This is a genomic window from Pseudomonas sp. Sample_11 (genome assembly GCF_004307505.1).
Classification (GTDB): domain Bacteria; phylum Pseudomonadota; class Gammaproteobacteria; order Pseudomonadales; family Pseudomonadaceae; genus Aquipseudomonas; species Aquipseudomonas atacamensis.
This window is the reverse complement of sequence record NZ_RCOD01000096.1, coordinates 1-115343: the sequence shown is the minus strand read 5'-3', so window position 1 is coordinate 115343 and position 115343 is coordinate 1. Positions and strand designations below refer to the sequence as shown.

Annotated in this window: 89 protein-coding genes (1 of these 89 running past the window's edge); 62 read left to right on the top strand and 27 right to left on the bottom strand. The window is 60.3% G+C overall.

Annotation, left to right across the window (positions count from 1 at the left end):
• Nucleotides 1–267, top strand: the 3' portion of a protein-coding gene (locus tag D8U60_RS25265) for an MmcQ/YjbR family DNA-binding protein (RefSeq protein WP_016774690.1). 93 nt of this gene lie to the left of the window's left edge; 267 of the gene's 360 nt are visible here — the last part of the coding sequence; its start codon lies beyond the left edge, outside the window; the stop codon is at nt 265–267.
• Nucleotides 268–416: 149 nt separating this feature from the next.
• Here the strand turns inward: D8U60_RS25265 and D8U60_RS25260 are convergent, their stop codons facing one another.
• Nucleotides 417–845, bottom strand: a complete 429-nt coding sequence (locus tag D8U60_RS25260) for a DUF1294 domain-containing protein (RefSeq protein WP_122746304.1) — start codon at nt 843–845, stop codon at nt 417–419.
• Entirely contained in the window at nt 842–1672 is an 831-nt protein-coding gene (locus tag D8U60_RS25255; RefSeq protein WP_016774688.1) for an undecaprenyl-diphosphate phosphatase, read from the bottom strand. The genes D8U60_RS25260 and D8U60_RS25255 overlap by 4 nt, the downstream gene beginning before the upstream one ends.
• Nucleotides 1673–1965: 293 nt before the next feature.
• On the opposite strand from D8U60_RS25255, the gene D8U60_RS25250 reads away from it, so the two are divergent.
• From D8U60_RS25250 to D8U60_RS25200, 11 genes are all read left to right on the top strand, one after another.
• Nucleotides 1966–3600 (top strand): methyl-accepting chemotaxis protein, encoded by a 1635-nt coding sequence (locus D8U60_RS25250; RefSeq protein ID WP_071172404.1) that lies wholly within the window; start codon nt 1966–1968, stop codon nt 3598–3600.
• Between the two features lie 244 nt (nt 3601–3844).
• Entirely contained in the window at nt 3845–4408 is a 564-nt protein-coding gene (pnuC, locus tag D8U60_RS25245; RefSeq protein WP_110600669.1) for a nicotinamide riboside transporter PnuC, read from the top strand.
• Nucleotides 4405–4929 carry an AAA family ATPase gene (locus D8U60_RS25240; protein WP_130901201.1) on the top strand — a complete coding sequence of 175 codons (525 nt, stop codon included), beginning with the start codon at nt 4405–4407 and terminating at the stop codon, nt 4927–4929. The genes pnuC and D8U60_RS25240 overlap by 4 nt, the downstream gene beginning before the upstream one ends.
• Nucleotides 4930–5251: 322 nt before the next feature.
• Nucleotides 5252–5701, top strand: coding sequence for a hypothetical protein (locus D8U60_RS25235; RefSeq protein ID WP_125916228.1), 450 nt, complete (start codon nt 5252–5254; stop codon nt 5699–5701).
• A gap of 1 nt (nt 5702) precedes the next feature.
• Nucleotides 5703–6275, top strand: a complete 573-nt coding sequence (locus D8U60_RS25230; RefSeq protein WP_122611300.1) for an adhesin — start codon at nt 5703–5705, stop codon at nt 6273–6275.
• Nucleotides 6276–6348: 73 nt separating this feature from the next.
• Nucleotides 6349–7332 carry a heme utilization protein gene (locus D8U60_RS25225; RefSeq protein ID WP_130901200.1) on the top strand — a complete coding sequence of 328 codons (984 nt, stop codon included), beginning with the start codon at nt 6349–6351 and terminating at the stop codon, nt 7330–7332.
• Nucleotides 7333–7398: 66 nt separating this feature from the next.
• On the top strand, nt 7399–8079 hold the full coding sequence (locus tag D8U60_RS25220; RefSeq protein ID WP_073474518.1) for a C39 family peptidase: 681 nt from the start codon (nt 7399–7401) through the stop codon (nt 8077–8079).
• 43 nt (nt 8080–8122) lie between these two features.
• Entirely contained in the window at nt 8123–8869 is a 747-nt protein-coding gene (locus tag D8U60_RS25215) for a hypothetical protein (protein ID WP_130887298.1), read from the top strand.
• 45 nt (nt 8870–8914) lie between these two features.
• On the top strand, nt 8915–10228 hold the full coding sequence (locus tag D8U60_RS25210) for a hypothetical protein (protein ID WP_125916227.1): 1314 nt from the start codon (nt 8915–8917) through the stop codon (nt 10226–10228).
• Between the two features lie 229 nt (nt 10229–10457).
• Nucleotides 10458–12671, top strand: a complete 2214-nt coding sequence (locus D8U60_RS25205) for a hypothetical protein (RefSeq protein WP_130901199.1) — start codon at nt 10458–10460, stop codon at nt 12669–12671.
• 363 nt (nt 12672–13034) lie between these two features.
• Complete coding sequence (locus D8U60_RS25200) at nt 13035–14615, top strand: hypothetical protein (protein ID WP_130901198.1); 1581 nt, start codon at nt 13035–13037, stop codon at nt 14613–14615.
• A 36-nt stretch (nt 14616–14651) separates the two neighbouring features.
• Here D8U60_RS25200 and D8U60_RS25195 read toward each other — a convergent pair whose 3' ends face one another.
• Nucleotides 14652–15977, bottom strand: a complete 1326-nt coding sequence (locus D8U60_RS25195) for a sigma-54 dependent transcriptional regulator (RefSeq protein WP_016774678.1) — start codon at nt 15975–15977, stop codon at nt 14652–14654.
• A 537-nt stretch (nt 15978–16514) separates the two neighbouring features.
• On the opposite strand from D8U60_RS25195, the gene D8U60_RS25190 reads away from it, so the two are divergent.
• The 3 genes from D8U60_RS25190 (at nt 16515) to nhaB (ending at nt 19926) form a co-directional block, all read left to right on the top strand.
• On the top strand, nt 16515–16781 hold the full coding sequence (locus D8U60_RS25190; RefSeq protein ID WP_016774677.1) for a hypothetical protein: 267 nt from the start codon (nt 16515–16517) through the stop codon (nt 16779–16781).
• Nucleotides 16782–17045: 264 nt separating this feature from the next.
• Nucleotides 17046–18335 (top strand): hypothetical protein, encoded by a 1290-nt coding sequence (locus tag D8U60_RS25185; protein WP_130901197.1) that lies wholly within the window; start codon nt 17046–17048, stop codon nt 18333–18335.
• A gap of 88 nt (nt 18336–18423) precedes the next feature.
• Entirely contained in the window at nt 18424–19926 is a 1503-nt protein-coding gene (gene nhaB / locus D8U60_RS25180; protein WP_122698317.1) for a sodium/proton antiporter NhaB, read from the top strand.
• Nucleotides 19927–20052: 126 nt separating this feature from the next.
• Here nhaB and D8U60_RS25175 read toward each other — a convergent pair whose 3' ends face one another.
• Genes D8U60_RS25175 through gnd form a run of 3 tightly spaced genes read right to left on the bottom strand, consistent with a single transcriptional unit; the run spans nt 20053 to nt 23371 of the window.
• A complete protein-coding gene (locus tag D8U60_RS25175; protein WP_123442523.1) occupies nt 20053–20874 on the bottom strand; it encodes an HAD family hydrolase in 822 nt (273 codons plus the stop codon).
• Complete coding sequence (zwf, locus tag D8U60_RS25170) at nt 20871–22394, bottom strand: glucose-6-phosphate dehydrogenase (RefSeq protein ID WP_016774673.1); 1524 nt, start codon at nt 22392–22394, stop codon at nt 20871–20873. The genes D8U60_RS25175 and zwf overlap by 4 nt, the downstream gene beginning before the upstream one ends.
• Nucleotides 22391–23371, bottom strand: a complete 981-nt coding sequence (gene gnd, locus D8U60_RS25165; protein ID WP_122698319.1) for a phosphogluconate dehydrogenase (NAD(+)-dependent, decarboxylating) — start codon at nt 23369–23371, stop codon at nt 22391–22393. Before gnd ends, zwf begins: the two co-directional genes overlap by 4 nt.
• Before the next feature lie 275 nt (nt 23372–23646).
• Here gnd and D8U60_RS25160 point away from each other — a divergent pair, with 275 nt between their 5' ends.
• The 3 genes from D8U60_RS25160 (at nt 23647) to D8U60_RS25150 (ending at nt 26184) form a co-directional block, all read left to right on the top strand.
• Nucleotides 23647–23829 (top strand): DUF6026 family protein, encoded by a 183-nt coding sequence (locus D8U60_RS25160; protein ID WP_016774671.1) that lies wholly within the window; start codon nt 23647–23649, stop codon nt 23827–23829.
• Nucleotides 23830–24039: 210 nt separating this feature from the next.
• Entirely contained in the window at nt 24040–25782 is a 1743-nt protein-coding gene (locus D8U60_RS25155; RefSeq protein ID WP_130901196.1) for a phosphoethanolamine transferase CptA, read from the top strand.
• Between the two features lie 192 nt (nt 25783–25974).
• Entirely contained in the window at nt 25975–26184 is a 210-nt protein-coding gene (locus D8U60_RS25150) for a hypothetical protein (RefSeq protein WP_071172389.1), read from the top strand.
• Nucleotides 26185–26300: 116 nt separating this feature from the next.
• On the opposite strand, the gene D8U60_RS25145 is transcribed toward D8U60_RS25150, so the two are convergent.
• From D8U60_RS25145 to zapE, 3 genes are all read right to left on the bottom strand, one after another.
• Nucleotides 26301–26798 carry a GNAT family N-acetyltransferase gene (locus tag D8U60_RS25145; protein WP_130901195.1) on the bottom strand — a complete coding sequence of 166 codons (498 nt, stop codon included), beginning with the start codon at nt 26796–26798 and terminating at the stop codon, nt 26301–26303.
• 201 nt (nt 26799–26999) lie between these two features.
• On the bottom strand, nt 27000–27581 hold the full coding sequence (locus tag D8U60_RS25140; RefSeq protein WP_024012902.1) for a DinB family protein: 582 nt from the start codon (nt 27579–27581) through the stop codon (nt 27000–27002).
• A gap of 17 nt (nt 27582–27598) precedes the next feature.
• On the bottom strand, nt 27599–28717 hold the full coding sequence (zapE, locus tag D8U60_RS25135) for a cell division protein ZapE (RefSeq protein WP_130901194.1): 1119 nt from the start codon (nt 28715–28717) through the stop codon (nt 27599–27601).
• 289 nt (nt 28718–29006) lie between these two features.
• Between zapE and D8U60_RS25130 the strand changes: the two genes are divergently transcribed.
• A complete protein-coding gene (locus D8U60_RS25130; protein ID WP_110645241.1) occupies nt 29007–30473 on the top strand; it encodes a nucleobase:cation symporter-2 family protein in 1467 nt (488 codons plus the stop codon).
• Between the two features lie 65 nt (nt 30474–30538).
• On the top strand, nt 30539–31012 hold the full coding sequence (locus D8U60_RS25125) for an LEA type 2 family protein (RefSeq protein WP_073474543.1): 474 nt from the start codon (nt 30539–30541) through the stop codon (nt 31010–31012).
• 139 nt (nt 31013–31151) lie between these two features.
• Here D8U60_RS25125 and D8U60_RS25120 read toward each other — a convergent pair whose 3' ends face one another.
• Nucleotides 31152–32075 carry a carbon-nitrogen hydrolase family protein gene (locus tag D8U60_RS25120; RefSeq protein WP_130901193.1) on the bottom strand — a complete coding sequence of 308 codons (924 nt, stop codon included), beginning with the start codon at nt 32073–32075 and terminating at the stop codon, nt 31152–31154.
• A gap of 84 nt (nt 32076–32159) precedes the next feature.
• Here D8U60_RS25120 and D8U60_RS25115 point away from each other — a divergent pair, with 84 nt between their 5' ends.
• The gene (locus D8U60_RS25115) at nt 32160–33074 is read left to right on the top strand and encodes a LysR substrate-binding domain-containing protein (RefSeq protein ID WP_051600446.1); all 915 of its coding nucleotides are present in this window, start codon (nt 32160–32162) and stop codon (nt 33072–33074) included.
• A gap of 6 nt (nt 33075–33080) precedes the next feature.
• Here D8U60_RS25115 and D8U60_RS25110 read toward each other — a convergent pair whose 3' ends face one another.
• The gene (locus tag D8U60_RS25110) at nt 33081–33335 is read right to left on the bottom strand and encodes a hypothetical protein (RefSeq protein WP_003224595.1); all 255 of its coding nucleotides are present in this window, start codon (nt 33333–33335) and stop codon (nt 33081–33083) included.
• A 154-nt stretch (nt 33336–33489) separates the two neighbouring features.
• Here D8U60_RS25110 and D8U60_RS25105 point away from each other — a divergent pair, with 154 nt between their 5' ends.
• Nucleotides 33490–33807, top strand: coding sequence for a DUF883 family protein (locus tag D8U60_RS25105; RefSeq protein WP_024012897.1), 318 nt, complete (start codon nt 33490–33492; stop codon nt 33805–33807).
• Nucleotides 33808–33867: 60 nt separating this feature from the next.
• On the opposite strand, the gene D8U60_RS25100 is transcribed toward D8U60_RS25105, so the two are convergent.
• Nucleotides 33868–34896, bottom strand: coding sequence for an Ldh family oxidoreductase (locus tag D8U60_RS25100; protein ID WP_130901192.1), 1029 nt, complete (start codon nt 34894–34896; stop codon nt 33868–33870).
• A 230-nt stretch (nt 34897–35126) separates the two neighbouring features.
• Between D8U60_RS25100 and D8U60_RS25095 the strand changes: the two genes are divergently transcribed.
• On the top strand, nt 35127–39971 hold the full coding sequence (locus D8U60_RS25095) for a DUF6543 domain-containing protein (RefSeq protein ID WP_241663576.1): 4845 nt from the start codon (nt 35127–35129) through the stop codon (nt 39969–39971).
• A 71-nt stretch (nt 39972–40042) separates the two neighbouring features.
• Here the strand turns inward: D8U60_RS25095 and D8U60_RS25090 are convergent, their stop codons facing one another.
• Nucleotides 40043–40312, bottom strand: a complete 270-nt coding sequence (locus tag D8U60_RS25090; protein WP_016770715.1) for a PepSY domain-containing protein — start codon at nt 40310–40312, stop codon at nt 40043–40045.
• Between the two features lie 153 nt (nt 40313–40465).
• On the opposite strand from D8U60_RS25090, the gene D8U60_RS25085 reads away from it, so the two are divergent.
• A complete protein-coding gene (locus tag D8U60_RS25085) occupies nt 40466–41467 on the top strand; it encodes a FecR family protein (RefSeq protein ID WP_122612239.1) in 1002 nt (333 codons plus the stop codon).
• A gap of 52 nt (nt 41468–41519) precedes the next feature.
• Here D8U60_RS25085 and D8U60_RS25080 read toward each other — a convergent pair whose 3' ends face one another.
• Nucleotides 41520–43859: an acylase gene (locus D8U60_RS25080; protein ID WP_130901191.1), complete on the bottom strand. Its 2340-nt coding sequence runs from the start codon at nt 43857–43859 to the stop codon at nt 41520–41522.
• A 243-nt stretch (nt 43860–44102) separates the two neighbouring features.
• Between D8U60_RS25080 and D8U60_RS25075 the strand changes: the two genes are divergently transcribed.
• Nucleotides 44103–44480, top strand: a complete 378-nt coding sequence (locus tag D8U60_RS25075) for a fe2+ zn2+ uptake regulation protein (protein WP_024012892.1) — start codon at nt 44103–44105, stop codon at nt 44478–44480.
• Between the two features lie 9 nt (nt 44481–44489).
• On the opposite strand, the gene D8U60_RS25070 is transcribed toward D8U60_RS25075, so the two are convergent.
• Nucleotides 44490–44678: a hypothetical protein gene (locus tag D8U60_RS25070; RefSeq protein WP_016770563.1), complete on the bottom strand. Its 189-nt coding sequence runs from the start codon at nt 44676–44678 to the stop codon at nt 44490–44492.
• A gap of 311 nt (nt 44679–44989) precedes the next feature.
• On the opposite strand from D8U60_RS25070, the gene D8U60_RS25065 reads away from it, so the two are divergent.
• From D8U60_RS25065 to D8U60_RS25045, 5 genes are read left to right on the top strand one after another with little or no spacing between them, the layout of a single operon-like run.
• Nucleotides 44990–46237, top strand: a complete 1248-nt coding sequence (locus tag D8U60_RS25065; protein ID WP_130901190.1) for an MFS transporter — start codon at nt 44990–44992, stop codon at nt 46235–46237.
• A gap of 9 nt (nt 46238–46246) precedes the next feature.
• Nucleotides 46247–47377, top strand: a complete 1131-nt coding sequence (locus tag D8U60_RS25060; protein ID WP_130901189.1) for an acyl-protein synthase — start codon at nt 46247–46249, stop codon at nt 47375–47377.
• Nucleotide 47378: 1 nt separating this feature from the next.
• On the top strand, nt 47379–49781 hold the full coding sequence (locus tag D8U60_RS25055) for an acyl-CoA reductase (protein WP_130901188.1): 2403 nt from the start codon (nt 47379–47381) through the stop codon (nt 49779–49781).
• Nucleotides 49782–49824: 43 nt separating this feature from the next.
• Complete coding sequence (locus D8U60_RS25050) at nt 49825–51135, top strand: phenylacetate--CoA ligase family protein (protein WP_130901187.1); 1311 nt, start codon at nt 49825–49827, stop codon at nt 51133–51135.
• The gene (locus tag D8U60_RS25045; RefSeq protein ID WP_130901186.1) at nt 51104–52039 is read left to right on the top strand and encodes a GNAT family N-acetyltransferase; all 936 of its coding nucleotides are present in this window, start codon (nt 51104–51106) and stop codon (nt 52037–52039) included. Before D8U60_RS25050 ends, D8U60_RS25045 begins: the two co-directional genes overlap by 32 nt.
• 45 nt (nt 52040–52084) lie before the next feature.
• Here the strand turns inward: D8U60_RS25045 and D8U60_RS25040 are convergent, their stop codons facing one another.
• Nucleotides 52085–52612: a hypothetical protein gene (locus D8U60_RS25040; RefSeq protein WP_016774651.1), complete on the bottom strand. Its 528-nt coding sequence runs from the start codon at nt 52610–52612 to the stop codon at nt 52085–52087.
• 354 nt (nt 52613–52966) lie between these two features.
• Between D8U60_RS25040 and D8U60_RS25035 the strand changes: the two genes are divergently transcribed.
• The 18 genes from D8U60_RS25035 (at nt 52967) to D8U60_RS24945 (ending at nt 76078) form a co-directional block, all read left to right on the top strand.
• Complete coding sequence (locus D8U60_RS25035) at nt 52967–54958, top strand: methyl-accepting chemotaxis protein (protein ID WP_130901185.1); 1992 nt, start codon at nt 52967–52969, stop codon at nt 54956–54958.
• A gap of 240 nt (nt 54959–55198) precedes the next feature.
• Complete coding sequence (locus D8U60_RS25030; RefSeq protein ID WP_041480975.1) at nt 55199–55645, top strand: DUF411 domain-containing protein; 447 nt, start codon at nt 55199–55201, stop codon at nt 55643–55645.
• Nucleotides 55645–56079: a YqaA family protein gene (locus tag D8U60_RS25025; protein ID WP_041480976.1), complete on the top strand. Its 435-nt coding sequence runs from the start codon at nt 55645–55647 to the stop codon at nt 56077–56079. Before D8U60_RS25030 ends, D8U60_RS25025 begins: the two co-directional genes overlap by 1 nt.
• 86 nt (nt 56080–56165) lie before the next feature.
• Entirely contained in the window at nt 56166–57212 is a 1047-nt protein-coding gene (locus D8U60_RS25020) for an alpha/beta hydrolase (RefSeq protein ID WP_130901184.1), read from the top strand.
• 12 nt (nt 57213–57224) lie between these two features.
• Nucleotides 57225–58178, top strand: coding sequence for a D-2-hydroxyacid dehydrogenase family protein (locus D8U60_RS25015; RefSeq protein WP_130901183.1), 954 nt, complete (start codon nt 57225–57227; stop codon nt 58176–58178).
• Nucleotides 58179–58711: 533 nt separating this feature from the next.
• Nucleotides 58712–60298, top strand: a complete 1587-nt coding sequence (glgA, locus tag D8U60_RS25010) for a glycogen synthase GlgA (protein ID WP_130901182.1) — start codon at nt 58712–58714, stop codon at nt 60296–60298.
• 17 nt (nt 60299–60315) lie between these two features.
• A complete protein-coding gene (gene treZ, locus D8U60_RS25005) occupies nt 60316–62118 on the top strand; it encodes a malto-oligosyltrehalose trehalohydrolase (protein WP_122612248.1) in 1803 nt (600 codons plus the stop codon).
• Nucleotides 62115–64193, top strand: a complete 2079-nt coding sequence (gene malQ, locus D8U60_RS25000) for a 4-alpha-glucanotransferase (protein WP_130901181.1) — start codon at nt 62115–62117, stop codon at nt 64191–64193. The genes treZ and malQ overlap by 4 nt, the downstream gene beginning before the upstream one ends.
• Nucleotides 64190–66964 (top strand): malto-oligosyltrehalose synthase, encoded by a 2775-nt coding sequence (locus D8U60_RS24995; protein WP_130901180.1) that lies wholly within the window; start codon nt 64190–64192, stop codon nt 66962–66964. Before malQ ends, D8U60_RS24995 begins: the two co-directional genes overlap by 4 nt.
• A gap of 21 nt (nt 66965–66985) precedes the next feature.
• The gene (locus D8U60_RS24990; protein ID WP_056785823.1) at nt 66986–67324 is read left to right on the top strand and encodes a DUF2934 domain-containing protein; all 339 of its coding nucleotides are present in this window, start codon (nt 66986–66988) and stop codon (nt 67322–67324) included.
• Between the two features lie 237 nt (nt 67325–67561).
• Nucleotides 67562–69721 carry a glycogen debranching protein GlgX gene (gene glgX / locus D8U60_RS24980; protein WP_041480983.1) on the top strand — a complete coding sequence of 720 codons (2160 nt, stop codon included), beginning with the start codon at nt 67562–67564 and terminating at the stop codon, nt 69719–69721.
• A gap of 1 nt (nt 69722) precedes the next feature.
• Nucleotides 69723–70721, top strand: coding sequence for an acyl-CoA dehydrogenase (locus tag D8U60_RS24975; RefSeq protein WP_130901179.1), 999 nt, complete (start codon nt 69723–69725; stop codon nt 70719–70721).
• A complete protein-coding gene (locus D8U60_RS24970) occupies nt 70718–71476 on the top strand; it encodes a PIG-L family deacetylase (RefSeq protein ID WP_073474580.1) in 759 nt (252 codons plus the stop codon). Before D8U60_RS24975 ends, D8U60_RS24970 begins: the two co-directional genes overlap by 4 nt.
• Entirely contained in the window at nt 71473–72072 is a 600-nt protein-coding gene (locus tag D8U60_RS24965; RefSeq protein ID WP_056785814.1) for an SAM-dependent methyltransferase, read from the top strand. The genes D8U60_RS24970 and D8U60_RS24965 overlap by 4 nt, the downstream gene beginning before the upstream one ends.
• Nucleotides 72069–72728 (top strand): glycosyltransferase, encoded by a 660-nt coding sequence (locus D8U60_RS24960; RefSeq protein ID WP_130901178.1) that lies wholly within the window; start codon nt 72069–72071, stop codon nt 72726–72728. Before D8U60_RS24965 ends, D8U60_RS24960 begins: the two co-directional genes overlap by 4 nt.
• A gap of 178 nt (nt 72729–72906) precedes the next feature.
• A complete protein-coding gene (locus D8U60_RS24955) occupies nt 72907–73665 on the top strand; it encodes a PIG-L family deacetylase (protein ID WP_016774638.1) in 759 nt (252 codons plus the stop codon).
• 198 nt (nt 73666–73863) lie between these two features.
• Nucleotides 73864–74646 (top strand): endonuclease/exonuclease/phosphatase family protein, encoded by a 783-nt coding sequence (locus D8U60_RS24950; RefSeq protein ID WP_016774637.1) that lies wholly within the window; start codon nt 73864–73866, stop codon nt 74644–74646.
• A gap of 379 nt (nt 74647–75025) precedes the next feature.
• Nucleotides 75026–76078: an autotransporter outer membrane beta-barrel domain-containing protein gene (locus D8U60_RS24945; RefSeq protein WP_130901177.1), complete on the top strand. Its 1053-nt coding sequence runs from the start codon at nt 75026–75028 to the stop codon at nt 76076–76078.
• A gap of 128 nt (nt 76079–76206) precedes the next feature.
• On the opposite strand, the gene glgB is transcribed toward D8U60_RS24945, so the two are convergent.
• From glgB to D8U60_RS24925, 3 genes are all read right to left on the bottom strand, one after another.
• On the bottom strand, nt 76207–78438 hold the full coding sequence (glgB, locus tag D8U60_RS24935) for a 1,4-alpha-glucan branching protein GlgB (protein ID WP_016774635.1): 2232 nt from the start codon (nt 78436–78438) through the stop codon (nt 76207–76209).
• Between the two features lie 2 nt (nt 78439–78440).
• Entirely contained in the window at nt 78441–81782 is a 3342-nt protein-coding gene (gene treS / locus D8U60_RS24930; protein ID WP_130901176.1) for a maltose alpha-D-glucosyltransferase, read from the bottom strand.
• Nucleotides 81783–81928: 146 nt separating this feature from the next.
• Entirely contained in the window at nt 81929–83926 is a 1998-nt protein-coding gene (locus tag D8U60_RS24925; RefSeq protein WP_122881020.1) for an alpha-1,4-glucan--maltose-1-phosphate maltosyltransferase, read from the bottom strand.
• A 217-nt stretch (nt 83927–84143) separates the two neighbouring features.
• On the opposite strand from D8U60_RS24925, the gene D8U60_RS27735 reads away from it, so the two are divergent.
• Nucleotides 84144–84302, top strand: coding sequence for a hypothetical protein (locus D8U60_RS27735; RefSeq protein WP_163012245.1), 159 nt, complete (start codon nt 84144–84146; stop codon nt 84300–84302).
• 167 nt (nt 84303–84469) lie between these two features.
• On the opposite strand, the gene D8U60_RS24920 is transcribed toward D8U60_RS27735, so the two are convergent.
• A complete protein-coding gene (locus tag D8U60_RS24920; RefSeq protein ID WP_056785798.1) occupies nt 84470–84982 on the bottom strand; it encodes an MgtC/SapB family protein in 513 nt (170 codons plus the stop codon).
• Between the two features lie 123 nt (nt 84983–85105).
• On the opposite strand from D8U60_RS24920, the gene D8U60_RS24915 reads away from it, so the two are divergent.
• The 3 genes from D8U60_RS24915 (at nt 85106) to mapR (ending at nt 88628) form a co-directional block, all read left to right on the top strand.
• Nucleotides 85106–85354: a DUF3203 family protein gene (locus D8U60_RS24915; RefSeq protein WP_016774630.1), complete on the top strand. Its 249-nt coding sequence runs from the start codon at nt 85106–85108 to the stop codon at nt 85352–85354.
• Between the two features lie 195 nt (nt 85355–85549).
• On the top strand, nt 85550–86980 hold the full coding sequence (gene ccoG, locus D8U60_RS24910; protein WP_130901175.1) for a cytochrome c oxidase accessory protein CcoG: 1431 nt from the start codon (nt 85550–85552) through the stop codon (nt 86978–86980).
• Nucleotides 86981–87218: 238 nt separating this feature from the next.
• Nucleotides 87219–88628, top strand: a complete 1410-nt coding sequence (gene mapR / locus D8U60_RS24905) for a GntR family transcriptional regulator MpaR (RefSeq protein ID WP_071172353.1) — start codon at nt 87219–87221, stop codon at nt 88626–88628.
• 150 nt (nt 88629–88778) lie between these two features.
• Here the strand turns inward: mapR and D8U60_RS24900 are convergent, their stop codons facing one another.
• The 7 genes from D8U60_RS24900 to tpx form a co-directional block, all read right to left on the bottom strand.
• On the bottom strand, nt 88779–89525 hold the full coding sequence (locus D8U60_RS24900) for an SDR family oxidoreductase (protein ID WP_071172352.1): 747 nt from the start codon (nt 89523–89525) through the stop codon (nt 88779–88781).
• 119 nt (nt 89526–89644) lie between these two features.
• A complete protein-coding gene (locus D8U60_RS24895) occupies nt 89645–91726 on the bottom strand; it encodes an EAL domain-containing protein (protein ID WP_024012869.1) in 2082 nt (693 codons plus the stop codon).
• A gap of 299 nt (nt 91727–92025) precedes the next feature.
• A complete protein-coding gene (locus D8U60_RS24890) occupies nt 92026–93498 on the bottom strand; it encodes an efflux transporter outer membrane subunit (RefSeq protein WP_130901174.1) in 1473 nt (490 codons plus the stop codon).
• Entirely contained in the window at nt 93495–96602 is a 3108-nt protein-coding gene (locus D8U60_RS24885; RefSeq protein ID WP_071172349.1) for an efflux RND transporter permease subunit, read from the bottom strand. Before D8U60_RS24885 ends, D8U60_RS24890 begins: the two co-directional genes overlap by 4 nt.
• A gap of 112 nt (nt 96603–96714) precedes the next feature.
• Nucleotides 96715–99807, bottom strand: coding sequence for an MdtB/MuxB family multidrug efflux RND transporter permease subunit (locus tag D8U60_RS24880; RefSeq protein ID WP_130901173.1), 3093 nt, complete (start codon nt 99805–99807; stop codon nt 96715–96717).
• Entirely contained in the window at nt 99804–101108 is a 1305-nt protein-coding gene (locus D8U60_RS24875; protein ID WP_125916191.1) for an MdtA/MuxA family multidrug efflux RND transporter periplasmic adaptor subunit, read from the bottom strand. Before D8U60_RS24875 ends, D8U60_RS24880 begins: the two co-directional genes overlap by 4 nt.
• 174 nt (nt 101109–101282) lie before the next feature.
• Nucleotides 101283–101783, bottom strand: coding sequence for a thiol peroxidase (gene tpx / locus D8U60_RS24870; RefSeq protein WP_071172346.1), 501 nt, complete (start codon nt 101781–101783; stop codon nt 101283–101285).
• Nucleotides 101784–102233: 450 nt separating this feature from the next.
• Between tpx and D8U60_RS24865 the strand changes: the two genes are divergently transcribed.
• The 10 genes from D8U60_RS24865 to D8U60_RS24820 all read left to right on the top strand — a co-directional run bounded on the left by D8U60_RS24865 (nt 102234) and on the right by D8U60_RS24820 (nt 115194).
• Entirely contained in the window at nt 102234–103247 is a 1014-nt protein-coding gene (locus D8U60_RS24865) for a transporter (RefSeq protein ID WP_241663575.1), read from the top strand.
• Nucleotides 103248–103269: 22 nt separating this feature from the next.
• Entirely contained in the window at nt 103270–104250 is a 981-nt protein-coding gene (locus tag D8U60_RS24860; RefSeq protein WP_016774619.1) for a MoxR family ATPase, read from the top strand.
• Nucleotides 104247–105182 carry a DUF58 domain-containing protein gene (locus tag D8U60_RS24855; protein ID WP_130901172.1) on the top strand — a complete coding sequence of 312 codons (936 nt, stop codon included), beginning with the start codon at nt 104247–104249 and terminating at the stop codon, nt 105180–105182. The genes D8U60_RS24860 and D8U60_RS24855 overlap by 4 nt, the downstream gene beginning before the upstream one ends.
• Nucleotides 105179–105778, top strand: coding sequence for a DUF4381 domain-containing protein (locus D8U60_RS24850; protein ID WP_130901171.1), 600 nt, complete (start codon nt 105179–105181; stop codon nt 105776–105778). Before D8U60_RS24855 ends, D8U60_RS24850 begins: the two co-directional genes overlap by 4 nt.
• Nucleotides 105765–106757, top strand: coding sequence for a VWA domain-containing protein (locus D8U60_RS24845; RefSeq protein ID WP_130901170.1), 993 nt, complete (start codon nt 105765–105767; stop codon nt 106755–106757). The genes D8U60_RS24850 and D8U60_RS24845 overlap by 14 nt, the downstream gene beginning before the upstream one ends.
• Nucleotide 106758: 1 nt before the next feature.
• Entirely contained in the window at nt 106759–108339 is a 1581-nt protein-coding gene (locus D8U60_RS24840; protein WP_130901169.1) for a VWA domain-containing protein, read from the top strand.
• Nucleotides 108336–109778 carry a BatD family protein gene (locus D8U60_RS24835; RefSeq protein WP_130901168.1) on the top strand — a complete coding sequence of 481 codons (1443 nt, stop codon included), beginning with the start codon at nt 108336–108338 and terminating at the stop codon, nt 109776–109778. Before D8U60_RS24840 ends, D8U60_RS24835 begins: the two co-directional genes overlap by 4 nt.
• Complete coding sequence (locus D8U60_RS24830; RefSeq protein ID WP_122612270.1) at nt 109775–110797, top strand: HAD family hydrolase; 1023 nt, start codon at nt 109775–109777, stop codon at nt 110795–110797. Before D8U60_RS24835 ends, D8U60_RS24830 begins: the two co-directional genes overlap by 4 nt.
• Nucleotides 110798–110866: 69 nt before the next feature.
• Nucleotides 110867–112441, top strand: coding sequence for an arylsulfatase (locus D8U60_RS24825; protein ID WP_110603419.1), 1575 nt, complete (start codon nt 110867–110869; stop codon nt 112439–112441).
• Between the two features lie 248 nt (nt 112442–112689).
• A complete protein-coding gene (locus D8U60_RS24820) occupies nt 112690–115194 on the top strand; it encodes a fused MFS/spermidine synthase (protein ID WP_130901167.1) in 2505 nt (834 codons plus the stop codon).
• Nucleotides 115195–115343: the final 149 nt, after the last annotated feature.

Here is a 115343-nt window from a genome sequence, read left to right as displayed (position 1 = left end):
GTGTTCTCGATTGCCGGCAACAAGATGTTTGCCTTGCAGGGATTACGTGGTGATTCGCTGGCGTTCAAGGTCGACAAGGACCTGTTTCTCGGCCATTGCGACCGCCCGGGGATTCATCCAGCGCCGTATCTGGCACGGGCGCAGTGGATCATCATGCACCCGCCCTACCCGCTGGGTGCCGAGGAATTGCAGGGTTTGTTGCAGCGATCGCATCAACTGGTGGTGAGCAAGTTGCCCAAGAAAACCCAAATCGGCCTGCTGCTGTAAACCCGGTCCCGCGTAGGAGCTGCCGAAGGCTGCGATCTTTTGATTGTGCTTTGATCGTTCCCACGCTCTGCGTGGGAATGCAGCCGGGGACGCTCTGCGTCCCAAAAGATCGCAGCCTTCGGCAGCTCCTACAGGGGTAAGTGTGTTCTTTAGATCAAAGACAACAGGTTTGAACCGAGGAAAATCTGGTCAATCCAGAACACCTGATGCAACAACACGATCGCCCAGAACAGAATCTGAAACGACACCTTGCGCGTCTTGTGCCGAAACACCTGCTGAGCGATCAACGCTCCCGGCCAGCCGCCCGCCAGTTCTACCGCATGCAGGATGTTTTCCGGCGTGCGCCAGGCATCGGCGCGGGCCTTGCGTTTGTCGGCCCAGTACAGAAAGAACGCCAGCACACTGACAATCCCGTACGCCGCCAACGGCACCCGCGACATGCCGCTGAGCCACATCGACAGCGAGCCGAACAGCGGCAGCGCGCAGATGATCAGCAACACCGCAAGCTTCAATTTCAGATGCTGAACGCGCCCGCTTGAAGGTCGTCCCTCAGGGCGGCGCGTGCGGGAATCTTTCATGCCTTGGCCGCCGACCAGTCCACCCAGCCGAACTGCCAGGTCGCCAGAATGAACAGGCCGAACGCAATCCTGTACCAGGCAAAGGCTGCGTAGCTGTGGCTGCCGATGAACTTGAGCAGGCCGCGCACAGCGATCATGGCGAAGATGAACGCGGTGACAAAACCAATCGCGAACACCGGGAAATCAGCCGGCACGAACAGGTCGCGGTATTTGTACCCCGAATACACTGCCGCACCGACCATGGTTGGCATGGCGAGGAAAAACGAGAACTCGGTGGCGGTCTTGCGTGACAGACCGAACAGCAAGCCGCCAATGATCGTCGAGCCGGAACGCGAGGTGCCCGGAATCATCGCCAGGCATTGCGCGAAGCCGATTTTCAGCGCGTCGGTCCAGCGGATTTCGTCGACGGTTTCGGCATGCACTTCATGTTGGCGCTGTTCGGCCCACAGCATGATGATGCCGCCGATGACCAGCGCCGCCGCCACGGTGATCGGGTTGAACAGGTATTCGTGAATCAGATCGGCAAAGATCACCCCCAGTACCACGGCGGGCAAAAAGGCGATCAGCAGGTTGGCGGTGAAACGCCGGGCGCTCGGCTGGGTCGGCAGGCCGATCACCACGTCGAGGATCTTGCGGCGAAATTCCCAGACCACCGCGAGAATCGCGCCGAGCTGGATGATGATGTTGAACGCCATGGCACGTTCGCCGCCGAAGTTCAGCAAGTCGGCGACGATGATCTGGTGTCCGGTACTCGAAATGGGCAAAAACTCCGTCAGCCCTTCTACAACTCCTAGAATCAGTGCCTGCAAGGCGGTCCAAAGATCCATCAATCCCCCAGAGAGCGATGCGCGCGGGCATGCCCCGATAGTATTTTTTCGTTCACTGCGTCCAGCGTAGCCGGTAAAAGCTGTAGCGATTGCGCGCGCACAGGATCCACACGAAACGGTAAAAATTCCGTGAAATATCAAAACCGGATTCAGGTTTTCGCGCGCGGGGCCGAAATCCTAACAGACAAGCCTCAAAAGCGCTCTGCGCGTTGGATGGTAGTCCCGGGCACTCAGCTGTGGCTGGATGCTGGCGATCGTTTATTACAAGAACAAGAATCCGGAGTGACAGCGTTATGAACAGCTTGCGCAGTGTGTCGATCAGCCGACGCTTGTGGCTCATCTTGATCGTGGCGGTGGTCATGTTGCTGACCTTGGGCGTGCTGATGCTCAAGCAGATCCACGACGACCTCTACCACGCCAAGGCGCAGAAAACCCAGCACGTGGTGCAGACCGCCAGTGGCCTGCTGACTTATTACCACGGCCTGGAAACCGCCGGCACCCTGACCAGGGATGCCGCGCAAAAGCAGGCGCTGACCGCGATCCGTGGCCTGCGCTACGACCAGAGCGACTACTTCTGGATCAACGACCTCACGCCCGTGATGGTCATGCACCCGACCAATCCCAAGCTCGAAGGCCAGAATCTTTCGGCGATCCGCGACCCGGACGGCTTTGCGGTGTTCAACGAGATGGTCGCCATCGCCAAGGCCAAAGGCGCGGGCATGGTCAATTATCGCTGGCCGAAACCGGGGGCGACTGATCCCGTTGCCAAGACCTCGTATGTGAAGCTGTTTGAGCCGTGGGGCTGGGTGATTGGTTCCGGCGTTTACGTCGACGATGTGCAGGCAGAATTCCAAGGACAAATGATCAAGGCGTCGGCGATCGGCCTGGCGATTGCGCTGATCATGGCGCTGCTGGTGATCCTGATCGCACGCAGCATTGTCCGTCCGTTGCAGGAAACCGTGAATGCGATGGCCAACATCGCCAGCGGCGAAAGCGACCTGACCCGCAGCCTCGATACCCACGGCAAGGATGAGGTCACTGAACTGGCCCATCACTTCAATGCGTTCACGGCCAAGTTGCGCCGAGTGATTGGTGATCTGCAGGTCTCGGCCAGCGCTTTGGGCCAGTCTTCCAGCGAGCTTGGCAACGATGCCTCGCAAGCGCAGCAGCGCAGTCAGCAGCAATCGCAGCAGATGGAACTGGTCGCCACGGCGATCAACGAAGTCACCTACGGCGTGCAGGACGTGGCGAAAAACGCCGAACACGCCGCCGCCGAAATGCGTGATGCCGAAGCGCAGGCGCAACAGGGGCAGATCAACATTGACGGCAGCCTGCAACAGATCGACAAGCTCTCCGGCACGATCGATCAGGCGGTGGAAGTGATCCGCACCCTGGCGGCGGAGAGCACGCAGATTGGCAGCGTACTGGAAGTGATTCGCTCGATTGCCGAGCAGACCAATCTGCTGGCCTTGAACGCGGCGATTGAAGCGGCGCGTGCGGGTGAACAGGGTCGCGGGTTCGCCGTGGTGGCCGATGAGGTGCGCTTGCTGGCCCAGCGTACGCAGAAATCGACCGCTGAAATTCAGTCGATGATTGAGCGTTTGCAGAATCACTCGGAGGCTGCGGTGAAGGTGATCGGCGACAGCAGCAAGGCCTCGCAATTGACCATCGAACAGGCGGGACTGGCCGGGGCGAGCCTTAATGCCATTGGCCAGGCGTTGCGTAATCTCAACGGCCTGAATGCGTCGATTGCCAGCGCTACCTTGCAACAGGCGCAGGTGGTGGAGGACATCAACCAGAACGTGACCCAGGCGGCCGGGCTTTCCCATAGCACCGCGTTGGCGGCTGAACAGTCGAGTGCAGCCAGCCTGCGGCTTGGGCAACTGAGCGAACAGCTCAACGGGTTGCTGCGCCAGTTCCGGGTCTGACCGGTCACCGAGGTGAGCCCACCCCTCATCGGAACGCCGCCCGCCCAGCCCTCTCCCCGAGGAGAGGGAGCAGATCATTGCGCTTTTCATGATCTGCGTTCGACGCGATATTCCAGGTCAGCGTACCTCGACCAAACAACGCGATCAGTTCCCTCTCCCTCCGGGAGAGGGTTAGGGTGAGGGGCTTTTGACCTGACTAATGCAGTACAATCCGCCCCCTTCTCAACTCCCCCAAGGATCCGCCATGTCCGGGCTTGAACTGTTTGCTGCTGCCCTCGGTGTCATCGCCGTGTGGCTGACGGTCAAGCAGAATCCGTGGTGCTGGCCGATCGGGCTGGTCATGGTGTTGCTCTACAGCTGGATCTTCTTTGAGGTGAAGCTGTATTCGGACATGTTGCTGCAAGTGATCTACGCCGCGCTGCAGATCTACGGCTGGTGGCAGTGGACCCGCGCCGGGACGATGCATGACGGTCGCCAGGTTACCCGCCTCGATGCACGCTCGATTCTGCTCGGCCTTGGCATTGGAGCGATCGGCAGCCTGTCGCTGGGCGCGGCGATGGCGCACTGGACCGACGCCGCACAGCCGTGGCTCGATGCCGCGCTCACCGGTTTCAGTCTGGTGGCGCAACTGTGGATGGCGCAAAAACGCCTGCAATGCTGGGCGCTGTGGTTCGTCCTCGATGTGATCTTTGTCGGCCTGTTCATCTATAAAGGCCTCTATCTGACTGCCGGCCTGTATGCGCTGTTTACCCTGCTCGCCGTGCAAGGCTGGCGGGAATGGCGTGCCGATCCGGCGTTGCGCACATGAAAGTCGTTGTTCTCACCGGCCCGGAATCCACCGGCAAGAGCTGGCTGGCGGCAGGCCTGGAGCAGCGTTTCGGCGGCGTGCGCGTTGATGAATATGTTCGGCGGTTTATCGAAGAAAACCCACGCGACACTTGCCTCGCGGATATTCCTTATATCGCCCGGGGCCAGTTGCAATGGGAAGATCAGGCGCGCGCGAAACAACCCGAACTGCTGATTCTCGACACCCATCTGCTGAGCAATATCCTTTGGAGCCAGACCCTGTTCGGCGACTGCCCGGCCTGGCTGCAAAGCGAATTGCTCACGCGCCATTACGACCTGCACCTGCTGCTGTCGCCGCAACAGGTCGACTGGGCCGAAGACGGTCAGCGCTGCCAACCGAATCTTGCGGATCGCATGGCATTTTTCGAAGCCACGCGCGCCTGGTTGATTGAGCATCAACAGGCGTTGCAAGTTATCGAGGGCAATTGGGCCGAACGGCACGCCCAAGCCTTTGCGGCGGTCGAGCTTTTGCTGTCCAGCTGAGCCGCGTTGGGACGAACCTGTCCGTTTTTGAAACACTCCTCACCGCGCAAAGCCCCCGTCCAAACGCTGTTCATCACTCCGTCACGTCACCTGTTACGCCGATGAAACACATCGGCGCAAACCCTTGTTCCAGAGCTTTCCAACGTCAAGCATCGTTCAAGCGCCCCTGCATGTGTCTCAGCGCTGAAACAGTGCCCGCACTGAGCGATTCTCAAAAACACCTAACCCATTGAAATAACCCGACAATTCAAAACCGGCACAGCTTTCGCTCTCTCCTTCACAACGCTGAATAACCCAGCCCACTGAAGAAGGAATTGCAGCCGTGGGGAATTTCAATAAAAGCCTGACCTGCCTCCTGCTGATCGGATCAGCCGCCAGCGCATTGATCAGTGTCAGCGCCCAGGCCGAAGGCAATGGAGTGATCGTCCTCAACCGCGACGTTCAACCCATCGCGATCGGTCGCAATGGCGGCAAAGACCCCTATCCGACCACAGTCAACGCCAACCCTTCGGCGCGGATCAACCAGACCCTCAGCAGTACCGAACTCACTGACGGTGATTTCGCCAGTGTCGCCAGCGGCTCATCGATTCGCGGCAACATGACCACGCCCAGTTCCAACCTGCCCGGCATGAACACCCTGACCAACCAGAACGGCCTGCCCGGTATGCGCACTGGCAGCGGCGGTGGTTCTGGCGCCTCGATCTCCAACACGGTCAACCGGGCGATGAGCACCGGGCTGGCGCCTCTGACTCGCATGGCCGGAGGCCAATGACATGAATCGCACCCTGCTGCTTCTCGCCCTGCTCGGCTGCACCAGCGCCATGGCCGATTCGGCTTCAGTCAACAAGGCCAATATTCAGGATTCCGGTGCTCAGTATCGCGGCAACTTCAATGTCAACCAGGCTGCCGGTGACCAGATGCAACAGGCCAACACCAAGGCGATTGCCATCGGCACCGAAGCCCATGCCACCACCAACGTCAGGCAGACCATCGACACGCGCGCCAGCCGCGCCATCGACGCGAGCGCCAACATCGGCGGCAACTCTTTCAGCAACGGCAACGGCATCCTCGGTGTGAACCAGGGCGCCGGTGCCAACAATCAAATGGCCAACGTTACGCGCGTCAGCATCAGTGCCGGCCCGCAGAGCGTTGACGACAGCGCCCTTTCACAACAGAACGTGGCGTTTTTACCGAGCTCAGGAGCAACTGGTACCTCAATCGGCAGTCGCCAGGTCACGACCAGTGATCAGGCCTTCACCGGCAGCCGCGGGGTAATCCAGGTGAACCAGAGTGCCGGGGTGGGGAACCGAATGGCTAACACCCTGAGCATCCGGGTCGCAGACTGACCCAAACAAAAAGCAGTGCAATTAGAAAAGTCCCAACACTTAACCAACTAATAAGCACGACGGAGAAACAACCATGAAACCTACAATGGCTCTCAAACCACTGGTTTTCGCACTCGCAGCAGTGATGGCAATGGCAGCACAGGCCGACGGTCGTGGTAACGGGCATGGCAATGGACACGGCAACGGTCACGGCCAGCCACAAGGTCCGAATCTTGAACAACTGCTGCAGATCACCGCAGGCGCCGGCGCCGCTGTACTCGATGCGCAAAACAGCGACGGCAACGTGGTGAAAAACCAGGGCACCCTGAACAATGCCAATGCCAGCGACTCGCTCAACGGCTCCAACGGCAACATGGGCGCCAACGTCGCCGCCGGCGACGGCAACCAGCAGGACAACGCTGCTGCACTGGCCACCGCTGACGAAAGCTTCATCTTCGGCAATGCTGTTGCCGCCTCGAGCGCGACTCAGGTGAACAACAACAACTACGTGAAAAACTCGTCCACCTTCAACAACGCCACGCTCAGCAATGCAGGCAACAATGGTTCCGGCAACATCGGCATCAACGTGAGCTCGGGCAACTTCAACCAACAGAAAAACAACCTCGCCATCGCCGTTTCCGGTGGTCGTGTAGCGCAGGCCGCTGCCTCTGCCAACCAGTCCTCGACTGGCCTGGTCGTGGAAAACAAAGGCGTGCAGGCTTACAAAACCGACACCCTCACCGGTACTTATTCAGCCGCTGGCGCGTTCAAAGCCAAAGGCACTGCGACCATCGAAGACGACAACCACGGCGGTTGGGGCAACCGTGGCGGCGGCCATGGCGGCAACGATGATCAGAAAGCCAAGTTCGAAGCCGTGGGTACTTTTGGCCTCGCTGGCGTCACCACCCAACAAGTGTTGACCAAAGATGGCTGGAAAACTCCAGTCGTCAACAACGCCAACATGACCAACTCGATGAACAACTTCTCCGGCAACGGCGGAGCCAACGTCTCGGCGGGTGTGGGCAACCAACAAAGCAACTCGCTGTCCATCGCCGCAGGTTGCAAAGCCTGCATGTAATCGCGATCGAAACGAAAGCCCCGGCAACGGGGCTTTTTTCCCAGGTTCCACAAGGCGTATTCGATCATGCGGACTCCTGCCCTCCTCGCTCTGCTTTGTCTGTGCGGCCTGACTCAGGCAGCCCAGATGCCGATCGCTGCCCTGCCGGGTGGCGTGCTGGTCTACAAGGACGTGCAAAGCATTCGTGAGCGCAAGTTTGCCGACATCGTCGAACAGAAAACCGATTTCAGCTGCGGCGCTGCTGCACTGGCAACGGTTCTGCGCCAGGCCTATTGGCTCGACGTCGATGAGGAGCACATCATCAAAGGCATGCTGGTCAACGCTGACCAGGACCTGGTGCGAACCCAGGGTTTCTCCATGCTCGACATGAAGCGCTACGTAGAGAGCATCGGCATGCGTGCCCGTGGCTACCGGATCCCGCCCGAGAAACTCGAAGCGGTGACCATTCCGGTGGTGGTTCTGATGGACATTCGTGGCTACAAGCACTTCGTCGTCCTGCAGCGTTCGGACAAAGATTGGGTTTACATCGGTGACCCGGTTCTTGGCCACAAGCGCTACAAGCACGACGACTTTGTCAAAGGTTGGAACGGCATTGTCTTTGCCATCGTCGGCCCCGGTTACGACAAGGCCAACGCCTTGCGCAGCCCTCCCGTGCCGCTGACGGCGAAGAACTCGCTGGACAGTTTCAACCCGGTCAAAGATGCGGAATTGATGGATTTCGGGTTCATTCAGAGCGACTTCTTTTAATCGCCGAGTTAGAGAATGGGACTGGATGTCCCGGGAGCAGCAGATGAAAAGCTCATACTGGCTGGCCGCCGCCTGCCTGGCAGCGAGTGCGTCAGGTTTAGCCCATGCCGGATTCAAACCCATCGAAATCAAGGACCAGGAGCTCGCCGAGCTGCGCGGTCGTTACGTCATGCCGGGGCGGATCATCAGCTTCGGCATTGTCATGAGCAGCACCTGGCGCAACGCCAGCGGCGACTTGATCGGGGCCGCGACCTCGATGCAGATCCAGGCCGCAACCGTCAAACCGGAATTCTATGTCTCGACCATCAAGGAGTCGGGCAATGGCAGCGCTCTCGCATCAGGCACCGGCACTGTCATCGGTGGTGCCGGCCTCAATAGCAGCCAGGGTGTGACGCAAAGCGTACGCGCCGCCGGCGATGGCAACACCGCCAGCAACAACGTCGCGATCAACGTCAGCGAAGCCAGCCAGGCCCCGGCACTGGTGCCATCGCAGGGCCAGGCGCTCATCGCCGGGCAGACCATCAGCGGCAGCAACGGCGCCGGCAGTGTCGCGGTTTCGGCCAATGGCGGTGGCGTGCAAATGGCCATTCAGGCCAGCGGCAATCAAGGCACGGCGCTGCAACAGGTCGCCCAGGGCGGGCTGCTGCAAAACACCCGTTTGCTGGGCAGTGCCAACGTGGTCAACAACCTTACACAGCTCAACGTCGTACTTAACAATAACGGCAGAAGCGCCGGTGCACTGGATTGCAACCTGACCCAACTCGGGGCCCTACGCAATATCGGATATTGAACTACGCTGAGTCTCGATCATTGGGCTTAAAGGGACGGCTTATTCATGTATCGATCAGTATCACTGCGTGCTGCAGTGTGTTTGAGTACCCTTCTCCCGGCGGCAATGCTGCAAGCAGCACCCGACGCCGATGTAGAAGCCCTGAAACGGGAACTTCTGGAACTGAGACAACGATACGAACAACAACAACAAGCGCTGGCGGTACTTGAACAACGGGTCCGCCAGGTAGAAGAAACACCCGCCGCCCCACCGCCAAAACGGCTGGCCAAATCGCCGTCCGACATGAAAGGCAATCGCGTCGCCGGAGCCGCCACAGGCACCGGTGCGGCCGCTGCATCGGGAGGCGCTGCCGGGGGCAGTGGCGCATCCTACGGTCAATCACTGGCCGATGATTCACAACCGGCACAGAGCGTTTCCAATCTGTATGACGAAGCCAGTGGTTTCTTTGGCGGCGGCAAGTTCAGCGTGGAAACCGGCCTGACCTATTCGCGCTACGACACCCGTCAGTTGATCCTCAACGGGTTCCTTGCGCTGGATTCGATCTTCCTGGGCAACATCAACCTCGACCGGATCAAGGCCGACACCTGGACCCTGGACCTCACCGGCCGCTACAACTTCGACAATCGCTGGCAGTTCGACCTGAACGTGCCGGTGATCTATCGCGAGTCGACGTATCAATCCGGCGGCGGCAACGAGGGCGCGGCTGGCGTAACAACAGAAGAAACCGTAACCAAGGATCCAACCATTGGCGACGTCAACTTCGGTATCGCCTACAAGTTCCTCGACGAGTCGGTCAACACCCCGGACGCCGTCGTCACCTTGCGCGTCAAGGCGCCGACCGGCAAAGACCCGTTCGGCATCAAACTGCGCCAGACCGACGCCAACTCCAACCTGTTCGTCCCCGACACCCTGCCCACCGGCAACGGCGTCTGGTCGATCACGCCGGGCATCTCGCTGGTCAAGACGTTCGACCCGGCGGTGCTGTTCGGCAGCCTCTCCTACACCCACAACCTCGAGGAGTCGTTTGACGACATCAGTTCCACCGTCAACCAGAAAAACCCGGGCAAAGTGCGCATCGGCGACAGCTTCCAGATCGGCGCCGGTATCGCCTTCGCGCTTAACGAGAAGATGAGTATGTCGTTCTCGGTCTCCGACCTGGTGCAACGCAAGAGCAAGCTGAAACAAGACGGCGGCGACTGGGAATCGGTGGTGTCCAGTGATGCCAACGCCGGTTACTTCAACGTCGGCATGACCATTGCGGCCACCGACAACCTGACGATCGTGCCAAACTTGTCGATTGGTATGACGGATGATGCGCCGGACTTTTCGTTCAGTCTGAAATTCCCGTATTACTTCTAAGCAAAAGCAAAAGATCGCAGCCTTCGGCGGCTCCTGCATGTGGATTCGAGTAATCCCCGCAGGAGGCGCCGAAGGCTGCGATCTTTTGATTCTCAGGCTCTTGCTCGTGACCACTCATCGGAAACACGTCCGCACCTGTCAGATCTTACAGGTGCGCCCTGCCCTCAAATCCGCTTTCATGACTCCAGCGCCTGGCACCTTGCAACCGGGCCCATAACGGAGCACTGCCATGAGCCAGCCGCTGGATGAAAACCGCATTCTTGCCCTGAGCCCTCCCTTCATACAGGGTAAGGTCGACTTGCAGACGCCGGAGAACTATCACGGAGGCATATCGCTGGATACCGTCAAGGACGATATGCGGGTTTTCGTAGATCCGTGGATAGGTATGGCACTGAAAGACGAATGCCAAATGTCTTATGACGGCGTCATTGTCGGAACGATACCGGTCGATGAAAACAATCTGAATAAACGGCTGGAATTCAAAATCCCCAGGGCTCAGGTCACCAATGGCGCAGCACTCGTCTTTTACACGGTGAAACGCTTGGGTCAGGAGCCAGTGAGCTCCGAGCCGGTGTTGCGTATGTGGGTCCAGCTCACACGGCCAGGCGGCCTGGATCGCGACAGCGAGGACGGCCATTCCGGCCTGCTCTACACGCTGAGCCCTGATCCGTCTCAAGGCGTGGATGCGGAAATGGCCCGGCGGGAAATCCGCATGCTCATCGTCCCTTATGAAAACATCGCCGTCTTCGACACCATTCGTTGTGGTTGGGGAGATCAGGTGGTGACGTACTACCCGGTCACCAGAGAGCAGATCGAAGATCCGGTCAACAATCCGATCATCGTCACCTTCACCGAAAAAGTCATCAGAGACCAAGGCAACGGCAGAAACATCGAAGTGCGCTATCAGGTCTTCGACCGGGTTAATAATTTCCCGGTTCCAGAGGCGCCGTGGTCGAAAGTCACCTATGTCAATGTGGACCTGAGCATCAGCCGCTTGCCGGCGGCAACAATCTGGGTCAACAACCAGAACGTCACCACCATCGACCTGAAGGTACTGGGCACGAGCGACGCCGATGCGCGGGTGTATTTCACCCCGTCGGATTTCCAGATCGGAGACGAAGTCGAGCTAAGGTGTACCGGCCAGACACCTGAGGGAGTACCTGTCACGATAGGATCGTTGGTACACACGGTCGGCGCCGTGCCTGGGCACTTCGATTTCAAGCTGGCCAATGCCTCGATCAGGGCCATGGTCAATGGCTCGGCCACGACCAACTACAAGTTACTCCGCGCCAACGTACCTGCACGTCCGTCCAATGACGTTGTTGTTCCAATCACTGGCGAAGTCAGTCAGTTGAAGCCGCCCACGGTTGTCGAGGCGCCGGATTACAAACTTGACCCGAACCGGCATCAGAATGGATTCACCGTGGTGTTTGACACCGCCGCGTTTGGCGCAAATCACGAGGTAAAACTGGAAATCGCCGGCACACCCGGCGCCGGCTCAGTACCTCCCCAGCAAAAGCCGGTGGCGGGACAGTCGAAAGTGCAATTCGACATTGATTTCTCCGTCACCGGGGCAAATCTGCAGCGCAGTGTGGAGCTGATATACAGCCTGATCGTTAATGGACAGCCGACGCCGGTGCAGAGTGTGACGCTGGTGATTGGTGAGTTGCTGCAGTCGAGCATGCCGATGCCGAAGATCGAGGGGTTTGATGGTGAAGTGCTGGATGTTGGGTTGATCAAGGATGACACTAAGGTTTTGTGTGAGGCTTGGCCGTTCCAGTGCGCCGGTTGTCCGATTTGGTTGGAGTATGTGGAGACGTTTGCAGGGGGTGGGGAGCGGGTCAAGCAGCAGTTTGTGGGGGCAGCGCATGATCAGGAAGTGGGGCTGAGTTATCTGGCTGAGGTGGAGTGGTTGCGGGGGTGTAAGGCGGATTCGAGGTTGGTTGTTGTGTTGAAGGTTGGGTTGTATGAGGGGGCGGTTGAGAGTGAGGCGGTTGCGTGTCAAGTGAGGAGCTATGGGGTGAAAGCGGGGTTGGATGATTTGACAACGTTTGATAACTACAACTGGAATCATTGGGCCCAATCTACGACTTACATGCTATCCAATATCGTTCTTTCTTCGAACGAGTACTTTTTGGAAGCGATATTTGAGCAGACCTACAAATTCGGAGTTTTTCTCTGCAAGAGTTATCAAGATATCGAGACGGGCACACAGCTTGAGTTCAGTTACGAATTCCGGACCGCAACGTCGATGAGAGCTTTTTTTGCTCAAAATAATGTTAGAACGAATCACGACTTGCCTGCTAGCGAATCATGGCAATCAGTTAAAGTCCCCTTTCGCTCGGCGGCGGCGTCCACGCCGAGGACACTCATGCTGCTTTTGTACCTGGAAAACCCTACACAGAGTTTCTCTATAAAAAACCTGAGACTGAAAAAAACGTGAAGAGCACTTTAATTTCAATTAGCGGGGATTGCGGCGCTCATCTAATATCAGGCTTATGCATTGACTTGTAAAAAGTAGGCCGCGACACTCCCAGGACTTCGCAAACACACTCAAATTATTGCTATGCCGATTCAACCCATCACGTACGCCTGCCGCTTCACCCGGGTATTTGTGATCCTCCCTAGAGCTAATGGAGTGGCGAACTTTTCATCTTCACGGTTATTATCGCCAGTCCAAAAATCGACCACTCATCGGAAACACCCCCGCACCTGTCAGATCTGACAGGTGCGCCCTGCCCACAAATCCGCTTTCATGACTCCAGCGCCTGGCACCTTGCAACCGGGCCCATAACGGAGCACTGCCATGAGCCAGCCGCTGGATGAAAACCGCATTCTTGCCCTGAGCCCTCCCTTCATACAGGGTAAGGTCGACTTGCAGACGCCGGAGAACTATCACGGAGGCATATCGCTGGATACCGTCAAGGACGATATGCGGGTTTTCGTAGATCCGTGGATAGGTATGGCACTGAAAGACGAATGCCAAATGTCTTATGACGGCGTCATTGTCGGAACGATACCGGTCGATGAAAACAATCTGAATAAACGGCTGGAATTCAAAATCCCCAGGGCTCAGGTCACCAATGGCGCAGCACTCGTCTTTTACACGGTGAAACGCTTGGGTCAGGAGCCAGTGAGCTCCGAGCCGGTGTTGCGTATGTGGGTCCAGCTCACACGGCCAGGCGGCCTGGATCGCGACAGCGAGGACGGCCATTCCGGCCTGCTCCACACGCTGAGCCCTGATCCCCTGACCATCAGCCGCTTGCCGGCGGCAACAATCTGGGTCAACAACCAGAACGTCACCACCATCGACCTGAAGGTACTGGGCACGAGCGACGCCGATGCGCGGGTGTATTTCACCCCGTCGGATTTCCAGATCGGAGACGAAGTCGAGCTAAGGTGTACCGGCCAGACACCTGAGGGAGTACCTGTCACGATAGGATCGTTGGTACACACGGTCGGCGCCGTGCCTGGGCACTTCGATTTCAAGCTGGCCAATGCCTCGATCAGGGCCATGGTCAATGGCTCGGCCACGACCAACTACAAGTTACTCCGCGCCAACGTACCTGCACGTCCGTCCAATGACGTTGTTGTTCCAATCACTGGCGAAGTCAGTCAGTTGAAGCCGCCCACGGTTGTCGAGGCGCCGGATTACAAACTTGACCCGAACCGGCATCAGAATGGATTCACCGTGGTGTTTGACACCGCCGCGTTTGGCGCAAATCACGAGGTAAAACTGGAAATCGCCGGCACACCCGGCGCCGGCTCAGTACCTCCCCAGCAAAAGCCGGTGGCGGGACAGTCGAAAGTGCAATTCGACATTGATTTCTCCGTCACCGGGGCAAATCTGCAGCGCAGTGTGGAGCTGATATACAGCCTGATTGTCGATGGACAGCCGACGCCAGTGCAGAGTGTGACGCTGATGATTGGTGAGTTGCTGCAGTCGAGCGTGGAGATGCTGAAGACCGAGGGATTCGTGGATGATTTGACTACGTTTGACAATTACAATTGGAATCATTGGGCACAATCATCTGACAACTGGCTATCAAATATTGTTTTCTCTTCGAGCGAATATTTCTTGGAAACAAGATCTATATCTGGGACCACGCACGGCATTGCCCTTTCCAAGTGCTTCCAAGGCATCCAAACGGGCACTCAACTTGAGTTCAGTTTCGACTTTAGATCCGCAGCTCCGACAACGTGTTTTCTTGCTCATAACAATACAAGAGAATATTTCGATTTGCCTGCTAGTGGGTCATGGCAACCAATGATAGTCCGCTTTCGCTCGGAGTCGTCCTCTACACCGAATACACTTATGTTGATTCTTTATGGGAAAACCTCCCAAATTTTATTCATAAAAAACCTTAGGCTGAAAATATATGACTAAGCATCCTAACTAGGGATTGGCGGGAGGTGGCCGCACTCACCTAATCTGATGCTTATGCAACAACCGATAAAAAGTAGGCCGTGAAACCCCTAGAACTTTCGCGGCCACACTCAAATTATCACTATGCCGATTCAACACATCACACAACGCCTGCCGTTCCGCCCTGGTCTTGTAATCCTCCAGCGTACCCATCGGCGTGGCGATCGAGTGTTGGCTGATCAACCCTAAATCCCTTGCCTCGATCTGCCGTCCCTCCGCCAGCACCAGCCCCCGCCGTACCCGGTTCGCCAGCTCGCGCACATTGCCCGGCCAGTCATGCTTGCCCATGGCAATCAATGCATCTTCGCTGAAGCTGCGTGGCCGGCGCCCGGTTTCGTGGCTGTAGAAGTGCGAAAAATGGTTGGCCAGCATCGACAGATCGCCATGGCGCTCGCGTAGCGGTGCGGTGACCACTTGCAGGACATTGAGCCGGTAATACAGGTCTTCGCGAAAACGCTTCTTCTCGATTGCCGCTTCCAGGTCAACGTGGGTTGCGGCCAGAACGCGAACGTCCACCGGGATCGGCTGACTGCCGCCTACCCGCTCGATGTGCTTTTCCTGCAGAAAGCGCAACAGGTTGGCCTGCAATTCCAGCGGCAAGTCGCCGATTTCGTCGAGAAACAACGTACCGCCATTCGCCGCTTCGATGCGTCCGACCTTGCGCTGGTGTGCGCCGGTGAACGCGCCTTTCTCGTGGCCGAACAATTCGGACTGAATCAAATGCTCTGGGATCGCCCCGCAGTTGATCGCTACAAACGGTTTGTTGTGACGCTGGGATTGTCGGTGCAGGGTGCGCGCGACCAGCTCTTTGCCGGTGCCGCTTTCGCCGCGAATCAGCACGGGCGATTCGGTCGGGGCCAGTTTGCTCAACAGTTTGCGCAGTTCGCGGATCGGTTTGCTGTCGCCGAGCAGTTCGTGCTCTGGCTGATCGACATGAATCGTGCCCTGCCCGCGCAGGCGCGCCATGCCGAAGGCGCGGCCGAGTGTGACTTGTACGCGGGAGACATCGAAGGGCAAGGTGTGGAAGTCGAAGAACCATTCACAAACGAAGTCACCGACGTTCTGTAAACGCAGGACTTCCTGATTGAGCACGGCAATCCATTCGGTGCCGCTGCGGCTAATCAGCTCTTTGACCGCTTCTGGACGTTCCAGGTGGTAAGGCTGCAAGCGCAGCAGGCCGACGTCACAGGCGCGGGATGCGGCGTTCTCCAGATTACAGCTGTCGACATCCCAACCGACGGCGCGCAATCCAGGCAACAGGCGATGGCAGTCGTCACACGGATCGACCACCAGTAAACGTCTCGACGCAGGCGCTTCGCTCATGACTGTTCCTTGGCGCCAAATTTGATAAATGATCGAAAAAACAGTCATTTGGCAGACCCGGTTGTAACACTAGCAAGATTTTGACGGGTGCTTGTACCGATTGCTTATAGGGCGGGTATCAAAAGAGTTATAAGAAAGTTGGTTGTTAGTTAGCTATCGACTATTTGCGGCGAGTCAAAGAGCGGCCCCTCACCCTAGCCCTCTCCCAAGGGAGAGGGAACTGACCGAGGTATTTGCGCGGGGTACGCCGATCTGAAAGACCAAGCCGAACTCGAGTTTGAAAAGCCCACAAATCCGCTCCCTCTCCTCGGGGAGAGGGCTGGGCGGGCGGCGTTCCGATGAGGGGTGAATTCAGCGCGGTGTCCGGACATGTTCAGGATTAACAAAACAAACTTACGTTATGTAAAGAACCTGAAATTTCTTTGTTTCACTTGTGACCCGCCCCCCGGTTGCGTGCATCAGTACAAGTAACCAGCCGCACGGTAAGCCCAACCGACGGCACATCACTTGATTGGGCGCCAATAGAGAGAAGACCCCATGACTGCCCCGCTGCGTATCAACGAAGCTCTTCTGATTGCCAACCACGCCTTCAAGCCTTTCCAGTGCGTGGCCTGGGCGCCACAAGACGGCAATGGCGAACTGAGCCTGACCGTCGTCGACCGCACCAACTCACACATCGGTCGCAAACAGATCCCGAGCAGCGCCTACTCTGACCCGGCGCAACTCGAACAACTGCTGCAACAGGCCCGCGCCGAGCTGAGCGAAGACGGCCACAAGTTGCAATCGTGGTCGATGCCACACTGATAATCGAACAAAGGCGGATGACGTTAAAGTCACCCGCCTTTGTTGTATGCGAAGTCGAATAAGCACGGTACTTACCGCGCTGTTTCATCCAAATTGCTTGGCTCGCTTGCGACTGGTTCAACAAGACACTGTTCTGGCACAGTGCGACCGTCGTTCTGTTGATTCGTCCAGTTGTACTTCTCGCGGTTCAGGGATTGAATGTTTCGCTCGTGCAGTCAGCCTCCCAATCACTGGGATATCGGCTACTCGCAAGGAGACGCGTGCATGTCGACCCTGAACACTTATGCGCTGCCCACGGTATGGAACAACCCCGGTTCGCTCGACTCGACCTTCGCCATCGGCGGTGTTGCGCAGGTGTACTTTGCCGGTAGCCTGTCCAGCCAGACGCAACATGTCGCGCTCGATGCGCAGGGTCGGATTCTGGTCGCCGCCAAGGTCGGTACGCCGAAGGGAAGTCGTTTTGGCCTGGCACGGCTGCTGGGTGATGGTTCGGCGGATTTGTCGTTCGGTATTCAGGGCAGCGTGATCGGCAGTTTCGTCGAAGGATTCGAAGCCAAGGCCGGCAAGGTTCAGGTGCTAGCTGACGGCAAGATTCTGCTGGCCGGCCTGCATTATGAAGACACCCATCGCACCCTCCCCGCCTTCGCCCTGTTCGATGCCGACGGCAGGCCAGATCGAACTTTCGGTGATGACGGCTTCCAGATCGTGCGCCTGCCCGGCGAGCTGTCAATGGGCACCCGCGACAACTGGCTGCCGCCGGGTGTGCCAGGTGTTGAAGCCTGTGACTTCGCGGTGCAGGAAGACGGTCGCATTCTGCTGATCGCCAACCATCATTTCAGCCTCGCCGACCACGCCGGGATGCTGATTCGCCTCTGTTCTGATGGAAGCCTCGACGAATCGTTCAACGGGCGCGGATTTGTCATGGTTCGCCACTTGCTGCTCAACACCTGGCTGAGCACCCTGCTGTTGAAGGCGGATGGGCGAATTGTCGTCGCAGGTTCCATCGACTTTCCGCAGCAAGGGCTGCTGGCGGTTTACCAGTCCGATGGGCGTCTGGACGAGCGTTTTGCCGTGGACGGTTTCATGGCGTTCAGGGCCCACGGCAACAGCGCGCAGGTCAGCCAGATCATCGAGTCCGCCGACAGGCTCTACTGCTTCGGCAGCAGCCGCGATCCAATCCGCTGCCTGACGTTTGTCCTGCACGCCAACGGTCGCCCGGACCTGCACTGTCATCATGGCCAACCACAGGTGGTGGACATCGGTCCCAGCGGCTGCCAATGGAACGCCGCCCGGTTGATGAGCGACGGCCGCATCGTTGCCGTGGGCGCGACCATCGGCGGGGTTGAAGCCGACTTCATGGTCGCCCGTTATCAAGCTGACGGCAGTCTCGATCCAGCGTTCGGCCAGGGCCACGGTTGGTTGCGCACGCGACTGGGGCGAAGCCTCGATACAGCCAATTCTCTGGCCGTACAAACTGACGGGGCTATCGTGGTGGGGGGCTATTCACTGGATGGCAACTACCGGGCAATGGTTGCGCGTTATCTGAATCCCTAGAGCATTCAACAGGATCGAGGTTATCGGCGACTTGATCTTCCTTGAAACATCCGGCAACTTTCGCGCTTCTAAATAAAAGGAGCAGCCGATGTCCGGTTCAATCGCCCAGGCGTTCGCGCACAACTTCCTCGGGCAATCGCCACGCTGGTACAAGGCGACCATCGTCGGTTTTCTCATTCTCAATGCCGTGGTGCTGTTCACCATCGGCCCGGTCGCCGCAGGCTGGTTGCTGGTGATCGAATTCATCTTCACCCTGGCCATGGCGCTCAAGTGTTATCCGTTGATGCCCGGCGGCCTGCTGTTGATTGAAGCGTTGCTGTTGAAGATGACCACGCCGCAAGCGCTGTACGATGAGTTACTGCACAACTTTCCGGTGATCCTGCTGCTGATGTTCATGGTTGCCGGCATCTACTTCATGAAAGATCTGCTGCTGTTTCTCTTCTCGCGGCTGCTGTTGGGCGTGCGCTCGAAAGCGATTCTGGCGCTGATGTTCTGCTTCCTGTCGGCATTTCTTTCGGCATTTCTTGATGCGTTGACCGTGACGGCGGTGATCATCAGTGCGGCTGTCGGGTTTTACTCGGTGTATCACCGGGTCGCGTCGGGCAATGATCCACGCAAGGACAGCGAATTCGGTGACGATCAGCATTTACCGTCGCGACACCATGAGGACTTGAATCAATTCCGCGCTTTCCTGCGCAGCCTGTTGATGCACGGCGCGGTCGGCACGGCGCTCGGTGGCGTCTGCACTTTGGTCGGTGAGCCGCAGAACCTGTTGATCGGCCATGAGATGGGCTGGCATTTCGGCGAGTTCTTCCAGAAGGTAGCCCCGGTGTCGCTGCCGGTACTGGTCGCGGGTCTGGTTACTTGCGTGCTGCTGGAGAAGCTGCGCTGGTTCGGATACGGCACGCTGCTGCCGGACAACGTCCGCGCTGTGTTGGCCAACTACGCTGCCGAGGACAACGCCAAACGTACGCCTCGTCAGACGGCGGCGCTGCTGGTGCAAGGCGCGGCGGCGCTGATTCTGATTGGTTGCCTGGCGTTTCACCTGGCTGAAGTCGGCCTGATCGGTTTGATGGTGATTGTGTTGATCACTGCGTTTACCGGCATCACCGACGAGCATCGCCTGGGCAGCGCGTTCAAGGACGCCATGCCGTTTACCGCGCTGCTGGTGGTGTTTTTTGCCGTGGTGGCGGTCATTCACGATCAGCATCTGTTCGTCCCGCTGATCGAGTGGGTCTTGGCGTTGCCGATGGATCAACAGCCGGGGATGTTGTTCATCGCCAATGGTCTGCTCTCGGCGATCAGCGACAACGTGTTTGTCGCGACCATTTACATCACTGAGGTGAAACAGGCTTTTCTTGCCGGGCACATGACTCGCGAGCACTTCGAAACCTTGGCGATTGCGATCAACACCGGCACCAACCTGCCGAGTGTGGCGACACCGAATGGTCAGGCAGCGTTTCTGTTCCTGCTGACCTCGGCGATTGCACCGCTGGTGCGGTTGTCGTACGGGCGCATGGTGTGGATGGCGGTGCCGTATACCGTGGTGATGGGTTTGTTGGGCTGGTATGCGGTGAGCTATTGGCTATAACGACTAGCGATGTGTAGGAGCTGCCGAAGGCTGCGATCTTTTGATTGGGACGCAGAGCGTCCCGGGCTGCATTCCCACGCAGAGCGTGGGAACGATCAAACACCGCAAAACCCATGTAGGAGTGGATCAGTGCGGGAGGATGTACTGCTCGATCGCCAAAGCCACGCCGTCTTCGGTGTTCGACGCTGTAACGACATCCGCCTGACGCTTCACCGCCTCTTCCGCCTGTCCCATGGCAATCGACAAGCCGGCGCATTTGAACATCGCCGGGTCGTTGCCGCCGTCGCCGATGACAGCGGTTTGCTCGAGCGGCACGCCGAGGTATTCGGCAATCGTTGTCAGCGCGGTGCCTTTGTTGGCCTCAAGCGCAGTGACGTCCAGATACACCGGCTGCGAGCGCGACACTTGCGCCATGCCGTTGACCTTGGGCAACAGCTGCGCCTCCAGCTCAATCAGCAACTCTGTGTTATTGCTGGTGGCAACGATCTTGTCGATGCGCTCCAGATACGGCTCGAAACTCTCGACCACCACCGGCGGATAGCCGAGGCCGCTCTGCTCACGAGGGACCATCGGCCCGTGCGGGTCCTTGAGCAGCCAGTCGCCGCCACTGAACACCCAGATTTCCACCTCCGGTTGATCGGCAAACTGCGCCAAAGCAATCAGCGCGGTCGTGGCCGGCAGATAATGCGCGGCCAACAGTGTGCCGTCCGGTTTGACGATGGTGCCGCCATTGAACGCCGCTGTCGGCAGATCAACGCCCAGCGCCTCGATCTGCTGCAACATGGCTTTCGGCGGGCGGCCGCTGGCGAGGCTGAACAGCACGCCGGCCTCGCGCAACGAGCGAACGGCGTCGATGGTGCGTTGATTCAGTGTGTGATCCGGCAGCAACAGCGTGCCGTCCATGTCGCTGAGCAGAAAACGTATCGGTTGTTTCGACAAATCACTCATCCCAGGCTGTGCCAGACGCGACCATCGCGAGTCAGCAGATCTTCGGCTGCTTGCGGACCATCTTCGCCGGCCGCATACGTTTCGACGCTGGCATCCTGCTGCCAGGCATCAAGGAAAGGCTGCACCGCTCGCCAACCGTTCTCAATGTTGTCGGCACGCTGGAACAGGGTCTGGTCGCCGGTCAGGCAGTCGTAGATCAAGGTTTCGTAGCCGGTGGAAGGCTGCATCTCGAAGAAATCCTTGTACGCAAAACCCAGCTCGATATTGGCCATGTTCAGCGCCGGCCCCGGGCGCTTGGCCAGCAGGTCGAACCACATGCCTTCGTTTGGCTGGATCTGGATACGCAGGTAAGTCGGCTGCAACTCGTCGACTTCGGTGTCGCGGAACTGTGCGTACGGCGCCGGTTTGAAGCAGATGACGATCTCGGTGTCGCGCACGCTCATGCGCTTGCCGGTGCGCAGATAGAACGGCACGCCGACCCAGCGCCAGTTATCGATCATCACCTTCAGCGCCACGTAGGTTTCCGTGGTGCTGTCGGGCGACACGTTGGCTTCTTCGCGATAACCCTTCAACGGCTGGCCATCGCGCTCGCCGGCGCTGTACTGGCCGCGCACCGAGTTGGCCCGGGCTTCTTCCGTCGACCAGGGACGAATCGCCCCGACCACTTTGGCCTTCTCGCCGCGCACCGCGTCAGCGCCGAAAGCAGCCGGCGGTTCCATGGCGACCATGGCCAGCAACTGGAACAGGTGATTGGGCACCATGTCGCGCAGTGCGCCGGTGTGTTCGTAAAAACTGCCACGGGTTTCCACACCGACGGTTTCCGCCGCGGTGATCTGCACGTGGTCGATGTAATGGTTGTTCCAGAACGCTTCGAACAGGCTGTTGGAGAACCGGCTGACCAGGATGTTCTGCACGGTTTCCTTGCCCAGGTAATGGTCGATCCGGTAGATCTGCTTTTCGCTCATGACCTTGAGCAGGCAGGCGTTCAAGGCTTCGGCAGTGTGCAGATCGGAGCCGAACGGCTTCTCGATCACCACCCTTCTGAACGCTTCGGGCGTTTCTTCAAGCAAACCGGCGCTGCCGAGACGGCGCACCACTTCACTGAAGAAACGTGGCGCGGTGGCCAGGTAAAACACCGCATTGCCGGTGCCGCTGTCGGCGATTTTCGCCGCCAGGGCGGAATAAGTGCTGTCGTCGAGGAAATCACCCTGGACGTAGCTGATGCCTTTGGCGAGCTTGGCCCACAAGAGCGGATCAAGCATCTGATCGCCCTTGCCGACCTTCGCCGCCACTTCGGTACGGATGAAGTCTTCGAGCTTCTGCGCAAAGGCTTCATCGGTAATGGCGTTGTGATCAACGCCGACGATCCGCAGATTCTCGTCGAGCAGGCCGTCGCGACTGAGGTTGTACAGCGCCGGCATGAGCAAGCGCTTGACCAGGTCGCCGTGGGCACCGAACAGGAACAGCGTGGTCGGTGGTGCGGGTTCTGCCTTGGATTTTCTGCGGATCGTACGGGTCATTTCTTGGCAATCTCCACGTGGCCGCCGAAGCCGAAGCGTTGTGCCGACAGGATCTTGTCACCAAAGGTGCCCTGGCCGCGCGAGCGGTAACGGGAGAACAGCGAGTTGGACAGCACCGGTACCGGCACCGCTTGCTCCATGGCCGCTTCGATGGTCCATTGGCCTTCGCCACTGTCAGCCACGGAACCGGAGAAACCGTCGAGCTTCGGATCGCTGGCCAGCGCATCGGCAGTCAGGTCCAGCAGCCACGACGAAACTACGCTGCCACGACGCCAGACTTCAGCGATGTCGGCCACGTTCAGGTCGAAACGCTGATCTTCCGGCAGGCGTTCGCTGGATTTGGTCTTGAGGATGTCGAAGCCCTCGGCGAACGCGGCCATCATGCCGTACTCGATGCCGTTGTGGATCATCTTCACGAAGTGCCCGGCACCGGCGGGACCGGCATGGATGTAACCGTGCTCGGCACGGTGATCATCGGACTTGCGATCCTTGGTGCGCGGAATGTCGCCCATGCCCGGCGCCAGTGCGGCGAACAGCGGGTCGAGGCGCTGCACGGTTTCGGCGTCTCCACCGATCATCATGCAATAGCCGCGTTCCAGGCCCCAGACGCCGCCGGAGGTGCCGACGTCGATGTAGTGCAGGCCCTTCTCGTTCAGCGTCTTTGCGCGACGAATGTCGTCCTTGTAGTTGGTATTGCCGCCGTCGATGATGGTATCGCCGGGCTCAAGCAGTTCGCTCAGGGTGTTGATGGTGTCTTCGGTCGGTGCGCCGGCCGGCAGCATGACCCAGACCGCGCGCGGCTTGTCGAGGCCGGCAACCAGTGCCGGCAAGTCGGCGACGCCAGTGGAGCCCTCGGCGACCAGGTTATCGATGAAAGCGGTATTGCGGTCGTAAACAACGGTGGTGTGCCCGTTGAGCATCAGACGTCGCGCAATATTGCCGCCCATGCGGCCCAGTCCAATAATCCCGAGTTGCATGTGCTGATGCTCCTTACTACAAATAAATGTGTGTCATTGGTTATAGCCCAACGCGACTGATGGAGGTTAGTCCAGAGCGTTGCGATGAAGTTTCCGGGCATTGTGCCCGATCCAGAGTGATAACGCCCCGAATCCTGCCGAAGACACACCGACCATGAAAAATAAAAAAGTTCCCTTCCAGGGCAAAAGAAATCAAAATTGGCGCCGATAGTAAGTCAAGCGCCTCAAAACGAGGAGTGACTTACAGTTGATGCACGCCATTTGCGAGGTGAGCAATGGGCACAGTACACACAGCAATGCCGCCACAAACCCTCTACGTTACGATCCGTCGCGATGAATTGCGCCAGTTGAAAGACGAGCGCGACCAGTTGAAGCACGAATTGGCGCAATTGCGCGCATTGACCCAAGGCTCGCAGCCGCAACCGCGTCCGGTTGTGCAGCGCGCACCCCACGCCTGATCCCCGCCTGCTTCGGGAACGGCCCCCGTCGTTCCCGACACGTTGCACCTCTGACCGCCTGATGCTCATCAAACGCGGCGCTTAACAAATCTTTCACAAGCCCTTGGGGATACTCCGCCCCATTCTGGCCGTGCCTGCGCGCACGGCCTCTGTTCGTCGGTGTCATGGAAGCGTTCCGGCGTGGGATTGATGATTGAGCTGGAGCACTGAATGGCATTGTTCAAACGCAGTAAAACGACTGCGACGGGTTTTGACTGGGCTGGATTTATCTGGCTGTTCGTTTTCTTCTGGTACTTCTCGGGTATCACCCAACTGCTGATCCAGCTGACCGGCACATCCGGCTTCACCGGATTCCGCCAGGCCTTCGTGATGAGCGCGCTGTGGCTGGCGCCGATGCTGCTGTTCCCCAAACAGACGCGTCTGCTTGCGGCGATCATCGGTGTGGTGCTGTGGGCCTGCTCAATGGCCAGCCTGGGTTACTTCTTCATTTATCAGCAGGAATTCTCGCAGAGCGTCATCTTCATCATGTTCGAGTCGAACGTGTCGGAAGCCGGCGAGTACATGACCCAGTACTTCGCCTGGTGGATGATCCCGGCGTTCCTCGCCCATACCGCGTTTGCCTACTTTTTGTGGACGCGTCTGCGCCCGGTCTACATGCCGCGTGGTCGCGCGCTGGTAGCGGCGACGGCAATTGTCGTTGCCGTGGTCGGCTATCCGCTGGTCAAGCAAACCATGCGCATGGGCACCTTCGCCCAAGGTTTCGAGAAATTCGAAACCCGTATCGAGCCCGCCGTGCCCTGGCAGATGGCTGTGGCCTATCACCGCTATCAGGAAACCCTCGCCGACATGCAAGGCATGCTCGACAGTGCCAGCAAGATCCCGCCGCTGAAAAACCTCAAGGACGCCTCGGCCGGGCAACCGGCGACTTTGGTGCTGGTGATCGGCGAGTCGACCAACCGTCAGCGCATGAGTCTTTACGGATACCCGCGCAACACCACGCCGGAACTGGACAAGCTCAAGGATCAACTGGCGGTTTTCGACAACGTCATCACCCCGCGCCCTTACACCATCGAAGCGCTGCAGCAAGTGCTGACCTTCGCCGATGAGCAGAACCCGGATCTGTACCTGTCGACGCCATCGCTGGTCAGCGTGATGAAACAGGCCGGTTACAAGACCTTCTGGATCACCAACCAGCAGACCATGACCAAGCGCAACACCATGCTCACGACCTTCTCCGAACAGGCTGACGAGCAGGTGTACCTGAACAACAACCGCAACCAGAACGCCGCGCAGTACGACGGTGACGTTATCGAGCCGTTCAACAAGGCCCTGACTGATCCAGCTGAACGCAAACTTATCGTCGTGCACCTGCTCGGTACGCACATGAGCTACCAGTACCGCTATCCGCCGACGTTCGACAAGTTCCAGGATCGCCAGGGCGTACCGGCCGGGGTGCGCGACGATCAGGTTCCGACCTACAACAGCTACGACAACGCGGTGCTGTACAACGACTTTGTGGTCTCTAGCCTGATCAAGGATTACGCCAAATCCGACCCGAACGGCTTTTTGCTGTATCTGTCCGACCACGGCGAAGATGTTTTCGACTCGGCCGGCCACAGCACTCTCGGCCGCAACGAAAACAAACCGACCGCGCCGATGTACACCATCCCGTTCATGGCCTGGGCCTCGCCGAAGTGGAAGCAAAACCATGACTGGAACTTCGCCGGCGACCTCAGCCGCCCGTACAGTAGCTCGCAGTTCATCCACACCTGGGCGGATCTGGTCGGATTGAGCTCGGATGAACTGGACCGCACCAAAAGTCTGGTCAGCGACAGCTTCGTGCCGCGCAAACTGTTGATTGGTGATCCGTATCAGACGGCGAAACGCTCACTGATCGATTTCAGCTTGATGAAACCCAAGCAGCTTGCCCCGGCAGAGGTGGCGCAGAAGTAAGACGACAAAGGGCCTGCGAGGGCCCTTTTTTGTATGCGCTAATCGGCGTGCTGCGACGGTACTACGCTCTGAAATACCCCGAAATATTTGCCCTTAACCCGCGTTAACCCATTGTTAATGGCCGCGCCGCAGACTTCTTTCGCGGTCTGCTTCACGGACGAACCGACTCCCACTTGTTCAGTAGGAGGCACCATGAAAACCACTACCTTCATTCTCACCACCCTGCTCGCCCTCGGTTCCACCAGCGCCTTCGCTGAAGGCGGCGCCGAGCGCATGCGTTATTACTACGACAATTTCCCGGTCCAGCACGCGCAAAGCGAGCAGAAGACCGACGCCAGTGCGAAAGAAATCCGCGTCCCTGCTGACCAGACGGCGCAGGTGACCGAGTCTTATCGCGACTGAATTTTACCGAGCAACCGATGGACCTTCCGTGGCTCCGCTCTGGCCCGGGAGATGACAGTTCAGGCGCCCTGATCGGGGCGCCTTTTTTTATGTTGGTGATTTGCGGTGAGGAGCCTTCAGGCCTGCAAGTCCTTTATCCAGAACAGCATCCGCCCGTGATCTGGATTGAACATCCCCGGTGCAAAGCCGAATTTGCGATATGAACCCTGCGCCACCGCATTGCCTTCCAGCACTTCCAGGGTGATCTTGCAGCAGCCGCGCTGACGGGCGATCTCTTCTACCCTCTGCAGCATTATCTGACTGAGCCCCAGGCCGCGAAATTTGCCGACCACGGCGACGTCGTGAACGTTGACCAGCGGTTTGCAAGCGAAGGTCGAGAAGCCTTCGAAACAGTTAACCAGCCCGGCCGGTTCGCCGCCGACGAAGGCCAGCACGCTGAAGGCATGCGGGCGGCGGGCGAGTTCTTCGGGCAGGCGTTGCAGCAGTTCAGGCGCGATCGGGTGACCGCCGCCCATGGGATCTTCGGCGTAGTGGTTGAGCACGATGCCGATGGCTTCGGCGTGCACCGGGTTGCTGTAACTGGCCTGAAGTACGAGTATTTCTGCGGAATCCATTTCCATCCCCGATTAAGCAAAGAGCCCCGGCGCGCAAGGTGCTTGCTGGAAGGCCTAGGGGGGACATTAGCTCGGGTGCGCCGGAGAGGGCAACTTGAAAAGCTGAAGATCAAAAGATCGCAGCCTCGTTGCACTCGTCAGCTCCTACGGTCCGATATGTGTAGGAGTTGACGAGTGCAACGAGGCTGCGATCTTTCGCGGTCAGTGGCCCCAGATAAGCTCTTCAGTCCAGCCCAGTTCGGCGAAGTCTTCGGCGCGCAATGCGCTTTCGCCGACACAGAAAAACTCATCCAGTTGCGGTGGTTCGACCGTCGTACCGCTGAGCATGGCGTGCACCTGGCCGCGATGATGGATCTGGTGTTCGAACAGGTGCGAGAGCATGCGCAGGCGGCTGTCATGTTGCGGTTCGTCGCGAGCGATAGTGACGATTCTTGGCAGATCGGCATCGCGCAGTTGCTCGCAATAGGCGATCAGCCGGCGATCAACGCGGGCTTGTTCGGCACGCAGCGTTGCCGCATCGGTAAACGGCTCGTCCTGATTAAAGAATGCGTAGCAATCCGGGTGCGGCTCGTCCCCGCGCAATTCGCGTTCCAGCGCGTCGACGTAGAACCAGTCGCAGGTGAGGATGTGATTGAGCGTGAGGCGGATGCTGGGGAAGAAGCTCACCCGTGGCGCCGCCAGTTCAGTGGTGTCGAGCTGGCTCCAGGCCTTGGCCAGGCGGTGATTGGCCCAGGCATTCTGATAGGCCATGGTCAGCAAATGATGGGACAGCGGTTGACTCATGTCGGCGCCCTCTTCTTTCAGGCTTCGGCGAAACGCTGCAACTGCATCTCCTGCAAACGGCTGAGGGTGCGGCGGAACGGGAATTCCAGATAGCCCTCGGTGTACAGCGCATCCATCGGTACGCTTGCCTCGACGTACAGCGGCACCTTGCGGTCGTAGCATTCGTCGACCAGCGCAATAAAGCGGCGAACGCCGTCGTCGTGCACCGATAACTGCGGCAGTTCGCGGTCGCCGGCGACCACGCGCTCAGCGCCGTCTTCGGTGCCGCGTGCGATACGTCCTTCGCGCTTCTGTGCGATGAGGTTCGGCACTTCGCTCAACAGAATAGCCCGGTAGCGATCACACAGGGCAATGAAGTCCATGGCGGCGAAAGGTTGCTCGCACAAATCGCTGTAGCGGCACCACAGCACGGATTCGCTGGCTTGCACCACGTTGAGTGTGCGGTGGCCCACGGCGACGGGTTCCTCGCTGACAGTCTCATCTGCAGCCAGCGATTTGAACACGGCCTCCAGTGCGCTCGGTAAATCATCCGCGCGAACAAAATAACGCTGCTCGATCGTCCCCGGATGCAAGCGATGATCCTCGGCGCCATTTACCGCGACCACGGTCATGTGCGCCTTGATCGCCGCAATCGCCGCCGTGAAACGGTCGCGGTTGAAGCCGTCGGCGTATAGATCATCGGGCGGCAGATTGGAGGTGCAGACGATCACCACACCTTCATCGAACATCACCTGAAACAGCCGGCCGAGAATGATCGCGTCGCCGATGTCATTGACGAACAGTTCATCGAAGCACAGCACGCGCACTTCGCCGGCCAGCTCTTTGGCCAAAGCGCGCAACGGATCGGCGATGCCACTGAGTTGAAACGAACGCTGATGCACCCAGCCCATGAAGTGATGAAAGTGTTGACGCCGCGCTGGCACCCGCAGGCTCTGATAGAACTGATCCATCAGCCAGGTCTTGCCGCGCCCGACCGGCCCCCACAGGTACACGCCGCCGACCGAGCGGGCGCCGGCGTGCAAGGCTTCATGGCATTTTTGCAAGGCCCAGACCGCGTGTTCCTGGGCTTCATCCTGGATGAAACCCTTGTGGTCGACCGCGTATTGCCAGGCACTGAGGGGGGAGTCGAAAGTCATGCGCGGGAGTATGCCACGGGCGCTTTTCCATTGCCGGTCGAGGCACGCTTGATCGTTCCCGCGCTCTGCGTGGGAATGCCTCAAGGGACGCTTCGCGTTCCAGCTCTGGAAGGGACGCGGAGCGTCCCGGGCTGCATTCCCACGCGGAGCATGGGAACGATCAGAACAAGGGAGAGGCAGTAAAACCTGACCTTTCAGGCAGTTATTGCTCGTTGCCCTCGCCGCCCTCTTCCGGCATTCTGCGCACCCATTTTCTGACCCGGCCCCGCCTTGCGGCGCGCACCTCACCATGACCGCCTCTGACAAAACCCCGCGCAACAACGACCTGATCTACGGCCTCAACGACCGTCCGCACCTGACCGCCACGGTGTTCGCCGCGCTGCAACACGTGCTGGCGAGTTTCGTCGGCATCATCACCCCGACCCTGATCATGGGTGGCGCCCTCGGTCTGCACAGTGAAATCCCCTACCTGATCAGCATGGCGCTGTTCGTCTCCGGCCTCGGCACCTTTGTCCAGGCCAAGCGATTCGGCCCGGTGGGTTCCGGTCTGCTGTGTCTGCAAGGCACCAGTTTCTCCTTTATCAGTGTGATTCTCAGCGCCGGGTTCATGGTCAAGGCGCGTGGCGGTGGCACTGACGAAATCCTCTCGACGATCTTCGGCGTGTGCTTCTTCGCCGCGTTCATCGAAGTGGTGCTCAGCCAGTTCATCGGCAAACTGCGCATGCTGATCACGCCGGTGGTGACCGGCACGATCATCACGCTGATGGGCCTGTCGCTGATCAAAGTGGCGATGACCGACATCGCCGGCGGCTTCGGCGCGCCAGATCTTGGCGCGGCCAGCCATGTGTTTCTCGCGGCACTGGTGATCGGCACCATCGTTGTGCTGAACCGTGTCGACGTGCCGTTTCTGCGCCTGGGCGCGATCGTCATTGGCCTGACCCTCGGCTACGTAGTGGCATGGCTGATGGGCACGGTGGATTTCGCTTCGATGCCCGAGGTGCCGCTGGTCAGCGTGCCGGTGCCGTTCAAGTACGGTTTCAACTTCGATTGGGTGGCGTTCGTGCCGGTGGCGGTGATTTTCCTCGTGTCGCCGCTGGAAGCGGCCGGTGATCTGACCGCCAACTCGATGATCTCGCGGCAACCGGTGAAAGGCCCGCTGTACATCCGTCGCATCAAATCCGGCCTGCTCGCCGATGGTCTCAACTCGGCCATGGCGGCAGTGTTCAACAGCATGCCGATGGTGACCTTTGCGCAGAACAACGGCGTGATCCAGTTGACCGGTGTGGCCAGCCGCTACGTAGCGTTTTTCATCGCCGGGCTGCTGGTGTTGCTCGGTTTGTTCCCGATGATCGGCGCGGTGCTGCAACTGATGCCGAAACCGGTGCTGGGCGGCGCCGAGCTGGTGATGTTCGGCACCGTCGCCGTGGCCGGAATCAAGATCCTCGCCGAGGCCGGTCTGCATCGCCGCAACATGTTGATCGTGGCGATTTCCCTCGGCATGGGCCTGGGCATCGCGGCGGTGCCGGAAGTCCTGCGCGAACTGCCGCAAGCGCTGCGCAACATCTTCGAATCGCCAATCACTGTCGGTGCGTTGTGCGCTATCGTGCTGAACATCTTCCTGCCCGAGGAATTCATCGAGCTGGAAGAAGACGATTTCGACCCGGAAGCTTCGATCCTGCAGGTCATGGAAAACCCCGACGTCACCGCCAAAGGTGAACCCGGCCAAGCGGCGGCTGTCGCACAGTTGAACCGCTGACGTCGCGCCTTGGCAAAAAGGGCTGCACCGGCAACGGTTCAGCCCTTTTTTGTCGAGAGATTTTTATGCGCCGCGTCCACGCCGTCATCCTGTCGCTTCTGCTGTTGTCGCTCAGCGCCTGCGCACTGTTTCCCAACCGCGATCCGGTGAACATCAACGTGGTTGGCCTCGAACCGTTGCCCAGCCAGGAACTGGAAGTACGCTTCGCGATCAAGCTGCGCGTGCAGAACCCCAATGAAACGGCGATCGATTACAACGGCATCGCCCTGGATCTGGAGGTCAATGGTCATTCGCTGGCGTCCGGTGTGAGCGATCAGAGCGGCTCGATCCCGCGTTTCTCTGAAGCCATTGTCACGGTACCGGTCAGCGTCTCGGCGTTCTCGTTCCTGCGCCAGACCTTGGGCCTGAGCCAGACGCAAAGCCTCGATAACCTGCCCTACGTGCTGCGCGGCAAACTGGCGGGCGGTTTGTTTGGCACGATGCGCTTTACCGACAGCGGCAAGTTGAGCCTGCCTAAAGCGAGTGCGGCGACTTGGTAAAAAGTTTTCTGATCGGACACCGATCCCTGTGGGAGCTGGCTTGCCAGCGATAGCGGTGCATCTGCCAAAAAAAGATGTCGACTGACATGGCCCCATCGCTGGCAAGCCAGCTCCCACAGGTTCAAAACAAGTTTCAAGGTCAGGTATTGAACCGCACCCCCGGCTTCGCCCGCTCATCAACGGTCAACTCGAACACATCCGGCCGCGCGTAGTGGCCGACCACATCGTAGTCATACCGCGCGCGGATCAGTTCATCGGTGTCGATCTGCGCCGTGAGCAAGCCCGCTTCCCCGCGCAACGGCCCCGCCAGCACATCGCCCATCGGCCCGACGATCACGCTGCCGCCGGCAATCAACGGTCGATCCCCGGGCCAATTGGCAATCTCCACCCCCAACGCATTCGGCGAGGCCTGCACCTGACAGGCGCTGACCACGAAACAGCGGCCTTCGTGGGCGATGTGGCGCATGCTGACCTGCCACATCTCGCGCTCGTCAACGGTCGGCGCGCACCAGACCTCAACGCCTTTGGCATACATCGCCGTGCGCAGCAGCGGCATCATGTTTTCCCAGCACACCACCGCGCCAAGCTTGCCGACCTGGGTGTCGAACACTGGCAGCGTCGAGCCGTCACCCTTGCCCCAGATCAGTCGCTCGGTGCCGGTGGGCATCAGCTTGCGGTGTTTGCCGAGCAGCCCGGCCTGCGGATCGAAATACAGCACCGTGCAATACAACGTGCTGCCGGCGCGCTCGATCACGCCGATCACCAGATTGGCCCCGGTGCGCGCTGACAATCCGGCCAGCACGTCGGTTTCGGCGCCAGGCACATCAATGGCGTTGGCAAAATAACGCGCAAAGGCCTCACGCCCCTCAGGCAGTCGATAACCCAACTGGGTGCCGAAACCCTCGCCTTTCGGGTAACCACCGAGCAGGGCTTCCGGCATTACCACCAGCGCAGCGCCGGATTCGCGAATCGCGTCTTCCCAGCTGAGAATCTGGTCGAGGGTTTCGCCTTTGCCCCCGGGCAAGGCACCGATCTGCAACGCCGCAACTATGGATTTGGCCATCGTGTTTACTCCATCAGGTTCAGGTGTTGCCGATTCTCCGGTGTCACGCGATCATGAATAAAGCCCTACCCACTGCTGAATGATATGAGCCAAATGAATATCGCCGACATCGACCTCAATCTGCTGAAAGTCTTCGAAGCGCTGCACGAGGAATCCAGCGCCAGCCGCGCCGCCCTGCGTCTTGGCGTAACGCAGTCGGCGGTCAGCGCGGCGTTGCGTCGTTTGCGTGAGGTGTATGGCGATCAGTTGTTCGTGCGCACCGGGCGCGGTCTGGCGCCGACGCTGCAAGCCAATCAGTTGAAACCGGTGATCAGCGATGCCCTGAACAAATGCCGGCAAAGTCTGGCCATGCTTGATCCAGCGGCCAATCAGTACGAGGGGCGCTCGGTGGCGATCGGTCTGTCAGATGACTTTGAAATTGCCTACGGCCGCCGCCTGATCGAGGAAATCGCCCGCCGTGCGCCGAAGCTGCGGCTGATATTCCGCCAGACCCACAGCCAGATCGTCGCCCGCGCGCTGATGGAGCGCAGCATCGACTTGGCGATCACTGCCGGAGGATTTGCCGAGCGCCTGCTCAGCCGTCAGGTGTTGGGGGAAGGCGGCTATGCGTGTCTGGTCGACCCGGCCAGTCTCGCGCCAGGCCAACAGCAGATCGCGTTGCAGGAGTTCGTTGAACGCGAGCACATTCTGGTGTCGTCGGGCGGTTTTATCGGCATTACCGATGAAGGATTGGCGGCAGTGGGTTTGAGCCGGCGAGTCTGTGCGTCGACCACGCATTTTGCTGCACTGCCCTTTTTGCTCAAGGGCAGTCAGGCGGTGGCGACGATCCCGGCCCACGCCGCCGCAAGTATCGCGGCGCTGAGCGGACTGGCGCTGCTGCCCTGCCCTCTGGCTTTACCGCGCTATCCGGTGGAACTGGGCTGGCGCACCAGCACACAGATCGATCCGGTGCTGGTCAAGGTTCGTGAGGCGATTGCCGCCACGTTCAGCCAGGGGTGAAGCGGATTATTTGTTCGCCGCCATCAGGCGATTGACTTCACTGCGCACCATGTTGGCGAACTCCGGCGGCGACATGCCATCCAGCTCGGCGCGGACCCACTCGGCCCATTTGCCCTTGCGCTTGGAGCGCTCCCCAAACAGGCGCGCGGCTTCGCCTTTGGCTTTGCCCAGATTGTTCTGCCAGAGTTCGAACAGACGGGATTTCTCGTCTTCCAGCGCTGCGCGCTCTGCGAGGGATTTGTCGGCCAGATTGAAACTCATGGGGATTTATCCTGCTGCGTAAAATGGCGACATCTTACACGCTCGACACAAATCTCCGGTGCAGGTTTTTCCCTTGTCCGCGAATCACATGCAACTTTTCGCCTGCCGCTACACTCCATTGGTCACTGTCCATTCACCTGCAAGGAGTCACCCAATGGCCCGTAAAACCGCCTCGCAAGCTGCCGAAGAGCAAATCAAGGATCAAGCTTTCAGCGAGCTTCAGGCTCTGATCGAAGAATCGGACAAACTGCTCAAGAGCAGCGCTTCACTGGTAGGCGAAGAAGCAGAAACGCTGCGCGCACAAATTGCCCAGAAGCTGCAGCTGGCACTGGATTCGGTGTCCAGCGTGCGCGACCGCACCAAACCCGCTGTTGAAGCCACCGAGAACTACATCGGTGGCCACCCTTGGCAAACCGTGGCGGTCTCCGCCGGTTTCGGCCTGGTGGTGGGCCTGCTGCTCGGCCGTCGCTGAGTTCCAGCGCCACATAAAAAAGCGAGCCTTGGGGCTCGCTTTTTTATGCCTTGTGCAAACTCAGTCCCCCGCCAACTCCCGCAACTGCCCCAGCGTCTGTTCATCCAGCGTGATGCCCTGCGCTAATGAGCGGGCACGCTGCAAATGCCGCCGATCCCCCGGCAAACGCTTGAGCCCGACCCCGTGCATCTGCCGCACCAGTTCCTCGCTGCGCTGGGCGAAGTTCTGCCCCGCCGCTTTGCTCGGATCGATCACGATCAACAGCTGGCCGGTCCATGGTGTTTTCGCGCCGGGATGGTTGGACCAATCGAACTCGAATGAGAAATTGCCGCCGGTCAATGCCGCTGCCAGCAACTCGACCATCATCGACAGCGCCGAGCCTTTGTGCCCGCCGAACGGCAACAACGCGCCGCCTTCGAGAATCGCCTTGGGGTCCTGCGTCGGTTGGCCGAGGCTGTCGACCCCCATGCCGACCGGAAGTTTTTCCCCCTTGCGCGCGGCGATCTGCACATCGCCATGGGCGATGGCGCTGGTGGCCAGGTCGAACACAATCGGCGCGGCGTTGGCCGTTGGCGCGGCGAAGGCAATCGGATTGGTGCCGAACAATGGCCGATCAGCGCCATGGGGCACCACGCAGGTCATGCTGTTGACCACGCTCAGCGCCACCAGACCTTCGTCGGCGAAGGGCTCGACATCCGGCCACAAAGCAGCGAAATGATGCGAGTTGCGAATCGCCAGCACCGCGATCCCGGCATGACGCGCCTTCTCGATCAGCAGTGGTCGGGCCGCTGCCAACGCTGGCTGGGCAAAACCGTTGCCGGCGTCAACCCGGACAAACCCCGGCGCGACGTCTTCAACCTGGGGCACCGCATGGCCATTGACCCAACCACTTTTCAGCGTCGAGACATAACCGGGGATGCGAAACACGCCATGACTGTGGGCGCCGTCGCGTTCGGCGTTGGCGCAGTTGGCGGCCAGCACCCGGGCGACGTCGCTGGAAGTGCCGTGGCGCAGAAAAATCGTTTCAAGCAGTTGCGTCAGTGCCTCGAGGGACACTGTGGACGAGCCATGATCGTGTAGCGCAGACATCTGAAGCTCCAGAATGATTATTGGAGGGAACAACAGCGTACGGTCGAATTTGCCCACCGATTAACCGCGCCCGAGCTGCCAGCTGTCAACCCTTCGATTGATCGGCATCCGCTGGCGCGCCCTGATGCACATTTCACGGTCAGCGTGTGCGGTAACTATCTACCGCAAGTGCTCCAGTCTGCGCATCTACTGTTGAGTTCCAGCCCGATGGCGCCCCGTTCAGAGTTGCAATGATGTCCACCCCGACTGCCCCGCTGTTGTTTCCAGTGATATTCGATTCACCCGGCCTGCATGCTGCCCTGGGTCCGGCACACGGTCTCAACAGCAAAGACTTCGACTGGCTTGCCCATGCGCAACTGGCGACGCAATCGCTGCGCAACAAGCAAACCCCGCCGATGCTGGCCGAACGCATCCTGCTCAACGCCGACAAGCAACAGGCCGTGCCGCTGGCGGGCAGCTTCATGCTCAGCGCAGGGCCGGATGACAACGGCGTGTTTCTCTATACGCCCTACGATGGCCTGAAAAAATTCGCTGACCGCCAAGCACTGACGGACGCCCTGCAGACACGCCTCGACAATGCCGGGGAAGCTGATGATCTGCTGGCTTTCCTCTCGGTTTCGCTGCGCAAGGAACTGGTGGAAAAACGCGGGATTACCCTGACCTGCGAAACCATCGAAGGTGATGTGTTCGAGGACCAACAAGCGGCTATCGGCGAATCCCTGGAGAGGTGCGCCCGTGACCTGCTGGACGAGCTCAAACGCCTGCCATCCCTTGCAACGTTGCTGGAAAAGATTCTCGACGAACTGCTGGAAGCGCATTTTGCCGCGCTGCAACAGTCGCTAACCCGGGTCGGTTTCTACTCGGCGTCCTCCTCTGCGGACAAACAGTGGGTCGACTCGCTGTCGCTCAGTGACGCGCTGCTGCTGCACTTTCATCGCCAGGGCTGGCCGCACGGTCAGACCGTGGAATTTACCCATCCCGCTCGTTCGGTAAGCGAGGACGATCAGTCTGCCTGGACCCATGCGATCGAGTCCGCATCGGGAAAATTGACCATGCTGTTGTTTCGGCAGCTTGAGATCTACTGGAATGGCGCTTCATTCGAGGGCTCGCCCAGACGTACCTTCTTCAGCCAGACGCTACAGGATCAAGCCCGAGCGGATCTGATGATCAAGCGCGAAACGCAGATCCTCACTGCCAGCGAATTCGACGCCCTGCACTGTCTGGTCCGTGAGCCAAGCGTTGCAGTGCGGCGGCCAACGTTCGAAACCGTGTGCCTGAGCGAAGAGACAGCCTGTGTCGAGCTGGCCGGTTCGCTGATGATCAATCATGACAAGGCTTATCTCTATACGCCCAGCCAGGGCCTGCAGGTACTCACCGACTACGCCGACCTCAAACAGACACTGACCGCCAAACTGCGAGCTGCCGGGCACGAAGATGAGCTGTACGGGCTGATGAACCTGCAAGAGCGCAATCGCTACCTTGGCTTCACTAACGCACAGGTATCCGGGGAAAACATTGGCGGTGAGATCATGACGACGCTGTTCGAGACCATCATCACCAAACAACGCCAGAACATTGAATTCGTGTTGCAGCGCTTTCGTCAGAGCAAACGCACCACCGATATCCATGCACTCTTTGATAAGGCATTGGATATCCGCTCGATGATTCATGAACGATTGCTCAAGCTCGATCTCAATCAGCGCTGGAGTACCCGTCCGTTATTCACCAGCACTCCGCCATCGTCACTCGTGCAAGCGGACAAGGCTGCGCAGCAGGCGACGAGTCTGGGACGGACGCTGGATAATCTGACCAGCCACTTCAAAGACCAGCCGACCGGCCACGGCGGCGAACAGCGGGTCTTTCTCGAGGGCATTCTCTGGAAGCTGGCGCAGGCGTTCGAAGATGGCCTGCGCGGTGAGGCGTACCTGCGCAGTCTCAGCGGGTCATGGCTGGAGGCCGAGCGAAAGATCGTCGACACCGTGTTCGATGCCACGCATCCGATACGCAGGGAGCGCCAGTCACTCAATGGTTTTCGCCCCGATGCATGGTCGCTCACCCTCACCTGTGCCGAGTTCAAAGGTGCGCTGCCGCTCGCTCACTGCGTGCTTCTGACAGAGCGCGGCGGCATGGATGACCAGCATTCCGGACGCGCCATCCTGTGGACACCGGCCACTGGGCTGGAACAGTTCGAGAATATCGCCGTCGCGCAGAAGCAATTGCAACAACGCCTGGATGACAACAACCAGAGTCATACGCTGCTGGAAAATCTGCCAAGGGCTCAACGTCGACTGGGCCAGCAATACACCCTGGGCAGTTTTCAATTGATTGAAGACCGTGTTTCCAGCAATCGCATGCAATCGGGCATTGAACACTTCCTGGCCGATTCAGAAGAGCTGCGCGTGTGTATCAAGGACCAGGGCACGTTGCAGACTTACCTTGAGCAAATGAAAAGCGCGGTGATCGATACCAATATGCGCCGCGCCGTTGACCTTGCACGAACCCTTGCCAGTCATCTGGATTATCCCGACTGGTTGCGCATGGCCTCGGCGACCGAGCAGCGCACGCAACTGGCGTTGCTGGATGAACTGCGCCGCGCGTTCATCGACGGCAAGGATTTCCTCGATGAGGCCCCGGCGCTGGCCACTCATATCGAGCAGACACTCAAGACACTGCTCGATGCGCGATTTCCAGGCAACGGCCTCAAGCCACAGGACATCCGGATCACCCCCAACCTGACACTGGCCGGCCCTGCCTGTGACTTGCTGGAGTTTAGCTTGCATCACTACAACGTCGTGCAGGACAGCGGTTTCAAAGTGGCATCGACAACAGCGACAGCACTACCGAAGGATTTTGGCCAGTCCGCCGTACGGCAACTGCTGCAATCTCTCGACGTTGCCACGACCTACGCCGCGAAAGTGACGGAAGCGCTGACAGCTGATAGCGCGTCAGCACGCCTCAGCAAAGAACGGTTCTTGTGCCAGTTGCCCTGGCAATTGATGCAGCACGCCCACTCGATGAAGTTGCAACAGCAACTCTCCGATACCGGCTACGACTATATCTGCCAGGTCCTCGATATGCCGGACGGGATAGCGCGGGCGATGGTCGACGGTGCTCACGCCATCGCTTGTCCGCTATCGTTGATCAAGACTTCAGGCGCTGATTGCGTAGACGCGCTCGGACTGTATGTCTTCGGTCCGGGCGCAGGGCAAACAGGGCCCCGGGTCCTTTATGCGCCTTACTCAAGATGGATATTTCGCGAGTTCGAGAACGAAGCGCAGTTGATCGAAGCACTCAATACCCCCGGCCACTTTCAGGACTTGCTCATCCGGCGTCTGCCTGACGCGCAGCAGGCCGTATTCAAGAGCCTGTTGAAAACAACGATCGGCAAAAACAGTGAAATCACCCTTCATGACTCCCCCATAAAGGGCAACGTGCTCGAGCGGTTGCACAAAGACACCCTGAGTCTTCTGCCACAAATGCTGCGCAGCCAACCACAGATCAACGCCCAGGCAGATTGGGAAGCAGTGAAGTTTCTGTTCAGCCACGGCGTCCGCCTGGTGCCGCACGTGTTGCCGGGCAAACTCGCCTGCGGATTTTTCCTTTGGCGCAGCTATCAGGATTTCAAGGCCTCCGCTGAAGGCCTGCAGGATCACCACTGGGCGAACGCCCTGAAAAGCTTCATTGCAGGGGCGATTACCCTCTTCAGCCTGGGACGTCTGTCCTGGGAAAGCGAGGCAGAAACGGTCAGTACCGAATTCGCCGCAGAAGCGCACGCACCTGAGGGTACAGCCACGACGGTGCAAGCAGCCTCTCGCTGGGCAAAAGTGTCACCGGTAACGCCCGCCCGCGTGGATCTGCAGCCCTTCGAAAGCAGCACGGCGTTGGAAAGCCTCAAGCTCGATGCCAATAAGCTGGTCTATGGCGATTCGTCGACGACGCAGAAATACGCCGCTATTGCCGGCAAGGTGTATCCGACGGTCCAGGTCGAAAAGACCTGGTATTTGCGCAAAAAAGACGGCAGCCAGGGGCCGGCACTCGAGGAGAAAAATTCCCGTCTGGTCGTCGCAAGCACCAGCCAGCAGGTGTATCGCTGCCGGTCAAAAAAACGTGACCCTGTGCAACACGAAGTCGAGGAAAACCGTTCCATAGAAATGTATATCCAGGCCAGAGGCATGGCCCAGATCAACCGTCGCTATCCGGCCAGGGCGTTCGTGATACAGCAAGCGGTAAATCGTGCAAGAGAATACGCAGTCAATTGTCTGCATAACTACGTTACGCAGCGCGACAACCTTACCGGCACGCGGTTAGAGACGGTTTTAAAGGAGTTCTTCGAGGTGTCGGTAATAACGCCTACGCTGCTCAGGAAATTCGAGAAGGTAATTATTCCTGTTTGCCGAGAACTGACGAACCCGAAAGACGATCTGCTCTATACCGAACGCTTTTTTACTGGTCTGAACGGGCCTGGCAGCGGAAATACCGTGGCATTCGTTTTCAAACAGGACAAACGAAAAATCATTCATCTCACTGAGCTGTTTTTCAACCCGGGACTGGATAAATACACTGCGCATTTGCCCCCTCGGTTCAATGTTGATTCCCATGCCCGCGCTGTAACGCTGATCCATGAGCTCTCGCATCTGGTTTGCGACAGCGACGATCTTGTCGCCGTGCAGGCCATGGCGCCTTATCTGGACCTCATCGATACGAGGACGACCTCGGGCAAACATGCCAAGGAATCTATTGAACGTCATCGCAGCTTATTGTCGCGCTACGGCAAGCACTTGTTTGCGGAGAAAACCGGCAAACAGGTCTGGACCGACCTGGACAAAGTACCCGCGCATGCCGGCAATTACCAAAAAATCCTCAGCCTTACCAACACCACAAACCTTGCAGATGCACGCCTGGCGTTTTGCCGCCCTGATTCTGCAGATGCAAGGATTGACGTCATGCTCGCCAACGCCGATTCGATCGCGTTGCTCATCAGTGAACTGGGCCGCCAGCTCGACCCGCTTCCCGCCCCTCTATCGTCAGCGGCGGCGGGCTCGGATCAGGCAGGAGCCTCGCAAGCGCTGCCGTGAAGACAAAAAAATGCGCTGACGTCGCGCCAGCGCATTGCTCAACACAAGAATCAGTGAGTGCTTAAGGTGGGTTAGTCCTTCTGGTCCCGCAGCACATTGCCGGAAGCGCCATCAATGCGGAATTCGTAAACAGTGCCGTCGGCCTTGCGCCCTTCGCCTTCCCAGTAGCCGTCATTGTCGGCGCCGATCTCATAGACCTCGACATAACCGGCCTTGGTCTTGGCGACCTCGATGGCTTTTTCGATGGTGATCCAGCCTGCGCCTGGTTTGTCCGCCAGGGCGGCACCGGCGCTGAGCAAACCGGCGGTGGCAATCAGGGCTGCGAATGTCTTTTTGATCATTTTTTCACTCCATTTATGGATAGTAGGCAGTTGCTTCCTGTTTTTTTGGGCGCCACAGGGAAAAATAAGTTCCACGTTGATGGGTAAATGCCATGACGGATGTTCTCGGCAGCCTGCCGGCGAGGTTAGAATGAGCGAAATCAGGACGAGTCAATGACCCAAGACACTCTCTCGGAAGCCGAATACGATGCGATCACCGATGCCGCCGCGCACTGGTGCATGCGTCTGCACGCCGCTGACTGCACGGACGAGGAGCGTCGCGCATTTGAAGCCTGGCACGAAGCCCATCCGCTGCACGCCTTTGAGTACGAAGCCATGCAGGAAATCTGGGAAGTCGCCGGAGATCTGCCTCGAACCGAACCCGAGGCGCTCGCGGCGCAGCGCAAACCCTTGCGTTCGTGGCGCAAGTTCGCGGTCATCGCCGGCGCCTGCGCTGTCGGCTTGCCGCTCGCGGCCTACAGCGGCTGGAGTCTGGGCTGGGTGCCCAACAGTTATCAGCATTACGCCGCCACTGACAGTGTGCGTCAGATCACTCTGAGCGACGGCAGCCAGCTGGAACTCAACCTGAACACCGACCTGACGTTCAGCAATTACAAGAATGAACGTCGCGCCACCCTGAACAAGGGCGAGGCGTTTTTCAATGTCAGCCATGACGCGTCTCATCCGTTTGTGGTGCGCGCCGGCGACGGCAAGATCCGCGTGACCGGTACGCGGTTCAATGTGTGGATGTACGAAGATCAGGTGCGGGTCAATCTGGTCGAGGGTTCGGTGTTGGTCAGCAGCAATCGCGATCTGCCGGGCGACGGCCTGCGATTGAGTCCATCGATGCAGGCACGCTACCGACATGGCGATTACGCACCGCAAATCAGTCAGACCTACCCCGGCGATACCTCGCTGGCGTGGCGCAGCGGCCGACTGATACTGGACAACCTTGCGTTGCACGACGCCCTGCCGCTGATCAACCGTTACCTGGACAAGCCGTTGATGCTGGCCGACACCAGTACCGGCGCGATCCGCGTGGGCGGTGTCTACAACATCAAAGAGATGAACAACCTCGCCAACAGCCTGCCCAAAGTGCTGCCGGTCTACCTGACTCGCAACAAGGAAGGCAACCCGGTAATCAATTCGATGCCGCAACGCCCGCCGAAAAGCTGAAGGCCGCGTCCCTTGCGGGAGGCGGCCTTCGTTTGTTTCAGGCGACGACTGTTTACTGCGCTGCCACCTTCCCTGCCTGATCCTGCTTGATCGTCCGCACCTGATATTGCGGATCCGCCTGGATCTGCTGCTCAGTGAATGGCAGGACACTCCACTGTTTCTTCGAAAACGCCTCGGTCTGATCGCGTGAATATTTCGACGCCGGATCACTGGATAACGAGAACGCCAGCAGCCCTTGGGCGTGCGGGCCTTTTTCGTCGAAGCTCACCACTTGCAGATAGCTGGTGCCGCTGACCACCTCAAGTTTGCCGTCATCACGGGGCACGCTTTGCATCGCGTTGTAGATGCCCAACGTACCCGGCCCGCCATGAATCGGCGTTTGCCGCCCGCCACTGCTGACCACCTGGATGTCACCCCAGCGCATGTCCGGCTTCAGGCCCATTTTGCCGGCCAGTTCGACCGACGCCAGCATCGCTTCACGCAGCGCCTTGGCCACGGCCGGTTGTTTGAGCGCCAGGCCGTGCGGAGTGTGTTGCGCATCGGCCGGATTGAATGCAACACGCCAGATATCCGGTGAGTCAAGCAGCGCCTGCATGATGTTCTGGAAGTGCACCAGACCGATCCCGGAATCCAGGCTGGCACGACCATCCCAGGCTTTGAGGCTGGCGCAAACCGGCTTCAGCGTGGCCGCATCGCTGCCCAGATCGGCGCCGCAGAACTTCAGCAGATCGGGCATGACCTGCGCGGCCAGATAGACCTGATCGTCCATGACCATATGCTGCAGATCCTTGACCACCAATGGGCCTTTTTTGCTCAGTTCAGCCAAACGATCAAGCGCAAATCGCGAGCGCAGGCCCAGCGGTTGTCCGTCCTGACTGATCAGCGGTGAATAGCCAGTGAGCGGTTGCGCCGGGTTGGCCAGCCACGCTGAATCGTTGGAGTGCTGAACGAAATCCTTGCGCAGCAATTGCGGCAACTGGCTGGGCGCAAAAATGCCCTGCTGCGCCGCTTGCGGATCGACATCCCAGGCACAGCCGCTGTTGGCACCGTCCAGGACAATCATGCGCAGACCGAGGCGTGGGTCGCTGCACTTGGCCAGTTTTTCCGCGCTGACATTCGGCACCACCGACAGGTTCATGTACAGCGTCTGGCCCTTGTCATCCACCGCCAGAGTATTGACCCACGGGATGCCCTGGATCGTGTGCACGGCGTCTTGCAGATCATTGAGATTGCTGGCCTGGTTCATCGCATACCACTGCTTGAGCACGCGATCGTTGTCGAGGTTGGCATCGCGCAAGCTGTAGGCGTACTGCTTGTCCCAGTCGAGCTTGCCCGGCCATTGCACGATCGGGCCGAACTGCGAACTGTAGATATCGCGCTTCACCGGCACGACCTGGCCATCAGCCTGCTTGACCTGCACGGTAACCGACTGTTTGTTCAGCGGCAGCGACTTGCCATCGAGCAGGTAGCGGGTCGGATCCTTTGGATCGAGTTGCAGGCGATACAAGGTGAAGTGTTTCGACGAGTCGACAGTGTGGGTCCAGGCCAGATGCTGGTTGAAACCGATGTTGATCATCGGCAGACCCGGCAATGCCGCGCCCATGACATCAAGCTTGCCGGGGATGGTCAGGTGCATCTGATAGAAACGCATGCCGCCGACCCATGGGAAATGCGGGTTGGCCAGCAACATGCCACGGCCGTTGAACGAACGCTCGCTGCCGACTGCCACGGCGTTGCTGCCGCGATCCAGGGCGAAACGTTGCTGACGGGCGTCGGCCAACTGGAACGCCTCGGTGTCGTGCTTGACCTGTGCGGTCGCTTGCGGCGGAGTGGCGCCGGCCAGAGCCTCGGCGAACTGCCCGACCCCGCCTTCCACCAACAGGCGCCGCGTCAGTTTGACCAGATCCTCGGCACTGATTTCACGTACCCACTCGCCCTGGCATTGCTGCGGCAATCCCTGCTGGCGCCGTTCGGCCAGATAGCGGTTGTATCCGGCGGCATAACCCTCGACCAGGTCGCGGACCTGCGTCGGTTGCGCCTGCCAGAAGGTTTCGACCGCTTCTGGAGTATTGAGCCAGGTGAAGAACACATCACTGACGCGGTTTTCCCGTTGTTCGACAGTGAACTGCTCCGGGCCGAAGTAGCGTGAGCGCTCACCGTTGACCGTGACAATCTCGTTGGCCAGCAGGCACAGATTGTCCTGGGCATAGGCGTAACCGATGCCGAAGCCCAGCCCGCGTTCGTTCTCGGCGCGAATGTGCGGCACGCCGAAACTGGTGCGGCTAATATCGGCGCTGGTTTGTGCAGCCGGGCTCAGTGCATGGGCCGACAGGCTCAGTCCGAACAAGGTGCTGGCGAGGGCCAGCCCGGTGAGTTGCCTGGAAATAATCACGCTTGCTCCTGATCGAAAGGTCGATTGCCCCTGCGTCCACGCGCAATGAGCCTGACGAAGAAACGAAGCTGAGGAAAAAAATTTAGCGGGTAATCCTTCGGGACGAGGCCGGCATCACAAGGCCGGGACGAATTTGCGACGAAATTTCTACATCTTTTCTTTCATGATTTGTCGTGCTGAAACGTCTTGTTTAGAGAGCGCAACAAAACCTTTCCCGATCTGGCTCTGAAAAGGAGTAATCGCATGTACAACTCGCAACTACCAACGGACGGTAGCCAGACGCCACAGGGCGTTTCCATGGGTTCGCACACCGGCAATTTCACCCAGCGCGGCGAGCGTCCGGGCAACGAGCGTATTCGCGTGCTACTGAAGAGTTTCGGCCTGCGCACCAGCCTGATTCGCCTGAAAGTCATCGACGCCCTGCTGGTGGCCGCACAGAGCAATCGTCGCCTGGGCGTCCGTGGCGTGCATAGCCAGTTGCTCGATCTGGACGTGCCGTTGTCCTTTCTCAGCGTGCGCGAAGTGCTGAAACGCTTGTGCGCCGAAGGCGTGATCACCTTCAACGCCGACAAGAGTTACAGCCTGCACCCGCAGGCTGCAGCGGTCCTCAACCACGAATGAGGCTCGCGTTCAGGGCTTGACCTTGCGGCGCATCACGCCATTGATCACCACCACAACCACGGCCACGCCGATCGCGACGTACTGGAAAGTTTTCTCGGTGATCATGCCGGCGTTTTGCAGCCAGGACAGGCCCAGCATGATCGCCAGTACCGACAGGGCGATCAGAATCGAATAAATCAAGCGTTGCTTCTGGGTCATTGCGGTTTCCTGAAACGTTGGAATGTATGCGTTTGCAAGCCATACGCTTGCCGAATTACGGGGACGTGCCGGGGCAAACGGAGTGCCATGTTACCGCCCCTGAAGACTTTTGGCTGCAAGGTCAGCCGACCTTGAGGCATGGCCCGCCCTCCCTGCTCTGGCGCAAAGAAGTAAACAGCTTCCGCGCCACGCCAATCCTTTAAACATGCCGTAAGTTTTTGAAATCTGCTGACGCAGCAAACGGCTAGGTCTGCTGTGCGGCTGCGCCTAGGCTCTGCGAACTTCCTACCACTCATAAAACAGGGATGTTCATGCAGAGAACACTTATCAATATCGGCCCCAGACAGGTTGCCGGTTTCTGTCTGGCGCTGACCGCTTTCGAACTGCTCACTTACATGGCCAGCGACGTGATCATGCCAGCGATGCTGGACGTCACCACCGACCTCCAGGCAGACGCGCGGCATGTACCCCATGCATTCAATCTTTATCTGTTGGGTGGCGTCTGCCTGCAATGGCTACTGGGTCCCTTGTCCGATCAATTCGGGCGCAGGCCACTGTTATTGATCGGCAGTGCGCTGTTCGGTGTGTCGTGCGCGGCAGCTTTCAGCACCGACAGCATTGAAGCGTTCAACCTGTTGCGTCTGTTGCAGGGCATGGGGCTGGGATTCGTCGTCGCCGTGAGCTACCCGGCATTGCAGGAGGTTTTTTGCGAAGCCGACGCCGTCAGGCTGATGGCGTTGCTCGGCAATGTTGCGTTGTTATCGCCGTTGCTCGGGCCGCTGCTTGGCATCCTGCTGCTGGAATGGCTGAGCTGGCGGGAAATCTTTCTGCTGCTGGGATGCACAGCAGCGCTGGTATGGCTCGGCCTGTTGCTGTGGATGCCGGAAACCGTGGGCGTCGAGCGCCGCGACGGTCAACAAACTCCCCGGGTGCCCTTCTCCTGGCGCCTCACTTGTCGGCGCTACGGTGCGCTGTTGGGCAATCCGCGCTTCCTCTGTGCCAGCCTGGCGCTCGGCCTGATGAGTCTGCCGCTGATCGCCTGGATAGGCCTGGCGCCATTGCTGCTGGTGCGGGTACTGGAAATGCCGCCGCTGGAATATGGCCTGTGGCAGATACCGGTGTTCTCGGCAGTCATCGCCGGCAATCTGATTCTCGACCGCTTGCTGCAGACTCATTCGCTGACGCAATTGATTCAACTGGCGCTCTGGCCGTTCTGTCTGGGCCTTCTGTTTCTGGCCGCGTGCGCATTGCTCGGCGCGGGGCTTGGACCGGTGGTGGCGAGTCTGTCGCTGTACGCCGTCGGGCTGGGCATGAGCAACTCGGCGGTGTATCGCCTGGCGCTGTTTTCCAGCGACGACAGCAAAGGCCTGGTGTCGGCGCTGACCGGCATGATCTCGATCGCCGTCATGGGCTTTGGCGGTTCGCTGATTGCGGCCATCGGTGGCGGCAGCCGTCTTGAATACTTCGCTATCTGGGCCGCATTCGGCGGGCTGATGTGCCTGCCCATGGTTTACCGGCTCCTGCAAACCACCACATCTGATGTGGCCTCGCCTCAGTAAGGAACACTGATGACTCACCTACCCTATGCCGACGCGCTGTGCGCGTTGACGCAACCCTATTGCCTGAATTCAGCCCCGCCCGCTCTGTTTGATCGGGCGATGACCGAAATCAGCCGCTTTCACTGCGATCACACCCCGGGTTACGCCCATTGGCTCAACGCCCATGGACTGACGCCGCAGGACCTCGACAATCTCAGTGACTGGTCGTGTCTGCCGCCGATCTTTGCCAGTTTCTTCAAGCAACACCTTCTGCTCAGCAGCACGGGGACGAACGCCCTTGAACTGACTTCGTCGGGCACCAGCGGGCAGAAAAGCCGGATGCGTTACGACGAACGCAGCCTGGCTCGCGCGCAGTTCATGGTTGCGCAGATCTTCCGCCATTACGCCTGGGACACTCCCGATAGTCCGTGCAACTACCTGCTGTTGAGCTACGAACCCGAAGGACGCATCACCTTGGGCACCTCGTTTACCGACCAGTTTCTCTGTCGGTTTGCCCCGGTCAATCGCGTGGTTTACGCCTTGCGCAACACCGGTAGCGGCCATCAGTTCGACGTATTCGGCGTGATCGCAGCATTGCAGTCATTCGCTGAAGAAGGTTTGCCGGTACGGATTTTCGGCTTCCCGGCGTTTCTCTGGCAGACCCTGCAACGCATGCAGGCTACCGCTGTGCAGGATGTGCAATTGCCCGCCGGTTCGCTGGCCTTTTTTGGCGGTGGCTGGAAAACCCAGGCTGCGCAGGAAATTCCCAAACAACAGTTTTACGCCCATATCCATCGGCAACTGGGCATCGAACCGGCCCGCTGCCGCGATGGTTACGGTGCTGTCGAGCACGCGGTGCCTTACATCGAATGCGCCCGTCACCGATTTCATGTGCCGGTGTATTCGCGAGTGCTGATTCGCGATCCGGCGGATTTTTCCCTGCTGCCCTATGGCCAACAAGGCCTGCTCGGCTTCGTCTCGCCTTACATCTCCTCCAGCCCGGCCCACGCCGTGGTCATGAGCGACCTTGCCACGCTGCACCCGGGCGCAAGTTGCGGCTGTGGATTGACCAGCGACTGGTTCGAACTGCACGGCCGCGCCGCCACCACAGCGGGCAGAAGCTGCGCAATGGCCGCCGCCGAATTACTGGGAAGTCACTGATATGTATTTGATCAATGGACAACTGCACCACGCTTATAGCCTCGACCAAGCGCTGCAAGACCTGCAACAGGCGTTGCTGCAACACTTGGCGAGGGCCCTCGACAGCCGCACAGTCATCGACGCAGTTGCGGGATTTGCCCGGCAGCTGCATGACGCGCACTCGGATCTGCGCCTCGACAACGAGCAGCGGCAGGCCCTGATCGATTTCTGCCAACCCGAAGCGTTGATGTACAAACGCCAGCGCGAACTCGGCGCCGATGCCGATTGCCTGCGTCGTTTCGATTATCGCCAGCCACGCTTCGAAGCCTGGCGTCCGCTCGGGCTGGTGGTGCACATCACTCCGGCCAACGCGCCGCTGCTGGCCTTTTGCGCGGTGGTGGAAAGTCTGCTCGCCGGCAACGTCAACTGGTTGCGCCCCAGCCGCAGCGATCAAGGCCTGACGGCGCGACTGTTGCGCGCGTTGGTCGACTGCGATGCAAGCGGACAACTGGCCGGACATGTGGCGGTGATTCCAGCGAGCACCGAGCAGATCGGCAAGCTGTGCAAACCCGCCAACGGCGTTGCAGCGTGGGGTGGCGAAGCGGCCCTGCAAGCGATTCGGCAACAGTTGGTGCCGGGTTGTCGCTGGATCGATTGGGGGCACCGCATCAGCTTCGTCTATCTCACCCCGGAATCGTCTACGCCGGAGGCGCTTGATGCCGTCGCCGACGAAGTCTGCCGACTGGATCAGCAGGCCTGCTCCAGCCCGCAATGGCTGCTGGTGGACAGCGATGATCCGCAGGTTTTGCGCGATATCGGTGAACGCTTGGCGCAGGCCCTGCAACGACGCGCCACGCAATGGCCGGCTCTGGTACCGACAATCCAGGAAACCTCGCAAATTATCACGCACACGCAGATGGCCCGCCTCGGTCAGAGTTTTGCCGGTCACACCGGGCAAGTGTGGAATGGCCCAGGCTGGCGGGTGATCTGGACCCATGATCGGCAACTCGCGCCTTCACCGCTGTTTCGCAGCGTACTGCTGCACCCGCTGCCGCAAGCGCTGCTGACCGCCACCCTGCTGCCGTGGCGCAACGTCCTGCAAAGCTGTGCGCTGGTGTGTGCGCAATCGCGCATTGCCGAGCTTACCCATGCGTTGATCGCCGCCGGGGTCACGCGTATCGCACCGATCGGCAGCATTCACGACGGTTACGCAGGCGAACCCCATGATGGCGTCTATGCGCTGCAACGTTTGAGTCGACGGGTATCGGTGAGTCTGGCGGCCATGCAACTGCCGAATCAGGCCAGTCTCGATTCACCGCCACTCGCGGCGAAGTCGTGCGCTCTGATCATGAACAAAGAGGCGTTCGTCGCCCAGCCCATCAACGATCAGGCGCAGTTGTATTTCCGCTCCGGAGGCAGCAGCGGCACCCCTGCTCTGGCCGGCTACAGCTATCGCGATTTCGATCGGCAGATGCGCGCAACCGCTGACGGTTTGTTCGCTGCTGGTCTTGATCCGGCGCGGGATCGGGTCATGAACCTGTTCTTCTGTGGGGGGCTGTACGGCGGTTTTCTCAGCTTCAGCAAAGCGCTGGAATTGCTCGAGGTGACGCACCTGCCCATGGCCGCGCCTACCGATGACGACTACCGGGAGATTGCCCAACTGATCATCGATCAACGGGTCAACGTCCTGGTGGGAATGCCCGCCACACTGCATCGTCTGTTTCTCAATGAACAGGAGCGTCTGCGTGCTTATGCCGGAGTCGAAAAGGTCTTTCTCGGTGGCGAGCACCTGAGCGAGCAGAACCGTGAATTGCTGTGCAGTTGTGGCGTGTCGAGCATTCGCTCGGCGATCTACGGCAGCGTCGATGCCGGCCCGCTAGGCCATGCCTGCAAGGCTTCGGCGGATGGGGTTTTCCATCTGATGAACGCGATCCAGCACTTGGAAGTCGTCGCGTTCGATGAGGATGTGCCGGTGATCGGCGATCAGGTGGGTCGGCTGCTGGTCACCTCGTTCGCCCGTGAAGGGGGCCAGCGCGTGCAGCGTTATGAGATTGGCGACACCGGGCGCTGGCTGCCGGGCGTCTGCGCCTGCGGGCTGACGTCGCCACGCTTCGAGCTGTTGCAACGCCACGGCAAGCTGTTGCGCATCGGCACTGACTTCATCTCCCTGAGCGAATTGGCGTCGCGGCTGCAAGTGCCGTTTCAGTTGCAGCTGGACCACAGCGCTGACGGCGTCGAGCGCATGCAACTGCACTGTGAACTTGCAGCCGACATCGCTAAACACCGTCTCGCCGATTACCTGACCCTCATGACCGTAGTCGACAGCGGACTGCTGGTGCTGCAGATCGAACAATGCCCGCCCGAGCACTTCGTTCAAAACAAACACAGCGGCAAGACGCCGCTGGTCATTGACTCCCGCCGCTGACGCTTGCCGTGAGCTGGCTCATTCGAATCAAGAAGAACACACCGTGAAAACAACCGACCCGATTAGCGAATTGACGGGTTTTGCCCGCAAGCATTCGCCCTACTACAGGAACAGCCTCGCCGATATTCCCGAGGCAATAAGCTCGCTGCGCGAACTGCCACTACTTGATCCGGCAGACTTCTGGAAAGACAGCGCGGATCTGGCGCAATGGCCGGTTCTGACCGCCCCGATTGCCCACGCCCTGGTCTTCAAGACCGGTGGCTCAACCGGCGGCGGCAGGCTCTCCGTATATGCCCGCACGGAATGGCAACGCACAGTGGAAGCTTTCGGGCGCAGTCTGAGCGAGCAATTCAGCTCCGGCGACCGTGTCGCCAACCTGTTCTTCGCTGGCGACCTCTATGCCAGTTTTCTGTTTATCCACGATTCACTGGCCCATGTGGAAACGGCTATTACCGAGTTTCCGTTTACCGGCGAAGTCGACCCGCCAATGCTGGCCGATGCCATCGTGCAACACCGGATCAACGTGTTGGCTGGCTTGCCTGCGCAACTTTTGACCTTCGCCAGTTGGCTCCAACACCGCGGCCTTGCGCTGCCCTTGGTTGATACCGTGCTTTATGGCGGGGAGAGTATGTTTGCCTCACAACGCCAGCTCCTTGAGCAAGTGCTGCCCAACGCGCGCATTGCCTCGATCGGCTACGCCAGTGTCGATGGCGGATTCATCGGTGCAAGCCATCGTGACTGCATCGAAGGAGAACATCGCACACCTGACGGCCACGTACTGCTGGAGATTGTCGATCAGCACAGCGGCGCAACGATCGAGGCCTGCGATCAAACCGGTCTGCTCGTATTGACCAATCTGCATCGCCGCTTGATGCCGCTGATCCGCTATCCCGTCGGAGATCTCGCGTGCTGGCGCGAGCCGTCGGGCACTGCGCAACGCAAATTCGCCCTGCGCGGGCGCAGCGGCAGCAGCCAGCGTGTGCGGGTCGGCATTCTGTCGCTGATGACCGATGAAATCAGCGAAAGCGTGCGGAGCATCACTGGCAGCAACGATTGGCAGTTATTGATCGGACACGACGACGGCAGTGATCTATTGACGGTGAAATACGTAGTCAACGAAGGATCGACCCGCATCGAGGACAGACTCGAGGCCCGCTTGATCGAACTGTATCCGCAGATACCACAACTGCGAGGCGCCGGGTTATTGCAGCTGCGTATACAGAGCTGCCGCTTCGAGGACCTTGCGCGCCATCCTCGCGCAGGGAAAAGCCTGCGGATCGTCGATTTACGCTGCTACGACCGACATGACAGGGAGGTGCGTGATGGAAGCGTTGATCCTGCGCAATTACCGTGACACCGACGCCACGGCAGTCAGCCAGCTGTTTCGCGAGGTCTATGGCGATCATTACGTGCAAAGCGACGTCTACCTGCCCTGCCTGATCAATCAGAACCACGCAGCCAAGCGCTGGCACTCTCTGGTTGCGGTCGAGGGTGAACGGATTCTTGGCCATGCCACTTTGTATCGGCAGAGCGAAAGCTCGCACGATGCCGAACTGGCCTTGAGCGTCGTACATCCCGATACCCGCGGAAAGAACATTGCCACGCGCCTGGGCGCGCAACTGCTGACTCATGCACAAGCGTTGGGTTGTCGCAGCGTTTCGATCAAACAGGTCACCCACCACCCCTATACCCAACGCATGGCTATCGGTCTCGGTTTTCATAACACCGGACTGTTGCCGGACTATGTCCGCTCACCCTTTGGCGGCAAAACACCGGAGTCGATCGTCTTGGGTGTCCGCGCCATAGACGGCTATCAGCGCCCGCTGCCGGAGCAGCCGTGGCCAACCCGCTACCGTGCGTTCATGGAGCGTATGACGGCGGCGTTTGGCTGTTCGCCCAGTGCAGCATGCTGGCGCGGGCCCTCGGTTCAGGTTCAACAACACGGCAATCGGCATGAAATGCTCGTGGAAAAACTCGAACCGGAACTGCTCGATCAGTTGCGAACGCTGCCCGGGCATTGGCTGATTTCGATTCGTTTGCAGCTGTCCCGACAGTTTGCCGTGGATCTGCACAGTCTTAACGCCATCGGTTTTGCTTTCACCGGTCTGGCGCCTGCGCAAGACAATCGAGGAGGCTGGCTGACGTTGTTTCATCGCGGCTACCGCACGCGCAAGCTGACATTGCATTGCCCGCACATGCAGCAGTTACACGACCAGGCACAACGTCAACTCACTGGGCGCGCCATGGCTGCGGTGTAATCAGCCCGAGCCCGCACACGGATGAGCGGGCTTCATCGGCAGATGTCAGGCCTTTGCCGTCAGGCCTTTGTCGGACGGAACTGCCGCATTGCCTTCGCCATAGGTCTTGAGATTCTGCAGGACGTAAATGGCTTTCTTGAATTCGGGAATCAGGCTCTTGCCGTAGTAATTGCCATTGAGACTGTTGGTCTGGATGGCATCGAGCTGCGTGGCGAAATATTCCAGCGCGTTGAACTTCGCCTCCGGGTCTTTCTGCACGCCGAAGCGGTCGAATTTGTCGCCGGCATTGAGCAAGGTGATCGAGGTGATCTCGGAAATCAGGCCGCGCCCGCGCAGGAACTCGCTGAGGTTGCCCAACTGCTTGACGGAGACGTTGGCTGGATCAAAGCCCTTGATCTGCTTGCGCAAACCCTGTTTGTCCATCTCCGCGACGTTAAGCGCATTCGGATCGTTGCCGACCAGCGTCAGCATCTGCTGCACTTTGACGCTCTGCGAAACCTGTTTCTTCGCCCCGGTATCACGGACCATTACGCCCGCCTTGCTTTCCCAGGCGCCGGTATAGCCGATCGTCATGCGAGGATTCCTTGTGCAATGAGCATGAAATGTCCTTGTTCCAACCAATTGAATGGGAGCGAGTATCGGCCGCTTCGCCTGATCCAACCAACCCTTTTGTGCGCTTTTTTACAAATCTCGTACATTCATGACACCGAGCTTAAGGCCCGCAAACATTGCTTCAGCGCCGTCATCAGGATGTAACAACTGTGGCGATTGCGAGGGATGTACCAATCCCGATACCAACCGGTCATCGCCCTGAGTTCTTTCGGCGCGCAAGTACCTAAAGCTTCCGCCCGTAACGACGATACGCTGTGATACCCGCCCTGTTTTATTCCTGCCCTCCAACAAAAAAGCCGCTCAAGGATCAGTTCCATGCCCGCACTGCGCACTATTCAGGCTCGCTACACGCTGTTTCTGATTCTGTTCATCCTGCTGCTGTCCGTGCTGACCGTGGTCGGCATCAGCCAACTGGTCGCACCGACCCTGCGCGATACCGAAGAGAAGGTCGTGCTCAACCGCATCGCCGAAGTCGCCGTGCAGATTCAGGGCGAACTGAACAAGGTGCAGGCGCAGCAACGCAGCATCACCCAGACCATCGCCCTGCTCGACAGCGCCGCCATCGACGTGGTGCTGCCAGGGCTGGTGGATCAGTACGGCGAACTGAAAGTCTTTGGCGGCGGTATCTGGCCGTTGCCGGGCCAGCGCGAAGCCGGGCGCAACAAGTTCAGCACCTTCTGGCACCGCGATGCCTCGGGTCAGCTCAAGGTCAATACGTTCTGGAACAGCGACGCCGCACCGAACTACTACGACCAGAGCTGGCACAAGGGCGGCATGGCCACCCCGCGCGGCCAGTGCGCGTGGGCCGCTGCCTATAAGGACGACGCCAGTGCCGAGCCGCGCACCAACTGCGCCATGGCGATCTACAAGAACGGCAGTGCCTGGGGCGTTTCGACCATCGACGTGACCCTGGGCTTCTTCAACGACCTGGTGGCGCGCAAGGAAAAAGACCTCAACGCCGAAATGCTCATCGTCGAGGCTGACGGCAAGATCATCAGTAACAGCTCGCGCATCAGCGGTCCGATCGTCCTGAAGAACATCAGCGAACTGGCGGCCAGCTCCACCTTCATCAATCAGATCAAGACCGGCCTGCAGAACCGCGATAAAGCGCAACGCGTCGAGTTCGACAACAACGGTGAAGACGCCACCTTCTTCATGCGCCCTATCGAGGGCACACCGTGGTTCCTCGCCACCGCCCTGCCGACCAAAATGCTCACCGCCCAGCGTGACGATGTGCTCAACAGTCTCAGCCTGATCCAGATTCCGCTGGTGATCCTGCTGGTGCTGTTGCAGGTTTACGCGATTCGCAAACTGGTACAGCGCATGAAGGCTCTGAAAGCCAACATCGATTCACTGTCCAGCGGTGACGCCGACCTGACCCGCCGCATCACCATTCGCGCTGAGGACGAACTGGGCGCCATCGGCCATTCGGTCAACACCTTCATCGTCTATTTGCAGAACATGATCGGCGAAGTCACCCAGGCCACCGGTGCCATGGCCTCCAGCCTCGATAATCTGCAGCGCACTTCGGCGCACACCAGCCAGATTCTGCTGCGTCACGCTTCGGAAACCGACCAGACTGTCACCGCCATTACCGAGATGAGCTCCACCGCTGAAAGCGTGGCGCAGAATGCCGCTGAAACCGCTGCGTTCACCCAGCGCGCCAATGAAAACGCTGATCGCTCGCGCGTCGTGGTGGGTGAAGCGACCAACAGCGTGGTCGCGCTGATCGACGAAGTGGCCAGCGCTACACACAAAGTTGAAAACATGCAGCAGGACGCCCAGCGCATTACCGAGATTCTCGGCGTGATCGGTGCGATTGCCGGGCAGACCAACTTGCTCGCCCTCAACGCGGCGATTGAGGCGGCACGTGCCGGTGAACAGGGGCGCGGCTTTGCGGTGGTGGCGGATGAAGTCCGCGCCCTCGCCGCCCGCACTCAGGCCAGCACTTCGGAAATCAACGAGATGTTGACCCGTCTGACCCAAGGCGTGAGTTCCTCGGTCAGTGCCATGGAAAACACCCAGGCCAGTTGCCAGTCCGCTGCTGACGCCACCGCCCGAGTCAACTCGGGGCTGGACGAAATGGCCGGTTCGGTCAGCCACATCAACAGCCTCAGCACGCAGATCGCCACCGCCGCCGAACAGCAAAGCGCCGTCACCGAAGAGATCAACCGCAGCATGGTGCAGATTCGCCACATGGTCGATGAACTGGTGCAGAGCGGCCAGGCCAGCGAGCTGAATACCCGCCAGTTGCTCGAAGCCAACAGCCGCGTGAGCGCGATCATGGGGCGGTTCAAGGTCAGTTAAGCCAACCGCGACCACGGGGATTTTGGCCTTTACACCAATCCCCTGTGGGAGCGAGCCTGCTCGCGAAAGCGATTTTTCAGTCACTGGAGCTGCGGCTGGTCAACCGCATTCGCGAGCAGACTCACTCCTACAATGGTTCGGGTGTTTTGTAGCAACTGGAAACACTCAGTTGATGTAGCAGCGGGAAAACAGGTCAAAATGCGTTCTTGCTGACCTTCACCGAGTCGAGAGCCCATTCCCATGCGAAGCCAACTGCGTCTGCTCGCCCTGAGCGCCCTGTTCATCTCCTCCCTGGCGCAAGCCGCCGAACTGATCCCGATCGAAGTGCACCGCGATGCCAATTGCGGCTGCTGCAAAAAGTGGATCAGCCATCTCGAAGCCAATGGCTTCAAAGTCGAAGACCACGTCGAAAGCGACATGAGCAGCTTTAAACAGCAGCACGGCGTACCACCGCGTCTGGCGTCCTGCCACACGGCGATCATCAATGGCAAATTCGTTGAAGGCCATGTGCCGGCCGATCAGGTGCTTGCGTTGAGCAAGCGCGACGATCTGCTGGGTGTGGCTGCACCGGGCATGCCAATGGGCTCACCGGGCATGGAAATGGACGGCATGAGCGACGCGTATCAGGTCATCGGCCTGAAGAAGGACGGCGCTGATGTGGTAGTGGCGGACTACCCGGCCCGTTGATGGGGGCAGCCTACTTCGGCCTGTTCTTTGCTGCGTTTGGCGCGGCGACATTGTTGCCGTTGCAGTCCGAGGCGCTGCTGGTCGGCCTGATCGTCAGCGAGCGTTACTGGCTGTGGGGTTTGCTCGCGGTAGCGACGCTGGGCAACGTGCTCGGTTCGCTGGTCAACTGGTGGCTGGGCCGTGGCATCGAACGGTTTCAGGATCGACGCTGGTTCCCAGTCAGTCCGCGGCATATGGCCAAGGCGCGCAAGCACTACGAGCGCTATGGGCATTGGTCGCTGCTGCTCAGTTGGCTGCCGGTGATCGGCGATCCGCTGACCTTGATTGCCGGCGTCATGCGCGAACCGCTCGGGCGCTTTCTGTTGATCGTCACCCTGGCCAAAGGCGCGCGCTATGGCGTGCTGGCCTTGCTGACACTGGGCTGGCTCGGTTGAACCAACCCTTCCTGTGATTGCCTTTGTTTAACGTCGGCGTAATCCCGACCTTCCAGAGTCGGCCAATTTTCAAGGAGTTAGTGCTTATGTCCGTCACGCTTTCCCGCTGGCTGCCCGGCCTCGTCCTCAGCGCTGCCCTGCCATTAATGGCGCAAGCGGCCACTGAAACCGCCCCCGCCGAAGGGCCTGCCTACGGCCCGGAGCTGCAGGGTTTCCAATATCCCTACACGCTTAAACACTTCGCCTTCGAATCCCAGGGTCAGAAGCTGCAAATGGGTTACATGGACGTCGCCGCCAATGGCAAGGCCAACGGCCGCACCGTGGTGCTGATGCACGGCAAGAATTTCTGCGCGGCGACCTGGGACAGTTCGATCAAGGCCTTGAGCGATGCCGGCTACCGCGTGATTGCGCCGGATCAGATCGGCTTCTGCACCTCCAGCAAACCTGCGCACTATCAATACAGCTTCCAGCAACTGGCGACCAACACCCAGCAATTGCTCAAGGCGTTGGGCATTCAGAAAGCCACCCTGCTCGGCCACTCCACCGGCGGCATGCTCGCTACCCGTTATGCGCTGCTGTTCCCTGAGCAGGTTGATCAACTGGCAATGGTCAACCCGATCGGTCTGGAAGACTGGAAAGCCCTCGGCGTTCCGTATCGCACCGTCGATCAGTGGTATCAGCGTGAGTTGAAGGTCACGGCCAAGGGCATTCGCGACTATGAGCGCACCACCTATTACGATGGCCGCTGGAAGCCCGAATTCGATCGCTGGGTCGACATGCTCGCCGGTCTGAGCAAAGGTCCGGGCAAGACCCAGGTCGCGTGGAACTCGGCGCTGATCTACGACATGATCTTCACCCAGCCGGTGTACTACGAGTTCAAGGACCTGAAGATGCCGACCCTGTTGCTGATCGGCACCTCCGACACCACCGCCATCGGCAAGGACCTCGCACCGCCGGAAGTGAAAGCGAAAATCGGCCACTACGAGGTGCTCGGCAAACAGGTCGCCAAGCTGATTCCGCAGTCGACGCTGATTGAATTCCCGGGCATGGGTCATGCGCCGCAAATGGAAGAACCGGAAAAATTCCATCAGGCGCTGCTCGGCTGGCTGGGCAAGACTCCTTCCGCTCCATGATGAGGTAAGCCGATGACGGTGCAGATTGCAGTGATCGATGACTGGCAGGACGTGGCCCGCGACGTGGTCGACTGGTCCGTGCTGGAGAGCATCGGTGAAGTGACCTTTGTGCATGATTACCCGGCCGACAACGCGACACTGGCCGAGCGCCTCGGCCAGTACGAGGTGATCTGCGTCATGCGCGAACGCACGCGCTTCGACGCCGACTTGCTCGGGCGCTTGCCCAATCTGAAGTTGCTGGTCACCGGCGGCATGCGCAATGCCGCGCTGGACATGCCGGCCGCTGCAGCGCTGGGCATCAAGGTCTGCGGCACCGACAGCTATAAACACGCCGCGCCGGAACTGACCTGGGCGCTGATCATGGCGGCCACCCGTGATCTGGTGAAGGAAGCCAATGCCCTGCGCGCCGGCCAGTGGCAACAGGGCCTCGGCGGCGATCTGCATGGCAAGACCCTGGGAATCCTGGGTTTGGGCAGCATCGGCCAGCGGGTCGCACAGTTCGGCCAGGTGTTCGGCATGCGGGTGATTGCCTGGAGCGAGAACCTCACCGCCGAACGCGCGGAACAGGTCGGCGTGACGTATGTCAGCAAGCAGCAATTGTTCGAGCAGGCCGACGTGCTGTCGGTGCATCTGGTGCTCAGCGAGCGCAGTCGCGGTCTGGTCGATGCCCAGGCGCTGGAGTGGATGAAACCGGGCGCGCTGCTGGTCAACACCGCTCGCGGGCCGATCGTCGATGAAGCGGCGTTGATCAAGGCGCTACAGAAACGGCGCATTGCCGGGGCGGCGCTGGACGTGTTCGAGCAAGAGCCTTTGCCGGCCCTGCACCCGTTTCGCACGCTGGACAACGTGCTCGCCACGCCGCATGTGGGCTATGTCAGTCGGCAGAATTACGAACAGTTCTTCCGGCAGATGATCGAGGATATTCAGGGTTGGGCAGCTGGGGAGCAGGTGCGTCTGTTGAATTGATTCCATCACTTTAAAGTTGAGTTGCTGCAACAGGCCTGCTCGCGAAGAGGTCATCTCAGATACCACTCTGAAAAACGCTTGCACCACAACGGTGCAACCCGCCCATCCTCTAGCACAAAACCGTGACTGCCCAGTCACCGTTTTGGCCCACTCCGACCGAAAAACATGCCCTTCGTCGGAGCGTTTCCGCTCCTGAACCCTCGCTTACATCCCGACACAACCGATTGTCGAACAATTTACCCATTTGCCCCGACCCGCTCTAGGATCTGGCCTAGACTGATTTTTCAGTGGCCAAACCACTCGGTCATACCGACGAAAAAAAGTCGAAACTTTTGCTTCACGCCACAGGTCATCAGAACAACTGGGCGAAAGCGACTGGTGTAATCCTTGCAACGGCCTCACCACCCATTCTGCTTGCGCGTGTTGGGTCAGCATTTGCTCACCGATGCGTGGCGCCTTTGCGCCCGGCCACAGGACTTGGCCACGAAACAGCTTGTTCGAGACAAGAATCAGATCACACACGGGAGATACATATGATCAGTGCGGCATTGGATATTCAGGGAGAGCGTGCTCACCAGTCGCTTGGAGAATCGAGCACCATCAGTGTTCCCGGCAGCCGACAGATCAACGTACCCGGCACCAAGACGCTTGCTCCGGTAGCAAGCCAGAATCCCAACAAGAAAAAAGTGTTGTTTGTGACTTCGGAAATCGCCGATCTGGTCAAGACCGGCGGCCTCGGTGACGTCTCCGCCGCCCTGCCCCGGGCCATGGCCCATCTGCATGATGTGCGGGTGCTGATCCCAGGTTATCCGCAGGTGGTGCACAGCGAAAACCCGATTCACATCATCGGCGAGCTGGGTGGCCACGCCGCGCTGCCACCTTGCAAGATCGGGCGCATGGACATGCCCGATGGTCTGGTGATCTACGTGTTGATCTGCCCTGAACTCTACGAGCGTGAAGGTGGCCCTTACGGCGCCAACAACGGTCGCGACTGGCCGGACAACCATATCCGTTTCGCCCGTCTCGGCCTGGCCGCTGCCGATATCGCCGCCAATCTTGCGCAAATTCACTGGCGCCCGGATCTGGTGCACGCCCATGACTGGCCGGCTGGCCTCGCGCCCGCTTACATGCACTGGCGCGGGCAGCGCACGCCGACCCTGTTCACCATTCACAACCTTGCCTACCAGGGCGTGACGAGCCTTGGTTCCTGCCCGGAGCTGGGGATTCCCACCCATGCCCTGCAACAGGAAGGCATGGAGTTCTACGGCAAGATGTCGTTCCTCAAGGCCGGCATGGCCTATTCGAGCCATATCACTACGGTCAGCGCGACGTATGCGCAGGAAATCACCACGCCTGATTTCGGTTGCGGCCTCGACGGCTTCCTTGCTTCCAAGACCCAGCAAGGCCTGCTCAGCGGTATCCCGAACGGCATCGACGAGAGCTGGGATTCGGCGACCGACCCGCACCTGTTTGCCCCGTTCGCCATCGGCGACTGGGAAGGTAAAGCGGTCAATGCCGCCCATGTCCGTGAGCTGTTCGGCCTGAATGACTCTACCGGCCCACTGTTCGCCGTGGTTTCGCGCCTGGTCTATCAGAAAGGTCTCGACCTCACCGAAGCGGTGTCCGAGTACATCGTGCAGAACGGTGGTCAGATCGCGATCATTGGTCGCGGCGAGCCGGAAGAAGAGCAAGCCATGCGTGAACTGGCCCTGCGCTTTCCTGGCCAGATCGGCGTGCGCATCGGCTTCAACGAAACCGATGCCCGACGCATGTTCGCCGGCAGCGATTTCCTCTTGATGCCTTCGCGTTACGAGCCTTGCGGCTTGAGCCAGATGTACGCCCAGCGTTTCGGCTCGCTGCCGGTCGCGCGCAACACCGGTGGTCTGGCCGACACCATTGAAAACGGCGTCACCGGTTTCCTCTTCGATGAGTCCACCGTTGATAGCTACAAGGAAGCCCTGAGCCGCGCGTTCAAGGTCTTCGCCTTCCCGGAACTGCTCAATGCCATGCGCTGCCGCGCCATGGCTGCACCGTTCAACTGGAGCAAAGCGGTTGAACCGTACGCCGAACTTTACGAACAACTGGTCGCCAAGGCGTTGGGTAAAGCCAGCCACAAATAACCAGGGAGTTGCAGAAAATGCCGTCAAGGACCCAAGAAACCTGGCCCCACGGCGCGATCATGCTGGATGCCGAGCACACGCAATTTGCGTTGTGGGCGCCTGACGCGTTCTACGTCAGTGTGGAACTGGAAGATGGAAAATCGTTGCCCATGCTGCCTCAGGGCGACGGTTGGTTTGTAATCAAGGCCAATTGCCCGGCGGGCAGTCGCTACCGTTACTGCATCGATGGCGAACTGGAGGTGCCGGACCCGGCCTCCAGAGCGCAGGATGGTGACCTCGACCGCCACAGTGTGGTGGTCGATCCCCATGCCTACCAATGGCGGCACACGACCTGGAATGGTCGGCCGTGGAGTGAAGCGGTGATTTACGAGCTGCACGTCGGTGCGCTCGGTGGATTTGCCGAAGTTGAACAGCATCTGGCGCGCTTGGTGGCGCTGGGCATTACCGCCATCGAACTGATGCCGCTGGCGCAATTTCCCGGTGATCGCAACTGGGGCTACGACGGGGTGCTGCCCTATGCACCGCAAGCCTCCTACGGCACACCGGAACAACTCAAACACCTGATTGACACCGCCCACGGCCATGGCCTGGCGGTGATTCTCGACGTCGTCTACAACCACTTCGGCCCCGATGGCAACTACCTGCATCGTTACGCCAAAGGTTTTTTCCGCGAGGACAAGCACACGCCCTGGGGCGCCGCGATCGATTTCCGCCGTCCGGAAGTGCGCGAGTTCTTCATTGAAAACGCGCTGATGTGGCTGCTTGAATACCGTTTCGACGGCCTGCGTCTGGATGCGGTGCACGCGATTGAAGATCCCGACTTTCTCAGCGATCTGGCCCGACGCATTCGCCAGCAGATCGACCCGACCCGGCACGTCTGGCTGACCGTCGAGAACGAGCTGAACCAGTCGAGCCTGCTGGAAAACGATTACGACGCGCAATGGAACGATGACGGTCATAACGCCCTGCACGTGCTGCTGACCGGCGAAACCGACGCCTATTACGCCGACTATGCTGCGCAGCCCACCGAGCAACTGGTGCGCTGCCTGAGTCAGGGCTTCGTGTTTCAGGGCCACATCACTCGCCATGGCGAACCTCGCGGCGAGCCGAGCGAACATCTGCCCTCCACTGCTTTCGTGCTGTTCCTGCAGAACCATGACCAGATCGGCAACCGTGCCTTTGGCGAACGCCTGCATCAGCTCGCCGACCCGCGTGCGGTACAAGCGGCGACGGTGTTGTTGCTGCTGTCGCCGATGATTCCGCTGATGTTCATGGGCGACGAGTTTGCCGCCGAGCAACCGTTCCTGTTTTTCACCAGTCACCACGGTGAACTGGCGGAACTGGTGCGTGAAGGTCGGCGCAACGAGTTCGCCGCATTCAGTGCCTTTACCGATCCGCACAAGCGCGAACAGATCCCCGATCCGAATGCCGAAAGCACCTTCCACGCTTCGCAGCCGCGATTGTCCGGCAGCGGCACGCCATTGCAACAGCAGACCCAAGAGCTCTATCGGCAACTGCTCAAGTTGCGGCACCAATACATCATTCCCAACCTCTCCGGGACCCAGGCTTTGGGCGCGCAGATGCTCGGCTATGGCGCGGTCAGCGCGCGCTGGCGACTGGGCAACGGCAGTGAGCTGCGAATTGACCTGAACCTCAGTGACACGCCAGTGGTCAACCCTGCACAGACCGATACCGAGTGGCTGTTTCAACAGCCAGCCGCGATCGAACTGTCGGACCCGAACCAACTGCCGGCGTACACCGCGCTCGTCAGCCTCACGGCCGCACCCGTTATGCACCCCCTGGATGGAGAGCGCCTATGAGCGATGCGCAACTGGAAATACTCGCCAGTCGAGCCGGCCTTGCCGTCGACTGGATCGACGCCAACGGGCGTCAGCAAAAAGTCGCTCCTGCTGTGTTGCGCAATGTCCTGATCGGACTCGGCCACCCCGCCAGCACCGCGCAAGAAATCGATGCCAGCCTGCTGGAATTGCAAGAAGTCCAGCAAGACCGCCATTTGCCGCCCCTGCTGACCTGCGACGTGGGCATTGCCCTCGACCTGAGTCGCTATTTCTCACCGGAAACCCCCTGCGAAATCCATCTTGAAGACGGCTCGCAGATGAACCTGAAGCTGGACAACGAAGCCATGTTGCCCGGCTTGATTCCGGTCGGTTACCAGCAAGTGCATATCGCCGATCAGTATTTCACGCTCGCCGTGGCGCCTGAACGCTGCTTCAGCGTCGCCGATGCGGTCGATAGCCCGATCCCGCGGGCCTGGGGTCTGAGCGCCCAGTTGTATTCGCTGCGCCGTCCGGGTGACGGTGGTTTTGGCGACACCCAGGCGCTGGAGGAACTGGTTCGTGTAGCGGGCGAACGCGGCGCCGATGCGCTGGCAATCAGTCCGATGCACGCGATGTTCAGCGCCGACAATGGCCGCTATAGCCCTTATTCGCCGTCCAGTCGTTTATTTCTAAATTCACTGTATGCCGCGCCGGGGAGCATTCTCGGCGAACGCGCGTTGCGTGATGCAATTGATGCCAGTGGCCTGGCTGCGCAGTTCGAGCAGCTGGAAAATCTCAAGCTGATCGACTGGCCGACCGCTGCCGAAGCCAAGCAGAAGCTGCTGCAAGCCTTATATGACGGTTTCGTCGCTGGTGAGCATCCGCTGCACGCCGACTTCGCCAGTTTCCGCCATGCCGGTGGCGAAGCGCTGGAAAACCATTGCCGCTTCGAAGCGATTCAGGAAATGCGCGCCGCCCGTGGCGAAAGCCTCGACTGGCGCCAATGGCCAGAGCACTGGCACGACCCACGCGGCGCGGCGCTGGGCGCGTTTGCCGAGGAATATGCCGAGCGCATCGGTTATTTCGCCTTCTGCCAATGGCTGATCCATCGCTGCCTCGAACGCGCCCAAACTGCTGCGCGCAGTGCCGGCATGGGCATCGGTCTGATCGCCGACCTCGCGGTCGGTGCTGATGGCGCTGGCAGTCAGGCCTGGAGTTTTCAGGATGAATTGCTCGCCTCGCTGACCGTGGGCGCGCCGCCGGACATCCTCAATCGCAGCGGCCAGGGTTGGGGCATTTCCGCGTTCTCGCCGGAAGGGCTGATCCGCAACGGTTTCCGCGCCTTCATCGACATGCTGCGCGCCAACTTCGCCCACGCCGGAGGCCTGCGCATCGACCATGTCATGGGCCTGCAACGCCTGTGGGTGATTCCCAACGGCGCCGCCCCGGCCGATGGCGCCTATCTGTATTACCCGTTCGACGACATGTTGCGCCTGCTGACCCTGGAATCCCATCGGCACCAGGCCATCGTGCTCGGCGAAGACCTCGGCACCGTGCCGGAAGGCCTGCGGGAAAAACTTGCCGCGCGGTCAATCCTGGGCATGCGCGTGCTGTTGTTCGAACAGGACAACACCCGCTTCAAACCGATTCTCGACTGGCCGGATGATGCCCTGGCGACCACCAGCACCCATGACCTGCCGACACTCAATGGTTGGTGGCATGGTCGTGACATCGACTGGAATGCACGCCTCGGTCTGGTCGATGCCAACGGCGAAATCGACTGGCGTCGGCATCGCGAGCGTGAACGCGAAGGCCTGCGCGATGCGCTGCGTCAGGATCCGCAGAACTTCCGCGAAGAGTCCCACGAAGCCGATCAAGTGGTCGATGCCAGTGTGCGTTTCCTCGGCCACACCCGCGCGCCGCTGGTCCTGCTGCCGCTGGAAGATGCCTTGGGTATCGATGAACAGCCGAATCTGCCTGGCACCACCGATTCACATCCGAACTGGTCGCGACGTTTGCCCGGTCCCAGCGAAGCGTTGCTGGACGGCCCCGATGCCGCCCGCCGCCTGGAACTGCTGGCCTGCGCGCGCCTTCAAGCCTCTGAGCGTGACCAATGAATCAACAGCAAATCCAGCCGCTGCGCGCCACCTTGCGCCTGCAATTTCATAAAGGTTTTACCCTCGAACAAGCGGTGCCATTGGTGCCGTACTTTGCCCGCCTCGGCATCAGCCATATCTATGCCTCGCCATTGCTGGCGGCGCGCGCCGGTTCCATGCATGGCTACGACGTGGTCGACCCGACCCAGGTCAATCCGGAACTGGGCGGCGAGCCGGCGTTGCGCCGACTGGTCAGCACCCTGCGTGAACACAACATGGGCCTGATCCTCGACATCGTTTCCAACCACATGGCCGTGGGCGGCAATGACAACCCGTGGTGGCTCGACTTGCTGGAATGGGGACGCCTGAGTCCGTACGGCGAATTCTTCGACATTCAGTGGCACTCGCCGGACCCGTTGATGGAAGGCCAGTTGCTGCTGCCGTTCCTTGGCAGTGATTACGGCGTGGCGTTGCAGGAAGGCACGCTGAAGCTGAAATTCAACGCGCAGACCGGGACTTTCTACGTCGAGCATTACGACCACCACTTCCCGATCTGCCCGAACAACTATGGCGAGCTGCTCAAGTCCGACGACACGCTGAAGTCTCTGGCAGATCGCTTCAGCACACTCAGCTACCAGACCGACGCACATTCGCTGGCGATGCCGCTCAAGCAGGAGCTGCGCGAGCTGGCCAGCGATCCGCGTATTCTGGCGACTATCGAAGGCAACCTCGCACAGTACGATTCCACCACCGAGGAAGGCTTTCACAAGCTCCACGAACTGCTGGAACGGCAAAGCTATCGCCTGGCCAGTTGGCGCACGGCGGCGGACGACATCAACTGGCGGCGCTTCTTCGACATCAACGAGCTTGGCGGCCTGCGCGTCGAGCGCCCGGCGGTGTTCGAAGCGACCCACGGCAAAATTTTCCAATTGGTCGAAGAAGGTCTGGTCGACGGCTTGCGCATCGACCACATCGACGGCCTCGCCGACCCGCGTGGCTACTGCCGCAAATTGCGCCGTCGCCTGGATCACTTGGCGCCGGGACGTCATCTGCCGATCTATGTCGAGAAGATCCTCGGCGAGGGCGAAACCCTGCGCCGCGACTGGAGCGTCGATGGCACCACCGGCTACGAGTTCATGAATCAGCTGTCGCTGCTGCAACACGACCCGGACGGCGAACACGTGCTCGGCGAACTCTGGCAGCGCCGCACTGAGCGCCCGGCTGCGTTCATGGAAGAAGCGCAACTGGCCCGTCAGCAGATCCTCAACGGCTCGCTGGCCAGCGACTTCGAAAGTGTCGCGCAGGCCCTGCATCAAGTCGCGCGGGATGACTTGATGACCCGCGACCTGACCCTGGGCGCGATTCGCCGCGTGCTGCATGCGCTGATCGTGCACTTCCCGGTTTATCGCACTTACATCAGCGCCATGGGCCGGTCCGAGCAGGACGAAGCGATTTTCCAGCACGCCATGGACGGTGCGCGGCAAACCCTCAGCGAAGCCGACTGGCCAGTGCTCGACTCGGTCGCCAGCTGGCTAGGCGGCACGCCTTGGCGCCGCAAGCCACGGGGGCGCTCGCGCAAGATCCTCAAGCATGCCTGCGTGCGTTTCCAGCAACTGACCTCGCCGGCGGCGGCCAAAGCCGTGGAAGATACCGCGCTGTATCGCTCGGCGGTGCTGCTGTCGCGCAATGATGTCGGTTACAACACCGAGCAGTTCAGCGCGCCGGTCAGCGAGTTCCACGAAGTCAATCAACAGCGCATGGCCGAGTTTCCTGACAACCTGCTCGCGACTGCCACCCATGACCACAAGCGCGGCGAAGACACCCGTGCCCGGCTGGCCGTGCTCAGCGAACGCAGCCATTGGTACGCCGATCAGGTCGAACTGTGGCGCGCCCTCGCCCGCCCGGTGCGCATCGAAGATGACGCGCCTTCCGCTGGCGACGAACTGATCCTCTATCAGGCATTGCTCGGCAGTTGGCCGCTGGACCTGCAGGACGATGACCAGGCCGGTTTCGCCGATTACGCCAAGCGCATCTGGCAGTGGCAACAGAAAGCCCTGCGCGAAGCCAAGCTGCAAAGCAGCTGGAGCGCGCCGAACGAAGCTTATGAAAACGCAGCACAGGCGTTCACGGAAAAGCTGCTGACCGGTGAAGAAGGCGAGTTGCTGCGTGCGGCGCTGAGCAAGACCGTCAACAGCATCGCCGCTGCCGGCGCGCTCAACGGGCTGGCGCAAACCTTGCTGCGCATGACCGTGCCGGGTGTGCCGGATCTGTACCAGGGCAACGAGTACTGGGACTTCAGTCTGGTCGACCCGGACAACCGCCGGCCGGTGGATTACGCCGCCCGCGAGCAAGCGTTGCAGGCATCTGTTCCGGGTACCGAACTGCTCAAGGACTGGCGTGACGGGCGCATCAAACAGGCGCTGATCAGTGAGGTGTTGAACCTGCGCAAGGAACACAGCGAGCTGTTCCGTCGTGGCGATTACCAGCCATTGGAAGTACTGGGCAGTCAGGCGCACAACGTCTTGGCATTCGCGCGTGAACACGACGGCGTGCGGGCCATCGTGGTAGTGCCGGTGCGTTGCGCGACGTTGCTGGAAAACAGTGCCATGCCGCAGGTCGATGCGCTGCGCTGGGGCGATACGCGGGTGGTTTTACCGTCTGCCGCTTCGGATGCAAACCTGAAGGGACTTTTTGCCAGCAGCGTAGTCACACAAAACAGGGAGCTGAATGTCAGCGAAGCGCTGGGGGATGTCCCGGTCAATCTCTTTATCCAACACTTAACACAAGCATGAGTTCAGTTCAGGAGCATTGCGATGAGCACCGACGATAAACGCATTCGCGAATTCGCCTATCAGATCTGGGAGTCGGAAGGGAAACCTGAAGGCCACGAAGAACGTCATTGGGAAATGGCGCGCAAGCTGGCCGAGGCCGAAGCGCTGGCACCCAAGAAGCCACCCAAGGCGGCTGGCAGCAAAGTGGCTGGCAAGACTACAGGCGCAGCAGCGAAAAGCACCGACGGCAAAACACCGGCAGCCGCCAAAGCCAAACCAGCGGCGAAAGCCAAGCCTGCGGCCACGGCCAAAGTAGTCCCGCCGGGCGAAAAGGCTGCCGAGAAAAAGCCGCGAGCCGCGAAGAAACCTCCGGCGAACTGACCCGATCCATTTTTGAACTGAATGACTGTGTGGCGAGCGTGCTCGCCACAAGGGGTTCTTGCGCCCCGAAGAAAGTCCCTAATTGGGAAAAACACACAACCCTGTGGGAGCGAGCCTGCTCGCGAAAGCGCTAGGTCCGTTCCCGAAGATGTCGGATATGCCGACGCTTTCGCGAGCAAGCTCGCTCCCACAGGAAATCTCATTGCCTGAACTGTCCCGTTTTTTGCAGGAGCAATCATGACCCGTCCAAAGAAAGCCGAACCCGCTGCGCACGCCGAGCCGTCGAGAATCCGTGAAGGCCTGCCCTTCCCGCTCGGTGCGACCTGGGATGGTCTGGGGGTGAACTTTGCTCTGTTTTCCGCCAACGCCACCAAGGTCGAGCTGTGCATTTTCGACGATGCCGGCGAGGTCGAACTCGAACGCATCGAGCTGCCGGAATACACCGATGAGATCTACCACGGCTACCTGCCGGATGCGCATCCTGGCTTGATCTACGGCTACCGCGTATATGGTCCTTATGACCCGGCCAATGGTCACCGCTTCAACCACAACAAACTGCTGATCGACCCGTACGCCAAGCAATTGGTTGGTGAGCTGAAATGGTCGGAAGCGCTGTTCGGCTACACCATCGGCCACCCCGACGCCGACCTCAGTTTCGACGAGCGTGACAGCGCGCCATTCGTGCCCAAGTGCAAGGTCATCGACCCGGCGCACACCTGGGGCAACGACCATCGCGTCAGCGTGCCGTGGGACAAGACCATCATCTATGAAACCCACGTGCGCGGCATCAGCATGCGTCACCCGTCGGTGCCGGAAAACCTGCGCGGCACCTTTGGCGGCCTGATGGTCGACGACGTGCTCGAGCACATTCGCAAACTTGGTGTTTCGTCTGTCGAACTGCTGCCGATCCATGCTTTCGTCAACGATCAGCATCTGCTGCAAAAGGGCATGACCAACTATTGGGGATATAACAGCATCGCGTTCTTCGCCCCGGACCCGCGTTATCTGGCCAGTGGCAAGATTGCCGAATTCAAGGAAATGGTCGCGCATCTGCACGATGCCAACCTCGAAGTGATTCTCGACGTGGTCTACAACCACACCGCCGAAGGCAACGAGCAAGGCCCGACCCTGTCGATGCGCGGTATCGACAACGCCTCCTACTACCGCTTGATGCCCGACGACAAGCGCTACTACATCAACGACTCCGGCACCGGTAACACCCTGGACCTGAGTCACCCATGCGTGCTGCAAATGGTCACCGACTCCCTGCGCTACTGGGCCAGTGAGATGCACGTCGATGGTTTCCGCTTCGACCTGGCAACCATTCTTGGCCGTTACCACGATGGTTTCGACGAGCGCCACAGCTTCCTCGTCGCCTGCCGTCAGGACCCGGTGCTGCGTCAGGTGAAAATGATCGCCGAACCTTGGGACTGCGGCCCCGGCGGTTATCAGGTCGGCAACTTTCCGCCGGGCTGGGTTGAGTGGAACGACAAGTTCCGCGACACCGTGCGTGCGTTCTGGAAAGGTGACGACGCTCAGCTTGCCGATTTCGCCAGCCGCATGACCGCTTCCGGCGAGATGTTCAACCAGCGCGGGCGCCGGCCGTATTCGTCGGTGAACTTCATCACCGCCCACGACGGTTTCACCCTCAACGATCTGGTCTCATACAACGACAAGCACAACGAAGCCAACGACGAGAACAACCAGGACGGCAGTAACAACAACCTGTCGTGGAACCACGGCGTCGAAGGTCCGACCGACGATCCGGAAATCAACGCTTTGCGTCATCGGCAGATGCGCAACTTCTTCGCCACCCTGCTGCTGGCCCAAGGCACACCGATGATCGTTGCCGGCGACGAGTTCGCCCGCACCCAGGACGGCAACAACAACGCCTATTGCCAGGACAGCGAAATCGGCTGGGTCAACTGGGACCTGAGCGAGGACGGCAAGGCCCTGCTCAAGTTCGTCAAACGCCTGATCAAACTGCGCCTGACTTATCCGATCCTGCGTCGCGGACGCTTCCTGGTCGGCGAGTACAACGAAGACATCGGCGTCAAGGACGTGACCTGGCTGGCACCGGACGCTACCGAGATGACCACCGAGCACTGGCACGATGCGCACAACCGCTGCCTCGGCATGCTGCTCGACGGTCGCGCGCAGGAAACCGGCATCCGCCGCAAAGGTGCCGACGCGACCCTGTTGCTGGTGGTCAACGCACACCACGACATCGTCAACTTCACCCTGCCGGAAGTGCCGGACGGCGGCTTCTGGACCTGCATGATCGACACCAATCAGCCGTCGATTCGCGGTCAGGAACGCTTTGAATTCGGCCATGAATATTCGGTGACCGGGCGTTCGTTGCTGTTGTTCGAACTGCAACGTGACGAAGAAGATTGATATGGACTTTCAACATTATCTGGCCCGCCGTCCGCCAGATTACGCCGACACCAACGCCCTCGGCCGTTGCCTGCGGGCAATGGTCGAGGCCGGCCTCGACCGCTTGCCGTTGCCCGGCAGCGGTCACACGCTGGAGCGCTTTCAGCGTCTATCGGAAGTCGGTGGACACGATTTAGGCCTGTGCAAACTCTATGAGGGCCACACCGACGCGCTGGCGATCATCGAGCAATTGGGCGGTACGCCAACCCCGGGCAGTACGTGGGGCATGTGGGCCGCCGAACCGCCGCAGGCACGGGTGAAAGTCACGCCGGCCGGGCATATGGTGACGCTGAACGGGCGCAAGGCCTGGTGCTCTGGCGCTGCGGTGCTCAGCCACGCCTTGCTTACCGCATGGGACGCGGACGGTCAGCAGCAATTGGTTGCAGTTGCACTCGATCAACCTGGCGTGACCATCACCGATCAAGGCTGGCAAGCGGTGGGCATGGCAGCCACCGGCAGCGTTGAAGTGCTGTTCGACAGCGCTGAAGCGCAGGCCATTGGCAACCCCGGTGATTACCTGCAACGACCGGGGTTCTGGCAGGGCGGGATCGGTATCGCGGCTTGCTGGTACGGCGCTTCACGGCGGATTGCCGAAGGGCTGCGTCAGCATTGCGCGCAACGCGATGAACCGCACGCCCTCGCCCATCTCGGTGCGACTGACACAGCACTGCAAGCGGCAGCCGATGTGTTGCGCTTCAGCGCGCTGCAAATCGATGCGCAGCCCGAGGCCGACGCTGAATTGCTCGCCCGCCGCGCCCGCGCCGTGGTTGAACAGTCTGCCGAACAGGTGATGCGTGAAGTCGGTCGTGCGTTGGGTGCCGGGCCGTTTTGTCAGGATCGGCATTTCGCCCGGTTGAGTGCCGACCTGCCGGTGTTTCTGCGCCAGAGTCACGCTGAACGCGACCTTGCTGCACTGGGCCAGCAGATTGCTGGTCAGTCCTGCGAGGTCTGGGCGCTATGAAGGACAACCCGATCGTTGGCCAGGGCACTTCATTGCAGCAATGGCAGGCTTCGCGCCGTCTGGCCGAGCTGCCGGCTATCGACATTCTTGACTTGGTACCGCTGGGCTCGCGAGCGGTGATCATCGCGCCGCACCCGGATGACGAAGTGCTCGGTTGCGGCGGCATCATGCAGTTGCTGGCGGCAGCCGGACGGCCGTTGCAGTTGATCTCTGTTACCGATGGCAGCGCCAGTCACCCCGGCTCGCAGCGCTGGACAGTCGAGCGTTTGAGCGTGGTGCGTCCGCAGGAGTCTGCCGAAGCCTTGCGTCGTCTCGGTCTGCCGATGCATAGCCTGAAATGGCTGCGCGGAGGTTTTACCGATACGCAAGTGGCGGCGCAGGAAACCGAGTTGAGCGAATTCATCGCCGGTTATCTGCACGCCAGTGATGTGGTTTTCACTACCTGGCGCCAGGACGGTCACAGCGATCACGAGGCCGTCGGCCGCGCCAGTGTCGAAGCGGCGCGACGCGTTGGTGCGACCTGCCATGAACTTCCGGTCTGGACCTGGCACTGGGCAACCCCGGAAGACGCTTCGGTGCCATGGGAGCGTGCGCGCAAGATTCTCCTTTCACCGACGCACATCGCACGTAAACGCCACGCCGCGCACGCGTTCGCCAGCCAGTTGGAAGGCGACCGCGACGTCGGCCTCGGGCCGGTGCTCGCGCCCTATGTGCTCGATCGTTTGCTGCAACCTTTTGAAGTGGTGTTCCTGTGAGCGTCGATGACCGCTATTTCGACGGCCTGTTCGCGGGCAATGACGACCCATGGGCGTTCCGCCAGCGCTGGTACGAACAGCGCAAGCGCGCGATCACCCTCGCCGCCCTGCCCCGTCCGCGCTACAGGTCGGTGTTCGAACCGGGTTGCGCCAACGGCGAACTGAGTGCAGAGCTGGCTCCGCGCTGCGACCGCCTGTTGTGCTGCGACACGGCGAGCGCGGCGGTGAAGCTGGCGCGTACGCGCTTGAGCGTGTTCGAGCATGCCGAAGTTCGTCAGGGCCGCCTTCCGGCTGACTGGCCCGAGGAAAAATTCGACCTGATCGTATTCAGCGAAATCGGCTACTACCTCGACGAAAAAGATCTGACAGAAATGATTCGCCGGATCAGTGAGTCACTGACCGCCGACGGACAATTGCTGGCCTGCCACTGGCGCCCGCCGATCGAGGGCTGCCCGCTGAATGCACGGCAGGTCCACGATCAGATCCACGATCAATTGGCTTTGCCGCGTCTGGTGCTGCATCAGGAAGCGGATTTCATTCTCGAACTGTGGAGCCGCGAGCCACGCTCGGTGGCGGCCCTGGAGGGCTTGCGTTGATCGGTATTGTGATTCCGGCGCACAACGAAGAGGCGCTGCTTGATGAATGCCTGCGTGCAGCGTTGCGCGCCAGCCAGCATGCACAACTGGGCGGCGAGCCGGTGGAAATACTGGTGGTGCTCGACAGTTGCAGCGATGGCTCGGCGCAGATCGTCAGCGCTTATCCAGTGCTCAGCTTGCAGATCGATGCGCGCAACGTTGGCGAAGCCCGCGCCACCGGTGCGCGCCTGTTGCTCGAGCGCGGTGCCCGCTGGATTGCCTGCACCGACGCCGACAGCCGCGTCGCCGATGACTGGCTGGCGGCGCAACTGGGGCTGGAGGCTGATGCTGTGTGCGGCACGGTCACTGTCGAGCACTGGCACGAATCGATTGATGAGGCGGCGCAGATTCGCTATCACCGCCATTATCAGGCCCGTGAGGGGCATCGACACATTCACGGCGCCAACCTCGGTGTCAGCGCCGAGGCTTATCGTCTGGCCGGCGGTTTCAAGTCGCTGACCTGTGACGAGGATGTGCAACTGGTGCGTGCGCTGGAGCGCAGCGGCGCCAATATCGCCTGGAGTCACCGCCCGCAAGTGCATACCAGCGCCCGTCTCGACAGTCGGGCCAAGGGCGGGTTCGGTGATTTTCTGCGCAATCTGGCACAGCTGGAATAAAAAATTACGGATCAGATTGATCTGTGACGCGACGAATCGGCTGTCTTGAGCAATACTCTGCCTCGCAGTAATCCAAGGGTTGGAGCACTGCACCGTTGCTATTCATTTGCCTTCACGGGCCGCGATCAGCGTTGGCTGCTCACGACTGAGGGCGAGATACCACAAGGACGTCGCACTCATGAAATCGTCATTGCTCAACGAACACGGCCTGCCGGCACAGATCTGGAACAGCGCGCCGCAACTCGACAATATTCCCGTCATCAACACCCACAGCCTGGTACCCGCCGGCGCCCGCGCCGTGGTCATCGCCCCGCATCCGGGCGACGAAGTGGTCACTTGCGGCGGTCTGCTGCAACTGCTCTCCAGCCTTGGGCATCCTCTGCAATTGCTCTCGATTACCGACGGTAGCGCCAGCCACCCCGGCTCGCGCCAGTGGTCGGAACAACGTCTGAGCGTGTTCCGCCCGCAGGAAAGCGTCGAAGCCCTGCGCCGCCTCGGCCTGCCCATGCACAGCCTGAAGTGGGTGCGCGGCGGCTTTACTGACAATGCACTGAGTGATCAGCAAAGCCAGCTCACCGAGTTCATCGGCCGTTACCTGCGACCGGGCGACGTAGTGTTCAGTACCTGGCGCAAGGATGGCCCGCCGGACCATGAAGTGGTTGGCCGGGCCAGTTTCGACGCGGCGCAGAAGGCCGGGGCGACCTACCACGATGTGCCGGTGTGGGCCTGGCACTGGCCGGAGCGCGAGCAGCAAATGATTCCCTGGGAACGCGCGCGCAAGCTGCGTCTCGACACCTGGACAGTCGCGCGCAAGAGCCACGCCACCCACGCTTACGCCAGCCAGCTCAAGGGCGAACCGGCCATCGGCATCGCCCCGCTGCTGCCGCCGGTGCTGCTGGAGCGGATGCGCTTGCCGTATGAAATCGTCTTCTTCTGAACGGCGGAAGCTCACCATACCTGTGGGAGCGAGCCTGCTCGCGAAAGCGGTGTGTCATGTGTCAGATGTATTGAATGTGATGAAGTCTTCGCGAGCAGGCTCGCTCTCACATGAGCCCAGCAGTGAATCATCGGAAGGAACTGCCAACCCCCCAAACCAGTCGCATGAACAGGCATGGCCCAATTCAGAGGAGTGAACGTGTCCAGCGATCCCAAGCGTCAAGCGGTCGACGCGCCAGTCATTCATCGCCTGCGGGTACTCACGGTCAACACCCACAAGGGCTTCACCGCGCTGAATCGGCGGTTCGTTCTACCGGAGCTGCGCGAAGCGATGCGCAGTACCTCGGCCGATCTGGTATTTCTGCAGGAAGTGGTGGGTGAACACGAACGCCATTCCAGCCGTTACAACGACTGGCCGCAGACGTCGCAGTACGAATTCCTCGCCGACAGTATGTGGAGCGATTTTGCCTACGGGCGCAACGCCGTTTACCCCGACGGCCACCACGGCAACGCGCTGCTGTCGAAATACCCGATCCGCGAATATCGCAACCTCGACGTGTCGATCACCGGGCCTGAACGGCGCGGGCTGTTGCACTGCATTCTTGATGTGCCTGGGCATGCCGAGGTGCATGCAATCTGTGTGCATTTGAGTCTGCTGGAAAGCCATCGACAATTGCAGTTGCAACTGCTCTGCCAGTTGCTTGAATCTCTACCCGACGATGCGCCGGTGATCATCGCCGGCGATTTCAATGACTGGCAGTTGCAAGGCAACGCCGCCCTCGCCCGTCGCGATTATCTGCATGAAGCCTTTGAGCGTCACCATGGGCGCCCGGCGAAAACCTATCCCGCGCGGTTTCCCTTGCTGAGGCTTGACCGGATCTACCTGCGCAATGCCAGTAGCCACGATCCAAGGATTCTTGGCAACAAGCCGTGGACCCATCTTTCGGATCACTTGCCGTTAGCAGTTGAAGTACACCTGTAGCTGCGTTTTTGACAGCAATTAAATGACAGGCCTTCCCGGCAACTGACGCTAGGAAAGACCTTTCGTCGGCGGCAAAAAACCGTCAGCCGCCTGCTTCGCAAGCGTTTTTCCATGCAAACAAACACTTAGTTATGTGCAGAAAAACAAACGCTTGCAAAGGCTGATTTAAGCGCGCCATTCATCGTGCATTTTCTTGACGCGCAGGCGTCACTCTTCTTATCTCTACCTTACTACCCCCGGAATCACTACTGGGGCTGACCTTCCGGCACTCGCGAAATCGAGCAGCCGCGGTTCGCCCCGCTCTATTCGGTCGCCCCTCGTTCGGGGTAGGAGAGACGCCAAACACGAGATGACGCATGCGCTTGCAAGGTAGACCTCCATGAAAACTTCACTGACCCCACTCGAACTGAAAATCACCCTTTGCACAGTGTCAGGTTCACTGCTGCTGTGCTCGTCCATGGAGGCGCATGCGGGATCTGCGGCGGACGAACCCGCGTGGTATCAAGCCGACGTACCGGTGCTGACCTTGCCAGTAACCGTGATAACACCCGGACCGCTGCCATTGAGTCAGCAGAGTTCGCGCCTGATCACTGAGGATCTTGCCCCATCTGCCTGGGACGAGCTGTACGGCAAAAGCGCTCGGCAAGCACAGACCGACGCACTTTCATCCGGTTATGCGATGGCCGCTGGCGAGTTCAAAGGTCCGGCCGTGCTCACGTTGAAAAGCGCTAACGGGACTACTCAGACCCTTGGTCTTATAGGTGGCGACAATCAGGTCCAGCTGAATGCCGATGGTGCGCTGACCCGACGTGCCCTCGCCGACCGCAACACTGACAGCCTCAACCTGCAAGGCCAGAGCCTCGGCGCCTATTACAGTCTGGTGGGTGCGCAAGGCTGGCACGTCGACCTGTCGGCCAGCGGCGGTCGGGTCAGCGGCTTCAGTCGCACTGCGCAAGGTAATCGGCAAGTCACCGAAGGCAATGCGATGACCTTTTCCGTCGAAGGCGGTTACCCGATCGGCTTGAGTGAAAACTGGGTGGTCGAGCCGCAGGCACAACTGATCAACCAGCGCATCAGTCTCGACGCTCCGTACGCCGGCTCGGGCAATGCCTCTTCCACCGACCTGACCGCGTGGAGTGGCCGCGTCGGTGCGCGGTTGAAAGGCAGTTATGACTTGAACGGGTTGCCTGTCGAACCCTACGTGCGCACCAACCTTTGGCACACCGTTTACACCGGCAGCACGGTGACGCTCGATCAGGTCGACAAGATCAGCAGCAGCCGCAAGTCTTCAACAGTGGAGTTGGGTTTGGGCCTGGTGGCGCGGGTCACACCGGCGGTAAGCCTGTACATGAGCGCCGACTACAGCAGCGATGTGGATGACAATGACCTGAACGGCATCATCGGCAGCCTTGGAGTGCGGATGCGTTGGTGATCTCCAGACTACCGAAAATCCTGTGGGAGCGGGCTTGCCAGCGATGGCGGCGTGTCAGTCAACAAAAATGCTGAATGTGACGGCCTCATCGCGGGCAAGCCCGCTCCCACAGTTTTACTGTTCCTGGATCAGCCCTGCGGCTTGAGAATCAACACCGCCAACGGCGGAAGATTCAGTTCCAGCGACAACGATTGACCATGACTCGGTACTTCATCGGTCAATGCCCCGCCGCCATTGCCATAGTTGGAGCCGGCGTAAATGTCTGCGTCACTGTTGAACAGCTCGGTCCAGCGCCCGGCAAACGGCACGCCGACCCGATACGACTGGCGCGGTACCGGCGTGAAGTTGGCGACGACCAAAACCGGCGAGCCGTCCTTGCTCCAGCGTAGCCATGCGTAAACGCTGTTGATCGCATCATCGCCAATCAACCACTGGAAGCCTTGCGGCGCGTCGTCCTGATCGTGCAGCGCCGGCTCTTCGCGATACAGCCGGTTGAGATCGCCCACCAGTTTCTGCACGCCTTTGTGCTCGGAGTACTGCAGCAGATACCAATCCAGTTGCTGATCGTGGTTCCACTCGCGCCATTGGCCAAACTCGCAGCCCATGAACAGCAATTTCTTGCCCGGATGCGTCCACATGAAGCTCAGATAGGCGCGCAGGTTGGCGAACTTCTGCCAGCGGTCGCCGGGCATCTTGTCGATCAGCGAGTGCTTGCCGTGCACCACTTCGTCGTGGGAAATCGGCAGGATGAAGCGCTCGGACCAGGCGTAGACCAGGCCAAAGCTCAACTCGTTGTGGTGATGGGCGCGGTACACCGGATCCTGCTGGATGTAGTGCAGCGAATCGTGCATCCAGCCCATGTTCCATTTGTAGGAAAAGCCCAGGCCGCCCTGCTGGGTGCTCTGGCTGACGCCCGGCCATGCGGTGGATTCTTCGGCAATCACCAGCGCACCCGGCGCTTCCAGTTCAACCACGTCGTTCAAATGACGCAGGAAGTCGATAGCCTCCAGGTTCTCGCGACCGCCGTGGCGGTTCGGCACCCATTCGCCAGCCTTGCGCGAATAGTCGCGATACAGCATCGAGGCCACCGCATCGACACGCAGGCCGTCGATATGGAAGTGTTTCAGCCAGTGCAGCGCCGAGGCCAGCATGTAGCCGTGCACTTCAGTACGGCCGAGGTTGTAGATCAGCGTGTCCCAATCCTGATGAAAGCCTTCCAGCGGATTGCCGTACTCGTACAGCGCGGTGCCGTCGAACTGCGCCAGACCGTGGGTATCGGTAGGGAAATGCGCCGGTACCCAGTCGAGAATCACCCCGATGTCGGCCTGGTGACAGGCGTTGACGAACGCGGCGAACTGATCCGGTGTGCCGTAACGCGCGCTCGGCGCGAACTGCGAAAGCAACTGATAACCCCAGGAACCACCGAACGGGTGCTCCATGATCGGCATCAATTCGATGTGGGTGAATCCCAGCTCTTTCACATAAGGAATCAGCCGCTCGGCCAGCTCCGGCCAGGTGTACTGGCGCGCGACTTCGCCGAGATCATCCAGCTCGCACTGCCACGAGCCGGCGTGCAACTCATAGATCGACAAAGGCTTGGAGCGCTGCTGGCGATCCTGACGGGAATTCATCCACTCGTGATCCTGCCAGTCGATTTGCAACGGCGAGGCGACTTTCGAAGCAGTGTCCGGCGGCAGGCTGGTGGCCAGCGCCATCGGGTCGGCCTTGAGCGGCAGAATGCCGTGAGCGCCGAGGATTTCGTACTTGTACAACTCGCCCGCTTGCAGGCGCGGGATGAACAACTCCCACACGCCCGAAGGATGGCGCAGGCGCATCGGGTGACGACGACCGTCCCAGACGTTGAAATCGCCGACCACCGAGACACGGCGGGCATTCGGCGCCCACACGGCAAAGCGCACGCCGTCAACGCCATCAACGGTTTTCAGCTGTGCACCGAGGCAAGCGCTGAGGTCACGGTGATTGCCTTCGGCAAACAGATACAAATCCATTTCCCCGAGCAACTGACCAAAGCTGTACGGATCTTCGGCGACCTGCTCGCCACCAGCCCAGCGCGTGCGCAACAGGTACGGTCGCGCCTGATCGAAATGGCCGACAAACAACCCCGGCGTCTCGGTCATCTCCAGCGGGCCAAGCTCTTCGCCGCTGTCCTTGTCCAGCACCGCCACACTCAGCGCACCCGGCAGATAAGCGCGGATGAACTGCCCGCCAGCGCCATCGCCGTGCGGGCCGAGAATGGAAAACGGGTCCTGATGTTCGGCGCGTACCAAGGCATCAATGTCGCGTGCCGAGGGTAACAATGCTTCCTTTACCACACCCTGTTCCTTGTTCGAGAAACTCATGACTACTCTCCACCAAGATCGGAAAAGGGTTTAAGCCCTGTCAATAATCCATACAAGCCGTGCAATGGCACCGGCAGCCACGTTGGGCGGTTTTCCGCCTCGTAGGCCACTTCATAAGCGGCTTTTTCCAGGCCGAACAACGCCAGCGCGGCGTCGGCACCCTGAGGATCCTGCCAGGCATGCTCAAGACTAGCTGCTGCCTCGCGGTATGCCTGGACAAATGCCTCGCGTGCTTCGCGCAGATAACGCTCGGCGACACGTTTACGCGCCGCTTCGGCTTCGACGCTGTTGTCGACGTTATGCACATTGATGGTCATCGCCGCTGCGTAATCGAACGAACGCAGTACGCCGCTGACATCCTTGTACGGGCTGTGCTTGCCGCGACGCTCACTCAACGGCCGCGCAGGTTCGCCCTCGAAGTCAATCAAGTAGGCATCGCCCTTGATCACCAGTACCTGACCCAGGTGCAAGTCGCCATGCACCCGAATGCGCAAGCCGCCAGTGGCTTTCTTCGCCAGATCCTGCACATGGGCAAGAATGGTTTTCTTCTCGTCGAGCAGGCGCTTGACCAGTTTCTGATCCGCCGCGTTCAACTCGCCTTGATGCTGCTTGAGCAGTTTCAAGGCATGTTCGACCTGGGCGGTGACATCCTTGGCCGTCGCGGCCATGTCCTTGCTCGACGACACTTGCGGCGCAAAGTCGGCGTTCTCGGTTGGCGCAGCGAGCACTTGATGCATCTCGCCCAGACGTTGGCCGAGCATGCCGGCGAAGTCTCTCAGCTCGCCGAGGGCGTTGTAATGCTGCTCCTGCTCGGACATGGCGTCGGCCAGTTCATCGCGCAGCGCCCGTTCCAGGTTGTTCTGCGTCCATTCCCACGCATCGCCCTGATTGCTCAGATAGCCCTGGGCGATCATCAGCAAGTTGTCTTCACCCTGCGCGTCGCGGCGAATCACCGAACCCAGCAGTGGCGAGATATTGGCAAACCCGGCCTCGGTCAGGTAAGCGCTCATCTCCAGTTCCGGGTGTACGCCAGAAGCCACTTTGCGTATCAGCTTAAGCACCAGGCTGTTGCCGACAACCACGGAGCTGTTCGATTGCTCGGCCGACAGGTAGCGCACATCCGACTCGGCGCCGAGGCCGAGCTTTTCCAGATGATCTGTCTGTTCGAAGCGGATTTCGCCTTCGATCGACTCCAGTACGGTGTCGTTCTGCATGCCTTGCAGAACGGCGCGGACGAAGGTTTCCAGACTGAACGCATCGGTAATCAGGCCGACCTGACGCACACGGCGTACACGCGATAGCGCCAATTGCTGCGGCAACGGCGGGCCGACATGGTCTTCGCCAATGAAGCCGAACGGCAGTTGATAACGGTTGGTCTGGCCACCGCTGGTGACTTCGATTTCGCTGAGCAGCACTGGATGCTGGACGTCGCCGAAACGCACGCCATAAGCCAGATTGACCTTCTCGATCGCCGCGTCCTTGCCGGCGAACCAGCGACGGTTCTGCAGCCAGCTCGGCAGAATGCTTTGCTCCAGCGTGTTGCGCGACGGCGCTTCGAGCAGCTCTTCCATGCGTTTTTTCAGTACCAGCGTGGTGAAGTCCGGCAGGCTCTGCGCCGGTTCGACGTGCCAGCTCGGCATCTGGTTTTCCGCCGCGAGTGCGAACCAATAGAAGCCATAAGGCGCCAGGGTCAGAAGGAAATTCAACTGACCGATCGGCGGGAACGCGTTACCGCCGAGCATTTCCACCGGCACCATGCCGACGTACGCCGACAGATCCAGCTCCACTGCTTGCGCACTGCGCGAGACGTTGGCCACGCACAGAATGATTTCGTGCTTGCCGTCGGCATCGGTGTAGTCGCGGGTGTAAGCCAGCACGCGACGGTTGGCCGGCGAGAGCATTTTCAACGTGCCACGGCCGAACGCTTTCGATTGCTTGCGCACGGCCAGCAGGCGCCGCGTCCAGTTCAACAGCGAATGCGGATCGCCGGACTGGGTTTCGACGTTGACCGACTGATAGCCATACTGCGGGTCCATAATCGGCGGCAGTACCAGACTGGCCGGATCGGCGCGGGAGAAACCGCCGTTGCGGTCGATCGACCACTGCATCGGCGTACGCACGCCGTCGCGGTCGCCGAGGTAGATATTGTCGCCCATGCCGATTTCGTCGCCGTAATACAGGGTCGGCGTGCCGGGCATCGACAGCAGCAGGCTGTTGAGCAGTTCGATGCGGCGGCGGTCGCGTTCCATCAACGGTGCGAGACGACGGCGAATACCGAGGTTGATCCGCGCGCGACGGTCAGCCGCGTAGTAATTCCACAGGTAATCGCGCTCACGGTCGGTGACCATTTCCAAGGTCAGCTCATCGTGGTTGCGCAGAAAAATCGCCCACTGGCAATTCGCCGGGATTTCCGGGGTCTGCCGGAGAATGTCAGTAATCGGGAAGCGATCTTCCTGCGCCAGCGCCATGTACATGCGCGGCATCAGCGGGAAATGGAAGGCCATGTGGCATTCATCACCATTGACCCCTGCGGCATCGGTATCGCCGAAATACAGCTGTGTGTCTTCCGGCCACTGATTGGCTTCGGCCAGCAGCATCCGGTCGGGGTAGTTGGCGTCGATCTCGGCACGGATCTGCTTGAGGACGTCGTGGGTCTCGGGCAGGTTTTCGTTGTTGGTGCCGTCGCGCTCGATCAGGTACGGAATCGCGTCAAGGCGCAGGCCGTCGATGCCCATGTCCAGCCAGTAGCGCATCACCGACAATACGGCTTTCATCACTTGCGGGTTATCGAAGTTCAGATCCGGCTGGTGCGAATAGAAGCGGTGCCAGAAGTATTGGCCGGCGACCGGGTCCCAGGTCCAGTTGGACTTTTCGGTGTCGAGGAAGATGATCCGCGTGCCGTCGTATTTCTGGTCGTCATCGGACCAGACGTAGAAATCCCGCGCCGCCGAACCCGGCTTGGCTTTACGCGCACGCTGGAACCACGGGTGCTGGTCGGATGTGTGGTTGATGACCAGTTCGGTAATCACCCGCAGACCGCGCTTGTGCGCTTCGGCAATGAAGCGCTTGGCGTCGGCCATGGTCCCGTAGTCGCTGTGCACGCCACGGTACTCGGCGATGTCGTAACCGTCGTCGCGGCGTGGCGAGGGATAGAACGGCAGTAGCCAGATGGTGTTGACGCCGAGGTCGGCAATGTAATCGAGTTTGGCGATAAGCCCGGGAAAGTCGCCGATCCCGTCATTGTTGGAGTCGAAAAACGATTTGACGTGAACCTGATAGATCACCGCGTCCTTGTACCAGAGCGGGTCTTTGATGAAGGCGGCTGCCTTGGGTTTCTTCGCCATGTGGAACTCCTGTTGAATACTTTATGGGCGTCCCACGACGATCGTTCCCACGCTCTGCGTGGGAATGCCGCCATGGACGCTCTGCGTCCGCTTTGGGACGCGGAGCGTCCCGGGATGCATTCCCACGCAGAGCGTGGGAACGATCATTACGTGGCGCTGATCCGCCAAATCCCGAACGGCTGATACGCCGGGTCAATACGCATGAACTGATATTTGCCGTGCCAGTCCCAGCGATGGCCGTTCATCAAATCTTCGCCATGGGTGGTGGCATCGTCCGGCAGGCCCATTTCCCACAGCGGCAATTCGAAATTCGCTTCCTGCACGTTATGCGGATCAAGACTGACCGCGACCAGGATGAAATTGCTGCCATCGGCGCTGCGCTTGCCGAAGTACAGAATGTTGTCGTTCCAGGCGTTGTAGATTTTCAGCCCCAGATGCGTGTGCAGCGCCGGGTTCTGCCGGCGGATGCGGTTGAGCTGAGCGATCTCGGCAATGATGTTGCCGGGCGCGGTGAAATCGCGGACACGGATCTCGTATTTCTCCGAATCCAGGTATTCCTCTTTGCCCGGCACCGGCGCCGATTCGCACAATTCGAAACCGGAATACATGCCCCACAGCCCCGAGCCCATAGTCGCCAGCGCCGCGCGGATGAGGAAACCGGGACGCCCCGACTCATGCAAGAACGCCGGGTTGATGTCCGGGGTATTGACGAAGAAATTCGGCCGGTAGCATTCGCGCCACGGCGACTGATTCAGCTCGGTGAAGTATTCCGCCAGCTCGGCCTTGGTATTGCGCCAGGTGAAATAGGTGTAGCTCTGCGAATACCCGACCTTGCCCAGACGCGCCATCATCGCCGGCGTGGTGAAGGCCTCGGCGAGGAAGATCACTTCCGGATACAGCGTGCGCACATCGGCGATCAGCCATTGCCAGAACGGCAGCGGTTTGGTGTGCGGGTTGTCAACGCGGAAGATTTTCACGCCTTCCTTGACCCAGCCGACGACGATGTCGCGCAACTCGACCCACAGGCTCGGAATCGCATCCGGCGCATAGAAGTCGACGTTGACGATGTCCTGATACTTTTTAGGCGGATTTTCGGCGTATTTGATCGTGCCGTCCGGGCGCCAGTTGAACCAGCCCGGATGCTCTTTGAGCCACGGATGATCCTGGGAACACTGGATGGCGAAATCGAGAGCGATTTCCAGGCCATGGTCGGCGGCGGCAGCCACCAAACGGCGGAAATCTTCACGGGTGCCGAGTTGCGAATGTATCGCCTCGTGACCACCCTCCTCGCTGCCGATCGCGTACGGGCTGCCGGGATCGTCCGGGCCGGCAGTCAGGGAATTGTTGCGGCCCTTGCGGTGGGCGCGGCCGATCGGGTGAATCGGCGTGAAGTACAACACGTCGAAGCCCATGTCCTGAATCATCGGCAGACGCGAGTGCACGTCGTTGAAAGTGCCGTGACGCTGGGGATCGTCGGTGATCGAGCGCGGAAACAGCTCGTACCAACTGGCGAACTCGGCGAGTTCGCGCTCGACGTCCATGGGGAATTCGGCGCTGATGCTCAGATAGGCACGGTGATCGGCCTGAGCCATCAGTTCTGCACTGCGCGAGTGCAGAAACAGCGCAACCTGCTCGGTTTCGAGCAGGCCGGACAATTCATGGTGCAGCGCGGCAAGCTGCTCGCTGAGCTGCCCTTCGCTGCGTTCGGCGGCCTGTTGCACCATCGTGCGGCCTTCCTGCAACTCCAGAGAAACCGGCACCGCCGCGCTGTGCTTCTTTTCCAGTTCGTATTGGAAGCTGGCGAAATGGTCGATCCACGCTTCGATACAATAGAGGTAGCGACCCTGCTCCTCAGGGCGGAACTGGCCTTGCCAGGTGTTGTTGCCCTGATCGGACATGACCTCGGTCTGCCAGGTTTCCTGGCCTTCTTCGCGCCAGCGGATGCGTACGGCGAGCTTGTCATGGCCGTCGGCAAACACTTTGCTGGTCACCACCACTTCGCGCCCGACAATCGACTTGACGGCAAACTGGCCGCCGTCGAGGGTCGGCATGGTGTTTTCGATGACGATACGTGGCAGCAGCAACGCCTGCGACAGCGGCATGTGCGGGTTGTAACTCAGCTCTGAAGGTCTTTCAGCAGTCATTGAGCATCTCTCCTTAACGCCCCAAGGACGCTCTTGTGCCGGAACAGTATTCGCGACAAAGCGCCGGCCCTGTCATGAACTCACTTAGGTTCCGAGCAACCGGCGCGGGGAAAAGTTCAGATGAAATTAACAAGACAAATCTGCGGATCGAATTTGTCGTGGCCGGGTCAACTCACTTAAGCACGTCCCACGCCATGTGCCATACGGAGGTCACCTGATGAGCATCCCGATCCCGGCGGAAACGCCCGATCCGAACATCGACAAACCCACCCTGCCGGACACCGAGCCGCCACCAGTGCCCGAGCAAGAGCCACCAGGCACCACGCCACCGCCGAAAGAAGAGCCACCGAGCACGATGCCGCCGGTGATCGTCTGACCCTTGCCCCCTGATCGTCCCCATGCTCCGCGTCTGATCTGATCGTCCCCACGCGCAGCAAAGGAATGCAGCCCGGGACGCTCTGCGTCCCATCCAGAGCCGAACGCGGAGCGTCCGTTGAAGCATTCCCACGCGGAGCGTGGGAACGATCATCAGCCGGCGAGGAGTCAGAGGTGGTCATTCTTGTCGACATCCTTTTCGAACACCCTCACCACGTACGGCATCACACTGAAGATCGCCAGTGCCAGAATGGTACTGAGCAATGCCGTCGCCTCCTTGCCCAGCCCCGCCGCCACGCCGATCGCTGCCGTCATCCATAGACCCGCCGCCGTGGTCAGGCCTTTGACATGGGCCTCGTCGCCCTGCTGATTTTTCAGAATGGTCCCGGCACCGAGAAAGCCGATCCCGGCAATCACGCCCTGCAAGACCCGACTCATCGCATCGGATTCTGCGCCCGAGGTCTGCGGCACCAATACGAATAGCGCAGCACCCAATGCCACCAGCATGTGCGTGCGCACGCCCGCTGCCTTGCCTTTATGCTCGCGCTCGAAACCGAGTATTCCGCCGAGAATCGCCGCCATCAGCAGACGTACGGTGATTCGGGTCATCTGCGAGGCGTCGCCGATGTCGGCAAATTCGGCTTGCATCGTGGCCCACACTTCATCCCACCAGTCTTCCATCGTGCCTCCCTTGTTATTGGTTAGATAAACGATGGACAACAGCGACCATTAATCGGTTGCGCAGAACGATCGGCGCGCTGCGCTTCCTAATATGCAGACCTCCCTGGAACAAGGACTGCCGCCATGCCCGTTCGAATCGATGAATCCAACCCCGAACAGAAAGTGTGTTTTTTCACCGTCGAGCATGGTGAGGAAATTCGCATCTGCGACACCCTTGAAGTCCTGACCGACAGTGACAAAGCCATGTCGTTCGTGGAAATCGAAGGCAAGCGCACCTACATCACCGAGGCAGAAGCCGACGCCCTGACCGTTGCCGGTGCGAAAGACGGGCGCAAACATCTGAAGGCCGATGACAGTGATTCGGTGGTTTGATTGACCTCGATCAACACCCGACGCAGACGCCTGCAATAGGCGTTTGCGCCTTGCCTGGCAGGTTGCTTCAAGTTATCGCAGGCATTGCGTCAAACCTCATCTGATCCGCTTTTTATTGCCAAACCTGAGTCTGTTCTGCAAACAGATCGGCGCTCATAGTGCATCGGCCTGATGGAGGCTGATGAGCGAACGAACATGAGCGAGCAAATCCCCGTCCGAACCGTAGAAGCATCGCCAACGATAAAAAGCGTACCCGCGCGCCCACTGAAAGCGACCGCCGGATCCACCGACAAGCAGATCCACACCCGCAGTTTCACCGGCCTGTTCCGCAACCTGCGTATGAGCGGTGCCGGACTTCTGTTTGTGCTGTTCTTCGGCACCGTGTGGCTGAACTGGGGCGGTCGGCAGGCGGTGCTGTGGGATCTGGCGGAAAGCAAATTCCACATCTTCGGCGCGACGTTCTGGCCGCAGGATTTCATTCTGCTCTCGGCGCTGTTGATCATTGCCGCGTTCGGACTCTTCGCCATCACCGTGTTTGCCGGTCGCGTCTGGTGCGGTTACACCTGCCCGCAGAGTTCGTGGACGTGGATCTTCATGTGGTGCGAGAAGATCACCGAAGGCGAGCGCAACCAGCGCATCAAACTGCAAGCGGCGCCATGGAGCCTGAACAAACTGGCGCGGCGTGCCGCCAAGCACACGCTGTGGCTGGCAATCAGCGTGATCACCGGCCTGACCTTCGTCGGCTATTTCACCCCGATCCGGCCGCTGGCCGAAGAGCTGCTGACCCTGCAGATCGGTGGCGTCAGTCTGTTCTGGGTGCTGTTCTTCGCCGCCGCCACCTACATCAACGCCGGTTGGCTGCGTGAGGCAGTGTGCATGCACATGTGCCCGTATGCGCGGTTCCAGAGTGTGATGTTCGACAAGGACACGCTGACCATTGCCTACGACGCCGGCCGCGGCGAAAACCGGGGTCCGCGCAAGCGTGACGTGCGCCCGGTCGAAGCCGGCCTGGGTGATTGCATCGACTGCCAGTTGTGCGTGCAGGTCTGCCCGACCGGCATCGACATCCGCGATGGCTTGCAAATGGAATGCATCGGCTGCGCAGCATGCATCGACGCCTGCGATTCGATCATGGACAAAATGCATTACCCGCGCGGCCTGATCCGCTACAGTTCCGAGCGCGAATTGCAGGGCGGCAAGACCCATCTGCTGCGTCCGCGTTTGATTGGCTACACGGCGGTGTTGTTGGTGATGATCGGCGCGTTGGCGCTGGCATTGGTCGAGCGGCCAATGGTGTCGCTGGACGTGACCAAGGATCGCGGGTTGTTTCGTGAGAACGCTCAGGGGCAGATCGAGAATATTTATTCGCTGAAAGTGATCAACAAGACTCAACAGCGGCAGGAGTACCGGTTGAGTCTGGTTGATGGCGACGGATTTGAGTTGCAAGGCAAAACGGCATTGAGCCTGGCGCCCGGGGAGATTGTCGATGTGCCGGTGTCGGTGGCGATGACCACCGAGCGCCCGGCGAGCAGTTCGCAGACGTTGAGTTTCAGGATTGAAGACAGTGACGAGCCGCAGGTATACAGCGTGGCGAACAGCCGGTTTGTGGCGCCGATGAATCGTTGAGGAGCTGGCACTGCTGCCCTCACCCCAGCCCTCTCCCGGAGGGAGAGGGAGCCGACCGAGGTGTCTGTCGCTATGCATCGACCTGAAAGACCGAGTCGATTATGGATTCGGCAAAGCAGTGTCAGGTCGGCATATTTCATCAGCATCCCCCAATCAGTCCCCTCTCCCTTTGGGAGAGGGTTAGGGTGAGGGCTTCTTCCCTGACACCCCACAAAATCAAGTCCACCAAGGCCCACCGATGAAACGCTACGAAAAATTCGCCGACGACATCGCTGAACTGATCCGCTCCGGCGTCCTCGGGCCTGGCCAGCGGGTACCGTCGGTGCGCTATGCCAGCCAGGCTTACGGGGTCAGCCCGTCGACCGTGTTCCAGGCCTATTACCTGCTCGAACGCCGCGGCCTGATCCGCGCCCGGCCGCGCTCCGGTTACTTCGTCAACGCCCATACACCGAGCACATTTTCCGAGCCGGTGATTAGCAGTCAGGTCAACGAATCCACCGAGGTTGACGTCAGCGAACTGGTGTTCTCGGTACTCGATTCGATCAAAGACCCCAACACCGTGCCCTTCGGCTCGGCCTTCCCCAGCCCGACGCTGTTCCCGCTGCAACGCCTGTCGCGCTCCCTGGCCAGCGCCGCGCGGGAGATGGATCCGCGCATGGTCGTCACCGATATGTCCCCGGGCAACCCGCAACTGCGCCGGCAGATTGCCCTGCGCTACATGGTCGGCGGGCTGATGCTGCCGATGGAAGAGCTACTGATCACCAACGGCGCTCTCGAAGCGCTGAACCTGTGCCTGCAAGCAGTGACCGAGCCCGGCGATCTGGTGGCCATCGAGGCCCCGGCGTTTTATGCCTGCCTGCAAGTGCTGGAGCGCCTGAAGCTCAAAGCCGTGGAAATCCCCGTGCACCCGCGTGACGGCATCGACCTCGGCGTGCTCGCGCAAACTCTGGAACGCCATCCGATCAAGGCCTGCTGGTGCATGACCAGTTTCCAGAACCCGATGGGCGCGACCGTGCCCGAGGCGAAGAAACAGGAACTGGTCGAACTGCTGCGTCAGCATCAGGTGCCGCTGATCGAGGACGACGTCTACGCCGAGCTTTATTACGGGCAACAGGCGCCAAAACCGGCCAAGGCTTTTGATACTGAAGGATTGGTCATGCATTGCGGCTCGTTCGCCAAAAGTCTCGCGCCCGGTTATCGCATCGGCTGGGTGGCGGCCGGGCGTTTCGCGCAGAAGATCGAGCGACTGAAGCTGATGACCTCGCTGTGCGCTTCGATGCCGGCGCAAGCGGCGATTGCCGATTATCTGCAACACGGCGGCTACGATCGGCATCTGCGCAAACTGCGTTATGCCCTGGAAGAACAGCAGAGCGCGATGCTCGCGGCGATTGCTCGGTATTTTCCGGCGCAGACCCGCGTCAGCCAGCCGGCGGGCGGCTACTTTCTATGGCTGGAATTGCCGGAGCAGATGGATTCGCTGAAGCTGTTTCAAATGGCATTGGCGCAAGGCATCAGCATCGCGCCGGGGCCGATATTCTCGCCGACCCAGCGTTTCAGAAATTGCATTCGCTTGAATTACGGCAGCCCGTGGACCGAGGAATCGGAAAAGGCCATGGAGACGTTGGGGCGGATTGTGCGGTCGTTCTGATGATTCTGTGCTGTTTGCACCGGCCTCATCGCTGGCAAGCCAGCTCCCACATGTATCTTCTACATATACAGAATCTGATGAGGCCGCAGAACCTGTGGGAGCTGGCTTGCCAGCGATGAGGGCCGCACTTTTAGCGAAAATCTTTCGGCCCTACCGCCCACCCCCCAAATCAACAAACGTCCCGGTCGCATACGATGCCTTGTCCGACAACAACCAGACAATCGCTTCCGCCACTTCATCCGGCCGCCCGCCCCGGGCCATGGGAATCGCCGATTCGAGCTTGCTGACCCGATCCGGGTCGCCGCTCAGGGCATGGAAGTCGGTGTAGATGTAACCCGGACGCACGGCATTGACGCGAATGCCCTCGCCCGCCACTTCTTTCGACAGACCGATAGTGAAGGTGTCGAGCGCGCCTTTGGATGCGGCGTAATCAACGTACTCATTCGGCGAACCGAGGCGTGCCGCGACCGAGGAGACGTTGACGATGCTGCCGCCCTGCCCGCCGTGTTTGGGCGACATGCGCAGGATCGCGTGCTTGGCGCAGAGGATCGGCGCCAGCACGTTGGTTTTCATGATTTTGAGGATGCGGAATTCGGACATTTCATCGACCCGCGACTTCTGCCCGACGGTGCCGGCGTTGTTGACCAGCGCAGTAACCCGGCCCAGTTCGGTGTCGACGCGCTGAAACATCGCGATCACTTCGTCTTCGATGCTGACATCGGCGCGAACCGCGATGGCCTGGGCGCCCAAGGCGCGAACCTGCTCGAGTACGCTGTGTGCGGCCTGTTCATCCGACTGATAGTTGATGCAGATCCGGTAGCCCTGTTCGGCTGCCAACAATGCCGTAGCCGCGCCGATTCCACGCCCGCCACCGGTGATGACAATGACTTTATCCATGCTGGCCTTCCCCCACGTGCACACGTAACAGTCGGGGGAAGAATAACTGCGATTGGCGGGTTTTGCATGTGGCGCCTATTCGGGCGCCTTCGCTAGCAAGCTCGCTCCCACAGGGTCTCTCAGACCACCGCCAGCCGTTGCCCACGCACGATGTCCTGCATGAAGCGCTCCGCCGGCATCGGGTGGCCAAGCAGATAGCCCTGCAGCGAATCACAGCCCAGTTTGGTGAGGAAATCCTGTTGCGCGCCGGTCTCGACACCCTCGGCGACAATCCGCAGATCCAGGGCCTGCCCCAGCGCAACAATCGCCGAGACGATCGCCGCATCATCGCTGTCGTGCTCCAGATCACGGACGAAACCACGGTCGATCTTCAGCTCATTGGCCGGCAGGCGCTTGAGGTACATCAGGCTGGAATAACCGGTGCCGAAGTCGTCGATCGACAGGTCGACGCCCATGTCCGACAGCTCTTGCAGCACGGTCATGCTCGCATCGGCGTCGCTCATGGCCGTGGTTTCAGTGATTTCCAGGGTCAGGCTGTTGGCCGGCAAATGGTGGGTCGCCAGCGCCTTGGCCACGCTTTGCACCAGCCCGGCATGACAAAACTGCAAGGCAGAGAGGTTTACGGCAATGCGCCAGTCGGTGTAACCGAGCACGTACCATTCGCGCATCTGCCGGCAGGCTTCGTTGAGCACCCATTCGCCCATCGGAATGATCAGCCCGGTTTTTTCCGCCAGATCGATGAACTTGTCCGGCATCAGCATGCCGTGCAGCGGATGCTTCCAACGCAGCAGTGCTTCGGCACCGACCGGACGGCCATTGGCGGCGTCGAATTTGGGTTGGTAATGCAGGCAGAACTGGTTGTGCTCGATGGCCGCGCGCAGGTCCTGCAACAGTTGCAATTGTTTGCGCGCGTTGGTGTTCATCGATGCATCGAAGAAGCTGTAGCCATTTTTGCCGCCGCCCTTGGCGTGGTACATCGCGGCGTCGGCGTTCATCAGCAGTTCCTGGGCGTTGGCGCCGTTGCCCGGATACAGGGCAATGCCGACGCTGGCGGAAATCTGCAGATCATGCTCGGCGACGCGGAACGTGCGACCGATCAGGCCGACCTGACGCGCGGCCAGGCTCAAGGCGTCGTTGGGCTCGCTCAAGCGCACCAGCAGCACGAACTCATCGCCACCGATTCGAGCCAGGGTGTCCTGGCTGCGCAAGTCTTCACGCAGACGCGCGCCGACCTCGCGCAGCAATTGGTCGCCCATGTGATGGCCGAATGCGTCGTTGACCGGTTTGAAGCCGTCGAGGTCGATGAACATCAAGGCGAAGCAGCCGCCCTGCTCTTCAACTTTTCTGATCGCCTGATTGATGCGGTCGTCGAGCAACATGCGATTGGGCAGACTGGTCAGCGGATCGTGCAAGGCCAATTGGGTGAGTTCGCGATTGGCCACCGTCAGCGAGTGCGCCAGATCAGCGGTGCGCGCTTCGAGGCGGGCGTCGAGGATCGAGGTCAACAGGGCAATCGACAGCACCGCCAGCGTGGTGACCACGACCAGGCTGTCGAGGCCGTTGCCCTTCAAGCCATTGAGTGTCGCGCCGCAGAAACTGCCGTCAGGAAATTGCGCCGCCGCCATGCCGGTGTAGTGCATGCCGACAATTGCCACGCCCATGATCACCGCCGCGCCGGCACGAATCAGCCGCACATAGGGCGAATGCTGGCGCAGGCGAAAGGCAATCCACAACGCCGCTGCCGAGGCGCCGACGGCAATCAGCAGGGAGGCGCTGAACAGGGTCGGGTCGTAATCGATGCCCGGGGTCATGCGCAGCGCGGCCATACCGGTGTAATGCATGGCGCTGATGCCCGCCCCCATGATCAGCGCACCGAAGGCCAGTTGCGCCAGGGGCAGCTTCGGTTGGCTGACCAGCCACAACGCAAAACCGCAGGACAGCACCGCGATCAGCAGCGACAGCGCAGTCAGGGTGAAGTCATAGCCCAGGTCGATCGGCAATTTGAAGGCGAGCATGCCGATGAAGTGCATCGACCAGACGCCAACGCCCATCGCCAACGCCCCGCCCGCCGTCCAGAAATGCACGGCCCGGCCTTTCGCCGTGGCGATGCGCCCAGTCAGGTCGAGTGCCGTGTAGGAAGCCAGAATGGCCACGCACAACGAAATGAAAACCAGGGTGAAGGAGTAGCTGCCGATGAGCATGGACGTTCTCGTGACAAGCCGAAACCGTACTGCTTCCATTCTCGGTCGGGCAAATGCGGCGATTGTACTGATTGCGCGAAATAACGCACTGACAAAGTAACCAAATTGCCATCAAGCCGATGAAACGCTTGTTCGATCGTCCTACAAGGCTCTGCGGTGGGCTTTAACCTAAGCTGAACTGGTTGATGACGATCGTTCCCACGCTCTGCGTGGGAATGCAGCCGGGGACGCTCCGCGTCTCTTTCAAAGCTGAACGCGGAGCGTCCGGTGAGGCATTACCACGCAGAGCGTGGGAATGATCATCGGGTGTTGTCGCTGACATCCAGTTGGCCGTCCCAGCCGCCGCCCAGTGCGGCGATCAGTTGCACGCTGGCAATCAATCGACTCTGCAGAATATTCAGCACACTACGTTCGTTATTCAGCGCCGTGGCCTGCACCACTACCACATCGATATAGGCAATCAGCCCGGCCTTGTACTGGTTTTCCGTCAGGCGCAGGGAATCGCGGGCGGCATCCAGCGCTTCCTGGCGCACCGCCGCTTCGTCTTCATACACCTTAAGCTGGACCAGGTAGTTTTCCACCTCGCGGAAACCGTCGAGGACGGTCTGCCGGTAGCGCGCGACGGTTTCGTCATAGGCCGCCTCGCTGCGGTCAACCTCGGCCGAACGAATGCCGCCGTCGAACAGCGGCAGAGAAAGCTGCGGGCCGACCGACCAGAAACGGTTCGGCAGGCTGATCAGGTTTTTCGAGGTACTGCTGCTGTAGCCGCCGCTCAGGCTCAGGGTCAGGTCCGGGTAATACGCGGCTTTCGCCACGCCGATGTTGGCATTGGCGGCAATCACCGAGCGTTCGGCCGAAGCGATGTCAGGACGGCGTTCCAGCAGTTGTGAAGGCAAGCTCAGCGGTACCTGCGGCAGATTCGGGATGCTCTGGCTTTCGGCAATGCTGAAGTTGGCCGGTGCTTCGCCGGTCAGTACGGCAATAGCGTTTTCAAACTGTGCGCGCTGCCAGATCAGATCGACCAGATCGGCCTGGGTACTTTTCAATTGGGTTTGCGCCTGCGCCACCGCATCGCGCCCGGAAACCCCGGCGCGGTACTGGTTCTGGGTCATTTTCAGCGAGCGTTCATAAGCGGCAACGGTGGCCTCGAGCAGACGCTTCTGCTGATCGATGACGCGCAGTTGCAGGTAGTTCTGCACCAGTTCCGATTGCTGACTCAGACGCATCGCTGCCAGATCGGCAAAGCTCGCCTGGGCGTTGGCCTCGTCGGCCTCCAGGCCACGGCGCAGCTTGCCCCAGACGTCGGCTTCCCAACTGACGCCCAACTGCGCGTTATAAGTGTCGCGGATGCCGCTTGAGGAACTGCTCAGGCTCGAACTGCTGCTACCGGTGCCCTGGCTCGAGCGGGTCTTGCCCAGACTCAGGTCGACGCTCGGGTAAAACGCCCCGCGTGCACTGCGCACCAAAGCCTGCGCCTGACGAAACTGCGCTTCAGACTGGGCGACGGTCTGGTTGGAGCTGTTGAGTTTTTCGATCAAGGCGTTGAGCTGTTGGTCGCCGTACAACTCCCACCAGGCGCCACGGGCCAGCGAGTCGCTGGGATTGGCCTGACGCCAGCCCTCGACTTCCTTGAACTGAGCGATTTCGGCAGTTTGCGGCCGCTGGTAGTCCGGGCCGACTGCGCAAGCGCTGAGCAGCGCCATGCACAGTGACAGGCTCAACAGGCGCGAGCCGCGGACGGTGGCCAATTGGAGAAGCGAACGGTCAGTCATAGCGGAGTTTCCAGAGCGGCATCAGTGCGCACGCCACGCCATTTATTGAAACGATGGCGCAGCTTGTCGAGATAAAGGTAAACCACCGGGGTGGTGTAAAGGGTCAGGACCTGGCTGAACACCAGGCCGCCAATGATGGTCAGGCCCAGCGGCTGGCGCATTTCCGCACCCTCGGCACGGCCGAGCAGCAACGGCAAGGCGCCGAGTATCGCGGCCAGCGTGGTCATCAGAATCGGTCGCAGGCGTTGCAGGCAGGCGCTGCGGATCGACTCCAGCGGCGACAGGCCCTGATGACGCTCCAATTGCAGCGCCAGATCGATCATCAGAATGGCGTTCTTTTTCACCACGCCGATCAGCAGGAATATCCCCAGCAGGGAAATCAGGCTGAACTCGCCCCCCAGTGCATAGATCGACAGCAACGCGCCAACCCCGGCCGAGGGCAAGGTCGAAAGAATGGTCAGCGGGTGGATGTAGCTTTCATACAGCACGCCGAGCACCAGATACACGGCCAGCAACGCACCGAGGATCATGAACGGCTGGCTCTTCTGCGTGGCCGCGAAGGCGTCAGCGGTGCCGGCCATTTTCGCGATCACATCCTCCGGCAGGCCGACCTTGGCGATCGCCCGTTCAATGGCGGCACTGCCCTGCTCTACGGTCACGCCTTCGGCCATGTCAAAGGAAATGCTTTCGGACGCGAACTGGCCTTCATGGCTGACGCGGTCGTTCTCCAGGCTGTTTTCGTAATGGGCGAACGTCGACAGCGGCACGCGCGCACCGTCAGCGGTAATCACCTCGACCTGCTTGAGCGTCACCGGATCCTGGGCGTATTTCGGATTGACCTCCATCACCACCTGGTACTGGTTGAGGCTGTCGTAGATCGTCGAAATCTGCCGCTGGCTGTAGGCGTTATTGAGCACGGCGGTGACCATGTTCATGTCGACCCCCAGGCGCTTGGCCTGATCCCGGTCGACAATCAGCGTCACCTGTTGCGCCCCGGCACCTTCGCGGGCATCGATGGCGGTCAGCTCGGGCAAGGCACGCAACGCGGTGACCACTTTCGGGAACCATTTGCGCAGCTCGGCGAGGTCGCCGCTTTGCAGAATGTAGGTGTATTGCGAACTGGTCTGCTCGCGACCGCCGCCAAACTGCAGATCCTGGTCGGCCATCAGCATCAACTGCGCCCCGGGCACCTTGGGCATTTCCTTGCGCAGGCGTTCGATGACCTTCTGCGCTGAAAGCTGGCGCTCCTTGATCGGCTTCAGGCGCACGATCATGAAGGCGTTGTTGGTGCCGTTGTTGCCGCCAATGAACCCGGCCACGCTTTCCACCGCTTCATCCTTGAGCACGGCGCGGCGGAAGGTTTCCATTTTTGGCTGCATGACGTTGAAGGACAGACCATCGTCGCCTCGCACGAAACCGATCAACTGGCCGGTGTCCTGCTGCGGCAGGAAGGTTTTCGGCACCACCACATAAAGCGCAATGTTGACACCAACGGTGAGCAGCAGACTGAACAAGGTAAGACGTCGATGACGCAATACCCAGTCGAGGCTGGTGGCGTATTTGCCGACCATCCAGTCATTGGTCTTGTGGCTCCAGCGCTGCAAGCGGTTTTCCTGGCCTGGGGTGTGCGGCTTGAGCCAGCGCGCGCAGAGCATCGGTGTCAGCGTCAGGGAAACCACCAGCGACACCACGATTGCCGCCGCCAGGGTGATGGAAAATTCGCGAAACAAGCTCTCGACCAGCCCGCCCATGAACAGGATCGACAGGAACACCGCCACCAGCGAGACGTTCATCGACAGCAGGGTAAAGCCGACTTCCTTGGCCCCGAGGTACGCGGCCTGCATCGGCTTGACGCCTTCGTCGATGTGCCGGGAGATGTTTTCCAGCACCACGATGGCGTCGTCCACCACCAGACCTGTGGCGAGAATCAGCGCCATCAGCGACAGGTTGTTCAGCGAGAACCCGTACAGATACATCACCGCGAAAGTACCGACCAGCGACACCGGCACCGCCAGGGTCGGGATCAGCGAGGCGCGGAAGTTACCCAGAAACAGGTACACGACCAGCACCACCAGGGCGACGGCGATCAGCAAGGTCATCTCGGCTTCATGCAGCGTGGCCTTGATCACTGGCGAGCGATCCATGGCCAGATTGAGTTTGACGCTGGCCGGCAGCACCGCTTGCAGCGCGGGCAACTGCGCCTTGATCTCGTTGACCGTCTCGATGATGTTGGCGCCGGCCTGACGGTTGATCACCAGCAATACCGCCGCGTCGTCGTTGAAGAAACCGCTATTGTAACGGTCTTCGACGCCATCGCTGACTTTCGCCACGTCCTTGAGACGCAACGCGGCGCCGTCGGCGTAGTGAATGATCAGCGACTCATAATCCTTGGCTTTCTCCAACTGGTCGTTGGCCTGGATCTGCCACAAGCGCTCGCCGTCCTCGACCGAACCCTTGGGCCGGCGCACGTTAGCGTCGGCAATGGTCTTGCGCACATCGTCGAGGGCCACGCCGTACTGGTTGAGGGCCTGCGGTTCGAGCTCGATGCGCACCGCCGGCAGCGAACTGCCACCGATCTGCACTTCACCGACGCCCTGCACCTGCGACAGACTTTGCGAGAGGATGGTCGAGGCCAGATCGTAGAGCTGGCCTTTTTCCAGCACATCCGAAGTCAGCGACAGCACCATGATCGGCGCCTGCGACGGGTTGACCTTTTTATAGGTCGGCATGCTGCGCATCCCGCTTGGCAGCAGATTGCGCGAAGCATTGATCGCCGCCTGCACTTCCCGCGCCGCGCCGTTGATGTCGCGGTCGAGGTCAAATTGCAGAATCACCCGCGTCGAACCCTGACTGGAGCGGCTGCTCATGGTATTGACGCCGGCAATCGCACCGAACGAACGCTCCAGCGGCGTCGCCACCGTCGAAGCCATCACCTCGGGACTGGCGCCCGGCAGACTGGCCTGGACGACGATCACCGGGAAATCCATCTGCGGCAGCGGCGATACCGGCAACAGACCGAAGCTGACCCCGCCGAGCAACATGATGGCCAGCGAGAGCAGCATGGTTGCCACGGGGCGTTTGATGAAAGGGCCGGAGAGGTTCATAGCGTCGAGCTCCAAGCTGCAAGCTGCGAGCTACAAGCTGTTCCTGCGCGCGAAGGCTGCTGTTTTCTTGCAGCTTGAAGCTTGCAGCTTGAAGCTGCTTTCACCACGCCGCTCACACCACCTCTCCCGCGACAGGCTTGGTCCAACGCCGCCCCAACCGATCAAAAGCCAGGTAAATCACCGGCGTGGTGAACAGCGTCAACACCTGGCTCACCAGCAAACCGCCGACCATCACCAGACCCAACGGCTGACGCAGTTCCGCGCCAGACCCCGTGGCAAGCATCAGCGGCACTGCGCCGAACAACGCCGCCAGCGTGGTCATCAGAATCGGCCGAAAACGCAGCAAAGCCGCTTGATAGATCGCCTCGGCCGGGGCCATGCCCTGGGTGCGTTCAGCGTCGAGGGCGAAGTCGATCATCATGATCGCGTTCTTCTTGACGATACCGATCAGCAGGATGATGCCGATGATCGCGATCATGCCCAAATCGTTGCCACTGAGCAGCAACGCCAGCAAGGCACCGACCGCTGCCGACGGCAAGGTCGAAAGAATGGTGATCGGGTGGATGTAGCTCTCGTAGAGCACGCCTAGCACGATGTACATGGTCACCACCGCCGCCAGAATCAGCAGCAAAGTGCTCGACAGCGAAGCCTGGAACGCTTGCGCCGCGCCCTGGAACTGAGTCTGCACGCCGACCGGCATGCCGATGTCCTGCTGCACTTGCTCGATAATGTCCACGGCATGCCCCAACGCCACGCCCGGCGCGAGGTTGAACGACATCATCACCGCCGGGAACTGGCCGATGTGGGTGATCGCCAGTTGCGCCTGACGCTCTTCGACATGCGCCAGACTCGACAGACGCACCTGCGCGCCGTCGGTAGTCTTGACGTGAATCTGATCCAGCGCCTGCGGGCCGATCTTCTCCCCGGCCTGGGCTTGCAGCACCACGCGGTACTGGCTGGCCTGGGTGTAAATGGTCGAAATCTGCCGCTGGCCGAACGCGTCGTACAGCGCATCGGTGATATTCGCCACCGACACGCCAAGGCGCGATGCGGCGTCGCGGTCGATCACCAGATAGACCTGCAAGCCTTTGTCCTGCAGATCACTGGCCACGTCGGTCAACTCCGGACGCTGCGCCAGGGCTTCGACCAGACGGCTGCTCCACTGGCTGAGCAATTCCGAGTCCGGCGAGGACATGCTGAACTGGTACTGGGTGCGACTGACCCGATCCTCGATGGTCAGGTCCTGCACCGGCTGCATGAACAGCCGAATGCCGACCAGTTTGTCCAGTTGCGGTTGCAGGCGGGAAATCACTTCGCTGGCCGTCAGATCGCGCTCGCCGTGGGGCTTGAGGTTGATCAGCAAGCGGCCGCTGTTGAGCGTGGCGTTGTCGCCGTCGACGCCAATGTAGGACGACAGGCTCTGCACCGCCGGATCTTCGAGAATGATCTTCGCCAGTTGCTGCTGCCGCTCGCCCATCGCCGCGAAGGAGATCGACTGCGGCGCTTCGGAAATACCCTGAATCACGCCGGTGTCCTGCACCGGAAAGAAACCCTTCGGCACGATGACGTACAGGAACACGGTCAACGCCAGTGTGCCGATGGCGACCAGCAAGGTCAGCGGCTGATGCTTGAGCACCCAGCGCAGCATCCGCCCGTATTCCTTGATCATCCAGTCGATGCACGCACCGCTGGCGCGGTAGAAACGGCCTTGCTCGTGCTCCTGCGGTTCACGCTTGAGCAGACGCGCGCACATCATCGGCGTCAGGGTCAGCGACACCACCAGGGAAATCAGGATTGCCACCGCCAGGGTAATGGCGAACTCGCGGAACAGGCGCCCCACTACATCGGCCATGAACAGCAACGGAATCAGGACGGCGATCAGCGACAGGGTCAGGGAAATCAGGGTGAAGCCGATCTGTTTCGCGCCCTTGAGCGCGGCCTGCATCGGGCTGTCACCCTCTTCGATGAAGCGTGAAATGTTCTCGAGCATGACGATGGCATCGTCGACCACGAAGCCGGTGGCAATGGTCAGCGCCATCAACGTCAGGTTGTTCACCGAAAAACCGGCGAGGTACATCACGCCGAAGGTGCCGATCAGCGACAGCGGCACGGCCACCGAGGGAATGATCGTCGCACTGGCGCGGCGCAGAAACAGGAACGTGACCATGACCACCAGCGCGATGGCGATCAGCAGTTCGTGTTGCACGTCGGTGACCGAGGCGCGGATGGTCTGGGTGCGGTCTGTCAGCACAGTGACGTCGAGGCCGGCCGGCAGGTTGTCGGTGATGCTTGGCAGCAAGGCCTTGATGCGATCGACCACTTCGATGACGTTGGCGCCGGGTTGGCGCTGGATGTTGAGCAGCACCGCCTGATTCTGGTTGGCCCACGCAGCGAGACGCTCGTTCTCGGCGCCATCGACGATTTCCGCGACGTCCTTGAGCCGCAACGGCGCGCCGTTCTTGTAGGTCAGGATCAGATTGGCGTAGTCCTCGGGCGAGGTCAGTTGGTCGTTGGCATCGAGCATCGACACCCGGGTCGGGCCATCGAAGTTGCCTTTCGGCTGGTTGACGTTGGAGGCGCCGATCAGCGTGCGCACGTCCGACAGATTGAGGCTGTTGGCCGCGAGCGCTTCGGGGTTGACCTTGATTCGTACCGCCTGACGCTGGCCACCAGCGATGCTGACCATGCCCACGCCGCTGATCTGGGCGATTTTCTGCGCCATGCGCGTATCGACCAAGTCATTGAGTTTGGGCAGCAGCATGGTTTTCGAAGTGATGGCCAGGGTCAGCACCGGGGTGTCCGCCGGGTTGACCTTGTTGTACACCGGCGGCGCCGGCAGGTCGGTCGGCAGCAGGTTGGTCGCGGCGTTGATCGCGGCCTGCACCTGCTGTTCGGCGACGTCCATGTTGATGTCGAGGCTGAAACGCAGGGTCAGCACCGAAGCGCCGCCGGAGCTGGTCGAAGCCATTTGCGTCAGGCCCGGCATCTGCCCGAACTGGCGCTCAAGCGGCGCGGTGACGGCGCTGGTCATTACGTCTGGACTGGCGCCGGGGTACAGAGTCATGACGCGGATGGTCGGGTAATCGACCTGCGGCAAGGCCGAAACCGGCAGCAGGCGATAGGCGATCAGGCCGGCCAGAACAATGGCCAGCATGCTCAGGGTGGTGGCTACCGGACGGAGGATGAACAGCCGCGAAATGTTCATGCGCCCTTCTTGGCCTTGTCGGCTGTGGTCGCATCAGGATTGGCGGCAGATTTGCCTTGCAGGTGTTCGGTCGGCGAGGTCGGCACTTCGCTGCTGTCATTGACCACTTCGACTTCGCTGCCCTCCTTCAGGCGATCGGTGCCTTCGAGCACAACGCGATCACCCGCGGCGAGGCCTTCGGTGACCACGGTGTTGTCACCGTCGCTGGCACCGATTTTCAGTTGGCGAATGGTGACTTTCTTGTCGCCGTCCAGCGCATAGACGAAGGTGCCATTGGTGCCGAACTGGATCGCAGCCGACGGCGCCAGCACTACACCTTTCAGCGTGTCGGCCAGTAAATGAACGTTGACGAACTGGTTGGGAAACAGCGACTGGTCGCGATTGTCGTAGCGGGCCTTGAACTTGAGGGTGCCGGTAGCGACGTCGATCTGGTTGTCGAGGCTTTGCAGCACGCCAGTGGCTTGCAGCTTGGTGTCGCCGCGATCCCACGCTTCGGCAGGCAGTTTGGCGCCGCTGCGGTAACGGGCCAGCACGGTGTCGAGGCTGTTCTCCGGCAAGGTGAAGGCCACGCTGATCGGTTGCGTCTGGGTGATCACCGCGAGGAACGTGGTGTCATTGGCGGCGACGAGGTTGCCGACGTCGACCTGACGCAGACCGACGCGTCCGGCAATCGGCGCGCGGATCTTGGTGAATTCGAGATTGAGCTTGGCGTCGTTGACCGCTGCCTGATTGGTCTTGACCGTGCCCAGATACTGCCCCACCAGCGCTTCGGCGGTGTCGAGGGTCTGTTTGGCGATGCTGTCTTCTTTATACAGCCCACGATAACGCTCGACGTCGACCTGGGCGTTTTTCAGTTGCGCCTGATTCTGCAGCAACGTGCCTTCGGCCTGGAGCAAAGCATTCTGGTAAGGACGCGGATCGATCTCGGCCAGCAGGTCGCCCGCCTTGACCATCTGCCCTTCTTCGAAATGAATCTTCACCAGTTCGCCGCCCACCCGGCTGCGCACGTTGATGGTATTGAGCGCGGTGACCGTGCCCAGTGCCTTGTAATACAGCGGGAAGTCGCCCTTCACCGCCGGCGCCACACGCACCGGAATCGGCCCGGTACCGCCGCCGAAGCCCGGCCGCATCATTCCCGAGCGCCCGGTATGGCCGGCGGCCGCTTTGTCGCCGCCCGCCTTGTCAGCAGAGCCGGTGGGCCAGAATTTCCAGCACAGGACAGCGATGACCAACAGGACCAGCAGGCTGATCAGCCAGCGACGGGATTTGCGGGGGGACGATTGCATGGAGTTATTGACCATTGGGCGCGTGGGCTTCTATTACGGGAGGCTGAACGATAAGCACTGAGTGGATTTAAGCAAAGCAGCTTTACCGGCAATTTACCTTCCACTTACGTTTCAAGGTGTGAGGCAAAACCCTGATACACAAATGAAAACGGCCTGGACAGGGCCAGGCCGTTAACAATTGTAAAAGCCTTACTTGAGAACGGACAGTGCCGCTTCGTAGTTAGGCTCCTCAGCGATTTCCTTGACCAGTTCGCTGTGCAGAACGTTGTCGTTTTCGTCCAGCACCACAACGGCGCGAGCGGTCAGGCCTTTCAGCGGGCCGTCAGCGATGGCCACGCCGTAGTTTTCGATGAACTCGCTGCCGCGTAGGGTCGACAGGTTCTGTACGTTTTCCAGACCTTCGGCGCCGCAGAAGCGCGCCTGGGCGAACGGCAGGTCAGCGGAGATGCACAGCACCACGGTGTTGCTGATGTCGTTGGCCTGGGCGTTGAACTTGCGCACGGAGGTGGCGCAGGTCGGGGTGTCGACGCTTGGGAAAATGTTCAGGACTTTGCGCTTGCCGGCGAAGTCTTTCAGGGTGACGTCGGACAGATTGCCGGCTACCAGGGAAAAGGCTGGCGCCTTGGAACCGGCTTGTGGCAACTGGCCGTTGACTTGAACCGGATTGCCTTTGAGGGTGACTTGAGCCATGACTTGAGTCCTTCTGTTTTTTGATTGGAAAGCATGCAAGAGGCGGAAGTTAACCACGAAATCGGCTGGCGACCTATGCCCCGTTGGAAATTGTTGGGCGCTCCACGGCGAGATTGTATACAAGTCCTGTGGGAGCGAGCCTGCTCGCGAAATCGGGTATCGATATCAGAAACGTGTGTCAACTCGGCTACCGCTTTCGCGAGCAGGCTCGCTCCCACAGAAGTTTGCAGTGCCGCCCCAACCACCTTCGATTCAGCCCGGCTCCGACCATTAGAGGTGTGATGTGTGCACCCCGCCGCCCGCACCAACGAATTAATTCCTTCGACTGGCTAACCCCCGATTAGCTGCTAGTTTCAGAAGGACGTGTCCTACAGGCTTGATAAGCAAAGGGATAACGCAGTAGCGGCGCGACAGTGCTCAGTTGTCCGGAAAAACACCATGGAATCGGGAATGATCTGCAGTCGAGCCGGGAATAGAGGATTTGTGAAGGGGCCGGGTGGCGCGGCGTTTACCAGGCTCAAGCCACGGAGCGGGCGTCTCCTCCTCTTGCTGTGCCTGGGCGTCAGTCCATCGCTGTTCGCCGCAGAAGGTGGCGTCGGCCGGCCGATCACGGGCCAGCAAGTGTTCGCCAATGCTGGCATCGTGCCGCCGGAGCCGGGCTGGGTAATGTCGTTGACCAGCATCTGGTACGACGGCTCGCTCAAGGGCAGCGACGGCGCACCGATTTCCGGCGCGATCAGTGGCGGGATCGACATGAAAGTCTCCTACACCATGGCCAACTTCACCCATGTCTGGAACACCGGCAAGGGCCGCTGGAATTTCGCTTCGGCAATGGGCCTGCCGGTGCAATACACCGACATCAAGGCGAGCATCACCGGCCCGCGCGGGCGCACTTTGGGTGACAGCGATTCCGGCACGCAGTTTGCCGATGCGCTGATCACCCCGCTCGCCGCCGGTTATCACTTCGACGAACTCAATCATCTCTCGCTGTCGCTACCGATCTACGTGCCGACCGGCGCTTATAACAAGGATCGCCTGGCCAATCCCGGACAGAACAATTACACGTTCATGCCGACCGTGGCCTTTACCCATCTCGACGGCAAGGGCGGCGAGTTCACCTTGTCCAGCGGGCTGGAGTTCTACACCGAGAACGACGCCACCGATTATCGCAACGGCAACATCTTCACCCTCGACGCCCTCTGGACTCACGGCTTGGGCAATGGCTGGAACGCCGGACTTGCCGCCGGCTACGTGCAGCAACTGACTGACGACAAAGGCCAGACCGCCGATGTCTTCAATGGCTATCGCGGCCGTTCGGTCGGCGCCGGCCCGGTAATTGGCTGGGCCGGAAAATTCGCCGATGCCCAGGCCAATATCAGCGCGCGCTGGGTGCCGGAGTTCGACACCAAAAACCGCCCCGAGGGCAACGGCTTCAGCGTCAATCTGACCCTGGCGTTTTTCTAGACCCGGACACAAAGGACTGCCCATGACAGCGCTCACCGACCTCAACGCCCTGCAAGCCAGCATCGCCGAAGCGGTGCTCGGCCAGGATCAAGTCATCCGGCAGATTCTGCTCGGGCTGTTGGCCAATGGTCATTTGCTCCTGGAGAGCCTGCCCGGGCTGGCCAAGACACGCACGGTCAAGGCACTGGCCAAACACCTTGATGCCAAGATGAGCCGCATCCAGTTCACCCCCGACCTGTTGCCCTCGGACATCACTGGCGCCGAGGTGCTGCACCAGGTCGAGGGCAAGAACGAGATCCGATTCCAGCCCGGCCCGCTGTTCGGCAATCTGATCCTCGCCGACGAAATCAACCGCGCCCCGGCCAAGGTCCAGGCGGCGCTGCTCGAAGCCATGGAGGAACGCCAGATCACCGTCGCCGGCAACAGCCATGCGCTACCGGAGCTGTTCATCGTGGTGGCGACGCAGAACCCGATCGAGCAGGAAGGCACCTACCCACTGCCGGAAGCGCAGATGGACCGTTTTCTGATGAAGGTGCTGCTCGATTACCCCAGCGCCGAAAACGAAAGCCAGGTGCTGCGCCTGCTGCGCAACGAAGAGTTTGCCCAAGGTGCGAGCACCACGCCGGTGAAGAATTTCACTTTGCCGCAGGAGGTGATTTTTGCTGCGCGCAAGGAAGTCAGCGCGGTGCACGTTTCACCGGCCATCGACACGTACCTGATTGACCTGATCAACGCCACCCGCCACCCCGCCGACTACGACGAAGACCTCGCACGCTGGATCGCCATTGGTGCCAGTCCCCGTGGCGGCATTGGCCTGGACCGCTGCGCCCGCGCCGATGCGTGGCTGCAGGGGCAGGATTTCGTTTCGCCGGACAACGTCCGCGCCGTGGTCCATCCGGTGTTGCGCCATCGTTTGCAGCTGAGTTACGACGCCGTTGCCGATGGCGTCAGCGCCGATCAGGTGCTCGACCGGATTCTCGACAAAGTGGCGATTCCCGCATGAACGACGAAGGTCTGGTCTACGTCTCTCTGGCGCAATTGATGGCGCTGGAGTTCAAGGCCCGTGACCTGAGCTTTCTTGCCCGGCAGCCGCAGGGCAGCGTCCTCGCCGGCAACCACGCCTCGCGGCTGCGCGGTCGCGGGCTGAATTTCGACGAGTTGCGCCGCTATCAACCGGGCGATGACCTGCGCCACCTCGACTGGCGCGCTTCGTTGCGTACCGGCAAACCGGTGGTGCGCACTTTCACCGAAGAACGCGACCGCCCGGCCCTGATCGTGGTCGACCAGCGCATGTCGATGTTCTTCGGCTCGCAGCGCAGCTTCAAATCGGCAGTCGCCGCCGAACTCGCCGCGCTGGCGGCGTGGATGGTTTTTCACGCCGGGGATCGGGTCGGCGGTCTGGTCTTCAACGACCAGCGTATCGACAGCATCGCGCCGTTGCGCAGTCGCAAGCGTGTCGAGGCACTGCTCAGCCGCGTGGTGCAGCAAAACCGCGCGCTGAATGCCGGTAATCCCGACGCCGAAGATGAGGACCAATTGGACAAGGCCTTGCAGCGCTGCCTCGGTGTGGCCGGGCACGACCACTTGATCTGCATCGCCAGCGACTTTGCCGGTGCCGGTGAACGCACCTTGCAATTGATGCGGCAGCTGTCGGCGCACAACGATGTGATTGCCTTGCAGGTCTATGATCCGCTGGCGCTGAAACTGCCGAACAACGGTCGCCTGCTGGTCACCCAAGGCGAGTTGCAGGTCGAACTGGCGATCGAGAAACGTAACGTGCATCAGCCGCTGGGGGATTTTCTCAGCGGGCGGCTCAAGGACGTCGCCACCCTGCTGCGCCGCAGTCAGGTGCCGCTGATGATGATCAGCACCGCCGAGGACGCCCATGGGCAACTGCGCGCCGAACTGGGCAAAAGCGACGGGCGCGCGCGATGAACCCGAATATCCCCAGCATCGATCAGCTCAAGGAGCTGGCCCTGCCCGCGCCCGTCAGCTATGCGCCGCAAACCTGGGGCTGGTGGCTGTTGCTGGCGGTGCTGATATTCGCCGCGCTGTTGCTCGGCCTGCGCAGATACTGGCAATGGCGCCGCGACCGCTATCGCCGTGAAGCCCTTGCCCGACTGGCACAGTTGCGCAGCCGCAGTGACGACCTCAACGCCCTGCGCGAATTGCCTGAGCTGCTCAAACGCACTGCCCTGTCCATGCCCACTCGATCGCGGCGCTGGAATGCATTCCCTGTGGGAGCGAGCCTGCTCGCGAAGACGTCAGCGCATGCAATACCTCGATCCACTGACACGGCGCTTTCGCCAGCAGGCTCGCTCCCACAAGGGCCGGCGGCGCTTGGCAAAGATGACTGGCAGGAGTTTCTGCAACGGCATTGCAAAAACAGAATGCCCGCCGACTTCAGCACGCAACTGGCCCAACTTGCCTACGCGCCGGACCCCGTATTGCGCGCCCTCCCCGCAGCACAACGGCAAATGCTTTTCGACAGCTGCCAATACTGGGTGGAGCATCACCATGTGGCAGCTTGATTACCCCTGGCTGTTACTCCTGCTGCCGCTGCCGTGGCTGGCTTACCGCTTTTTGCCCGCTTACAACGAAGCCCGCAGTGCCGTGCGCGTACCGTTTTTCGGCGCGATGAGCCGCGCGGTCGGCGAAGCGCCAGGCACCGCGGGCAGTCGGCGCAATCGCTGGCAACTGCTGCTCAATGTGCTGGTGTGGGCGCTGATTCTGCTGGCCGTGTCGCGTCCGGTGTATGTCGAAAAGCCGATCGAACGCCAGCAACCGGTGCGCGACCTGATGCTCGCCATCGACCTTTCGCAGTCGATGGAAACCGGGGATTTCACCAATGCTCAGGGCGAAAAAATCAATCGCCTGGCGGCGGTCAAAGAAGTGGTGCAAGGCTTTATCGACAAACGCAAGGACGACCGCATCGGCCTGATCGTATTTGGCAGCGGTGCCTACCCACAGGCCCCGCTGACCCTCGATCACGCCAGCCTGTCGTTGTTGCTGGCCGATACCGGGATCGGCATGGCCGGCCCCAACACAGCGATCGGCGATGCAATCGGGCTCAGCCTGAAATTGCTCGACAAGGCCCATGAGCAGGAAAAAGTCCTGATTCTGCTGACCGATGGCAACGACACCAGCAGCGCGATCACCCCGGATCACGCCGCCGAAATGGCGGCCAACAAAGGCGTGGTCATTCATACCATCGGCATCGGCGACCCCGACGCTTCCGGCGAAGCGAAGGTCAATCTGCAAGGCCTCGAACAGATCGCCAATACCACCGGCGGCCGCTTCTTCCGCGCCGAAGACCGCGCGGCGCTGGATCAGGTCTACACCACCCTCGACCAGCTCACTCCGCATCAGGTAAAAACACTCAGCCATCAGCCGCAACGGGAATTGTTCTACTGGCCGCTGGGCGCAGCATTGCTGTTGTTGGCGCTGTATCAGCTCGGCGCCCTTTTACGCCCGAACCTGACGGTTGCGCGGCAGCGGCAGGAGGCCTGAAATGGAGATCAACCTGAGCGATTTCCACTTTCTGCGCCCGCTGTGGCTGTTGCTTGCGCTGTTCGGCGCAATGCTGCCACTGATCTGGCGTCGCAGCCGCGACCTGCAAAAGCGCCTGCGCGGCAATATCGCCGAACACTTGCTGCCGCACTTGTTGATCACCCCGCAGGATCACCAGCGCTGGCGCCCGGTGCACCTGCTCTGTGCGCTGCTGATCCTCGGCGCAATCGCCGCGGCCGGGCCGACGTGGGAACAGGATCGCCCGGACTTTCTCGAGAACCGCGCACCACTGATCGTTGCCGTCGACCTTTCGCCGTCGATGGACGCCAACGATGTGCAGTCGACGCGGCTGGAGGCGGTCAAGCACAAGCTGCATGATCTGCTGCAACGTCGCGCCGCTGCGCGGACCGCACTGATCGCCTATGCCGGCAGCGCGCATCTGGTGTTGCCACCGACCGACGATCCGGCGCTGCTCGACAGTTTCATCCAGGCCCTGGGCACGGGCTTGATCGACAAACCCGGCAAGAACGTCGCCGCCGTGATCGATCAAGCGAAACGCTTGCTCAGCGCCGAGAACACCCCGGGCAGTCTGCTGCTGATGACTGATGGGGCCGATACCACGCAACTCGATGATCTGCAAAAACACCTCGACGGCAGTGCCTTGCAGGTTCTGGTTCTGGCGGTGGGCAGCGAAGACGCGGGCGTCATCACTACCGCCAGCGGCCAGCCGAAAATCGACAGCAGCGGACGTCCGGTGCTCGGCAGTTTCGATCAAGCGGCCCTCAAGCAATTGGCCTCGGCCGTCGACGCGCCGCTCGGCAGCCTGACCCTCAATAACGATGACCTGGAGTGGATCGAGTTGCACGCCCGCCAACACTTCCAGAGCGCCAGCGCCGAACAGCGCGAATTGCACTGGAAGGACGCCGGATACTGGCTCTGCTGGCCATTGCTGTTACTGGCGCTGTTCAGCGTACGCAAAGGCTGGAGCGTCAACTGGATGCCGGCGCTGTTTTTGGCCGTAGGGTTGGGCTGGCCTGCGGCGCCGGCGCAGGCCAACGCCCTCACCGATGCGTTTTTCACCCGCGACCAACAAGGCCGCTGGGCGTTTGAGCATGATCGTTTGCCCGAAGCCGCGGCGCTGTTCGTCGACCCGTACTGGAAAGGCGTCGCGGCCTATCACGCTGCCGATTACGACTTGGCAATGGCGACCTTCGCCCGCCTGGACACGCCGCAGGCGTACTTCTACCTGGGCAACATTTATGTGCGCCGCTTCAAGTTCGATCAGGCGATTGCCGCCTACAGCGAGGCGTTGAAACTGCAGCCGCAATTTACCGAAGCGAGCGCCAATCTGGCCTTGGCTCAGGCACTGCTCAAGGACACCGAAAGCGCCGAGAAAAACGCTCCGCAAACCAAACCCGATGAAGTCAAATTCGACAAGGCACCCGGAAAAGGTCAGAGCAAAAAGGTCGAGACCCAACAGGCGGCGTCCGACGCGCTGTGGCTGGAGAACCTGACCACCTCGCCAGCGAAGTTTCTAAGGCAGAAGTTCAGCTTGCAGGATCAGCAGGGAGATCGGCCATGAACCTCCGGCACCTGAGCGCCGCCATCGCTGGCAAGCCAGCTCCCACAGGGAATTTCTGTGTAGTTGCAAACTTTGTGAAGATTGCTGTGATTTGTGGGAGCTGGCTTACCAGCGATGGCGGCAGAACAATCAGCGCAAAGCTCAGCGCCCTGCTGCTGACCAGCCTGCTGTCTCTGAATGTTTTTGCCGCCCCAGCGCAACTGAAAGTCCAGGCTCACCTTAACCCCAGCGAAGGCGCGATGGTCGGCGGGCTGGTCGAACTGCAACTCGACGTGCTCACCGACACCTGGTTCACCAGCGCCGCCGCCCTGCCCGATCTGCAACTCGACGGTGCGCTGGTGATGCCGCCAAACGGCCAGGCGCAGCATCTGAACCAGACCATCGATGGTCAATCGTTCAATGGCTTGCGTTATAGCTATCTGATCACGCCCAACGTCGCGCGCAGTTTCGACATCCCGGCGCTGACCGTACGCGCCACACTGGGCCAGGCCACTGAAGAAATCAGCGCACAAAGCCAGCCGCTGAGTTTCAGCGCAGCCCAGCCGCCCGGTTTCGCGCCCGGGGAGACGCCTCTGGTCGCCAGTGGGTTGCGCTTGAAACAGATTATTACCAATTCGGCCACGCCGCTGAAAGTCGGCGACAGCATCACCCGTGAGCTCACCCTGCAAGCCGATGGCGCGCTGGCGATGGCCCTGCCGATTCCGACCTTCAGTGATGTCGACGGCTTGAGTCGCTACGCGAAGACGCCACAAGTCACTGCGCTGGATGATGGTCGCGGCAATATCCTCGGCGGCCAACGTGTCGACAGCGCCAGCTATCGCATCGACAGCGCCGGCACTTACACGCTGCCAGCCATCCTCGTGAAATGGTGGGATTCCGCTGCGAAGCAGATCCGCAGCGCTGAAGTGCCGGCCGTGAGCTTCGAGGCCGCAGCCAACAACGCCTATAAACCGGTGTTTTCGCTCGCCGAAGACCTCAGGCAACTGCAACAGAATCACTTGCACTTCTCCAGCCGCTGGCTGCTCTGGCTGGCGCTGGCGGTCGGCCTCGCCGTCGGTGTGTACTTGCTGCGGCCCGTCGCCGTTCGCGCCCATCAACGCTGGCTCGCACATAAACGGGCCAAGCAATTGGCCTGGCAGCATTCGCCCGCTTTCGCCTGGCAACAGATCGCCCCGCAACTGCAAGCCAGGCCGGCGCAACTGACCGCGCTGTACTTGTGGCTACGGCGCAGTCGCCTGGGCTTGAAGCTCACGGACGCCGGGCCACGTTTGCAGGGTTTGTTACGCGGGCTTTACGGCCGTCAGTCTGCCGTCGAGCAAACACTTGTTCAGATTCGCCAATCGTTGTCTACGCTTCAAAGTCAGGTCGCCCGCCAACAGGCGAAACCCGCACCGGCCCTGCGCCCGCTCAACCCTGTGCATGAGAAGGATTTCACATGATCAACCCGTTGCTGCGTCGCCAACGTTTCGGTCTCGCCCTGCTGTTGACACTGGTTCTGCCCCTGCTGGCACAGGCGAATGAACCGCTGCCGTCATGGAACGACGGCCCGGCCAAAAAGAGCATTATCGAGTTCGTCCAGGCCGTGACCGACCAGAGCAGCAAGGACTTCGTCAAACCGGCCGATCGCATCGCCGTGTTCGACAATGACGGCACCTTGTGGAGCGAACAACCGGCGTACTTCGAATTGCTGTTTGCCTTCGACGAGGTCAAGCGCACGGCCGCACAACACCCGGAATGGAAAACCACCCAGCCGTTCAAGGCAGTGCTGGAAAATGATCACAAAGCCCTTGCCGCGTCGGGCATGGAGGGTTTGCTGAAGATCGTCGGCGCCACTCACGGCGGCATGACCACCGAGGCCTTCGATGACTACGCGAAAACCTGGTTCAGCCAGGCGCGCCACCCGAAAACCGGCAAGCCCTACACCGAAATGATCTTCCAGCCGATGCTGGAAATGCTCGACTACCTGCGCAGCCAGAACTTCAAGACCTACATCGTTTCCGGCGGCGATACCGGCTTCATGCGCGCTTTTGCCGAGAAGGTCTACGGCATCCCGCCGGAACAGGTGATCGGTACCACGTTCGTCACCTCTTACCAGTTCAAGGACGGCAAAGCGTCGATCGTGCGCACGCCGAAAGTTGCGCACAACGACGACGGGCCGGGCAAACCGGTCAGCATCGATGCGGTCATCGGTCGGCGACCGATCCTCGCCTTCGGCAACTCCGACGGCGACCTGCAGATGCTGCAGTGGACCGCCGCCGGGCCGGGCAAGCGCCTGATGGGGCTGGTGCACCACACCGATGCCAAGCGCGAGTGGGCTTATGACCGGCAATCGAATATCGGCCGACTCGACAAGGCCCTCGACGAAGCGAATTCCCGTGGCTGGACGGTGGTGGACATGGCGTCGGAATGGCGCCGGATCTATCCGTTCGATCCGCCGGCAACCGAGCAGGTGCAATAAGAAAGCGTAATGCAGGAGAGCAGTAAACGTTTGTCGCAAAAAACGACCCCCGTGCAAAGGAGCAGTCAGATGACTCGCATACGCAAGTGGCTACCGAAACTCGCCCTGGTGGCAACCTCGGTGATGGCGCTGTCGGCAACCGCCACAGCGGCTGAAAAACCCAACATTCTCGTGATCTTCGGCGACGACATCGGCCAGACCAATATCAGTGCCTATTCCATGGGCGTGGTCGGATACAAGACGCCAAATATCGACCGTATCGCCAAAGAAGGCATGATCTTCACCGATTACTATGCCGAAAACAGTTGCACGGCCGGACGCTCGTCGTTCATTACCGGGCAGACACCGTTGCGGACCGGCTTGTCCAAGGTTGGCATGCCGGGGGTCCCGGTGGGCTTGCAGGCACGCGATGTGACCATTGCCCAAGCGCTGAAAGCCCAGGGCTATGCCACGGGTCAATTCGGCAAGAACCACTTGGGCGACAAAGACGAATACCTGCCGACCAACCATGGTTTCGACGAGTTCTTCGGCAACCTGTATCACCTCAACGCCGAAGAGGAGCCGGAGCGTCCGTACTGGCCCAAGGATGATGCCGAGTTCGTCAAGGCCGCCTCGCCTCGCGGCGTGATCCACAGTTTTGCCGACGGCAAGATTGAAGACACCGGCGCGCTGACCAAGAAACGCATGGAGACCATCGACGACGAAACCACTGCCGCAGCGCAAGCGTTCATCGAGAAACAGGCCAAGGCGGACAAACCGTTCTTCGTCTGGATGAACACCACACGCATGCATGCCTTCACTCACGTGCGCGAATCCATGCAAGGCCAAAGCGGCATGGTCGGCAACGAATATGCCGATGGCATGCTCGAGCATGACGGCGACGTCGGCAAGCTGCTCAAGACACTGGATGACTTGAAGCTGACCGAGAACACCATCGTTGTCTACACCACCGATAACGGCCCGAACCAATGGTCGTGGCCCGACGCTGCAACGACGCCGTTCCGCAACGAGAAAAACTCGAACTGGGAAGGCGCGTACCGGGTTCCGGCGATGATCCGCTGGCCGGGCAAAGTCAAGGCCGGCGAAGTCTCCACGCAAATGTTCTCCGGTCTGGACTGGTTCCCGACGCTGATGGCCGCCGTGGGCGACACCGACATCAAGGACCGCTTGCTCAAGGGCGCCGACATCGGCGGCAAGAACTTCAAGGTGCACCTGGACGGCTATAACCAGCTGGACTACCTGACGGGTAAAACCGACAAGAGCGCGCGCAAGGAGTTCTACTACTTCAACGATGACGGTGCGTTGGTCAGCATGCGTTTCAACGATTGGAAACTGGTGTTCTGTGAGCAGCGCGCACCCGGCGGACTGCAGGTGTGGAGCGAACCGTTCACCTGCCTGCGTGTGCCGAAAATGTTCAACCTGCGCATGGACCCGTACGAACGCGCCGATGTCGTGTCTGACCAGTACTATGACTGGCTGACGAAAAACGACTATCTGATTTTCGACGGTACCCGCCGTGCGGCGAAGTTCCTGCAGACGTTCGTCGACTATCCACCTAGCCAGCGTCCGGCGAGCTTCAGCATCGACCAGATCCGCGAGGACGTGGACCGCCGTATCGAAGAAAAAATGAAGAAAGCCCAGTAATAGCGCTGTACCGCCGCTCGCCTTCATCGGCGGGCGGCCCTGTTTTCAACAAGCGACCGGGTCGGTTTCGTTCGCGAGCAGGCTCGCTCCCACAAGGTTTTCTGCGATCGTTCCCACGCTCTGCGTGGTAACGCAGCCCGGGACGCTCTGCGTCCAATGCCGAAGCGGACGCGGAGCGTCCAGTGAGGCATTCCCACGCAGAGCGTGGGAACGATCAACATCAGCCAATCCATAACAAGGCTCACCGCATGTCCTCACGTATCGCCAGCAAGCCGTCGGCCATACCCGTTCCGCAAGCCGCGTCCGCCACCTCAATGATCCCTGCCCTGCTGCTATGCATCTCCGGCGCGGCAGCGTTGGTCTATCAGGTGTTGTGGATCAAACAGCTGTCGCTGGTGGTCGGCGTCGAGGTCTACGCAATCACCACCGGCATCAGCGCGTTTTTCGCCGGGCTCGCCCTCGGCGGCTGGCTGTTCGGGCGCTGGGCCGATCGCTTGCAACAGCCGGTTCTGCTGTATGCCGGGCTGGAAGTACTGGTGGCGATACTCGGCGTTGGCGCGACAGTGGCCATGAGTCTGGCGGCCGGTGCGTTTGCCTGGTTGCAAGGTCATGTCGGCGTGCTTGCGTGGTTGCTGCCGTTTGCGCTGGTAGGCATTCCGGCGGTGTTGATGGGCGGGACGCTGCCGGTGCTGGTGCGCTCACTGGCGGCTGAGCCGGGCAAGGCCGGCGGTCAGTTGTATGCGGCGAATACGCTGGGCGCGATCGTTGGCACTTTGCTCGCCGCGTTCGTACTGATCGCCAGCCTCGGCGTGCGCGGCAGTGCGCTGTTCGCCGCGATGCTCAACCTGCTCGCCGCGGCCGGTGCGCTGTGGTTGCAGCGCCAACAGCCAGTAGCGCTGGTCACACCGGTCAAACACGGCAACGCCAAAGCGCCCGACCGCACTGCGTTGTGGCTCTACGCGATCGCCGGGGGCGTGGCGTTGGGTTACGAGGTGGTCTGGTCGCAATCGATCGTGCAGTTCATGAGCACGCGCACCTATGCGTTTGCTGTGGTGCTGGCGACTTACCTGACCGGGCTGTTTATCGGCAGCGCCCTGCTCGCCCGTCGCGTCGAGCGCATTCGCGACCCATGGGGCGTATTCGGCTTGTTGATTGCCGGTGCAGGTTTGATTGCGCTGCTGGAAATCGCCGTGCTCGGCCGCTGGCTGGTGCTCGCGCAGAGCCATGCGGAAACCTGGCTGCTGAGTCTTGGCGTCAGCGAGCTGGCCGGCATGAGCGCGCGCTTTGCCGTGGCGGCGCTGAGCATCGTGTTTGTGCCGACCCTGCTGCTCGGCGCGGCGTTTCCTCTGGCGTTGCGCCTGAGTGTCGGCAGCGAGCGTGTGGGCCGCGATGTCGGCGCCGTTGTCGCGTTCAACACCCTGGGCGGGATCATCGGTGTGATGCTTTGCGGCTTCGTATTGATTCCCTTGCTGGGACTTGTCCGCACCCTCGGTCTACTGGCGCTTGTCGCAGCGACAATTGGTTATCTGGCGGTGCGCAAGGGCCATGGCGTGGCGAAAGGTCGGCGCCAGGCCGTGGTCGCACTGGGTCTGGTTTGCGTAGCGGTCGCGGTACTGACCCCAGCCGACAAACTGGCCAGTCTGTTGCCCGGCGCACGCAACGGCACGCTGGCCTTCTACGAGGAAGGACGCGGCGGCACGGTCGCGGTGGTCACTCAGGGACGTGGCGAAAATACCTTCCACCGTTTGTACATCCAGGGCGTGTCGAACACCGGCGATGCCATGCCGTCGCTGCGCTACATGCGCATTCAGGCGCTGCTGCCGCTGCTGATCCACAACGGTGAACCGCGCTCGACCCTGGTGATCGGCTTCGGCACCGGCATCACCGCAGGCGCCATGCTGCGCTATCCGGGTCTGGAACATCGCGTGGTTGCCGAGTTGCTGCCATCGGTGGTGAAAGCAGCGCCGTTGTTCAAGGGCAACTTCAATGCCGCCAGCGATCCCGGCGTCGACGTACGCCTGCGCGACGGTCGCCAGGAACTGCTGCGCAGTGCACAGACCTACGACGTGATCACCCTGGAACCGCCACCGCCCTCCGCTGCCGGCGTGGTCAATTTGTATTCGCGGGACTTCTACGAGCTGGCCGCCAGTCGCTTGCAGGACCAGGGCATCGTTGCCCAGTGGCTGCCGCTGCCGACGCAGAATATCGACGACTCGCGCTCACTGGTGCGCAGCTTCCTCGACGTGTTCCCGCATGCCTCGCTGTGGACCAGCGAGTTCCATGAAATGCTGCTGGTTGGCTCAATGAAACCGATGCAACTGGACGCCGCGAAAATCACCGCGCGCTTCCAGCAGGACAGCGTACGCAACACCCTGCAGGACGTCGGCATCGGCTCGGCGGCGGCGCTGCTGGCCACCTGGGTCACCGACCGCACCGGCCTGGAGCGCTTCGCCGCCGATGCACCGGCAGTGACTGATGATCAGCCGCGCATCGAATACGCGCCGTGGGTACGCAGCAAGGAAATCACCCGCGTGCTACCGGCGCTGCTGGACTTGTATCAGCCACCGACACTGGTCAACGCCGACGGCGGATTCAGCGAACGCATGGAAACGCATCGGCAGCGGTTGATGCAGTTTTATCGGGCAAGCCTGCACGCCTACGACGGCGATCGGGACGCCTGGGGGCGGGATATTCAGGAAGTGATGCAAGGGGATCGCGCGAACCCATATTTTCGCTGGTTTGTCGGGCAGTAAGGCGGGGACTGACAGGATGCCTTCGCGAGCAGGCTCGCTCCCACAGTTATGATCGTGTGCAACCAGTGAAAACCGGTCAGCTATCAGGCCGCCATCGCTGGCAAGCCAGCTCCCACAGAAAAGCAAAAGCAAGATCAAAAGATCGCAGC

Bases quoted from the DNA above. Each gene is read 5' to 3' on its own strand.
- D8U60_RS25260 (WP_122746304.1), bottom strand. From the start codon at position 845: ATGAAAGATTCCCGCACGCGCCGCCCTGAGGGACGACCTTCAAGCGGG.
- D8U60_RS25255 (WP_016774688.1), bottom strand. From the start codon at position 1,672: ATGGATCTTTGGACCGCCTTGCAGGCACTGATTCTAGGAGTTGTAGAA.
- D8U60_RS25250 (WP_071172404.1), top strand. From the start codon at position 1,966: ATGAACAGCTTGCGCAGTGTGTCGATCAGCCGACGCTTGTGGCTCATC.
- pnuC (WP_110600669.1), top strand. From the start codon at position 3,845: ATGTCCGGGCTTGAACTGTTTGCTGCTGCCCTCGGTGTCATCGCCGTG.
- D8U60_RS25240 (WP_130901201.1), top strand. From the start codon at position 4,405: ATGAAAGTCGTTGTTCTCACCGGCCCGGAATCCACCGGCAAGAGCTGG.
- D8U60_RS25230 (WP_122611300.1), top strand. From the start codon at position 5,703: ATGAATCGCACCCTGCTGCTTCTCGCCCTGCTCGGCTGCACCAGCGCC.
- D8U60_RS25225 (WP_130901200.1), top strand. From the start codon at position 6,349: ATGAAACCTACAATGGCTCTCAAACCACTGGTTTTCGCACTCGCAGCA.
- D8U60_RS25220 (WP_073474518.1), top strand. From the start codon at position 7,399: ATGCGGACTCCTGCCCTCCTCGCTCTGCTTTGTCTGTGCGGCCTGACT.
- D8U60_RS25215 (WP_130887298.1), top strand. From the start codon at position 8,123: ATGAAAAGCTCATACTGGCTGGCCGCCGCCTGCCTGGCAGCGAGTGCG.
- D8U60_RS25210 (WP_125916227.1), top strand. From the start codon at position 8,915: ATGTATCGATCAGTATCACTGCGTGCTGCAGTGTGTTTGAGTACCCTT.
- D8U60_RS25205 (WP_130901199.1), top strand. From the start codon at position 10,458: ATGAGCCAGCCGCTGGATGAAAACCGCATTCTTGCCCTGAGCCCTCCC.
- D8U60_RS25200 (WP_130901198.1), top strand. From the start codon at position 13,035: ATGAGCCAGCCGCTGGATGAAAACCGCATTCTTGCCCTGAGCCCTCCC.
- D8U60_RS25195 (WP_016774678.1), bottom strand. From the start codon at position 15,977: ATGAGCGAAGCGCCTGCGTCGAGACGTTTACTGGTGGTCGATCCGTGT.
- D8U60_RS25190 (WP_016774677.1), top strand. From the start codon at position 16,515: ATGACTGCCCCGCTGCGTATCAACGAAGCTCTTCTGATTGCCAACCAC.
- D8U60_RS25185 (WP_130901197.1), top strand. From the start codon at position 17,046: ATGTCGACCCTGAACACTTATGCGCTGCCCACGGTATGGAACAACCCC.
- nhaB (WP_122698317.1), top strand. From the start codon at position 18,424: ATGTCCGGTTCAATCGCCCAGGCGTTCGCGCACAACTTCCTCGGGCAA.
- D8U60_RS25175 (WP_123442523.1), bottom strand. From the start codon at position 20,874: ATGAGTGATTTGTCGAAACAACCGATACGTTTTCTGCTCAGCGACATG.
- zwf (WP_016774673.1), bottom strand. From the start codon at position 22,394: ATGACCCGTACGATCCGCAGAAAATCCAAGGCAGAACCCGCACCACCG.
- gnd (WP_122698319.1), bottom strand. From the start codon at position 23,371: ATGCAACTCGGGATTATTGGACTGGGCCGCATGGGCGGCAATATTGCG.
- D8U60_RS25160 (WP_016774671.1), top strand. From the start codon at position 23,647: ATGGGCACAGTACACACAGCAATGCCGCCACAAACCCTCTACGTTACG.
- D8U60_RS25155 (WP_130901196.1), top strand. From the start codon at position 24,040: ATGGCATTGTTCAAACGCAGTAAAACGACTGCGACGGGTTTTGACTGG.
- D8U60_RS25150 (WP_071172389.1), top strand. From the start codon at position 25,975: ATGAAAACCACTACCTTCATTCTCACCACCCTGCTCGCCCTCGGTTCC.
- D8U60_RS25145 (WP_130901195.1), bottom strand. From the start codon at position 26,798: ATGGATTCCGCAGAAATACTCGTACTTCAGGCCAGTTACAGCAACCCG.
- D8U60_RS25140 (WP_024012902.1), bottom strand. From the start codon at position 27,581: ATGAGTCAACCGCTGTCCCATCATTTGCTGACCATGGCCTATCAGAAT.
- zapE (WP_130901194.1), bottom strand. From the start codon at position 28,717: ATGACTTTCGACTCCCCCCTCAGTGCCTGGCAATACGCGGTCGACCAC.
- D8U60_RS25130 (WP_110645241.1), top strand. From the start codon at position 29,007: ATGACCGCCTCTGACAAAACCCCGCGCAACAACGACCTGATCTACGGC.
- D8U60_RS25125 (WP_073474543.1), top strand. From the start codon at position 30,539: ATGCGCCGCGTCCACGCCGTCATCCTGTCGCTTCTGCTGTTGTCGCTC.
- D8U60_RS25120 (WP_130901193.1), bottom strand. From the start codon at position 32,075: ATGGCCAAATCCATAGTTGCGGCGTTGCAGATCGGTGCCTTGCCCGGG.
- D8U60_RS25115 (WP_051600446.1), top strand. From the start codon at position 32,160: ATGAGCCAAATGAATATCGCCGACATCGACCTCAATCTGCTGAAAGTC.
- D8U60_RS25110 (WP_003224595.1), bottom strand. From the start codon at position 33,335: ATGAGTTTCAATCTGGCCGACAAATCCCTCGCAGAGCGCGCAGCGCTG.
- D8U60_RS25105 (WP_024012897.1), top strand. From the start codon at position 33,490: ATGGCCCGTAAAACCGCCTCGCAAGCTGCCGAAGAGCAAATCAAGGAT.
- D8U60_RS25100 (WP_130901192.1), bottom strand. From the start codon at position 34,896: ATGTCTGCGCTACACGATCATGGCTCGTCCACAGTGTCCCTCGAGGCA.
- D8U60_RS25095 (WP_241663576.1), top strand. From the start codon at position 35,127: ATGATGTCCACCCCGACTGCCCCGCTGTTGTTTCCAGTGATATTCGAT.
- D8U60_RS25090 (WP_016770715.1), bottom strand. From the start codon at position 40,312: ATGATCAAAAAGACATTCGCAGCCCTGATTGCCACCGCCGGTTTGCTC.
- D8U60_RS25085 (WP_122612239.1), top strand. From the start codon at position 40,466: ATGACCCAAGACACTCTCTCGGAAGCCGAATACGATGCGATCACCGAT.
- D8U60_RS25075 (WP_024012892.1), top strand. From the start codon at position 44,103: ATGTACAACTCGCAACTACCAACGGACGGTAGCCAGACGCCACAGGGC.
- D8U60_RS25070 (WP_016770563.1), bottom strand. From the start codon at position 44,678: ATGACCCAGAAGCAACGCTTGATTTATTCGATTCTGATCGCCCTGTCG.
- D8U60_RS25065 (WP_130901190.1), top strand. From the start codon at position 44,990: ATGCAGAGAACACTTATCAATATCGGCCCCAGACAGGTTGCCGGTTTC.
- D8U60_RS25060 (WP_130901189.1), top strand. From the start codon at position 46,247: ATGACTCACCTACCCTATGCCGACGCGCTGTGCGCGTTGACGCAACCC.
- D8U60_RS25055 (WP_130901188.1), top strand. From the start codon at position 47,379: ATGTATTTGATCAATGGACAACTGCACCACGCTTATAGCCTCGACCAA.
- D8U60_RS25045 (WP_130901186.1), top strand. From the start codon at position 51,104: ATGGAAGCGTTGATCCTGCGCAATTACCGTGACACCGACGCCACGGCA.
- D8U60_RS25040 (WP_016774651.1), bottom strand. From the start codon at position 52,612: ATGACGATCGGCTATACCGGCGCCTGGGAAAGCAAGGCGGGCGTAATG.
- D8U60_RS25035 (WP_130901185.1), top strand. From the start codon at position 52,967: ATGCCCGCACTGCGCACTATTCAGGCTCGCTACACGCTGTTTCTGATT.
- D8U60_RS25030 (WP_041480975.1), top strand. From the start codon at position 55,199: ATGCGAAGCCAACTGCGTCTGCTCGCCCTGAGCGCCCTGTTCATCTCC.
- D8U60_RS25025 (WP_041480976.1), top strand. From the start codon at position 55,645: ATGGGGGCAGCCTACTTCGGCCTGTTCTTTGCTGCGTTTGGCGCGGCG.
- D8U60_RS25020 (WP_130901184.1), top strand. From the start codon at position 56,166: ATGTCCGTCACGCTTTCCCGCTGGCTGCCCGGCCTCGTCCTCAGCGCT.
- D8U60_RS25015 (WP_130901183.1), top strand. From the start codon at position 57,225: ATGACGGTGCAGATTGCAGTGATCGATGACTGGCAGGACGTGGCCCGC.
- glgA (WP_130901182.1), top strand. From the start codon at position 58,712: ATGATCAGTGCGGCATTGGATATTCAGGGAGAGCGTGCTCACCAGTCG.
- treZ (WP_122612248.1), top strand. From the start codon at position 60,316: ATGCCGTCAAGGACCCAAGAAACCTGGCCCCACGGCGCGATCATGCTG.
- malQ (WP_130901181.1), top strand. From the start codon at position 62,115: ATGAGCGATGCGCAACTGGAAATACTCGCCAGTCGAGCCGGCCTTGCC.
- D8U60_RS24995 (WP_130901180.1), top strand. From the start codon at position 64,190: ATGAATCAACAGCAAATCCAGCCGCTGCGCGCCACCTTGCGCCTGCAA.
- D8U60_RS24990 (WP_056785823.1), top strand. From the start codon at position 66,986: ATGAGCACCGACGATAAACGCATTCGCGAATTCGCCTATCAGATCTGG.
- glgX (WP_041480983.1), top strand. From the start codon at position 67,562: ATGACCCGTCCAAAGAAAGCCGAACCCGCTGCGCACGCCGAGCCGTCG.
- D8U60_RS24975 (WP_130901179.1), top strand. From the start codon at position 69,723: ATGGACTTTCAACATTATCTGGCCCGCCGTCCGCCAGATTACGCCGAC.
- D8U60_RS24970 (WP_073474580.1), top strand. From the start codon at position 70,718: ATGAAGGACAACCCGATCGTTGGCCAGGGCACTTCATTGCAGCAATGG.
- D8U60_RS24955 (WP_016774638.1), top strand. From the start codon at position 72,907: ATGAAATCGTCATTGCTCAACGAACACGGCCTGCCGGCACAGATCTGG.
- D8U60_RS24945 (WP_130901177.1), top strand. From the start codon at position 75,026: ATGAAAACTTCACTGACCCCACTCGAACTGAAAATCACCCTTTGCACA.
- glgB (WP_016774635.1), bottom strand. From the start codon at position 78,438: ATGAGTTTCTCGAACAAGGAACAGGGTGTGGTAAAGGAAGCATTGTTA.
- treS (WP_130901176.1), bottom strand. From the start codon at position 81,782: ATGGCGAAGAAACCCAAGGCAGCCGCCTTCATCAAAGACCCGCTCTGG.
- D8U60_RS24925 (WP_122881020.1), bottom strand. From the start codon at position 83,926: ATGACTGCTGAAAGACCTTCAGAGCTGAGTTACAACCCGCACATGCCG.
- D8U60_RS27735 (WP_163012245.1), top strand. From the start codon at position 84,144: ATGAGCATCCCGATCCCGGCGGAAACGCCCGATCCGAACATCGACAAA.
- D8U60_RS24920 (WP_056785798.1), bottom strand. From the start codon at position 84,982: ATGGAAGACTGGTGGGATGAAGTGTGGGCCACGATGCAAGCCGAATTT.
- D8U60_RS24915 (WP_016774630.1), top strand. From the start codon at position 85,106: ATGCCCGTTCGAATCGATGAATCCAACCCCGAACAGAAAGTGTGTTTT.
- ccoG (WP_130901175.1), top strand. From the start codon at position 85,550: ATGAGCGAGCAAATCCCCGTCCGAACCGTAGAAGCATCGCCAACGATA.
- mapR (WP_071172353.1), top strand. From the start codon at position 87,219: ATGAAACGCTACGAAAAATTCGCCGACGACATCGCTGAACTGATCCGC.
- D8U60_RS24900 (WP_071172352.1), bottom strand. From the start codon at position 89,525: ATGGATAAAGTCATTGTCATCACCGGTGGCGGGCGTGGAATCGGCGCG.
- D8U60_RS24895 (WP_024012869.1), bottom strand. From the start codon at position 91,726: ATGCTCATCGGCAGCTACTCCTTCACCCTGGTTTTCATTTCGTTGTGC.
- D8U60_RS24890 (WP_130901174.1), bottom strand. From the start codon at position 93,498: ATGACTGACCGTTCGCTTCTCCAATTGGCCACCGTCCGCGGCTCGCGC.
- D8U60_RS24885 (WP_071172349.1), bottom strand. From the start codon at position 96,602: ATGAACCTCTCCGGCCCTTTCATCAAACGCCCCGTGGCAACCATGCTG.
- D8U60_RS24880 (WP_130901173.1), bottom strand. From the start codon at position 99,807: ATGAACATTTCGCGGCTGTTCATCCTCCGTCCGGTAGCCACCACCCTG.
- D8U60_RS24875 (WP_125916191.1), bottom strand. From the start codon at position 101,108: ATGGTCAATAACTCCATGCAATCGTCCCCCCGCAAATCCCGTCGCTGG.
- tpx (WP_071172346.1), bottom strand. From the start codon at position 101,783: ATGGCTCAAGTCACCCTCAAAGGCAATCCGGTTCAAGTCAACGGCCAG.
- D8U60_RS24865 (WP_241663575.1), top strand. From the start codon at position 102,234: ATGATCTGCAGTCGAGCCGGGAATAGAGGATTTGTGAAGGGGCCGGGT.
- D8U60_RS24860 (WP_016774619.1), top strand. From the start codon at position 103,270: ATGACAGCGCTCACCGACCTCAACGCCCTGCAAGCCAGCATCGCCGAA.
- D8U60_RS24855 (WP_130901172.1), top strand. From the start codon at position 104,247: ATGAACGACGAAGGTCTGGTCTACGTCTCTCTGGCGCAATTGATGGCG.
- D8U60_RS24850 (WP_130901171.1), top strand. From the start codon at position 105,179: ATGAACCCGAATATCCCCAGCATCGATCAGCTCAAGGAGCTGGCCCTG.
- D8U60_RS24845 (WP_130901170.1), top strand. From the start codon at position 105,765: ATGTGGCAGCTTGATTACCCCTGGCTGTTACTCCTGCTGCCGCTGCCG.
- D8U60_RS24840 (WP_130901169.1), top strand. From the start codon at position 106,759: ATGGAGATCAACCTGAGCGATTTCCACTTTCTGCGCCCGCTGTGGCTG.
- D8U60_RS24835 (WP_130901168.1), top strand. From the start codon at position 108,336: ATGAACCTCCGGCACCTGAGCGCCGCCATCGCTGGCAAGCCAGCTCCC.
- D8U60_RS24830 (WP_122612270.1), top strand. From the start codon at position 109,775: ATGATCAACCCGTTGCTGCGTCGCCAACGTTTCGGTCTCGCCCTGCTG.
- D8U60_RS24825 (WP_110603419.1), top strand. From the start codon at position 110,867: ATGACTCGCATACGCAAGTGGCTACCGAAACTCGCCCTGGTGGCAACC.
- D8U60_RS24820 (WP_130901167.1), top strand. From the start codon at position 112,690: ATGTCCTCACGTATCGCCAGCAAGCCGTCGGCCATACCCGTTCCGCAA.